This is a genomic window from Vibrio sp. 03_296, from assembly GCF_002265885.1.
Genome location: NZ_NPKW01000046.1, coordinates 57672 through 173014, shown reverse-complemented (window position 1 = coordinate 173014; position 115343 = coordinate 57672). Strand labels below are relative to the sequence as shown.

Here is a 115343-nt window from a genome sequence, read left to right as displayed (position 1 = left end):
CGACTCCGGCTCGGACGTTGTTCAGTTGGCTGAGTTGCTGAGTGATGTCGCTGACCAGCATATTGACGAAGGTACTATTTAGTAACTCGGGTTTGTAGCTGCGCAACGCGGCGATCGCTTGGTCTGCTTTTCCTCTTTGCTGCCCTAAGGCGGCGACTTGGTCTGGATTACCTTTGCTACCGAGTACGCCTGCGGTGAGTCCCCGTTCTACCGCTAAATTATGGGCCAGGTTGTCAAACAAGATCACCATCTTAATGGCTTCTCTGTCCACTTCTGACATCTTAGCCTGACGATTGAAATCAAGAATGGTATTACCGGCTAGGAAAATGGAAATCAGTAAAGGAATTCCAGCCACAATACTCACGATGATATAGAGTTGGAACCGACGTAAAAGCGAATGCATAAAACCTCTCCAAGTCATACGAATCTGCGACGTACGACACGCTTATATTAAGAATTTCTAAACAAGTATAGAGTGAGATCACGCGCATGATGGATGGTAAAGTGAGATAACGTTGAGTGAATCACATAAATTTTAATCGGATTTATATCAAGCGTTTAAAACGTAACCACAGAGTATAATGCGTTATTGATAGTGAAATTGTTAGCATATTGGTCTGAGGTTGCATTATGCAAATGCAATATGCAATTTTGTGTGTATAAATACGCCGATTTGATACGGAATTCGTGATTTTATGCCCATATTAAACTTGGCACGTATTCTGCTTTAGTTAAGGTGACCCTTATTAAGCCGAGGGTCACCTAGCCAACTGACGTTGTTAGTGAATAATGACTTGTTCACACATATATACGGCCAAACACCTGATTGTGTTTGGCCTTTTTTTATTCATCTTCTGAACATTTGGCATAACAGCTTGGCTGCCTTGGACAGACAGCGCCACGAGAACAAATGAGACGAGCAGGGGCTTCGATTCCTCGTTCAATCCATTTGATGTTCAATATTTTTGCGATGGTCTTGAGGTCTTTTCGTATATGGAAAGGAATCTCAGCACTTCCGCCTTGTTTGACACATAGGCGTTTCAGTTCTTCCGCAATCTCGAGTGCATCGCCACCTTGGGCATTAATCGCAGGGTTAAGGTCGATGCCGGCGCACAACACCCGGTTATTGCCCGCAGGGTCCATCACGTTAATGGATTCACAGCAATATAGCCTTGGCTCATTGCCCACGTTTAAGATGGAAAGTTGTGCAGAACTGCCATTACGTGGTTCGGATAGGCGGCGAAATACCGCCCAATGCTGGCATGGGTCGTTAACCGTTCGCATATTTCCCCAAGGTAGAGGGATGCCATTGCCACGATAAACCGCTTTTAACTTGCCCGGGCCATAAGCATCAAAATAGTGCCAGTGAGGGTAGGGTGACACCACCGTCATACGTCGCATGGCGACAGAAGGTGAGACGCCCGCTTTCTGATGCACATCGATTTCGTAACCTGAGCGATCAAGCAATTGGCGGAAAGGCACTTTAGGACAAAGGAGTGCACCAGCAAAAAAACTGGATTCAAAATCTCGCCAAGCTTGTAGGATGTCTTGTGAATTGAGCTCAGAGGTTGGGTTAACATCGTCATTCTGATCCCAGTTATTTTGGTGACCGATGGAGAGCACATTTTTCACGTTGTCTGAGCTGTGCAAAATTCGATGACCGATGTACACCGCCAAGTCGTATTTTAAGCGGGTTGGGTACTCTTTCATCAGATTGTTGAGGTAGATAGTGCCCGGTGGCTCCATAAAAGAGGTGACGAGTTGCTTGGCGTTAACGCCAAGTTCGTCCACTACATCTTTCGGCGTGCGATTGATCCAACGGATATCCAAGCCAAGGCTTTTCGCAATGTCGATAAGATCTTCTGCCGATAAATTCAGGCGTTTCTTGCCAACCTCTTCCGCAGCTCTTTCCAAATCTGGGAAATGGTTTTGGTTGGCTTCTTGGTGAGCACGGATCAATAAGTGAGCGAATTGGCGTCCTGTAATGCCCGTTTGTGACAGCATTTCGGGAATGGCGATTTGTAAAATGTCGTTGGAGAAAAGAAAGCTGGGTTCTAACGCCATCCCATTTAAGCCACCGCGATTGCCTTTGTTGGGGGTAATCGCTTCGAGCTCGGGTTCATCATCGAGGAACCAAGCGGGATCTTTTTGAAAAACTTCAGCAATCACTTCTAACATATCGATGCTTGGAACGCGTTTTCCCCGTTCGATCATCGATAGGTAGGAAACTGAAGGGGCGTATTCAGGGTTAATACGAATACAGCGCGCAGAAAGGTCTTCCATTGTTAAGTGGTTATTTTTCCGCAAATTTCTAATTTTTGTCCCCAGAAAATGCGATTGGCGAATCAGGCTTTTTGACACAGACATTTTGTAAAATTCACACTGTAAAATTTTTGTTGTGAAATTGTAGTAAAAAATTCGCTAGTCTACATACTAAGAGAGCAAGGAAAAGAACCTTCAACTTCACAAATTTGCTTGCAACTAAAACGTAAGTTTGAAGTATGTGCTCTAAAACAAAATTGTTGTGTGTTATCCAAGAGGACAAGACGATGAATATGCTGACATTCGATAAAAATGAAAACCAACAACAACGCCCATTTATCGCTGAAGCCGTATTTGCCGTCGAAGCGGTAAATTCTAATCAGCAAGATGAAAAACAACAAAAAGCGAAACAGCTTCTCGACAGAATGTTTCCGCTAGAATCTGGCTCTCATCAAGACGTAACCGCCTATGTGATCGACTATCGCCACCTGATGGCATATTTTGCAGATGGTTCTCACAGTGGCCTTCAAGCACCAAAACATTTTGTCGCGTTCACGGGAGAGAAAGAAGATCCTTGCTCTATCTTGCTACGCGATGAATCAGGCAGCCACATTGAAGTGATGCTGGGTTGCCACAAAGGCACAGGAAGTGTGGAACTTGTCGATATCGACGATATTCAATTGGAAACGCGCACGACCTTTAGCCCTGAATTAACTGGTGATGCACCAACGGCAATGCGTCATTGGATCAGTCTAGTGAAAGGCGACGTGAATGGTAAGCCAATGGCCAGCAGTGAAGATAAAGAATATACCGCGAAAAGTGGTGAAGATTATGTACTGAGTTACTGCTATAGCATCTAAATAGACACACAACTCAAGCCCCGAGCATCTCTGTTGATTCTTGGGGCTTTGTTGTTTGTGTTGAGTTTGTTGACCGTTATCATTTTTGAACGCTCAGCATGCAGTATGTCTTTCTTAGTGCGGGCGCGGGCACTCGAAGTCTTCTCGAGGCTTTCTTTGGCGTCCTTACAGTGGCATCACGCGGTTACGACCAAGTTGCTTCGCTTCATAAAGCAGTTTGTCAGCACGTTCGATCAACGATTCTGAAGTTTCGTCTGGCTTCAACTCGGCAACACCAAATGAAGCACTGATGTTTTCCACCTGCTGGCCAGAGCGTTTGTCTTTGACTTTCAGTTTTTCGATGGTGCGGCGAAGTGACTCAGCGTATTGACGAGCAATTCGCAGAGATTTATTGGGCACAATCAACGCGAACTCTTCTCCGCCAAATCGATACGCCGCAATACCTTCACGGCAACTTGTTTGCAGTCGTTTGGCAATCGCACGAATCACCGAATCGCCAAACAGGTGGCCATAGTTGTCGTTGAAGGTTTTAAAATGATCGATGTCGAGCAAGATAAGACTTAGGTTTTGCTGGGCATTTACTAGTGCCTTGAGATCGCTATCGAACGCACGGCGATTATAAAGTGTGGATAGTCCATCAAAGAGAGCGTCTCTTTGCACTTCCGCTAACTGCTCTTTCAAGCGAGAGATTTCGTTGCTTGCGTTATTGAGTTGGCTCGTGAGGAAACGGGTGGAGTGGCGGATCTCGCGTGACTCCGTCACCAGTTCACGTATAACGCCCATCACTTCTTCAATACTCAAGCCTTCATCTTCTACTTTCTCTAACTTGCTGAAATTTTTATCAACGAGTGTCGAAAAAGAGGAAGTGTCCGCGATGGTATCCGTCATGGAGCTCGCAACCTCGAGCAACAACACTTCAATGTTGCTTCTCAGGTCCTTCATGCTGGTTTCCGCTTTGCTCGCTACGTAGTTGTTGTAGAGCTGCTCGTTAGTCGCGGGTGGGCAGATACCGTAGTTTTCTAAAACGGTATCCAATTCCTGATTGAGTTGAGGAATAGCGTTGTCCACGTAGGTATACCAAAGGGCATAGTTTGCAGGTGTGGCCGCTACGTGGTTCTTAATCATCAAAGGTACCGCTTTTTTTAAATTAGCGGTGGATTTCTTAAAGTCGTCGCTTGTCATTCTAATTATGCTTTTAACGAGAGCTAACAATCATATAGCTAAGAGTAGCGGAACAATGATTGTAGTGCTTTAATTTTTATCATTTTTGAGCAGGAATTATTAAAAAAAACCATGCAGCAATCAATATATTTAATGGCTGGTATGCGATCTATTGAATTGTGATTTGAAAGGGAAGTGTTCCGCAGGGAAATGAGAAAGATGGTGTTGAAACAACTGCCTTACCTCTCGCGGAACAAATTTGGGGAATAAATGTGCAACAGAGTGAATTGCAATGGATGGAACCTTAAACCAGATAATTTGTAAAATCCAGTTTGAAATCACTGTTTGTAGGTATGAGACGAATTGAAAAGAAAATGAGGGACACAAAATGTGCCCCTCATTGGAGAATAAACAGAAAACCGACGTTGCTATTGGAACAAGGTTAAATACTCGCCGTAACCCATGTTCTCCATTTGAGCCACTGGAATAAATTTCATGGCCGCTGAGTTCATACAATAACGCAATCCGGTTGGTGCTGGTCCATCGTCAAACACATGTCCTAAGTGCGAATCCGCAAACTTGCTTCGTACCTCGGTGCGAGGGTACAGCAGTTTGTAGTCGGTTTTGGTGACAATGTAAGCCGAGCTAATCGGTTTGGTAAAACTTGGCCAGCCTGTACCGGATTTATACTTGTCGGTTGAAGAAAAGAGCGGCTCGCCAGAGACAATATCGACATAGATACCCGCCTCTTTGTTATCCCAATATTCGTTGTTAAAGGGTCTTTCAGTGCCTTCTTTCTGTGTGACGTAATACTGTAAATCCGTCAGTTGTGCTTTGATCTCTTTGTCCGATGGGCGCGAGTAGGTTTTGGCGTTTTTCGTCAGTGCTTTCTCATCAATCAACTGACGCAGTGTTCTGGGTTGCTCAATGCGATCATCACCAAAGACTTTATCGAGATACTGGTCACGACCAGAGGCGTGGCGGTAATACTTGTATTTCAAGCTACTTTTTTTGTAGTAATCCTGATGGTATTGCTCTGCGGGATAAAACGCTTCGTACTCAATCAGTTCCGTTTTAAGTGGTTTTGGGTAGATCTGCGCCTCATCGACTTCTTTAAGAAACCGCTCCGCAATCTGTTTTTGCTCGGCAGTATGATAAAAAATAGCAGGGCGATATTGTGGACCTCGATCGACAAACGAACCTTTATCGTCGGTAGGGTCAATATGGCGTAGGAAGTAATCTAACACCGCTTCATAGCTGACAACGTTAGGATCGTAGCGAAATTGAATCACTTCAATATGACCCGTTTTACCCGAGGAGACTTGTCGATACGTCGGATTCGTCATTTCGCCACCCGAATAACCAGACACCACATCATACACCCCATTCAATTTTTCAAGGTCTGATTCAGTACACCAAAAACAACCGCCGGCTAGCGTTGCAACAGGCAAGGATGCTAAGTTTGGTGCGGTTTTGTCCATGGTATCGGCAACGCCGACTTTGGCGAGCAGAGTGAACATAAGTGGCAGCGCAATGGCTGCGGAAATGAGTAATTTGCTGAGTTTTTTCATTACTACCTCAATGGAATTTATTGAGAACATACGTAACAAGAAAGGCCAAAGGCCAAAAAAATTTCCTAGAAATGCAATTTTCCGTTGCTATCCGGTTTTAGCTGGCTAGAGTAGAGCCACTAATGGTCAATGTTGAGAATAGAAGCCATGCAAGCAGAAGTTAAGTGGGTAGAAGATTTTAAATTTTTGGGTACCTCGCAGTCAGGACATTCCGTTGTTATGGACGGAAATGGGGGTGCAACGGCGCCAAGCCCTATGGAAATGGTGCTAATGGCCGCGGGTGGTTGTAGCTCTGTTGATGTGGTAGACGGTTTGAAAACGGCAGGTCAGAAAGTGAGTTCTGTGAACGCAAAACTGAGCACAGAGCGTCGTGAAACCGCCCCACGTATTTTTACCGCAGTGAACATTCATTTCGTCGTTTCGGGTGAACAACTTGATGAAGCTATCGTGGCAAAAGTGACGGCGGACTCTCTCGAAAAATATTGTTCTGTGTGCTTAATGCTCGGTGCCGGTGTCGAAATGACGCACAGCTGGGAAATCGTTTAAATCCAAACGACATAAATAACTCGTTAAAGCGGAAGAGAAAAGTGAAGGCTTTTCTCTTTTTTCTTTTTGACTTCTGGTTAGGATGGATGAGTATTTTTCGTCACTTAGGATGAGGTATATCCGATGACTGAATTTGAAAAAATGAATTCCGGGCAAATCTTTGATGGCGCGGATACGGAAATTGATGCGATTCGCAATCGTGCTGCGGTGTTATTGAAAGAGATCAACGCGGCAACGGAAACAGAACAACGCATCGCACTGCAAAAACAGCTCTTTGCCAGCATGGGCAACAGTTATATCCAGCCTCCATTTATGTGTGAATTTGGCAAAACCATCTCTATTGGTGAGGAAACGTTCATCAACATGAATGTTGTGATGCTGGATGGGGCGCACATTACGATAGGCAGTCACGTGTTAATTGGCCCGAGTTGCCAGTTTTATACCGCTTCTCATTCCCTTGATTATCGAAGCCGACGCCAGTGGGAAACCTTCTGCAAACCGATTGTTGTCGAAGATGATGTTTGGATTGGTGGAAATTGCGTCATCAATCAGGGGGTCACCATTGGAGCTCGTTCTGTCATCGCTGCGAACTCGGTGGTTAATCATGATGTCCCGCCAGACTGTTTGTATGGGGGCACCCCAGCGAAACTGATTCGACAGTTAGACAAGTAACGCAAACAGTTTGCTAAGGACTTTGATGCGGAAAACGCTCATGCCGCTTGTTCGCTATCAATCCGTTGGTTCGTATAGCGCTAGATAATGCTTGAGCGATTTGCTTGCGGTTGTTTCAAACTCTTCATCGTGCATACGCATTGCTTGGATTCGGTCTAGGCGAAACTGACGGTAATCTTGGCGAAGTTCGCACCAGGCGACCAATGTCCAAACCTTGCCCCAGAAGAACTGGCCAAGAGGTTGGATTTTACGTTCAGTGGTTTGGCCGTTTTCATCTTGATAATCGAGGCTAACTTTAAAGTGATGTTCAATCGCGTGTCGCAGCAGTTGCCCGCGCTTTGCGGTTTCTGAATGGGTATGAAACTCTGGCACAATGAGAGGAAAATCTTCCACTTGCTGTTTGAGCTTATCCGGCAGGACGGAAAGAATCTTGATGGAGGCGGAGCGCGACGCGTCGGCCAACTCTGCATCTGACCAAGCTCGCACCATTCGCATGCCAAGTTCCAGTGCCATCATCTCTTTTTCAGTAAACATCAGCGGTGGCAGGTGAGAACCACTTTGGAGTAAGTAGCCAACGCCCGCTTCTCCTTGAATGGGAACGCCTGAGTGAATCAGTGACTGAATATCACGATAAATCGTCCGCTCGCTCACTTCCATTGTTTCGGCAAGTTGCTTAGCGGTGACTGCGTAACGCTTTGAGCGTAATAGAGTGAGCAGTTCAAATAGTCGTTCCGATTTACTCATGGTGTTCCTAAATTAAACAAACTGGGTTATGTGATGCTTGTCGATTACTGAGTGCTGCATGAACTCATTTTGATCAACTGATGTTGCATCACTAATGACGGATGCTCGATCAATCCCATCAATGGTTGGCAATCAGGGCAAGCCGTAAACTGCTCACCGGCATTCTTGGCATCGTCCATTGTTTGCCAGTAAACAATGTCTGTCCAACGATTGGTGGTGCAGTCGTGACTTAGCGAGCGATAAAGAAAACCGGGCAGAGTGGCGATAAACCGATGGCTTTGTTCTGTCGCTGCAACGATGTCCTGCTCTGTTGCCCCTTCCACTAATGTGTAGCTTACTAACTCGATAACTTGTTCCATGAGAGATTCTCCTGTTGTGTGATAGTCAAACTCACATTACCTCTCTTCGCTGTCAGAACGTGTCAGTAGCCGAATCCCAGTACGGTGCATCACTGCCCAGTTTTTCGTTGAGGAAGTCGATAAACATCCGGACTTTCAATGGCATGTGTTTGCGTTCTGGGAAAACAGCGTAGAGAAAATGTTGTGGCAACTGATACTCAGGCATGAGGTTGACGAGTTTTCTATCACGTAACTCTTTGCCGATGATAAATGTCGGCATTTGCGCAATGCCAATGCCGGCAAGCAGTGCTCTTCGGATGGCTTCACTATTGTTGACGATAAAATTGCCCTTAGGCAGAACTCTGTATTCGTTACCTTGATTGAGAAAAAGCCACTCGTTACCACCGCGAAAATAACTGTAGCGCAAGCAATTGTGCTGAGCGAGATCGGCAGGTTTGCTCGGTGAACCCATGCGGGAAACATAGTCTGGCGAGGCACATAATACGGTGCGGCAGGGCGCAAGACGTTTTGCAATAAGGTTCGAATCAGGTAGGTGACCAATACGAATGCCGAGATCGAAGCGGCCAGCCACGAGGTCGACCATCTGATCTTCCAACTGCAAATCTACTTCGACCTTAGGATAACGGCTCAAAAACTCACTGATCAGCGGGGCAACATGAAGCACACCAAAAGTCATTGGGGCCGTGATTTTCAGTCTTCCTCGTGGCTCACCTTGGAGTTCGGTAACGGCATCAACCCCTTGTCTGGCCAGATTGAGTGCTTGCGCCGCGTATTCGTAGTAACGTTCTCCTGCCTCCGTTAAGCTCAGCTTTCGAGTGGTACGATTCAACAAGCGGCTACCGAGTTTATCTTCGAGATGATTGATGCGTTTACTAACGGCGGATTTGGTTAAATGGAGCTGTTTGGCAGCAGAGGAAAAGCTGCCGCATTCAACAACCGAGACAAAAATCGGCAAATCGGAGAATTGACTATGCATAGGGCTCGTGATGAAAATGAGATTGTTGCCACTAAGGATACAATGTTTTTCTCAGTGTGGTGATTATCTTAAATTGAAAAACAATCTAAACTAGCGAAAAATGAGTTGGTTGTGGAAGTAAAACAATGAAATACGAATGGATCTGGTTTGACGCAGACGAAACCCTTTTTCACTTTGATGCTTTTAAAGGCATGCAATTGATGTTTGCCCGTAAAGGCGTGGATTTCACGCAAGAGGACTTTCAAGAGTATCAAACTGTCAACAAACCACTTTGGGTAGACTACCAAGATGGCAAGATCACCGCAGAAGAGATCAAGCATCGACGTTTTGCTGATTGGGCGAAAAGACTCGATACCACGACTTTGGAGCTTAACTCTGCGTTTCTCGATGCCATGGCGGATATTTGTACGTTGCTGCCTGGCGCACAAGAGCTGATGGAAGCGCTACACGGCAAAGTGAAGATGGGCATTATCACCAACGGTTTTACTGAGTTGCAGGCCGTACGTTTAGAGCGTACCGGAATGAGTGCCTATTTCGACAAAGTGGTGATCTCAGAACAAGTGGGCGTTGCGAAACCGGATCTCGCCATTTTTGACCACGCGTTGCAAGTGGCAGGATTGCCATGCAAAAGCAAAATTCTGATGGTGGGAGACAACCTTCACTCTGACATTCTCGGCGGGCTGAACTTTGGTATTGAAACCTGTTGGTTGCAACATCCAGGAAGTCAGCCTGATGCCGCGATTGCTCCTCACTACACCGTGACGTCACTGTCAGAGCTGAAAGCCATTCTTCAAGCGTAAGATCAAGCTTCTTTGCGAGCTTTTCCGGGGCTAACAAGAAACGCTTTCTTAAAGGCCCTTGAAAACGCCGCTTCCGAGCGATAGCCCACCGATTCGGCGACCAAAGCGATGCTGTCTCCAGCCTTAATTTGGCTCCAAGCAAGCTGCATGCGCCACCACGTCAAATACTCGATGACCGTTGAACCACTGATCTGACGAAACGTGTTCGCGAGTGCACTGCGCGACATAGCGCAGTGCTTGGCGAGAGATTCCAATGTCCAGTCATGTTGTGGCTGCTGGTGAACCGCAGAAATGACATGACGCAGCTTGGGGTGGGCGTACAAAGAGAGCAGCCCCACTTGTTCGGGGTGCGAGTACAAGTAAGCCCTCAACGCGTTGATAAACAGCAGCTCGGCAAGCCTGCCGATGATCACATCCGACCCTGTTCCGTCTTGGTAACTTTCAGCAAGAATCATTGACATGATTGGCGTCAGCCATTTTTCACTTTCTTCTGCTTTGATGACGAAGACACAAGGCAAGGCTTGCAAAATGCCATGAATGCCGATGTGTTGGAATTCGACTTTCGCGCATAATAATCCAGTGGAGTTTGGATCTTGGCATTGCGCATAGCTGAGATGCTGCTGCTCGCCAATCAATGGTGTAATGGGGGAGAGGCGATGGCTGAGCTCTTTGGGGAAAATGACCAAGTCACCCGTGTTCAGGGTTTCTTGCATCACGTCAGGAACATCTAAACGACAGTCGCCTTTGGTCACCATATGGAAACTGGTGTGGGTGGCTTCGTCTTTATTTATTACCCAGTTTCCGCACACTTGGGCATTGTGATACACCTCAACGTCTAACCGCATATGTTGAATTAAATGAGAAAAGGGCTCCAAATTGTACTCCTGAGCATAATTTGTGGACGAGTAAGCATTCATCGTACAGAACAATTCCTTTACTGTTAACCCCGTTAAAACGAATTATTCCTGCATTTGCTGGTGGTAACTCCAAAGTAATCACACAAATTAAACCGCGATAAGACAACGCGATAAGACAAAAGGGAGCTGACCTTTGCCATGCCAACTTCAGAATTGAAATCGACAAGCAGAAAAACAACGTTGAGTGATTTTATCTCGACCGCGAAAACCCCTTCAATTTTGAAACGCTCCATCAAGGTGGCGGCGATTGTCGGTACGGTACTAATGATGATCAATCACGGTGATGCATTATTCGCGGGTCAGGTCGAGAGTGAGCGCGTACTAAAAATTTTGCTGACTTATATGGTGCCATTTTGTGTTTCTACCCAAGCCAGCGTGAGTGCAACATTGGCCATGCGAAAGAGTGCGTAACTGAATGAAATTTAGACTATTCCAAAAGAAATTAGAGCAAGACCAGATCATTATTGATCGCTCACGACTAGTAGAATTAGAAGCAACCGAAGCACGCTATCAGCAGTTTGTCCAAGATAATCCCTTGGCTTATGCGCAGCAAATTGTCACCAACGCGAGCAATGTAAATAAGGCGTCTGCCAATCGCATGACCTCTATTACGGAAAGCTCAGAGCTGGTGGGGTATTTCATCGAGCAATCTAACGATATAGAACGTTTATCCGCAGATTCTTATCGCTCAGCAACGCAAACAGCAGACACTGCGTCACAGGCCATTTTGAAGTTGCATAGTGTTATGGAGCAGATCCATGATTCAAAAGTGCAGATTTGTGAATTTACCAAATTGTTGAATTCGTTAGAGCAAAACAACCAAAACATCGGAAAATTGGTGGACTCCATCAAAGGTATTGCTGCACAAACCAACTTGTTGGCACTGAATGCGGCGATTGAGGCTGCGCGCGCCGGTGAGCACGGACGCGGCTTTGCTGTAGTCGCAGACGAAGTGCGCTCTTTGGCCAACACGGCAACGGAATCTGCCGACAGCATTAGCTTTGAGATGAAATCCATCATGGATATTTCTGCGCAGGTGATGGAAAAGCAGAAGGAAGTGGAGCAAGTCATCCACTACAGTGCAGAAATTGCAGAAAAAACCGTGAGTGATATGGAAAGCTTGGTGCAGATGTCTGGCGAAAGCCAACGCTCGGTGGCGAATGTTATTGAGAGTGTGCAAAAGCAGCTATCAGATTCACATACGATTCAAAGTAATATGCATCGTTTGGTTGAAGACACCAGAACGGCGTTATCGTTGTCAGGTTCTAACCACGAGCTGGCGAAGCAAATTACTCAAGCACTGATTGACGTAAAATAATTTCCCCAACGGCGCAGGGACGCGCACTCCCTCTCTCAGGATTTCACTTGTCTGACAAACGCATCCGACAAGGATTGAAACAAGCGATCTATCGATGGTCTTTGCTCAATATGCTCAAACAACGGCGTATGCACATCGGCAAGGATTTCCGCGTTATGATTGCTCAGTTGATTACACAATTGAACGGGTTTGACTATCTTGGCCATGTCGGCATCGATCAATAAACACGCTTGAGCAAGGATGATCTGCCCACCGGATTTTTTCAGCAGCACACGTTGCGCGGTCCCCACAATTTTTTGTCCAGCAATGTTGAGATTGTAATCACCATCACAATAAGACCCCGGTGTGGCATGAACATCGGCCTCTAAGCCAAATTGCTGAAAAAAGCCGCGCAGAGTATCACACAGTTTCAAATAGGCTGAACGGATGTCATAGGCTTGATCTTGCGGCCAGTGGTAGAGGTGCGAGAGGTTAATAATGCCCGGCACTTGTGGTACCGGCGCTCCCCCAGTTTTTCGTGCCGTCAGTTTCCAGCCAAGCTCGGCGAGTTCAGCGCGTAAATGTTCGGTTTGTGGCCATTTATTACCAGCGGGTAGCACAAGCGTGGGGTGCTTTACTTGCCAAAGCAACAGGACCTGATCGAGTTCACCAGCCTGTACCTGCTTGATCAACGCCTCTTCTCGCTCGAACAGCGTTTCTGCATCAATACTGAGATAACGAATTAATCTGTTTTTTGTAGCCACAATGTTTCTCTCGCTCATTACGACGACGATGAAAAAACCGCCCGTAGGCGGTTTAGTCTCGATTTTTCATGTTCTTAAACTAAGGCTAGTTTAAGACCTTCCGCCAATCGCGTCACGGCTTCTTTCAACTGTTCTGGCGTAGCATTGGTGAAGTTGAGACGCAGCGCGGCTTGCGCTTTTTGTCCCGCAGGGTAAAACACCGGGCTAGGGACCACCGCAACACCATTACCGAGCAGCGATTTAGCCAGTGCGAACGTATCGCATTCTGGTAGCGTTACCCAGACAAACATGCCGCCATCGACCGATTTCAACTGGCAGTTTGCAGGCAACTGCGTTTGCAGCGCCTCTGCCAATACTTGGTAGCGAGATTGATATAGCGTGCGGATTTTTTCCATATGCTCTGGGAATTTTTCATGCTCAAGCAAACCAAGCAGCAGGGCTTGCATCGGCACGCTGGAATGAAGGTCGGCCCCTTGTTTTACTTTGATTAACGGTTCTAGGTAGCTGACTTTGCCTGTTACGATACCAATGCGTAGACCCGGAGAGGCGATCTTTGAAAACGAACGAAGCACAATCGAATCTTGCGGGCAGAAATCGGAAACCAGCGGCAGCGCTTCACCTTGGAAGCGAAGCTCACGGTATGGCGCATCTTCAATGAATGCCACTTTGTGTTCGATACACAGCTTGGCGACCTGTTTGCGCGTTTCGAGTGACCAACACACGCCCGTTGGGTTGTGAAAATCAGGTACGGCGTAGAACATTTTTGGCGAATGCTGCTTAAAACACGCTTCAAGTTCGTCAAGATTCGGCCCCGCTTCGGTTTGAGAAACCGTGACAATGTTGGCACTGACAAGGCCAAACACTTGCATCGCACCAAGATAGCTTGGCGCTTCCATCACCACGGTGTCACCCGGGTTAATATAAGCGCGAGCGATGAGGTCGAGCCCTTGCTGCGAACCAGTACACGCCATTGCCATGTGTGTTTCAGGCAGCGACATGTAGGTTTTTAGAAAGTTAAGCAGTGGGGCGTAACCCGCCGTGGCACCGTATTGGAATACTTGCGGCATCTCAGAGAGTTTTTCCAATGTCGGTTTCATTAACTCGATTGGGAAAGTTTGCTCATCAGGCAAACCACCAGCAAGAGAAATGACACTAGGATCGCTCGCAGCAGCGAGGATTTCGCGAATATAGGACGATTGAATTTGTTGTAACGAACGAGCGATTTCCATTGTGTTTCCTGTCTGTCTTTTATTTTGTTTATTCGACTGATAGTACATGGGGTTGAGTTTTGTGAAATGTCCATTTATGCTCTTGAATATGTCCATTTATGCTATTTTCGTTGATGAGTCAGCAGCACATATCCCGTATCAATGACGTTCTTTACTTCATTCATCAAGACATCAGTCGTGAACTGTCTGCCAAAGCACTGGCCGATGTGGCAGCTTACTCCGAGCAGCATTTTCATCGCGTGTTTAAACAGGTCGTTGGCGAATCCATTCATCAATATATTCGGCGCACTAGAATGGAGTACGCGGCCAATCAATTGATGTTTGATACGCGCTCGTCGGTACTCGATATTGCCAACAAATGCGGTTTTAGCTCGGTCTCCTCTTTTAGTCGTGCGTTCAAAGCGACATTCTCTATGGCGCCTGGAGAGTGGCGTTGTCACGATTTGCACATCTCCGATAAACCCTATTTGAAGGATCCTGAGGTAGCGGCGGGTTATCATCGCGTGGCGAAACGGACCTTACCCGAACCGAAAATTACCGAAGTGCCTGAGCGCATGGCGGCGTATGTGCGCCATGTGGGGTATAACCGATCGATCAAAAATGCGTGGCTGATCCTCAAAGCGTGGGCAAACAGTGAAGGGCGCTCATTTGAGGTGCAATTTGGCTTGCACCATTCCAACCCAGCGTGGGTTGAGTTGGATAAGTGCCGTTATGTGGCCTGTATCGCGATAGATAAGCCTTTGAAATATCGGGGAGTGGTGAATCAAATGGTGATTCCTGGTGGTTTGCACGCGGTGTTTCGTCTGCATGGGGTGTATGGGGAATTGCTGCCTCAAATCAGCATGGTGTTGGAAAAATGGTTGCCAGCGTCAGGTTTCAAACTGCGCTCAACGCCCGCTTATGTACACTATCACAGCAATCATTTTGTCAATGAAAGTGAAGCGTTCGAGCTGGATTTTTATCTGCCTATCAGTTTTTTCTGAGGCGCTTTTCTGAGGACGAGTTCGCCACGTGCTGTCCACGTGGCGTTCGTTTATGGTGCCGTGATTTTAATCGCTATGGACGCTCACCTGCTGCTAGGCGACGTTCGATATCTGCCACCACTTCTGGGAAGTCAGCAATGGTGTCGATGAGGTAATGCGGCGAGCTCTTGAGTAATTTTGCACGCGCTTTTTCACGAGCGGCATTAAGTGTCGCTTCGTCCGCGGTTTGGTACTCTTCAAACGTAAGACCTGCTTCGTTGCCAGAAAGCAGTAAACCAACGGTCCACATACCGGCGTTATGACCTTCATCGATACCCGGGGCTGCGTCATCCACTTTGATACAGGCATTTACATCGGTCACGTTCAGCTCAATCACGTTCTTGAGTGCCATAAATGGCGCAGGGCGACCACCTTGAGGCAGGTCATCCGTTGCTACTACGTAATCCGGTTTGTAGCCGTAATCCGCTGCCACCGGAATCAGCACGTCCATCACTTCGCGGGGGTAACCAGAACAAGAACCGATCTTGATGCCTTTGTCTTTCAGACCGTTCACCACTTCAATCGCATTGAGAATTGGCTCTGCGTGGTCAGCCACTTTTGCTTTCTGCAAAGGCATAAATGCTGCGTAGATAGCGTCGATGTCTTCGCTGGTCATTGAGCGACCAAACTTCTCATTCCAACGCTTATCAACTGTAGGAATACGACCCACAGCTTGGATGTGGTCCCATTTACCAAGCCCCATTGGTTCACGCGCTTCTTCAAGATCGATTTCGAAATCAAATCCTTGCTTGAACGCTTCCACAAAGATACTGGTTGGTGCAAAAGAGCCGAAATCGACGATAGTGCCAGCCCAGTCAAAGATCACTGCTTGAATTGGTGAGTTGCTCATGTTCAATCCTTTTTCTTGCTTGCCAGAGCGCTTTTCTACACGTTGGAACTGCGCTCTGGATACATTGGTTTTTGTTGAGGTCTATTGACCCTAAAAGTAGTTAAAGTCTTCACACACTTTGGCGATCGCTTCTTCGAAGATCGCCAACGCTTCTGTCAGTTGTTCGCGAGTGATGATCAGCGGTGGGCTGAGTTGAATCACGTTACCTTGCGATACCTTGAAGCTCACGCCATTGTTGAGGCATTGGTACAACACAGCTTCCGCTTCGTCATACGCACGCGCTTTGCTTTCGTGGTCAGTAACCAGTTCAATGCCCCACAACATGCCGATGCCACGTACATCACCAATCACTGGGTATTTGGCTTTCATCTGTAGCAGCTTTTCACGCATGAACTGGCTGTCGGCTTTGGCTTTATCTAGCAAGCCGCCTTGCTCAATCGCTTCCATGGTTGCCAGTGCCGCAGCACAACCGATAGGGCTTTTCTCATGAGTGTAATGACCCATGGAGATTTGCTCGGCAGTGTTGTATTTGTCTTTGGTTACCATGGCTGCGATAGGCACTAAGCCTCCGCCCAAGCCTTTACCGATGCAGAGCATATCTGGCTCGATGTCGTAGGCTTGGTAGGTGAACCATTCGCCGCTGCGACCCATACCATTAGGGATGTCGTCGATGATCAACATGACATTGTGTTTGTCACAGATTTCGCGGATGCGTTTCCAGTAGGCTTTGCTCGGTACTTGTACGTCGGTATTACGAACCGCTTCTGCGATAAATGCGCCCACGCCACCTTCTTTCTCAATCACGTATTCAAGGTAGTCGGCGTAATGCACATCGCTGCCGTCCGCGACTGGGAAAGCGCCACGATAAGACACCGCTGGTGGAATGCGCTCGACACCTGCCATTAATGGCCCCATGCCTTGGCGGAAACACGCTTCACCACCCACTGAGATGGCATCTAGCGATGCGCCGTGGAAGGAATCCCACAGAGACACCACCTTGTAGTTGCCCGTGATGTGGCGCGCTAGTTTAAGTGCCATGCCAACCGCAGATGTGCCACCCGGAGCAAACAACACGCGATTCAATTCGCCGCCACAGATTTGTGTGAGTTTTTCGGCACATTCAATCGCGGTCTCGTTGGTAAAACGACGTGGTGAAAACGGCAGTTTGGCAATTTGCTCTTGCACACGTTTAATCACATGCGGATGACCGTAGCCCAGCTGATGGATGTTATTGCCATGGAAGTCCATGTACTTTTTGCCGGTGGCATCTTGGATGTAGATGCCTTCTGCTGCTTCCAAGGTATCTAAGCAAGGCGTCGACATGGCTTGATGAAGAAAGACTTCCGAATCACGCTTCAATAATGCTTGCGTGCGTTCGTCGTCCATCGATGCATTCCAAGCTTGGCGCGCTGGTGTTGTGTTGACATCACCTTCGCTGCGGAAATGGGTGGGGTTGATATTCTGAGTCATAGCGCTCTCTCAATCAGCAAACTGCTTTACGCAACTTTCCAGTACATTGCTTTTTCAATTGCACCGATTAAGCGCTCGATATCTGCTGGGTAAACTTCGCCAATGTTGCCGATACGGAAGCAATCTGCGTTCGATACCTTACCCGGATAAATCACAAAACCTTGCTCTTTCAAACGCGTGTAGAACGCTTTGAATTGGTAATCACTGTGTGTTGGAGAGTAGAAAGAAGTGATGATTGGCGAGTGAAGCTCATCATTCAGTAGCGGTTCGAAACCCAAAGAGCGCATACCTGCAACCAGTGTTTTCTGGTTAGTTTGGTAACGGTTATGACGAGCCTCAATGCCGCCTTCTTGTTCCAGCTCTAGTAATGCTTGGTAGAAAGCGCGAACCGTGTGCGTAGGAGACGTGAAACGCCATTTGCCGTGGTTCACTTCCATGCAGTGCCACTGGTCGTAAAGATCAAGGCTCAAAGAACGTGCCTGACCTTGGCACTTTTCTAGCTCAGTTTGTTTTGCAATCACAAAGCCAAAGCCCGGCACGCCTTGAATACATTTGTTTGCAGAGCTGATCATAAAATCGATGCCTAGCTCTGCGATATCGATAGGAATGCCACCAAAGCTCGACATGGCATCGAGAATCACCACTTTGCCGTGTGCTTTTGCAGCAGAAGCAAAGGCCTCAATAGGGTTAAGCATGCCAGTGGTTGTCTCGCAGTGAACAATCGCCACGTGTGTGATCGCAGGATCCGATGCCAATGCAGTTTCCACCTCGTTCAAGTGTGGCTGTGATGTTTCGCCTGGGGAAACAACATGGCATGGAATATTTAAGTAATCAGCGATCTGAGCGATACGTGCACCGTAAGCACCGTTGTCGACAACCAACAACTTTCCATTTTTGCCAATGGCGCTGCCGATTGTCGCTTCTGCTGATGCGGTGCCGCTACCTTGCATTAGTACGCTGGTGTAGCCGTCTTGCTCCGTCGCCAGTTTTACAAGCTTAGTGCGGATCACTTCTACAATGTCTTTGTTGTATTCATCATCCCAAGTACACCAGTCTTTTAGCATGGCTTCTCGAACGCTTTCAGAAGTGGATAAAGGGCCCGGAGTCAGTAGTAGGTATTCGTTTTTCATCTCGATTTCCATCAGAATAATTTGATTGGTCTACACCAGTAATTGGGTTCACTCTAGCAAGGATGAAAAAGGGTCGTAAATAGCCATTCAGTGAATTTCATAAAACTTTCATATCCAAAATTTCACCGATCAATTGGTCGCTTATTTATCGATAATTTTCTAAAAACTGCCATTTAATGGTCATGAATTCGTCATAAAGGCTCAGTAGGGTGGTTATTGTCAACTGGTACAGACCAAATTAAAACTTAGCCAAATTAACTGGAGAAAATGATGAAAAACCGTTTGATGAAAGGATCGCTGGCTGCACTTGTCTCTCTGCTAGCTACGAATGCAATGGCTGCACAGGAAGTGACGGTTTACACCGCTTTCGAAACTGACATTCTTGCTAAATACAAGTCTGCGTTTGAGAAAGACAACCCAGATATCAAGATTAAGTGGGTTCGTGATTCAACAGGTATCATGACGGCGAAATTGCTGGCAGAAAAGAACAACCCTCAAGCGGAAGTGGTTTGGGGTCTGGCTGGCTCGTCAATGGCACTGCTAAAAGAAGAAGGCCTTTTAAAACCGTATACACCAAAAGGTTTGGAAGAGCTGCACGCGAATCTAAACGACCCTCAATCAAACCAAGCTTGGTTTGGTAACGATGCGTTTTTTAACGCAGTTTGTTTCAACGAAGCGGTAGCGAAACAACTTAACCTGCCTAAACCAACGTCTTGGGAAGACCTAACGAAGCCGGTTTACAAAGGTCACATTGCAATGCCGAACCCAGCTTCTTCAGGCACTGGCTACATGCAGGTTTCTGCTTGGTTACAAAACATGGGTGAAGATCAGGCATGGAACTACATGCGTGACCTAGACAAGAACATTGCACACTACACGCACTCGGGCTCTAAGCCATGTGTTCAAGCGGGTATGGGTGAAGTGGCTATAGGTATTTCGATGGCAAGCCGCGGTGCGAAGCTGAAAACACAAGGCGCACCACTAGCGGTTATCACACCAAAAGGCATCGGCTGGGAATCAGAAGCGGTTGGCCTAGTAAAAGAGTCGGATGCAGCGAAGCGCGTTGTCGACTGGTCAATCTCTAAAGCGGCAAATGAGCTTTACGTAGAAATGTACCCAGTGGTGGGTCACAAACAGGTGAAAGCGATCGTGTCTAACTTCCCGAACGTTCAAGAGAACATGGCGAAGATGGACTTTGCGCAAATGGGCAGCAAGCGTGCAGAAATTCTAGCGACATGGTCTAAGAAGTTCGACGCGAAATCAGAGCCAAAATCTTAATTGAATTTGCTTTGCGTTGAATGTTGAAATCCACCTCGGTTGAGGTGGATTTTTTTGTTATCGGCACCAAGGCAAGGTTGTCTTTTATCGTTTCGACGCTTTAAGTTCGATGTCATTCGTTCTATGGGTACTCGCGGCACAATGGATTCCGGATAGCTCGCTCAGGCTCGTCCGGAATGACATGCTTTTTGATTATGGAAGTGTCGCGCTTTAAGTGTCATTCCCGATAGCGACGAAGGAGCGTGGTCGGGGATCCATGGTGTTTTTTGGCGCGAATGCGAAAGTTCACCACGATAGAAATGGACGTTTGCTGTCGGCACCAAGTCGAGGCTGTCTTTTATCGTTTCGACGCTTTAGGTTCGATGTCATTCGTTTTATGGGTGCTCGCGGCGGAATGGATTCCGGATAGCTCGCTCAGGCTCATCCGGAATGACGTGCTTTTTGATTATGGAAGTGTCGCGCTTTAAGTGTCATTCCCGATAGCGACGAAGGAGCGTGATCGGGAATCCATGGTAATTGCTTGGTGTTGGCGCTTAAGTTGGTCATAGTTTTTTTAACGATGAGTTGTGCTAGGTTGAGGCGATAACCTCCCTTCATCTATTTGTCATCTTCTGGCTATAAATTTGTCATTGGAACGTAACACTCTAAAACTAAATTTGGTATATACCATTTGGAGTGTGTGTTATGTCAACTAACCAACCTTACCTAAGTATTGAAAATGTTGTGAAGCAATTCGGTCAGTTCACGGCATTAAAAAATATCTCTCTGGCGATCGAAAAAGGCGAATTCGTTTGTTTCTTGGGCCCTTCTGGCTGCGGTAAAACCACGTTATTACGAGCCATCGCTGGCTTAGACCTACCAACGTCTGGTGCAATCTTTCAAAACGGTCAAGAGACCACATTCCTACCACCCGAGAAGCGCGACTTTGGCATCGTATTCCAATCTTACGCGCTGTTTCCGAACCTAACGGTGCAAGAGAACATTGCGGTGGGTTTGAAGAACCAAGGTATGTCGAATAAAGAAGCGTTAGAGACTGTGGAGAAGTGGTTAGAAACCATTGGCTTGCCAACTTCCGGTGAGAAATTCCCGAACCAGCTTTCCGGTGGGCAACAGCAGCGTGTTGCTTTGGCTCGCGCGTTGGCGTTGTCTCCAGGTCTACTGTTACTCGATGAGCCTTTGTCCGCACTGGATGCAAAAGTGCGCGTTCACTTGCGCAATGAAATTTGCAAGCTGCAACGCAAGCTCGGCATCACCACCATTATGGTGACACACGATCAGGACGAAGCGCTGTCGATGGCCGATCGCATCGTGGTGATGAACCATGGGGTGATTGAGCAAGTTGGTACGCCTCAAGAAATCTACCAGCAGCCAGCCACGCGCTTTGTTGCTGAGTTTGTCGGCAGTATGAATTTTATTGAAACCTCCGTCGCGACGGACTCCCAAGTACGCATTGCAGAAACCCTAATGCCAGTGCCAAGCCTGACCAACCGTAAGATCCAACGTGGTGACCGATTTGATCTGGCAGTGCGCCCTGAACGCATCAAGTTCGTTGAGAACTACAGCAACGCTTTACCTGTGCGAGTGACCGAAACCGAGTTTCTGGGGGCGTTTTTCCGCATTGATTGTGTATTGCAAAATGACAGCTCAAACCAAACCATGGTGGTGGATGTGCCTGTAGAAACGGTTCAAAAACTCAATATCAAGGCGGGCGATGTACGTTACGTCCAGTTTGCGGAAGAAGGGTTGCATGGTTACCCCGTGCCTTCGGTTGATAAAGCACTAGCGGCGTAGGTGTAAACATGGACGCAAAGATAATGACAATGAATAGCCTCACCACTCATGACAAAGCGAAATCTTTATTTGGACGCATCAGTCGTGACAACCTCGTGTTGTTTGGCTTGTTGGCAGGTTTATCGGTATTGATGGTGCTGTTCATCTTAATGCCGCTTTGGGCAATGTTGACCAAAAGCGTACAAAACAGCGATGGTGAGTTTGTTGGGTTAGCCAACTTTGTGACTTACTTTGCCTCTTCAAGCTTGTGGGTGTCAGTGGGCAATACCTTTACTTTGGGCGTGATAGTGACCTCGGTTGTGGGTGTGCTTGCGTTTGGTTATGCCTACGCGCTGACTCGTTCATGTATGCCGTTGAAAGGTTTGTTTCAAATCCTAGGTACTGCGCCAATCCTTGCGCCTTCGTTGTTGCCAGCGATCAGTTTGATCTTCCTTTTCGGCAATCAAGGCATTGCCAAAGAAATGCTGTTAGGAAACTCGGTTTACGGCGTGATTGGTATTTCAATGGGGTTGATCTTTTGGACCTTCCCTCATGCATTGATGATTTTGACCACTTCTATGCGTACTTCCGATGCCCGTTTGTATGAGGCCGCCCGAGCGCTAAAAACCTCACCGATGAGGACCTTTTTTATGGTGACGTTACCTGCGGCGAAATACGGTTTGATCAGCACTCTGATTGTCGTATTCACGTTGGTGATCACCGATTTTGGTGTGCCGAAAGTCATTGGCGGAAGCTATAACGTTTTGGCGACGGACATCTTCAAACAAGTGGTGGGCCAGCAAAACTTTGCCATGGGTGCGGTAACCAACATCATGCTGTTATTTCCTGCGGTCATGGCGTTTGGTGCGGATCGTTGGGTGCAGAAAAAACAGAAGAGCTTATTCGATACACGTTCAGTGCCTTATCAGCCAGAACCCAACAAAGCGCGCGACAGCATCTGCTTGGTTTACTGCTGCATCATTTCTATCGCAGTGCTGGCAGTTTTGGGTATGGCAGTTTACGGCTCGTTGGTCACGTTCTGGCCTTGGAACAAAGCACTGACACTAAACAACTATAACTTCGCTGAAATGAGCACTTATGGTTGGAGTCCATTCTTTAACTCGCTAACGATGGCAGGTTGGACCGCGGTTATTGGTACAGCCATCATCTTTGTCGGTGCTTACTGCATTGAGAAAGGGCGTGCGTTTGGTCCAATTCGTCAAGTGATGCAAATGCTCAGCGTAGTACCAATGGCGGTTCCGGGGATGGTGCTTGGTTTGGGTTACATCTTTTACTTCAACGATGCGAACAATCCTTTGAACGTGCTTTACGGTACGATGGCGTTTCTGGTGATTAACACCGTAGTGCACTATTACACGGTCGGCCATATGACCGCATTAACCGCTCTCAAGCAACTGCCTTCGGAAATTGAAGCCACGGCAGCATCGGTCAAGCTGCCACAGTACAAGCTCTTTTTCAAAGTGAGTTTGCCAGTGTGCTTTCCTGCGGTTTTGGATATTGCTAGCTACTTGTTTGTTAATGCATTAACCACCACTTCTGCGGTAGTATTCCTCTACTCGACGGATACCATTCCTGCGTCAGTATCGATTCTAAATATGGACGATGCAGGCCAAACGGGCGCAGCGGCAGCAATGGCGGTGATGATCATGCTATCGGCAGCTATCGCAAAAATCGTGCAAATGATATTGGGCCAATGGTTAGACAGTCGTACTCAAGCTTGGCGGAAAAGATAAGGACACTTCGTGCAATACGTAAAAATTAAAGATTCGATTGTTGAACAGATTGAAGCGGGCATGTTAGCGCCAAGACAAAAGTTGCCAGCAGAGCGCAAATTGGCAGAGTCGTTTGATACCACACGAGTTACGCTACGCGAGGCGTTGTCTCTATTGGAAGCGGAAGGTCGAATCTATCGTGAAGACCGCCGCGGTTGGTTTATCTCGCCTGTACCGTTGCGTTACGACCCAACTCAAACACTGAATTTTACCAATATGGCGTTAGCGCAGAATCGAGTACCGAAAACACAACTGCTTGGCGCAAAAGCGATTTTAGCCAACAAAGTGGCGGCTCGCTTACTTAACCTTCAGCCATTTTCTGATGTGTTTCGAGTGGATCGTGTGCGTTATCTTGAAGACCGCCCTGTGGTGTACGTAACAAACTACGTTCGCCCTGAGTTGTTTCCCAATCTGTTAGACCACGATTTGTCGAACTCACTGACGGATATCTATCGTGAGCACTTTGGGGTCAGCTATCAAAAAACGCGCTACCGCATTTCCACCAGTACCTTGCTCGGAGAGATGGCACAGGCACTACGTGCAACTTCTGGGACGCCTGCAATGGTGGTGGAGCGCATTAACTACAATCAGCATGGCGAACTCATTGACTGCGATATTGAATACTGGCGTCACGATGCCATTTGTATCGAGTCTCTCGCAGAATTGGCAAGATGATCACGTGGTGAAATAAGCCAATTGAAGTCTGTTTCATATCCGAGTATTTTCCTAATCGATAAGCATTCTTCTATGCAGTGTTAAGGCTCCATCTGGAGCCTTTTCTATAAGGAACGCAGATGAATTCATTGGCGATAGTGTTAGTCATCATTTCAGCCGTTTTTCATGCAGGTTGGAATATCCTTGGTAAGAGCCATTCGGGTTCAGGCCCTACCTTTACTATGGTGGCCAGCTTGGCTGCCTCCCTATTGCTCACGCCTTATTTGATTTGGTACCTAAGCCAAGTTGCTTGGTCAGCGTTACCCGCAACGTTCTGGTGGCTGCTGATTATTAGCGGCATTTCACAAATGATCTATCTGGTTGGCCTCATCATCGCGTACAAACACGCTGACGTTGGTGTGGTGTATCCCATCGCGCGTTCACTGCCAGTCATGATGGTGGGTGGAGTAAGCCTAGTGTTGGGATACGAGCTTACTGCCCAACAATGGTTCGGTTTTATACTGATCACTTTAGGTTGCATGCTGGTGCCATTGACTCATTTTAACCAGATGAGACCAGCCTCTTACCTGAATGTTGGGGTTGCTTGGGCGCTGGTGGCAGCGTTGGGTACCGCAGGTTACTCGGTGATCGACAAAGAAGCGTTGGCGTTGGTCACGCAAACCGCGCACTCCGTTTTGGCGGATCAATACAGTGCTATTTTTTATCTTGGTATTCAGTTCTGGGCAATGGGGCTACCTATGTTGCTTTGGTGTTTAAAGTTCTCCAAGCGCACCGAATTTGACTATGCCTGGAATATCCGCTTGAGCGCAAGTTTGGCTGGGGTAATGATGGCATCGACTTATGGTTTGGTGCTGTTTGCGATGACCATGACTGATAACGTCAGTTTGGTGGTTGCTTTGCGCCAAGTCAGCATCGTGTTTGGTTTGCTGATGGGTATTCAATTTTTGGGTGAGAAATGGTACCTCACACGTGGGATTGGCGTTGCTTCTATCGTGGCTGGATTAGTGTTAACGCTTACCTAAACGCTCTTGGCTTAGGTGCCGAGTCAAGTTGCGTTTTTCAGTCATCGTTATCATTTCTTACGCTGTACAACAGTTTTTCTCGCTCGTGCCTTTGGCGAGTGTTTTGTAATTTATCGCTATGATTATTGCAAAGGAAAACCCCATGCGGAATGTTAATGCCACAGAACTTTCGGACTCATCTTCGAGCCATTCACACCCTTCTTTCTGGTTTAAACAAGCGATCGAACAGGAGCAACCTCCATCAGCAAAACCATTGCAGGGGCCGCTCGAGACGGACGTTTTGATTGTTGGTGGTGGCTACACGGGTTTGTGGACGGCCATCATGCTCAAAGAGCAGGCACCAGAAAAACAGATTACAGTCATTGAAAAGGGGCTATGTGGCAGCGGAGCCTCGGGCGCAAATGGTGGCTGTATGCTGACATGGTCAACCAAGTATCCGACGCTCAAGCGACTGTTTGGTGAAGCCCATGCCAAGTGGTTGGTTGAGCAATCGGAACAAGCCGTCTTAGACATTGAGGCATTTTGCCAACAACACCAAATTGACGCACAACTTTCGTCAAAGGGCGTTTATTACACCGCCACCAACTCGGCGCAGAAAGGCGCATTACAGCCTGTAGTCGCGGAGCTAGAGCGTTTGAATATCAACAGTTGGCGTCATTGTGAGCAACACGAACTCGCTACCCATAGCGGCTCGCCTCGTAATGTTGATGGTCACTATTCGGCGATCGCGGCGACTGTTCAACCGGCAATGTTAGCAAGAGGGCTGCGAAAAGTGGCCATTGAGATGGGCGTGCAGATCTATGAACACACACCAATGACAGCGTTAGCATATGGAGAACCAGCGAAAGTCACTACGCCTCAAGGGGAAATTTATGCACAGCAAGTGGTTCTTGCGCTGAATGCTTGGATGGTGGAACAGTTTCCGCAATTTAAGCGCAGTATCGTGGTGGTCTCGTCAGATATGGTGATTACCCAACCGCTTGCACCTGAAGCTTTCGCTGATGCTGGTTGGAAGGTAGGAAGCAGCGTGTTGGACTCGCGAATTTTTGTGCATTATTACCGCGATACGGTTGATGGCCGCTTAATGCTTGGAAAGGGGGGGAACCATTTTTCCTATAACAATGCGGTAGAGCCGATGTTCCAGCGTGCTACACGCTACCAAGATTTGCTACGTCGTTCCTTCGATAAGCTCTTTCCAAGCTTAAAAGGCGAAGAATTTGCTTACAGTTGGACAGGTGGTTCGGATCGTTCTGCCACGGGTTTCCCTTTTTTCGACCGCTTAGCAGGGCAAAGTAATGTTTTCTACGGTTTTGGTTATTCAGGCAATGGCGTGGCTCAAACGCGAATGGGGGGCAAGATTTTGTCCTCTCTGGTGTTGGGAATTGAGAACGAATGGAGCCAGTGCGGCTTGGCGAAAGGTCCGTTAGGGCAATTTCCACCAGAGCCGTTTCGTTGGTTGGGTGCCATGATGGTGCGCAATGCAGTGAGACGAAAAGAAGAGGCGGAAGACAACGAACAAACGCCTTGGATTTGGGATAAATGGCTGGCGAAGCTCGCTGGCCCTGCTGGCAAGGCGGACAAGCTTGAATAATATTACTGTCACTAACTGACGATAGGCTGCTCTTTACATTGTAAATTGGAAAACAAACACGCGGTTGTCTTCTTACTTGGGGCGCGTGTTTGGTTTCGCTCAAGTGAGAGTAATGAATGCAAAACCTACCACCACTGAATGCGCTGAAAGCGTTTGAAGCCGCTGCGCGATTGCAGAGTTTTACCAAGGCGGCGGAGGAGTTAAACGTCACCCGTGCTGCCGTGAGTCAGCAAGTGAAAGCGCTTGAATCTCAATTAGAGGCGGTTTTGTTTGAGCGGCACGGCGCGCAGTTGGTTCTCACTGAGGCGGCGAGAGATTATTTGCCCGTGGTTTCCAATCTTTTTCAGCAATTGGCGGTGACCACTGATCAATTGTTCAATCGTAGGCAAAATGGGCAATTGGTTTTACATGTGGCGCACAGTTTCTGTTTGCAATGGCTGTTACCACGTTTGGGCGATTTTCGACGTCGTTATCCACAATGGCCGCTAAAAATTTCCACAACATCAAATACTTTACCTGATAACAGCGCCACGGCAGATGTTGAGATCATCAATGGCTATGGTGATTGGCAATACGATCAAGTGACGAAATTAACAGAGGAAAACTGGATATTGGTCGCGAGCCCCGGCTTTCTGCAACTCAATCCGATAGCCACGTTAGACGATCTCATCAATGTGCCTCGCTTGGCGACCAGTGGGTATGTGGAAACCTGGCCACGCTGGTTTGACTACCATGAAATCTCCGCCGCCTGCGGCAAAATGGCTTTAGAGTTTGACCATTCGACACTCTCCATCGAAGCGGCAGTGCATCAACTGGGTGTACTGTTGGTGCGGGATTTGTTGGTGGATGACCACTTACGCCAAGGCAGCTTGGTTCAAGTGGGAGAGTGGTCTATGCCCAGTGCTGGCGCACATCATTTGATTGTACGAAACGTAGAAAAACCTCAAGTGGATGCATTTGTTCACTGGCTTACAGATTGTTGCAAAAATCGCTGAGAGGCGGCAGACAAATTACGCGTTTGCTCTTTTCGAATCAAAGGCATTCGTTGTTACTATCTCACCGATATTTTTCCGCTGTATGTGGTGCGGAACAAAAGCGGGAGGAGTGAAATGGAAGTACTTAATGGTGGCCGAGAAGGGGTCATTTTGCGACAAGGAAATCATGTCACTCGTCCGGCGAGCGCATCAACCGTGACAGTCCATCAACTGCTGCGGCATCTGCATCAGCATGGGTTTCATGCCTGCCCAGAGCCGTTGGATCTTGAGCAAGATCTTGAAACCGTTAGCTTTGTGCAAGGGGACTGCTATAACTACCCGTTAAGCGGCAAAATCACGTCAATCAACGCTCTCAAATCAGCGGCTCGCCTACTGAGAAACCTGCATGACGCATCACAATCATTTCTCAGTTTACATTCGCATGAGAACCTACACTGGATGCTGCCCGAGAGAGCGCCGATGGAGGTCATTTGTCATGGTGACTTTATGCCTTACAACGTGGTGCTTGAAGAAGATGTAGTGGTTGGCGTGTTTGATTTTGATACCGCGCACCCAGCACCAAGAATATGGGACATTGCCTTTGCGGTTTATGGCTGGGCACCGTTTAAAACCGATATCCATGATCAACTCGGCACCTTAGAAGAGCAAATTACCCGAGCGAGAATATTTTGTGATGCCTATGAGTGCAGCCGACTACAACGAGAGGAGTTGGTTGAAACCATGACGTTACGGCTGACCGTGCTGGTGGATTACATGCGAACTCAAGCCAGTGAAGGGAATGCACAGTTCGCAGAAAATATCGCACAAGGTCATCACTTGGCCTATCTGAATGACATCGATTATCTCAATAAATATCGCCATGCGATCACCCAAGGAGTGCTGCAAGGCCTCGCGAGATAAACGACTCAAACACGAAGAACGAACGAAGGCATCGTACGATCAAAAAGCCCGCAAAACGCGGGCTTGATTCGTTTAGAATGCGTCAGTGATTAACCTTGCACTTCAGCTTCTGCTAGCACTTCAGGCTGTTCGCTCTCTTTTGCTGCATCAAGCATCTTACGAATAATCCAAGAGGCAGCCAGCGCCACACCCACCATGACAACCGCCAATACGGTGAGCAATTGGAAGTAATCACCGTAGACCGTTTGCACGATCTCTTGCGTGATGGCTTGGCCTTTCTCTAGGGCGATAGAAGTAGAGAATACCGCGCCAACGATGCCACTGAGCGCAAGCGCCACAGAGAACAAGCTAACAGAGAAGTTCTCAATGTGTTTTGGTGCAACCGATAGGATAAACGCAACCACCATTGAGCCCACGATCACTTCAGCAATCGCTTGGAAGAAGTGAATCGCGAGGAAAATCTCTGGCAGGATGATCACATCTTCACTGATATTGATGACGGCGAAGGTCAGAATACCAAAGGCAATGGCGGTTAAAACAAATGCCAAAGCGATCTTTGTTGCGGTTGAGAGGAAGATATCGCGCTTCTCTAGCATTGCAAAGAAACCTGCCACGATAGGACCACCCACCATACACCACAATGGGTTCATCGCCATGGCCGCTTCTGGCTCAAGTGGAATGAAGCCAAAGAGGTCGCCTTTTAGCGTGTTGATCGCCACCATATTCATCGACGTCATCATCTGACCGTAGTAGACGAAGAAACATGTGGTCAGGAATGTCACGATTAAGATGGTGCCCATCTTTAACGACTCTGACTTGCTCACTTTAAACATCAAAGAGATAAAGTAGAGAATGGCTGCGCCGCCAATGGCGTAAACGATGTTTTGGCCAATCGCCATGTTTGAGAACATGAAGAACACCAACGCAATCATGGCTGCAGAAATCACAGCAAAGAAGACCCAGTTTTTTACACTCACGGACTGTCTATCCAGATCCGTTGCGACACCCACCAAGCCTTTGCGGAAAATAATCAAAGTGACCAGTGCCGCTGCCGCCATCACGGCTGAAATGACGAAACCGCCGTTAAAACCAATGACCAACACTAGCATTGGGAAGAGGTATTGACCTAAAAATGCCCCAACGTTGTTAACGGAATAGTTGATAGGGTAGCCCTTTTCAAAATCTTCTTGAGAGTTGAAAGTTCGCTTGTACAGGCTTGGGTAGGATGGCGACATCAAGCCACGGCCATAGCTGGCCAACGCGATACCGCACATTGAAAGGGGAACGTTACTGGCGGATGCGCCCAGCACCAACAGCACATAGCCAGAAGAAAACGCAAGGAATGCGATAGACAATGAGCGATATGCGCCTAAAAACTTATCCGCGATAAAGCCACCCGCAATCGCAAACAATGGACCGATGGCGGAGAATGCGCCGACGATCATCATTGTATCTGCTTCGTTGTAATTCAGATCCTCTAAGAAAAAGCGCGTTAAGCTAACGAGCACGCCGTAAAATGACAAGCCAAACATCATTTGGCAGAACATCATGGATTTATTGAGTTTATTCCACATAATTTATTGCTCACTGTTGGATTATTTGCAGTGGTTATGACTGGATTTATTGTAGATTAATGGTGTGTAATATTTTGAAACAATTGTCGCACAAAGTAAAAGTTTTGCACTACATTTTCTAATGACAAACGATTGCTTAACTAATGCATTGTTCTAAATCAAATGTGTTGATTGGGATAATATTCGCCAGATGAAACTAACGGTAGTTTTTTGTGAAATTTCACAAATGTATTGGTATTGGTAAGTAAAAGCGCACAGAAAAGAGGAAGAAGAGAGGGGCATTGAGGTTGCACACAAGCCAGACAAAGAAAGGGCAGCAGCGCTACCCTTTGTGATGTTTATTTAGTCAAATTGATGAAATGACAGGCTATTCACACGGAGGCGCCATGTGAATCAGAGCCAAACCGCCGAGCGAGGTTTCTCGATATTTTTTATTCATGTCTTTACCCGTTTGGTACATGGTCTCGATAACTTTATCTAATGAGATGAGGCACTTACTTGTGCGCTTTAAGGCCATGCGCGAAGCGTTTATCGCTTTCATTGCGCCCATCGCATTGCGTTCAATGCACGGCACTTGAACCAAGCCGCCAATCGGATCGCACGTCATGCCGAGTGAATGTTCCATCGCGATTTCTGCCGCAATGCAAATTTGCTCGTTGCTGCCACCCCGTAATGCGGTCAATCCCGCCGCCGCCATTGAGGAGGAAACACCAATTTCACCTTGGCAGCCCACTTCCGCTCCGGAGATAGAGGCATTGGTTTTGTATAAAATGCCAATTGCGCCAGACACGGCAAGGAAGTCTTTCAACTGCTTGGTATCGAGCTCTTTGATGAACTTGTGGTAGTACATTAACACCGCTGGAATCACACCTGCTGCGCCGTTGGTTGGGGAGGTGACCACTTGGCCACCGGCCGCGTTTTCTTCGCTGACGGCGAAGGCAAACAAGTTAATCCAATCCATGATTTCCATCGGATCGTTTTCAATCGCAGCATTGGCTTCGAGCTTTTTCAGCAAGTTGGGGGCACGGCGAGTGACACTCAAGCCACCTTCAAGTATGCCTTCGGTTTCAAAACCGCGCTTCATGCACAAGCTCATCACTTTCCAAATTTGCTCGGCTTTGGCATCGATGGTGTCCATATCGTGGAACGTCTGCTCGTTGCGCAGCACCATTCCTCCCAGGCTCAGCCCGTTCTTTTCCGCCATTTCTAGCATTTCATCGGCATTTCTAAAGGGGAAGTCCACCTTCACAGCCGATTCTTGTTTGCCATTTTTCAGTTCATCCTCGGTCGCAATAAAACCACCACCGATGGAGTAGTAGGTTTCGAAATGGATACGTTGATTGGCTTCGTCGAACGCACTGATGGTCATGCCATTCTCATGCAGAGGCAAGTTCTCGGTATGGAAGAGAATGTCACTGGCAAAGTCGAATTCAATAAAGCGCTCGCCACGTAGCGAGAGTTGCCCTTCGTGAATGGCTTGTCGCATCGCTTGATTGGCACTGCTAATACGGATGGTATCAGGGCGATTGCCTAACAGCCCTAAAATGACGGCGCGATCGGTGTGGTGGCCTTTTCCTGTTAGCGATAAAGAACCGTAGAGATCGACCTGAATTCGTTGCACTTTATCAAGATCATTTGCCAACAATTGCGTAAACTGATAACCCGCAATCATGGGACCATTGGTGTGAGAGCTTGAAGGGCCAACGCCAATCTTAAAAATATCAAAAATCGACAGCATAATGATTTCCTATCTGACAACCTGCTAGTAAGTATGGATGAAGCAGTGTGTTGTACCAGTTCATCTTGAGTATGTATGTTGAAATTTTGTTAATGAATCTTAGTGCGGTGAAAATAGCCTCAGCTTGAACAAAAGTACAGCAGAAGATGAGAGAGATGTGTTTAAAACGAGAGATCTGTAAATAATGGAAGAGAAACGTCTGGTCATCGTGCTGGGTAAAAGACTGTTTAAAAACGCGTTAACGCCAGAAGGTGTGAGCCGAGTGGACGCTTTGGTTGAGGCAATGGCTTCGGGGCAGATTGAGCCTGGGAGTCGTATTGCATTTTGTGGTGGCGTCACTCAGGGGCAGGCTCGCTCAGAAGCCAACGCCATGTTCGATTACTTCCAACAGTGTTGCCTTGCGAAAAACCTGACTTTTTCGGCTCAGAACATTTTGCTGGAAGAACGTTCGACCAGCACAGTAGAGAACATTTTTGAAGTGTCCCGTTTGCTGATTCAACGTGGTCAGTGTTCAGAGGGCAGCGTTTTGAAAGTCACTTTCGTTTCCAATGATTACCATCTCAAGCGTATCTTTGAAATCCAACAATTAATGGACGAACAAGGGCTATTGCGCGTGTTGCGTGAGCGATGTGCTCAACACGGTGTGCACCTTGACATCCACCATGATCTGGAGGCGCATGTGAGCGTCCCGTACCCAAATGTCGGCGGTGAAGCACAACTGTTTTTGTTGATTGATGAGCTCACCACCTATCGCGTGTATCTGGAAGGGGTGGCGCGCGGCGTGTTTCAACGGCCATTAAAAGAGGTGCGCCGTATTCCCTACCAAAAAGCCCAAGATGCATTAAGCGCCATTCGTTCCGTGCTGGCACAAAATACGGATTGGTCTCCTTATTATCACGATTTTGCGCAGCTTCAGCAGTGGATAGAAGAGAGCGATATTGAGCAAGAGGCGGCAACGATTTCTCAGATTGCTCGTTGTTTTAACCGCACCTTAGTAGGGCTAAATCGTCGTTTCGATCCGGAACAGGCTTTAAGGGACTGATGAACCTTATTGAGTAATTTGGAAGTTAGCGCACGCTCGACTACGCTTAGAAGAGTTTCAAGTGGTGAAGCTCCGATTTTTACCATTGATATTAACAGGTTTGTTGCGTCACTTTTCGCTCTGCGGTTATCGTATCGCAACCCATCATTGGCAAAGGAAATGTAAATGTCACAACAAAAATTCCGTTTGGTAACCCGCAGTGATTTTGACGGCTTGGTTTGTGCTGTTTTATTAAAACAACAAGATTTGATTGATGAGATAAAATTTGTCCATCCCAAAGATATGCAAGACGGCCTGATTGATATTACGGAAAACGATATTGTTACCAACTTGCCTTATGTCGCAGAAGCACACTTAGTGTTCGACCACCATCTCTCTGAAACCATCCGTAATCGTGGTCGCCATGAGAACCATATTATCAACCCTAATGCCCCATCTGCCGCACGAGTGGTGTGGGATTACTATGGTGGCACTTCGGTGTTCCCCGTTGAATGGATTGAAATGATGGAAGCGGTAGACAAAGGTGATTCTGCTCAGTTTAGTCGCGATGACGTTTTGGACTCAAAAGGGTGGAATTTACTCAATTTTCTGATGGATGCACGTACTGGTTTGGGGCGTTTCAGAGAGTTTCGCATTTCCAACTATAACTTGATGATGGACTTGATTGATTACTGTAAGAATCACACCATCGAGCAAATTCTCGACTTGCCAGACGTCAAAGAGCGCATTGATTTATATCGCGAACACGAAATTAAGTTTAAAGAGCAGATTCAACGTTGTGCCACGGTGCATAAGAATTTGGTGCTGTTGGATCTCACCAACGAAGAGACCATTTACGCAGGCAACCGCTTCATCATTTATGCCCTGTTTCCTGACTGCAATATTTCAATCCATAAAATGTGGGGTTTTCAAAAGCAAAACGTGGTTTTCGCAACGGGCAAATCGATTTTCGATCGAGGCTCTAAAACCAACGTGGGCGAATTGATGTTGAAATATGGCGGTGGTGGGCACCAAGCGGCAGGTACCTGTCAGATCAACCTTGAAGACGCAGAGCGTGTCCAAGCTGAACTGATTGAGCAGATAAATCGGGACGGTTAAAGACCAATAGCCTCGCATTCGCGAGGCTTTTTTTGTTAGTATGCCGCCAAATTAATTTTGGACTTCAGCACAGCGCGTTTTTCTCATGAGACATCTGAAAACAACGATTCACCCTGATATCGAACATCTAGACGAAAAAATCATTTTCCAACGCAGCGCCGCGCGCGCCATTTGTGTCGATGGTGAAGATATTTTATTGCTCTACACCGAGCGCTACCACGATTACACCATTCCTGGTGGTGGCATCGATGAAGGAGAGGATGTGATCGCCGGGTTGGTTCGCGAACTTGAAGAAGAAACTGGCGCAAAGAACATCCACAACATCAAACCATTTGGTATCTATGAAGAGTTTCGTCCTTGGTACAAAGGGGAAGCAAACGTGATGCACATGCATTCTTACTGCTACACCTGCAAGATTGACCGAGAGTTAGGCGAAACGCGCTTTGAGGAATACGAAGTGAAAAATGGCATGAAGCCACTTTGGGTCAATATCCATCAAGCGATAGCACACAATGAGCAGACCATGGCGGAAAGCCCCAAAAAAGGCATGAGCATAGAGCGCGAAACTTTCCTGCTGCGTCTCATCGCCAAAGAGTTGCTGTAACGACGATAAAATATTGAGAACAATAGATTTGAACTATGAATTTGTTCACTTCTTTTCACCAGTTAATGGATTTTTCAGACAAATTGAGACATTTTTCGAAGAAACGTAACCATTAGTAACAGAGAGGCTGTAAGCAAAATTCCCTTGAATATACTCGAGAAAGTCTTATTTAACGGATGGCTGCTTTCATGAAATCTATTGTTTCTCTTACTTCCGCTTTGTGTGCCAGCGTTATGGCATTTTCCGCTCATGCCGCGCCGACCGTCATTCCCGATCCTCCCGCTTTGGGGGCCAAAGGCTATGTGCTGATGGACTACCATTCAGGGGAGGTCTTGGTCGCCAAAAATGCCGATACCCAGTTAAATCCTGCCAGTTTAACCAAGTTGATGACGGCGTATGTGGCGGGACAAGAAATGAATCGCGGCAACATTCGCTTTTCAGATCAAGTGGTGATCAGCCGCAACGCATGGGCAAAAAACTTCCCAGACTCTTCGAAAATGTTTATCGAAGTGGGTACTTCTGTGAGTTTAGAAGACCTTTACCGAGGTCTGATCATCCAGTCGGGCAATGACGCGAGTGTCGCCATCGCCGAGCATGTGGCCGGTAGCCAAGATGCGTTTGTCAGTTTGATGAACTCGTGGGCCGACAAGCTTGGTTTACAAAACTCCGCCTTCACCAACCCTCATGGTTTGGACAGCACGGGTCTCTACTCAACACCACGTGACATTGCCAAGTTAGGGCAGGCGATCATTCGTGATTTGCCTAGCGTTTACCCGATGTACAGTGAAACCTCGTTTACCTACAACGGCATTACGCAATACAACCGCAACGGTTTGTTGCGAGACCGAAGTATTGCTGTGGATGGCATGAAAACGGGCTTCACCAGTGGTGCGGGTTACAGTTTGGCGACCTCTGCCACCAGTGGCAACATGCGCTTAATTTCGGTGGTGATGGGGTCCAACAGCACTTCAAGCCGTGAAGCGGAGAGCAAACAACTGCTGAGCTACGGTTTCCGCTTCTTCGATACGGTTTCCCCAACGAAAGCGAATCAGCCGCTGGCAGACACTCGAATTTGGATGGGAGAGAAGAATCAGTTAAGCGTTGGTCTTAAAGAGGACATTTTCCTTACTTTACCCAAAGGGGATACCAAAAAGCTTCAAGCCGAGCTGATTTATCTGCCGGACTTATCTGCCCCAATCTTGCGTGATCAGGTGGTTGGTCAGGTGGTTTATAAAGTGGAAGATAACGTGGTGAAGGAGGTCGACCTTGTGGCGTTAGAATCCGTCGAGCAAGGTGGGCTGTTTAAACGCATTACCGATTGGTTTAAGCGTTGGTTGAGCAATCTGTTCTAATCTTGTCGCAAACGACAAAAGCCGTGAAAGGTGGCCTTTCACGGCTTTTTTTATTAAAGGTGCGCGTGGCACTCTTCATTTAAGGTGCTTTTGCTCATGGGCGTTGTCAAAAATACCTTACCAAGCAGTTGGTCAAACTGCGCCAGTTGTTCAAGCAGTTGGGTACTGAAGCGGTTATTTTCCGCTCTCAGGCACCAAAAGTGTGTAGAAGGGGGCGGTGCGAAGTCAACCAACTCTGAGTTTGACACATCCAAAGTTCGTAATTGACGCAGCCCCGATAACTCGATGTTCACCAATGGGTTATTTTGCACTTCCACATCAAAAACATTGACCGCTGGAGACAAATCCACGTCTTTCAACTGATTGTGAGAAAGCATGATGAAACTCAGTCGGCTTTCTTCGGCCAATTGAACAGAAGTGAGGCGATTGTGAGCCGCATCCAGATCCGCCAGCTCTCGGTTAGCGCTCAAATCGAGTTGAGTGAGCTGGTTGTTTTTTGCATCAAGCAGAAGCAGTTGAGGATTGTGTGATAACGCCAAGGAGGTGAGTGCGTTATCTGCAATATAGAGTGTTTGCAAGTTCGGATATCGCGCCGCATTAAACTGGGTGAGCCCCTTGCCTGACGCGCCAATCAACACCATTCCCTCTTGAAGATGATTGAAGTCGATATCGGTGACGCGAGTATGACTTACATCGATTTCTTTGATGGGGAGAAGCGGGCCATTTAGGGTTTGCAATTGAGTGCTATTGCCTGCAAGAAGCGCCGCTATTTTCTGGCTTTGCGAAAAGTCGATGGTGGTGAGGTCGGTTTCGCTGATCTCTAATCTTTCTAACTCGAGAAGCGGTCGAATATTGAGTGTCGAAAGCGGGTTTTTCGACACGCGAACGTCGGTGAGCGCGAGGTTGTTGGCCAAGCTCAGTCCCGTTAGTGCATTATTGCCTGCATAGAGAGCGGTCAGAGCGGGTAACTCTGTCACACCCAAGGTTTGCAGTTTGTTGTTGCTCACGTTCAAGGTGCGTAGTTGCGGTAGAGAGGGCGCAATAAACTGGGTGAGCTGTGTTCCTGTGATTTTGAGTGTGGTTAAATCCGGCATGTTTGCTAATTGCAGTTGATTTAGCCTCGCCATATGAAGGGACAAGGATTGCAAAGCGGTTTGCTGACTCAAATCCAAATCTGCTATCTGACTGCCATTGACCGTCAGTTGTGTCAGAGCAAAGTTTTGCGATAGGGCGAGGCTTTGCAGCGTGTTAATACTGACTAACGTCAGTGAACGAAGCGACTTATTGCCCGAGAAGTCGAGTGTTTTCAGTGCAGAACCTTGGAACGACAAACTTTCAATGTTGGGTACATGGTCCGAAGAAAAATCGGTAAACAGACGAGACTTGATGGTCAATTTTTCAAGGTTGGTAAAGTTGACCAAATCGCGGCTGGTATTGATTTGGAAAGAAGAAGCGCAGTCAAGTTCCGTCACCTCGTGTGTATTCTGCCAACCTTTCAGCGTGCGGTGCTGATCCACACAACGTTTGAGCTCTGGGTCGAGGTATTCAATGGCGTTAAAGCTGTGCTCTGCGGCAGTGATGGTCAGCGTTATTCTGGCGTTGCCAATACCGCCTTCATTGTCTGTCACGCTGACCATTAAGCCGATGCTATCGCCTTGCGTCCATTGTGTCGGCACAGAAAAGGTCACAGTGGCTTGAGTGGCATCATTTAGCGTGACGCTTGGTCCTGATAACTGTCTCCAACGATACGCGACGATGTTGCCATCAGCATCCGGATCCGTGGCGTTTGCTGTGAGTGTCACTTCCGTGCCTTCTACCACGGCTTTGTCTTCTCCAATTGAAACTTGCGGACGCTGATTGATCGCGCTGTCCTGTACGGTGACGATCTGTTGGTCTTGCGCGGTTGCCCCTAAGTTGTCAGTCACGGTGACGCTAAACACCAGATCCGTATCGTTATCCACTAAAGGTGCTTTGAACTTCGGTGAGGCTGAATTGACGTTAGAAAGGGACACCGTCGGGCCACCCGTTTGTTGCCATTCGATCTTTTCTATCTGCCCGTCTTCATCTTGGGCGGTGACACTCAGTCCGTCGGCAAAGGCGCCTTCTTCTACGCTAAAGGGCGAACCTGCTTGCACGGTAGGAGGGATGTTGTCTGGCTGAAGAGTGGGTTTGATGGTAATGCGAATCGTATCTTGTGCTTGATTGCCTTGACCGTCGGTTAACGTCAGTTCAAACGCGACGGTGGTTTCAACCGCGACAGATGGAAGGGTGAACGTAAGACTTTTCTGGTGAGAGGGGGAGGTATCTAAGCTAGGACCTTCGGTTTGTCGCCACTGAAACGTGGGGGGAAATGCGCTGTCATGCTGGTATTGAGGAACGATTTCTATGGTGTCATTGGCATTGTGGAAAAGGTCTTGACCCAGTTCGACGGATAAATCTCGGCTGGAAGGGGGCGCTGTTGAGGTGTTGTCGCCAGAAGACCCACCGCCACAAGCGGTTATGAGCAACAAAATTCCGGATATTACAAAGGTTCTAATCATCACTTTCTCTCTGGTTATTTTATAAATTATTCTGTTGCATATAAAACCACCCGAGTATTGTGAGCGTGAATGTGTAATCGATTGCATTTGGCGTTAATTGTGAAGTGAGTCATAAAAGTGTCGGTGATTTATTCGCCGTTTGATGTTTGATGAGGGTGAACATCAGTCGCAGCAATCGGTTAACGGTGCGCTGGATGAGTGAATCAGATCGAAAATCGCAGTCACTACGGTTGTTTTAGGTTGTTTTTTGACAATGATCGGACGGTGAAAGGTGTGTTTATTCCTAAATCACTTCTTGATGTGTTGGCAAAGCGGTGCAGCGTGTTTTATCAGGGTCTATGATTTCCATTCTTGAGGGTCGAATAGAAAATCGCCGTTGTCGCCTGTTATTGCACGCAACAACCCTACGCTCGCTTTGGCAATTTCATCTTGAGACGATTTAGGCTCATTAACCTGAGTTCAGGTTACATTATTAAATCTATAAGAAATGGATGGCTAGATGAATCAACGAAGTAAAAAGCTGACATGGACGTTTGTCACGCTTTTAGTAATGTTTTTTTTGTTTTGGGGCGCAAAAACGTACTCAGAAAACTACCGTGTTAAAGCGGAGAAAGAGTTAGACCATGTGCATGGCGAGTTGCAGGTTGTGGTCGATGTGATGAACCAACCGTATTTGTTCCCACTCGATAATCGTTCTTTATTGCAGAACTATGCGTCTTTTAATACCTCCACTCGATTTCCAAACCTCCATCATGCAGCAATAGATTATAGGGTAGAACCAGGTTCGCCAGTGTACGCCGTGGCGGACGGTGTGGTGAGCTTTTCAGGTGAAATGGATGGCTACGCAGGCCTCGTGGTTATTGATCACAGTAAGGAATCGCTGTATTCACTTTATGGCCACTTATCTCTCAAAAGTGACATGGTGGAACTAGGGCCAATTAAACGAGGGGATATTGTCGGCTATATTGCCGAGCCCTATGAGAGTTATGGGATAGGTACGGTCTCTCATCTGCATTTTGCGTTACGTTTGGGAGAAAAAGCGGATTATCCAAGCAGTGGTGATGAGCGTTGGATGGCAGGGTATACGGAGCGACATCCCATTTTCAGCGGTTTTATCGATCCCGAGCGGTTTATTCTTCAAACGGTACGGTGGAATCAAAGCTAACCACAGGTTGTTTTGATTGTTTCTATTCACCTTTCCGCTACACTGTGCGCAACGAAAATGATGGAAGAAAGTAGGATGTTAATTGCCATTAAGCTCATTAAACTTGCGGTAATCTGCGCAATCTTCTTCACTATTTACGACTTAATTGCGTTTGGTGAAATCACATGGTTCACCCGCTTTTTTGGCTTGTAGTGAACAGCAACTCGAGGCATTAGTTGCCTCGAGTTGTATCTCCATGAGTTACGGCTAGATTCGACGTTTCCAGCCTTCTAAATTAACTCTCTTGCCCTTTTGTCAGCATGCGATCAAAGCTTGGGTTACCGTGTAATGGTTCTAAATCGGGCTCATTGGCGATGAGGTCACGTATCGATGGGCTTGCTTCGATTGCTCGTTCGAGATCTTCGATCGACTGCTCTTCCAAACCCAGACGAGAATATGCACAGGCTCTTTGGTAGAGCGCGGGGGCATTAGAACTGTCCATATCCAGTACGCGGTTACAAAGACTGAGTGCCCAGTTGTACTCTTTGATTTCCATTGCAGCATCGGCTTTGTAGGTGACGGCCTCTAAGTCGCCCGGCCTTATCGCCAGAATTTCATCGTACACATCAATACGCTGCTCAGCGGTTGGCATACTTTGCGCTCTCAACCAGAGGTTATGAATCTCATTGATGATTTCGATCTCCCGGTTGTTTTCACTGATGATGCGTGTTTTGCGTTTCAAATCTCTTTCTAACGCAATGAACTTCTTCTCATACTTCTCTGCAATGGTTTCTAGCCTTTTATCGGCCATTGCTTTGGTGTTGTTTTTTAACTCCCTTAATGATTGCCAGCCAACAAAGGCGACAAGAGAAGCAACACCGGCAATGATGTAGAAGAAGTAAGTCACTGTCACATTGGCATAGTTTAGTGACTTATCGGCTACCGAGAGTTCGCGCTCCGTAAACTGAACGGTTAATCGCTTTTCTAAGTCTTGTTGATCTTGTCTTAGCGATTTGAGCTCATCAAGGATGTATCTCTCCATTAATGGCCTATCGAGCAACTCGCTGTCGGAATACGTTTGCTGCTCGGCCTGTGCGGGCAAGTTGATGCTGATTAGCATCATAAACATGAATAAAACTCGCATAGAAGGACGGCTCCACTTTTAGGTATGTTGTGCGAATAGCGGTTTGGAGTGTGAATAACGAAAAGCAGAATGCACAGAACTGCTTTCGCCCACCATCCAATACTCCATCTCTCACTCAGTTAAGAGAGGGCAATTCTAAAACGTTAAATGATTCGATGTCTAAGCAAATTTATTTTAATTTTTTATTTGTTAATAAATGGAGGTTAATTGGTGAATCGGGTGTTAATTATCGTGTTTTGTTACTAGGTTTAGCTACTTTCCTTTAAAAACAATGCGTTAGAAATTTCATTTTTGTTTGGTTTTTGTGCGCGAGTGGCGTTCGATGTGTTGAGTTGTGTATGGGTTTTGTTGGGTGATTGAGCTTTATGATCGACGGTAAAAATGGCTTTATAGTTTGAGATCTAATTATTTTTGTGCCATTTTAATTTAACTAATCGTTCAAATAAAAAAGGAAGCACGGATGCCCAAGGTAGGAATGCCAAAGATTCGCAGGCCACAATTAGTGAGTGCGACCATGACTGTCATTGACCGTGTGGGCTTGCACGGAGCCAGTGTTTCTTTGATTAGCCAAGAGGCTGGTGTCTCTAGTGGCATCATCAACCACTACTTTGGTGGTAAGCATGGACTGCTTGAAGAAACGATGCGCGATATTTTGAGGCAGCTATCTTGTGATGCAACAAAACGCTTGAATTCACTACCGAAGCAGGCGCATATGCAGAGAATCAACGCGATATTGGATGCTAATTTCGTTGGCTTTCAATCTGAAAGCAAGGTGATCAAAACATGGTTGGCGTTTTGGTCTTATTCCATGCATGACGAAGCGTTAAAGCGTTTACAGCGCGTTAATGAAAAGCGCTTGCTTTCACATTTAAAGCGAGAACTCAAAGCGTTGATGAGCAAAGAGCAAGCCGACATTGTCGCCCAAGGTATTGCCGCGCTTATCGACGGGATCTGGCTGCGCGGGGCGCTCAATCCTGAAGGTATTAATGCGGATAAAGCGCGCATCATTATTAACGATTATTTAGAAAAACAGCTCACGTTTTATTCACAACAATAACCTAGAGTCAAATTTCAGATGGAAGTTACAGCACATTACATTGGAGGGAAGCCTTTCGTTGGTGAGACTGGCGAATCTTTTGCGACCTTAAATCCAGCAACCGGAGAAGTGTTAGCGCACATCGAGCAAGCCGACGAAAGGGTGTTAGCTCACGCCATCGAGAGCGCGAAGCTTGGCTTTTCTGTGTGGTCATCTATGAGCGCTGCCGAGCGCAGCCGATGCTTACTCAAAGCGGCGCAGCTGATTCGCGATCACAATGATGAACTAGCAGAGTTGGAAGTGCGCGATACGGGCAAACCAATTCAAGAAGCGAGTGTGGTTGACATTGCCACTGGCGCAGATGTTATCGAGTATTTTGCTGGATTAGTGAATGGCTTAGGTGGCAAGCAACAATCCCTTGGTTCCAATCAGTTTTTTTACACCAGAAGAGAACCTCTGGGCATTTGTGCCGGCATCGGCGCTTGGAATTACCCGATTCAAATTGCAATGTGGAAAGCCGCGCCTGCATTAGCCGCTGGCAACGCGATGATTTTTAAACCCTCAGAAGAAACGCCACTTTCGGCACTCAAACTGGCTGAACTCTTCACGCGAGCGGGCGTACCTGATGGCGTGTTTAACGTTGTTCAAGGCGACTATCGTGTTGGGCAAATGCTCACCGCGCATCCTGAAATCGCCAAAGTCTCATTCACTGGTGAGTCAGGCACCGGCAAGAAAGTGATGGCCGACAGCGCTGCGACACTCAAACCCGTCACTATGGAATTGGGGGGGAAATCGCCCTTGATTATTTTCGATGATGCCGATCTCGATGATGCTGTCTCGGCAGCAATGGTGGCAAATTTTTACACTCAGGGTGAGGTGTGTACCCATGGCACGCGAGTTTATGTTCAACGAGCGATGTACGACGCGTTTGTTGAACAGCTAAAAGAACGCACGGAAAAGCTCATAGTCGGCGATCCGATGAACATGGACACGCAAATTGGCTCACTGATTTCTAAATCGCATCTAGAAAAAGTACTCGGTGCTATTTCCAGTGCGAAAGAGAGCGGTGCAACGTTGCTCACTGGTGGTTTCCAAGTGACGGAAAGAGGGCTAGAGAAAGGGTGTTTTGTTGCGCCTACCGTCTTTGTCGATTGCCGCGATGAGATGCCTCATGTGCAAAATGAAATCTTTGGGCCTGTCATGTCAGTGCTGGTGTTTGATGACGAAGATGAAGTCATTGCTCGCGCGAACAACACTCAATACGGCTTGGCCGCCGGGGTATTTACGCAAAATCTATCCAAAGCCCATAGCGTCATTCATCAACTGCAAGCGGGCATTTGCTGGATAAACACTTGGGGAAATTCACCCGCAGAGATGCCGGTGGGTGGCTACAAGCTGTCGGGCATTGGTCGCGAAAATGGCCAAGAGACGTTACAGCACTATACGCAGACCAAAAGCGTGTTTGTCGAACTGGGTGCGTTCGACTCCCCTTACGCTTAATCAATCAATAGTTAGGAGAAAAAGATGCAGCAACACTACGATTACATTATCGTCGGTGCGGGTTCCGCTGGCTGTGTGCTAGCGGATCGACTATCAGAGAGTGGTGATCACAGTGTTTTATTACTCGAAGCGGGCGGTTCCGACAAGAGTATTTTCATTCAAATGCCAACGGCGCTCTCTTACCCTATGAACTCAGAGAAGTACGCTTGGCAATTTGAAACCGATGCAGAAGCGGACTTAGATGGCCGCCGTTTACATTGCCCAAGAGGGAAAGTGCTCGGAGGCAGTTCCTCCATCAACGGCATGGTTTATGTTCGTGGTCACGCCTGTGATTTTGATGAATGGGAAGAGCAGGGTGCAAAAGGTTGGAATTACCAAGCGTGTCTGCCGTATTTCCGTCGAGCGGAAAACTGGGTTGAGGGGGAAGATGAGTATCGCGGTGGCGATGGGCCATTAAGTACCTGTGCTGGCAACAAGATGACGCTGAATCCACTCTATCGCGCGTTCATTGACGCGGGTAAGGAGGCCGGATACCCAGAAACATCGGACTACAATGGCTACCAACAAGAAGGCTTTGGTCCGATGCATATGACGGTGAAAAATGGTGTGCGAGCTTCAACCTCAAACGCATACTTAAGCCGTGCCAAAAAAAGAAGCAATTTCAAACTGATCAAAGGCGTTGTGGTTCAACGTATCTTACTGGAAGAAAAGCGTGCCGTAGGGGTCGAGTTTGAACTGGCAGGCGAACTGCGGACTTGTTTTGCCAAAAATGAAGTGATTTCCAGTGCGGGTTCAATTGGTTCGGTGCAACTGTTACAGCTGTCTGGCATTGGCCCTAAAACGGTACTTGAGAAGGCGGGGGTGACGCCCGTTCACCATCTGCCAGGCGTTGGACAAAACTTACAAGACCATCTCGAAGTCTATTTCCAATACCATTGTCAAAAGCCCATCACATTGAATGGAAAATTGGACTGGTTCAGCAAAGGGTTGATTGGAGCCGAGTGGATTTTAACGCGCAAAGGGCTTGGGGCGACCAATCACTTTGAGTCTTGCGCCTTTATTCGCTCACGTGCAGGTTTGAAATGGCCGAATATTCAGTACCACTTTTTGCCCGCGGCAATGCGTTACGATGGACAAGCCGCCTTTGATGGTCATGGCTTCCAAGTCCATGTTGGGCCAAACAAGCCTGAGAGCCGAGGCCGTGTTGAGATCGTCTCAGCCAATCCATTGGACAAACCCAAAATTCAGTTTAACTACTTATCGACCGAGCGCGATCGTCAAGATTGGCGAGATTGTATCCGCCTTACTCGCGAAATTTTGGCACAGCCAGCAATGGATGAGTTCCGTGGTGAAGAGATACAGCCCGGCATCAATGTCGTGACCGATGCGGAAATCGATCAGTGGGTGAAAGAGAACGTCGAGAGCGCGTATCACCCTTCATGCTCATGCAAAATGGGCGCAGACGATGACCCAATGGCGGTGCTCGATGAAGAGTGTCGTGTACGAGGAATCACCAACCTGCGCGTAGTGGATTCCTCCGTTTTTCCCACGATTCCTAACGGCAATCTTAATGCGCCTACCATCATGGTGGCGGAAAGAGCCGCCGATTTAATTTTGCATAAACAGCCGTTGCCTCCGCAGCGCTCAAAGGTTTGGCTAGCCCCGAGTTGGGAAACTCAGCAGCGGACTGGAGAGCCGATGAGATAAGCCACGCCAAACAGCGTGCCCTCATAAAAGTCAGTAATCATTACAAGGAAAAAACAATGTCTATGACGACAAAAACACTTTCAATCTTGGCCCTGAGTGCCTTTTCGTTTACCGCCGCTGCCAATCAATGCCAAACAGTCCGTTTTGCGGATGTCGGCTGGACCGATATCACAGCAACAACCGCAGTGACTAGCCAGCTGCTCAAAGGAATGGGGTATCAAACCAAAACGGATCTGCTTTCTGTTCCTGTGACCTATTCGTCAATGGCCAACGGTGATGTGGATGTCTTTCTCGGAAACTGGATGCCAACCATGGAAGGGGATATCGCGAAATACCGAGATTCAGGGGAAGTGGAGACAGTCAAAGCCAATCTTGAAGGCGCTAAGTACACCTTAGCGGTACCTAAATATGTCTATGAGCAAGGCGTGCAGAGCTTTGCCGATATCAGCAAGTACGCAGATAAGTTCAAAAATCGTATCTACGGCATTGAACCCGGTAACGATGGCAACCGCCTAATTCAAAGCATGATTGACCAAAACGCCTTTGATTTAAAAGGATTCAGCTTGGTGGAATCCAGTGAAGCAGGCATGGTGTCGCAAGTGGCGAGAGCAGTGCGCCGAAACCAATGGATCGTCTATCTGGGTTGGGCGCCGCATCCAATGAACAGCAATGTAGAGATGGTGTACCTGTCGGGAGGGGATGACTTCTTTGGGCCAAACTACGGCGGCGCCAATGTCTACACCAATGTGCGAGAGGGTTATCTCTCTGCGTGTCCGAATGTGGGTCAGTTACTGCAAAACCTGACGTTCAGCTTAGAAATGGAAAACCAGCTCATGGAAGCCATTCTCAACCAAAAAGAGAAACCTGCCAAGGCGGCGTTGAACTGGCTAAAGCAGCACCCAGAGCAGATAAAAACGTGGCTTGAAGGCGTAAAAACGCTAGAGGGCAAACCGGCAGCGCAAGCCGTGATTGACTACGTAAACACACAAGCTTAAGAGATACCGATAGGCGGGCAATCGACAGCCCGCCCAACAAAACAAAGGCAATACAGTGAACTTTATAACTGAAAACAAACTCCCGTTCGGTGAGTGGATGGAAATGGGCGTTGATTGGTTAACACTCAACGCAGCCGGTTTTTTTGATGCGGTCGCTTTCTTTTTGGAAAGCATCATTTTATTCGTCGTGGACTTATTTAAATGGATGCCACCAGCGATGCCAATTATCGCTACAGCACTGATCGCTTGGTTTCTGCATCGCAGTATTGGGTTAGTCCTCTTTGTGGTCTTGGCTCTGCTGACCATTTTAAATCTTGGCTACTGGCAAGAAATGCTGGAAACCTTTGTTTTGGTCTTCGCCGCGACAACGATTTCCGTATTAATTGGTGTGCCGATTGGGATCATGGCTGCGCATCGTCGTTGGATATACACCTTGCTAAGGCCAATACTTGACCTGATGCAAACCGTGCCGACTTTCGTTTACTTGATTCCTACCTTGGTGTTATTTGGCTTAGGCATTGTACCTGGGCTTATCTCAACCATTATTTTTGCTATCGCCGCGCCGATACGTTTGACCTACCTCGGTATTACCAAAGTGCCTGAAGAGCTGGTTGAAGCGGGCAAAGCTTTTGGCGCTAACCGACTCAAGTTACTGCTTAAAGTAGAACTGCCTGCTGCTTTGCCGAGCATAATGGCCGGTATTACTCAGTGCATTATGTTGTCGCTTTCTATGGTGGTGATTGCTGCGCTCGTTGGTGCGGATGGATTAGGCAAACCTGTGGTTCGCGCGCTCAACACGGTGAACATCGCTCAAGGTTTTGAAGCTGGTTTGGCGATCGTTCTGGTGGCGATAATTTTGGATCGCCTTTGTAAAACACCTCAGCAGAAGGAGGCTTAATCATGGATGCCATTACAATTGAGAATGTTGATGTGGTTTTTGGCGACAAGCCAGAGCACGCTTTGGCGCTGCTCGATCAAGGTAAAACGCGCCAAGAAATCATTGATGAAGCAGGCCAAGTGGTGGGGGTGAACAAGGTTTCTCTCTCAATCAAAGAAGGCGAAATCTGTGTGTTGATGGGTTTGTCCGGTTCTGGTAAGTCGAGCTTATTGCGAGCGGTGAACGGGTTGAACAGCATTTCTCGTGGGTCGTTGCGTATAAAAGATGGGGACCAACAGGTCGATCTAGCACAATGTGACGAAGCAACGTTAAGGCATTTACGAACGCATCGTGTTTCCATGGTTTTCCAAAAGTTTGCGCTGATGCCTTGGCTCACGGTACTCGACAATGTTGCGTTTGGCCTAGAAATGCAAGGCATGGCGAAAAAGCAACGCCGTAAAAAAGCCAAAGAACAGCTTGAAATGGTGGGGCTTTCGGAGTGGCTGGATAAGTATCCACATGAACTGTCGGGAGGCATGCAGCAACGCGTTGGCCTAGCGAGAGCGTTCGCGATGGACACCGATATTCTCTTGATGGACGAACCTTTTTCCGCCCTAGATCCGTTGATTCGCGCTCAGTTGCAAGATGAACTGATTCAACTGCAGAAAAAAATGAACAAAACCATTCTCTTTGTCAGCCATGATTTAGACGAAGCACTAAAAATTGGTAACAACATTGCGATCATGGAATCCGGTTGCTTAATACAGCATGGTGCGCCAGAAGAGATTGTGTTGTCGCCAGAAACCGATTATGTGAAGGATTTCGTGGCCCACACCAATCCTCTCAATGTACTGAAAGGGCGTACTTTGATGCTCAGCAAAGAATCATTGACGCAGACTGATGGCGCATGGCAAGTGTGTGGTAGGCAGGATTTGTGGTTGGAGCAGTCGGACAAGCAGATGACCTTACGCAATTCAGACAAGCGTCTGCTGGCTTGGCCTTGTGAGCAGCAAGATCCAGTGGTTGATGACAATGTGCTTCTTGTCGCTTCACCTGATCTGGATATGCGCGAGATGATCGCGTTGAAAAAGAAAAACAGGCAGCCGATTTTGTTGGCAGAAGATGAGCAATTTGTTGGCGTGCTCGATACGGAACATATCTATCAGGCATTGCTTGGCAACTACCAAAGCAGCGCATCGGCGAATGGCTTGGCGTAGTTTTTAGTGATACTCACTCAATAGTGGAGTAAGAAACCAAGATGGTTTGTCATGCAAACCATCTTGGTTGTTTTGAAGGGGACTAAGATTGTTGTTCCTTCAACATCAATGCCTTACTGCGCTCAATTACACTGATTGCCACCGCAAGAAACAGAATATCTTTCACTAGGAAGAAGTTCGTGACCAAAATCCCATCTGAGACTTTCCACGCATTGGGTGTGGTGAGCAAAAAGCTCAGCGTTGCAACGAAAATAACGCTAGCTGCAATGCCAGACCAGTAACCAATCTGCGGCTTCTTCAGACCGATAACCAAACCAATCGCAACAATAATTTCCGTTGCACCGATAAAGTTAGAGACCATTTGTACAGAGAAGAGGTTGTATAACCAACTCATTAATGGATGGTTCACGACCAAGGGTTCAATAAGCTTGGCTTCCGTTGGGGTAAACTTATAAACACCAATCCACAATAAAACCAATACCACCCCAAATACACCAAGAAGATAGCCTAGGCCTTGTCTGCCTAAGCCAGTGTTTTGTTTTTTCATTTTGCTTTTTCTCCACAATAAATAGCATCAAGATGACCGAGGGTGGAGGAAAAAAATTCTTACTGTGAGGTGTTTTTATCAAATTAATTTGGCGGAATCGTCGTACTGTTTTTGTCTCTCGATATAGAGAACAAAAAAGCGCCACAATGGCGCTTTTTCATTAGGTAGAGGGAGCGTTTACTTTTGGTTCGCTTTGCCCAATTGAATCCAAGTATCGATCACCGTATCTGGATTGAGTGAGACCGAGCTGATGCCTTGTTCCATCAACCACTCAGCGAAATCTTCATGGTCTGATGGGCCTTGGCCACAAATACCGACGTATTTGCCCGCTTTGGTTGCGGCATCTATCGCCATTTTCAGCATCGCTTTCACGGCTGGGTTACGTTCATCAAACAGATGCGCGACATCACCAGAGTCACGATCTAGGCCCAAGGTTAGCTGCGTCATGTCGTTTGAACCGATCGAGAAACCATCAAAATACTTGAGGAACTCATCGGCCAACACGGCGTTGGAAGGCAGTTCGCACATCATGATTACTTTTAACCCTTGCTCGCCACGGCGAAGATCGAACTTCGCAAGCAGGTCAACGACCTGAGCCGCTTCACTTGGCGTGCGAACAAATGGAATCATGATTTCGACGTTCTTCAAGCCCATCTCATTGCGAACGCGTTTGATCGCTTGAGTTTCAAGCTCGAAGCAATCTTCAAACACAGGAGAGATATAGCGTGAAGCACCGCGGAAACCGAGCATCGGGTTCTCTTCATGCGGCTCATAGGCTTTACCGCCGACCAAGTTACTGTACTCATTAGACTTAAAGTCGGACATACGCACAATAACGCGTTTTGGCCAGAAAGCCGAGGCGATGGTGGCAATCCCTTCCGTCAACTTACTCACGTAGAAGTCGATAGGGTCTTGGTAACCACGAATGCGTTGGGTGATTTCGGCCTTCAAGCTTTCCGATTGTTGGTCGAAGTTGAGCAGCGCTTTCGGGTGAATACCAATCATCTTGTTGATGATGAATTCAAGGCGAGCAAGGCCGACACCTTCGTTCGGGATTTGCGCGAAATCGAATGCGCGATCTGGGTTGCCCACGTTCATCATCACTTTGGTTGGCAGCATTGGCAGTTCATCAACCGATGAGCGGCGTACTTCAAAATCGAGTTGACCTTGGTAGACATAACCGGTTTCGCCTTCTGCGCAGGAGACAGTGACCAAATCACCATCTGTCAGTTGACTGGTGGCATTGCCACAACCCACGATGGCCGGAATACCAAGTTCGCGCGCAATGATCGCTGCGTGGCATGTGCGGCCACCACGGTTGGTGACAATCGCTGAGGCTTTCTTCATCACTGGCTCCCAATCTGGGTCTGTCATGTCAGTGACAAGAACATCGCCAGTTTGAACCAAAGACATTTGATCCAATGAGTCCACCAAACGCACCACACCAGAACCAATGCGTTGACCAATGGCTCGGCCTTCAATCAGTACTTCCGCTTTGTGGCTCAATTCATAGCGCTCGATGACATTAGCGTCAGACTGAGAGCAGACCGTCTCTGGGCGAGCTTGAACAATGTAAAGCTGACCATCAATGCCATCTTTGGCCCACTCAATGTCCATTGGGCGTTGATAGTGCTTCTCAATGATCATCGCTTGCTTGGCCAGTTCTACGATTTCAGCGTCGGTGAGAGAAAACTGGTTACGTTCAGCCTCTGAGGTATCGACAATCTCAACTTGCTTACCAATCACTTGGCTGTTGGCGTAGATCATCTTACTCAGTTTAGAACCAAAGGTTTTCTTCACAATGGGGGCTTGGCCCGCTTCAAGCAGCGGTTTGTGCACGTAGAACTCATCAGGGTTCACTGCACCTTGTACGACCATTTCGCCTAATCCCCAAGCTGAAGTGATAAACACCACTTTGTCGAAGCCAGATTCGGTATCCAGCGTGAACATCACGCCCGAAGCGGCTTTGTCTGAACGTACCATGCGCTGAATGCCTGCCGAAAGCGCAATGCCTCGGTGGTCAAACCCTTGGTGGACGCGATACGAAATCGCACGATCGTTAAACAAGGATGCATAAACGTGTTTCGTTGCTTCTAATACGGCATCGATACCACGCACGTTAAGAAACGTTTCTTGTTGACCGGCAAACGATGCGTCGGGGAGATCTTCTGCGGTTGCAGAAGAGCGTACCGCGACAGAAATTTCATCGTTTCCATCGGTCAGTGTTGAATAATTTTCACGGATGTCTTGCTCGAGGTCAGCAGGGAATGGGGCTTCTAAAACCCATTGACGAATCGTTGCGCCTGTCTTACGCAGAGCGTCCACATCATCGACATCCAGTTCATCCAGCAGTTGGTGGATACGCTCATCCAGTCCTTCGTAGTCAAGGAACTGGTTAAAAGCGTATGAGGTCGTCGCAAAACCATTAGGTACCGACACACCAGCATTGGCGAGGTTAGACACCATTTCGCCAAGAGATGCGTTCTTACCGCCGACTTTATCGACATCTTCCATGGATAGGCTATTGAACCAGAGGGTGTTCTTTTGCATGTCTTTCTCCAGAAACATTGCAGCTTTCGTAGGGATAGGCAAACGATTACGCGAGGGCTCAAAAAAAGAGAAATCAATTTTCAAAGCTGTGGGGCACGTAATGGCACGCCTGGGTTTATTATTTGTATTATGGTTAACATCCTACTCAAAATATTTTTAAGTTTTAAACAAAAATGCAAACAGAAAAGCAAAGTCGTGATGTGTTCTACGTTTCTGACGGAACGGCAATTACCTGTGAAACGTTAGGGCACGTCGTTTTGGGGCAGTTCCCCTTTGTGGCCAATGAGAAAACCTTCCCATTTGTCGAAAGTGAAGAGAAACTCACTGAATTAATCAAACACATTGAAATTTCATTCCAAACCAATGGGATAAAACCTCTGGTGTTTTTTTCTCTGGTATTGCCTGATCTCAAAGCGCGTCTAATGGAGTCTCCGGCGTATTGCTACGATGTGTTGGAAAGCATTGTGCAGCGGGTGAAAGATGATATCCAAATGGAACCGATGCCAAAGTTGCAACGCTCGCGCAGTGTCGGAAAAGACACCGATACCTATTTTGATCGTATTGCGGCGATTGAGTACACCTTGGCGCACGACGATGGCATCTCGTTAAAAGGTTTAGAGTTGGCGGACATTATTTTGCTAGGCGTTTCACGCAGTGGCAAAACACCCACCAGTTTATACATGGCGATGCAGTTTGGTTTGCGGGTGGTGAATTACCCCTACATTGATGACGACATCAAGGGATTGAAACTGTTGCCGGAGTTTGAAATTCATCGCCACAAACTGTTTGGTTTGACGATTGATCCCAAGCGGTTGACTGAGATTCGAGAGAACCGCTTGGCGGGCAGCGATTACGCAAGCACCGAGCAGTGTCAGCATGAACTGGCCAATGTCGAAGCTTTGTTCAGGCGTGAAGCCATTCCGTATATCAATACAACGTCGCTGTCTGTTGAAGAGATTTCGACCAGAGTGCTCGAAAAAACAGGCTTAAAGCGCCGCTTGTTCTAAGCAGGCCAAGGAAAGTGCAACCTAAAAAGGAACAAAAAACAGGATGAACCAAGCGATAACCGCCCCAGAGACGCTAATAAATGACCAAGGCCAGCCACACTATGGCCATTTTGAACAGATGGTCCGTGAATTAGCACCGGAGCAGTTTGATTACCGCAATGTGATGGATAAATCGGCCAGTAAATTGGCGCGCTATTTTCATTACAAACAATTTCAGTTTGTCAGCGTTATGAGCGAACGATATCTCATTGGTATCGCGATCGCAGACATCCGCTATCTCTGTTCGGCATTTTGCTATGTGGTTGACCTTGAAACGGGTCAGTTGGTTGAGCAAAGTTGGTTACGTCCGCTGTTTTTTGATAGTGGCATGCGGGCTTCACCCTATGAGGGGAAAGCGCATATTGCCAATCAATCGCTGATGTTTGACATCAAACAAGGCCAGTGGCGAGTCGTGCTCAATACGAAATGGGTGAAAGCTGATGTGGTATTGTTGGCAGAAAACAGCGAACAGCCATTAGCCATGTGTACGCCTACAGGCTATCAAGGTTGGACTTACACACAAAAGCACAATGCACTAAAGGTGAATGGCGAGTTAAACGTGTTCGGTAAAGCCGTTGACCTTAAAACGGCGTTAGCAGGGTATGATTTTTCTGCGGGTTATATGCGTAGAGAAACCAGTTGGCGCTGGGCGAGCATTAACACTCAGCAGCAAGGCATTCGCCTGGGCTTGAATCTCGCGGCTGGGGTGAACGAGACCGGAGGCTGTGAAAACGTACTTTGGGTTGAGGGAGAACGACACTTTCTTCCAGCGGTCTATTTCGATTTTGATCGCTTTAAGCCAAACGAGGCTTGGCGTATATACAGTGCAGACAAACGCATTGATCTGACGTTTACCCCCATGAACTGCCGCAAAGAAAAGCTCAACTTATTGGTGCTCAAAAGTAATTTTCGCCAATTTGTTGGCCATTTCGACGGTGTGCTCAAAGGCGATGATGGCGCAGAGCACCGATTGGAAAACGTACTTGGTTTAACCGAAGATCACTTCGCCTGCTGGTGAAAGGTTTAAGGGGTAGTAAAAACCCGCCACAGTACTATGGCGGGCGGAGACATAATGAAGAGGGGGTCTACTTAAACAGCAGCTCTACTTCTTTGATGATGCCAGTGTCTTTCTCGTAGTCGTCCGAGACAAGCACTTTCCACTGGCCCAGCACGTCACTCTTTTCAACATCATTGAGCGTGAAAAGAACATGGTAGCGATTATCACGATCACGACCATTGCTCTCTTTTAGTGACCACTGTTTGCCAGAAGGAGCCACTAGAGAGACAGAAACATCGCCAATAAACGGATGCTCAATGTTGACGCGAATGGTGGTTTTCGTTAACTCACCTTGGTAATTCACATCAAAAGGTAGTTCGAGTTGAGTGGCATCCGGCAAGGCGCGTGGCGATTCAAGCAAGTATTGATTTTTACCTGTTGTGACGGCTGGTGGTGTTACGGTGTCTGTTGTGCCGTCATCTGGAGTCGCTGCTTTTGAAGCGTAAATACTCGCGACATGCGGTGCACTCAAGCCAACAGCGCGTACGGCGTTCGCGTAATCTTTCTTGCCGCAAGGTGTGCCTTCGCACTGCTTGTCTGGTGTAGAGAAAGTGTACGAGCGCCCGCGAACGCCAAATAAGAAGCCGTATGCCATGGTGGTGGCAAACTTGTTTTTAACGCCATAACCATACGCATCTTTTTCCGTACCGTTTTCGAAATGCGGTGTATTTTTATATTGCTCGTGCGCGTGGTTTAAACCCCAGTTGTGGCCGAGTTCGTGGATAAAGGTGTCATCGCCGCATTGGTTCATGTAGGAATGGCTGTACATGCGACTTTTGGCATAGCGAGGGTTAGAACGCCAATCAGACGCAGGGATCACCCATGCTAGACCACAGCTGATGAGGCCTTTTTTGGCATCGTAATCTGGCGTGTTTTTCAGATCGAGGTTACGGAACATCGCGACCATGTCTGCCCCCGATTTCTTTCGTTCACTTTCGATATCGCTAAAAATAGGATCTTGAGCACGGCTTGGCGTAAGGGCATTGAGCGCTTGTTTTTGCGATTTCTTCATACCCGCTTGTGAATCAAAGTTGTATTCTTTTGTTGCTACAAGATTCACCTTAATATCAAGGCCACTGTTTTTTAATATAACGTTGCCCACGTTAAAACGATGTTGAATCGCGGCAAGTTGATCTTGTTCAAACCATTCAGATGTTGCTTTTGTATATACGCCTAGCACATCAATTTGCGTTGTTTCAGCCACTGCAGGCACAGCAATGCCTGACGCTATGGCAAACGCCAATAACGTTCTTTTCATATTTATTTCCTACTTGGTTGTGTTTGTAAAACTAATTGATAGAGGTGTTAGTGATCAAATCCATGATTGGCAGGTAATTCGTAAACCCATGCACTGCTCCCTTTTCCTTCAATTTTAATTTGTCCTTCAGGATGGCCAATAAAGCCTAAAATCGAAGTTTTTCCAAAAGTAAACGTAACGGGATAACTTTGACCTTCTAGTTCAAAATTTCCCGACCACATACGAATACCTTCATTCTGAAATTCGTTGTTATCAATTTTGATATCGATGTTGTCATTGCTTGGCAAACTCATCGTAATGACATCGCCCTCATTGAGTGCCTTAAATTGATTAATATCTGCAATTTCAACGGCTTTAATATTTTCTATGTATGGGCTGGTCGGTTTAAAACGCTCGATCTCTTGCTGAGGGTTAGTGTCTGACCAGACTGAATCGAATTTTTGCGGTTGTTTGATCTTCTCTTCTGTAATGACGACTTCTTCTATGATGCTTTCTTCTGGCTTTTTGTGGGGCTCAATAATCGTTTCGATAGGCTGAATATCAACGGCTAAATTATCCGAAGAAGAGACGTTATTCTCACTAATTACATCATTTGAGTTGTTTGATTTTTCTTCAGTAATAACGTTTTTATTTAATTCAATCTCACTATTAAAAAATAATACGGATGAAAAAACAGCAACGGTCATAACAGATAATAATGCTAATTTAAAATTCACTTATATATTCCCGAGTTAACTAGTTATTGGGTCAATATAATTTGTTTTATAAAAAATAAATAAAATGAGTGTGATCTTGATTCAAAAATGGCCTTGAAGAAATTCAATTTATTATTGTCATGTGAATATGTGCCTAACTTTTAATTTAAATGTCGAATAATTGTTTTTTCTCTGACATAAAAGGTGTGAGATTTGTTCTAGGTAGAGTTTTTACTCAATTGTGTTTTTTGTCAGTAATGTGCAGGTATCGTAAATGTGCTTTTTGAGCGTAAAGCGCCAGCTTTTGCTCGATTTAATGAGGTTAAATGTTCGAACGCTCATTTTGTGAGTGAGTTATCGAACACGAAGGAAAAAAAATGACACACTATCAGTATGCTTATTAGTGAATAGGAAGATACCTATGGTGAGTTCCAGTCATTTTGAAACGGAAGTGGTGATCATTGGTGGTGGTGCGACGGGAACTGGCATTATGCGCGACTGTTCGTTGCGTGGCATTAGCTGCATTTTACTGGAAAAGGACGATATCGCTTCTGGTACGTCAGGGCGCAATCATGGTTTATTGCATTCAGGTTCTCGTTACGCTGTCACTGATTCTGAGTCGGCGAGGGAGTGCATCCAGGAAAACAAGATTCTCAAAAACATTGCTCGTCATTGTGTCGAGCAAACCAGTGGCTTATTTATTACTCTGCCGGAAGACGATTTAGCGTTCCAAGACACGTTTATTCAACAATGTACACTCGCGGGGATTGAAACAAAAAGGCTGACGCCTTCTCAAGCCTTGGCGCTAGAGCCTAATGTGAATCCAGCTTTGGTGGGCGCAGTGCAAGTGCCTGACGGCACACTCGATCCATTTCGTCTTTGTGCGTCCAATGTGCTTGATGCGAAAGAGCATGGCGGGCGCATCTTTAACCACACGCAAGTGGTTGGTTTGATTCGTCAGGGTGATCAGGTTCGCGGGGTCAAATGTCTTCACACGCTTACTGGCCAAGCCTTTGATATCTATGCGCGTGAAGTGATCAACGCCGCCGGTATTTGGGGGCAGAATATTTGTGAGTACGCCGATCTCAACATCAAGATGTTCCCAGCTAAGGGGTCACTGTTGATCTTGGATTATCGCATCAACAATTTGGTCATTAACCGTTGCCGCAAACCATCCGATGCCGACATCTTAGTGCCCGGCGACACCATTTCTTTAATTGGTACAACCTCAGAACACATTGAATACGATCAAATTGACGACCTTCACGTGACCGAAAACGAAGTGGATGTGTTGTTAAGGGAAGGGGCAAAGCTGGCACCTATTATGGCCAATACGCGAGTATTGCGTGCCTACGCAGGTGTGCGTCCATTAGTGGCGGTGGATGACGATGGTTCCGGTCGAAACATTAGTCGTGGCATTGTACTGCTCGATCACGCCGAACGAGACGGTTTGAAAGGCCTGACGACCATCACAGGTGGTAAGTTGATGACCTATCGTCTGATGGCGGAATGGGCGACCGATGTGGTGGCGAAAAAGCTCGGTAACAACAAGGCATGTGAAACGCATATCAAGCCACTTCCGGGTTCGAACGAAATGCCCAAAAAGCACAAAAAAACTGCCAGTATCGTTAAGCCTGTCTATGAATCGGCGGTTTATCGCCATGGTGAACGTGCCGAGCAGTTTTTGAAAGATGATGACGAAAGCCAAACCGTGATTTGCGAATGTGAGATGGTCACCAAAGGCGAAATTGAATACGCAATCAAGCAACTGGATGTCAGCAATTTGGTTGATTTGAGACGTCGCACTCGGTTGGGTATGGGGCCTTGTCAGGGGGAACTGTGTAGTTACCGCGCCGCGAGTTTGTTTAGTCAGTATGGGCATCTTGACGGTACGGTTAGCGCCCGTTTACTGACGGAGTTTTTGGAAGAACGTTGGAAAGGGGTGAAACCCATCTTCTGGGGGGATGCATTGCGAGAATCTGAATTTAGCTATTGGATTTACGAAGGGCTATTCGGTGCCAGTGAACTACCGACCGCAGCAGATGAGGAGAACGCATCATGTTAAATTACGATATTGCTGTGATTGGCGGTGGCATCGCGGGTTACTGTGCGGCGCTCAAAGCATTAGAAGAGGGCAAGAAAACCGTACTCATTAGCCAAGGCCAAAGCGCGTTGCATTTTTCTTCTGGATCAATCGATGTTCTGGGCAAGTTGCCATCTGGCGAGGCGGTTCATCAACCCTTTGATGCGATAGATACGTTGGCGAAGAGACATCCTGAACACCCTTATGCCAAAATGTCGGCGACTTCAGTGAAACGTTCCCTGCATTGGTTGGTAGAGCAGCTCAACGCTCAAGGCATTCCGTTACACAGCCAAGAAGACGAAACGAACCACTATCGCATTACACCACTTGGCACTTTAAAGCCAACCTGGTTGTCTCAGCCGTTCGTTCATCGTCACACCAAAACAGTGCCGTTCAAACGCATTCTGTTTGTTGCGGTCGATTGCTATCGAGATTTCCAGCCACTGTTGGCCAAAGACAATCTCAAAAAACACCCTGATTTTCAGCACTGCGAAATTGGTGAAATTCAGGTAACGATTCCAGGTTGTGAAGCCTTGCGTCGCAACCCCAATGAGCTGCGTTCTATTGATATTGCGCGCTTGCTCAAGCAGCCTCAAGCATTCAACAGTTTATGTCACCAACTGATGAAACATGCCACTCAAGAGGATCTGGTCATCATGCCTGCGATCATGGGCAACGGTGACGGACTGGTTCTGTTGCAGCAGTTGCGTCGTCAGACCAATCTCACGTTGCATGAAGTGCCGACCATGCCACCGTCTTTACTGGGTATTCGCATCGAAGAAGCCTTGCAAAAACGCTTCTTGAAACTGGGGGGCGTGTTATTAAAAGGGGACCAAGTGCTCTCGGGAGAGTGGGATGCACAAGGCCACTTGGTGTCGATTTCCACGCGTAATCTCGGGGACATTCCACTGCACGCCAACGCCTACATTTTGGCGTCAGGCAGTTACTTCAGCCAAGGGCTCAAAGCCAGTTTGGACAAAATTGTGGAACCTATTTTTGGTTTGGATATGGTGGCTAAGCCCCATCGCCGTCAGTGGCGGAACGATCAATTCTTTAGCGCATCAGCGCATCCATTCATGGCGTTTGGCGTGGAAACGGATGCGATGTTTCGTCCTTCATTAAATGGGCAAGTATGCCAAAACCTTTACTGCTGCGGCTCCGTGTTGTCGGGTTATGACCCGGTATTTGAAGGCTCGGGTGGAGGCGTAGCAGTATCTACTGCGCTGGCCGCCGTTCAAAGGGCGATGGGACTTAAGCAAGCAATGAGCGTTGAAGAGGAGTGCGTACTATGATGAATGCCTTTGCCAAACATGCGCCGACCAATACCACGTTTGATCAATGCATTAAGTGCACTGTCTGTACGGTTTACTGCCCAGTAGCAAAAGCCAACCCACAATACCCAGGGCCAAAACAGTCTGGGCCAGATGGCGAGCGTCTGCGCTTAAAAAATCCGGAATACTATGACGACTTACTCAAGTTATGCACCAACTGTAAACGCTGCGAAACCGCTTGCCCTTCTGGGGTAAAAATCGGAGACATCATTGCGGTTGCGCGAGGAAAATATGGCAAGAAGACGCTCAATCCTAAGTTAATGCGCGATTTTGTGTTAAGCCATACGGATTTGTTTGGCTCGTTGGCCACGCCAGTTGCGCCTATCGTCAATAAAATCACCAGTTTGAAACCGGTGAAAAGTTTGATGCACAAAACCATCGGCGTGGATAAGCACAAAGATCTGCCGAAGTATTCGCACGGAACGTTTCGTAGCTGGTACAAGAAGCAAGCGCAAACCCAAGCACAGTTTGCCCGTCAGGTAAGTTACTTCCACGGCTGCTATGTGAACTATAACCATCCACAGCTTGGCAAAGATTTAGTAAAAGTGCTCAATGCGATGGGGTACGGAGTGCAGTTGCTGAAAAAAGAGAAATGCTGTGGCGTGCCTTTAATTGCCAACGGTTTTCATGAGAAAGCACGTAAAAATGCCAATCTTAACATCAGCATGATTGAGCAATCGGTGGAGCAAGACAGAACGGTGATTTCCACCTCTTCGACCTGTTCTTTTACGTTGCAACAAGAATACCCACACGTGTTGGGCGTTGAAAATCAGCATGTGGTGAATCGAATCGAGTACGTGACTCGCTTTTTACTGAAAGCCTTTATGAATGGCTATGCGCCATCCATGAAGCCGATTAACAAAAAAGTGGTGTATCACACGCCTTGTCACCTTGAGCGCAGCGGCAATGTGATGTTCACTTTAGAGCTATTACGCATGATCCCTGGACTAGAGTTGGTGGTGTTAGACAGTGAGTGCTGTGGCTTAGCGGGCACTTATGGCTTTAAAGAAGAAAACTACCAAACGTCGATGAAAATTGGTTCCCACTTATTTGAGACGATAAAAACGTCGCAAGCGGATTTCGCCATTACCGATTGCGAAACCTGTAAATGGCAAATTGAAGAAAATACTCAATTGGAGACCATTCATCCCATCAGCTTGTTAGCGATGGCGCTGGAATAAACAACAATCGCTCATCGGAATATCCCCTAACCGTTGGCGCAGCAACGCCAGCGGTTAGGGGCTTTAATGCTTAATTAAACGTTTCTTTTGGCGAAAAATCGCTTTAGTTAAACATCTCTTTGTTGCAGTTTTTCTAGTAACTCATCCAGCCTAGTGACCGTGATGGACGCTAAGCTGGCAAACCCTTTATCTTCCCCATTGGTCACAAGGCAAGAGGGCATGTCTGCGTTGTAGGCCGCCTCAAGATCGTAAAGATAATCCCCCACATACAGTATTTGATGACTCTTGAGTTGCCATTGTGTTGCCAAGTGAATTAGGGCTTTTGGGTCGGGTTTTGGCGCGCAGTGTTCACGCGTGATCAAATGCTCGATGTCTATTTGTGTCTGTTCGAGCTTGAGCTGACTGGCTTGCAAGCAATTCCGAGTCACGATTGCTGATTTGATTTGCTGCTGTTTCAGGTAGTGAAGCAGGGCGTGGCAGCCAGGTAATGGCTGAGCGTGTTTGGCGTCGGACAGCTCATGATCCAAAATAGTTTGCTCTGCGTACCGTTGTGCTTGCGTATCGGTCATTGCCTCCACAAAGCAAAGCAGGTCGATCTCCTGCGGGCAACCGAGCTGTTGACGAAGCTGTGAAAAATTGAGCTCACAGCTGACAAGGGTGTTGTCCAAATCAAAAATAATGGCTCGTATTTCATTGATTTCTAATGTGATTGGTTTCATGAGCGCCCTTATGTTTGTGGCATTAAAAAGAGTTTATCCCTTTACTTGAGTTTTATACGACGATAAGTTGAACATGTCTCGAAAATCAGAAGGAAATCTTTGATGAAAAAGGATTTACGTGCGCATTGCCACACCATTATTGCGGGCAATCACGAGCAAAGCCCAGCAGAACATTTCTACGCGATGGCGAAATGGTGTGAAGAGCACCAAGTGAAGCACGATGTGTATGGTGATGGGGAATTCATCAACTCATTTCAACAAAAAGTGGCCGACCTTTTAGGCTTTGAAGCGGGTTTGTTTGTTATTACGGGCACCATGACGCAGGCCACGGCCCTTGAGTTGGTATGCCGTAAAAAACGCAATCCTGTGGTAGCGATGCATGAATCCAGTCATATTTATCGTTTTGAACGTCAGGGTTATCAACTGCAGAATCGTTTTTCCATTTTGCCTCTGGGAGATATGTTCCGACCTTGGACAGCAAAAGATCTCAACGCTTGGCCAGATGAAATTTCAGCAGTCTTGTATGAGCTGCCCATGCGTGAGCTAGGTGGGCAATTGCCAAGTTGGGACGAACTCAATGACATCAAAGCCGAGTGTGAACACCGCGACATTCACCTCCATATGGATGGCGCTCGTTTATGGGAGTGCGCGGCCTATTATCAAAAGTCATACAAAGAGATTGCCACGGGTTTTCAGTCGGCTTATGTCTCTCTCTATAAGGGCATCAATGGCTTAGGGGGATCATTACTACTCGGAGACAAAAAATTCATCGAGCAGGCGTCGATTTGGATGAAGCGCCAAGGTGGCAATGTATATCATCGCACGCCTTACGTGGTGTCTGCTGCAATGCAGTTTGATCAACAATTGGCGAAAATGCCGGCGCTGTTTGCGCGCACACAGCAGATCTACCAAATCCTCCGCGAGTTCCCACAATTGGCCGTCAGCCCTTATGAACCGCAAGCGAACATGCTGCATTTGATTGTGCCGCTGAGCCTTGAAAATGCCATCGAGTTGCGTGACCGAGTGGCCGAGCAAAAAGGCGTTTGGTTAGGGCATCCGCAAACCACGCAGCACCCTGAACAATCGATCTTCGAGTGGTATGTGGGCGATAGACTGCTCAACATCGCAGATGATCAGTTGCGTGAAGTGTTGGCTTACTTAGCAAATGCAGAGTGTTGATAATAAGAAACATCAGGTAGATAACGTCAGTAAAAGGAGTCGTGACGTCATGATCATCCCCAAATCACTTAAGCCTGGCGATACGATAGGCTTTTTCTCACCATCTTCTCCCGCGACGCACTTTGCACCAGAGCGTTTTGCGCGGGCGAAACAATACGTTGAGAAACGGGGCTACCAACTGAAAGCGGGGAGCCTAACGGGAAAGAGTGATACTTATCGATCAGGCTCGATTGCCGAGCGTGTTGAAGAGCTTAATGCACTGATTCGCAACCCTGAAGTGCGATGCATTATGTCGACCATTGGTGGTTACAATAGCAACTCATTGCTCCCTTATCTGGATTACCAAGCGCTTCGCGACGATCCGAAAATCATCGTCGGTTATTCGGATGTGACCGCGCTCCTGATGGGCATTTATGCGCAAACGGGCATCGTGACCTTCTATGGCCCAGCTTTGGTCGCGTCACTGGGGGAGTTTCCTCCGTTGGTGGATGAAACGTTCCAATCTTTTACCGACATTGTCCAATCGCTGGAAAATCTACATCACACCTATGTAATGCCACAAGGCTGGAGCGATGAGTATGTGCCTTGGCATTTGCAATCGACCAGTAAACACACTAACCCTAACCAATGGTATTTTGCAGGACAGGGCGTGGTGGCAGGTAGAATCATTGGGGGCAACCTCAATACCATGTCTGGGATTTGGGCCTCGCCTTACATGCCAGAAATCCAGCAAGGCGATATCTTGTTGTTGGAAGATTGCTTGCAAGGCATTGAAGTGGTGGAACGCGCTTTTGCGATGTTGAAACTCAATGGCGTGTTCGACAAGGTCGGGGCTATCGTGTTAGGTAAGCATGAGCTGTTTAACCACAAGGAAACAGGAAGACAACCGATTGATGTCTTGAACGAAGTACTCAATGGTCAATCGGTGCCAATTTTATGGGACTTCGACAGTTGCCATACCCATCCTATGCTTACTGTGCCCCTTGGCTCTATGATGACGATAGACTTCGAGCAGCAAACGGTCAGTGTCTCCCTTGAGTGAGGTTTACGGAAGCACTTGGTAAATGTTGCCATTGTCCGTGGTGAAATAGAGATAGTCATCAGGGCTTAAGGTGATGTCTCTAACTCGCTCGTTGAGTTTTTCAAATAAGCGGTCAGTCTCTTTGAGCTGGTCGTTTTCGATGCTCACCACATTGATGTGCGTGAGCTTTAATGCGCCGATCAGCAGCTTGCCGTTGAGGCTTGGGTAACGCTCACCGCGATAGAAAATGAGGCTACTTGGGGCAATAGACGGTATATAGACCCATTTGGGCGCTTCGATGCCGGGCAGTGTATCGGCTTCTCCAACGCGAATCGGACCCCAATATTCTTTGCCATGAGAAGTCTTGGCCCAGCCGTAGTTCTTTCCAGCTTGAATGAGGTTAATCTCATCGCCCCCTCTTGGACCATGCTCAACAGACCAGAGTTGCTGTGTTTTGTCATCGAAAAACAGTCCTTGTGGGTTGCGATGGCCAAAGCTCCATATCTCCTTTTTCACTTCACTATTGTCGATGAATGGATTGTCGTTGGGTATTTTTCCATCCAGTGTCAGGCGCAAAATGGTGGCAGCATGGTTGCTCGGATCTTGCCCGTTGTCTCGAACGCCACGATCGCCAATGGAGAAGTAAAGGTGATTGCTGTCATCAAAGGCGATACGACTACCGAAGTGGCGACCGGTTGTTGACGCAGCATCCGCGACAAACAGCTCTTGCCAGTCGGAGAACACTTTGTTTTGCAAACGGGCAGTGGCCAGTACCACGGTTGTGCCAGTGTCGACTTCTTTCGAAAAGGTAAAATAGAGCTGCTGACGTGTGATGGGGGAAAGGGCAACATCAAGTAACCCGCCTTGTCCTGAGTTGTCGACATTGGTGACTTGATAGAGTGGGGTTTTCTGACTTTGAGTGACATCGAGCAACGAGATACGGCCATTTTTCTCGGTAATGACGGCGTTGGCGCTGTCGATAAATTCAATTCCCCAAGGAATTTGATAACCCGAAGCGATTTTCTTTAGCTTGAGTTCCTCACATAGAGTGGAAAACGACACCAACCCCATCAGCACGGTTGCTAAACACTGACCTGCCCATTTCATTACAACGATCCTTTTGAGTAAATCCCTTTGACTTGATTAGTTTGAGTATATACCCAATGCCCGTCGAATTCTGACCTATACTTATCCACTAGGAGAGCTGTGTTCTGTTAAATCAATCACTTTTGGGGCATAAGTATGGCGTACAAAGGAAGAATCGCTCAATGGAGCCAAGACAAAGGTAATGGTTTTATTAAAATCGACGGTTCGGGAGAGATGGTTTATTTCAATAAAGCAGAAGTGATCGGCAGTGCTACCTTAGACGATGTGGTGACGTTCGAAGTGGAGCGAAACAAACACGGACAGGTCGTCGCGGTGGCTGTACAAAAAGCGTTTGTGTTCTCTTTTGCAATCGGGGTGGCCATTATTTTTCTCACTGCTGTTTTTGCGGGTATTTGGTTATTCCGTTACCCCGCATTAGCGGTTCTACATTACTTTTTTATCAGTGCAGTCATGTTCGTGCTTTGCGCATTTGATGTCTCTGCCGCCAAGGAGAGCAAGCCAAGAGTACCAGAAATGTTGTTTTATATTCTGGCATTGATTGGCGGTTGGCCCGGAGCATTCTTTGCTCACGTGGTTTTGAGTCACAAAGTCGGTAATACCCCCTTTTTGGTCATGAGCTGGCTGATGGCGCTGATTAACATGGCGGGTTTTGCTTGGACATTAACCGATTATGGCAAAAGCTATCTCTACTTGATGTTAGATAGGTTACCTCTTTATTTGATTCCAGGTTTTGCGTAAGCATTTAGAGTCCACATTCACTATTAAAAAAAGCGCTCCGAAGAGCGCTTTGTTCATCTTGATTTGCAAGCCTTAAGGAGATTACATCGCTGCTTCAAAAATCGCAGAGATCTCTTCGTGTGTCGCTTGTTTCGGGTTGGTGAAACCGCAGGCATCTTTCAACGCATTGTCGGCAAGTGTTGGAATGTCTTCCAGTTTCGCGCCAAGTTCGCGAATTCCTGTTGGGATACCAACATCTTTCGCGAGTTGCACAATGGCTTCGATCGCTGCGTCTGCACCTTGCTCTGCGCTCATACCTTCAACATTGACACCCATTGCTTTTGCGACGTCGCGTAGACGCTCAGGGCAAACTTGTGCGTTGTAGCGTTGTACGTGTGGCAACAAGATTGCGTTACATACACCGTGAGGTAGGTCGTAGAAGCCACCCAACTGGTGTGCCATTGCGTGTACATAGCCCAATGATGCGTTGTTAAATGCCATACCTGCCATGAACTGTGCGTAAGCCATTTGCTCACGCGCTTCAATATCTTCACCGTGCGCAACCGCAGTACGAAGGTGAGCTTGGATAAGCTCAATCGCTTTGATTGCAACTGCATCAGTAATCGGCGTTGCAGCAATAGAAACGTAAGCTTCTACCGCGTGAGTCAGTGCATCCATACCCGTTGCTGCGGTGAGTGATGCAGGTTTTGCTAGCATCAATTCTGGGTCGTTTACTGAGATAAGTGGCGTTGTGTGTTTATCGACGATCGCCATTTTAATATGACGTGCTTCATCGGTGATGATACAGAAGCGAGTCATTTCAGAGGCCGTACCCGCCGTTGTATTGATAGCAATCAGCGGTAGCATTGGTTTCGCTGATTTGTCGACACCTTCGTAATCGGCAATGGCGCCACCATTTGAAGCCACCAATGCGATACCTTTGGCGCAGTCGTGTGGAGAACCACCACCTAGTGAGATCACGAAGTCACAATCGTTTTGCTTTAGAAGCTCTAAGCCTGCGTTTACGTTACTGATGGTTGGGTTTGGCTGCGTACCATCAAACACAACTGCGCTGACACCACGCTCAGACAGAAGGTCCTGAACCTGCTTCACCACACCGATTTGATTTAGGATCTTGTCGGTAACAATCAAACCTTTTGTAAAACCTTGAGCCTTAATGCTATCTGCTGCGTCTTTTAGGCAGCCTGCGCCCATTAGGTTCACGGTAGGGATAAAAAATGCACTTGCCATGTTGGATTGCTCCATCGTTGTTAGTTAATAATGATTCCTCTTCTAGCCATTACTTTGTCATATGAGTGGTGAAAGCAAACTTGATCTCAAACAAGTTGGGGGAGGGAAACCCCTCTCTAAAAACAGGAACTGTGAACAGGATCTTGTTGCACATAAATTTCGTTATCTTATTGATAAATTTCTTTAAAATACAGAGTGATAACGCAATCGATTTTCCACTCGTTTTCGGTTGTTAGCTGAAAAACGGTGTTTATTGATTGCCAGTGCAAATTGAATAAGGGGCTTTTTCTGGCTATTTGCTGGGCGCTGCGTTAGCATTGCCGACCTTTTTTTGGCTGGAGGTGTTATGTACATTGGTTTCGATTATGGAACGGCAAACTGTTCAGTGGCGAAAATGCAAGATGGCGAGCCAGAGCTACTCGCTATTGAAGGGTCAAGTCACTATATTCCGTCAACACTTTCCGCCCCAACAAGAGAATCGGTTTCCGAGCATTTATTCCGACATCGAGAGATCAAACCGCTCGACAAAGTGGGTGAGCAGGTATTACGACGAGCCATCAACGTCAATCGAGAAGAGAGCATTGAACTGCATCCGGAAGATGTGGTGTTTGGCCAGGCGGCGCTTGATCGCTATTTGGCAGACCCAACTGATCTCTATTACGTTAAATCGCCGAAATCGTTTCTTGGCGCTTCTGGCCTGCATGACGTGCAACTGAGCTTCTTCGAAGATCTGGTTTGCGCCATGATGGCTAACATCAAAACCAACGCAGAACATTCGGCGCAAGCGGTGATTCGTGATGCGGTGATTGGCCGTCCTGTGAACTTCCACGGTCGAGGTGGCGAAGAGGCAAACCGTCAGGCTGAAGGCATTCTGCGTCGCGCAGCGACACGCGCAGGCTTTAAGAACATAGAGTTTCAGTTTGAACCGGTTGCTGCTGGTTTAGAATATGAAGCAACTCTGCAGCATGACAAAACCGTATTGGTGGTTGATATTGGTGGCGGTACGACTGACTGCTCGCTGATTGAAATGGGGCCAAGCTGGCGTGGAAAAAACGAGCGTACAGGCAGCTTGCTTGCTCATTCCGGCCAGCGAATTGGTGGTAATGACCTCGATATTTATCTTGCGTTTCGTCAACTGATGACGCCATTTGGTTTTGGTAGCAAAGCGGTCAGCGGCATTGATATGCCAAGGACTCAGTTTTGGAACCCAATCGCCATTAACAACGTTCAAGCGCAAAACGACTTCTATGGGCGCGCCAATCTAGCGGCGCTTAAGCTGCTGCACAAAGAAGCCCAAGAGCCAGAAAAACTGGCTCGCTTGCTCAAGGTCTACCATGAAACACTCGGTTATCAGATAGTCAGACGGGCTGAAGAGGCAAAAATTGCCTTGTCGGATAGCGAACACTACCAAGTTACCCTCAATCTGTTTTCGGAACAGTTACATGTGGATGTCAGCCAGAGCGAAATGATTGAAGCGATTGAGTCGCCAAAGAGCAAAATGGTGGAGCTAGTAAAAGAAGCTGTTGATCAGGGTGGCGTGAAGCCGGATGTGATCTTTATGACCGGTGGCTCTGCTCGCTCCCCGATTTTGCGCCAAGCCGTAGAGAGCGAATTACCGAATGTGCCCGTTGTCAGTGGCAACTATTTCGGCTCGGTTACCGCAGGTCTGGCGCGTTGGGCGGAGGTTTGCTTTCGCTGATTACGTTAATGCATTACCGTTTGACCTTACCCCAAGGCAAAGGTTTATACCTATGATGGTCGTTAATCCGAAAGTAAGGTGACTTATGGGATGCTGTAATCAAGCGCCGAAAGGTGGTGGTGGAAAACCATCTACACTGTTCATTACCATTGCTGTGATGATGGCCGTGGTGTTTGCCTTAGCCTTTTTCGCTGGCTAAAAAGAACAAAAGGCGCTCTGGATTGAGCGCCTTCTTCATTTCTGCTTGATGGATTATTCTTCTGGTTTGACGGCCAGCATTTCTTCAATGCCCCCGCCATTTAACAGCAATGTGTAGCCAGATTGAGAGAGGAAATCGTACGCTTGGCCGGAACGATTGCCACTGCGGCAGTACAGAACGATGGGCTGACTCTTGTCGATCTTGCTAAAGCCCTTTGCTAGTTCATTCAAAGGGATGTTTACCGCCCCTTCGATGTGTTTTTGCTGAAACTCGGCGGGTGTACGCATATCAACAACGAGCGCGCCTTGTTCGATCCACTCCCACGCTTCTATTGCTCGATTTGACGCATGAGCGAAGGAGGAAACACAACTGAGCAACAGCAGGCTTAAAAATGCGCGCCAATGTGTATACCAATGAGTTTGTTGTTGGTTTTTTTGTCGCATGAAGACTCCTAATAACACCGCTAACCTGTCTGTATTCTCAACAAATTGGAGAGGATGCAAACAATGTGTCTAATCATTCTCCGAACGACAGGATAAGTCTCGTTTTTGAACGGAAATTGTGAAGTGAATCATGTATTCTCGCCGCCTTAGTCACTGACTCACAAATAAAAAATAAATCACTATGCATTACGAGCAACAACTAGGGTATCGCTATCCCAAAGGGCGATTTGCACTTATTAGTGTGTATTCTTTTACTGGCGCTGCCATTTTGGCGTCCACCATTTTTTCATTGCTGCTGTTTTTATCGATAGATGACAACCCCTTGATGCAGGCCTTATTTGGCGGTTTGGCCATCATTTTCGAGGCTGGAAAGTTTTACGCTTGGTACGAGTTTGGTGAGCGACGTGCACACCGCAATTATTCTGGAGCCATCACTGCGTTTGTCTTTTATTTGGTATTAGCCGCGATTTCTATTGGCGGCAGTATCGGCGGGATTAACAGCGCGACCAATACCGCGCAGAATCACATTGCACTGGAACAGGCTAAAGTCACCGCTTTCAATCGCCAAATTGAAGCGATTGAAAAGCAGATTGAGTTAAACAATCTGGCTGCGCAAAAATACATTGAGATGGAACGGATCGCCACAGGGGTGAATCGAATCCAACAGCAAAACGATACTCTGCGTAAAGAACAGCAAAAATTGGCTATGCAACGAGACAGCTTACCGCCTGTCGCGCAAGGCTCAGTGGTGGGGCTCATCGATAGCCTAGCGGCAGCATTTTCAATTCCCTCTGGTCAGGCACAATTGGGGCTTGTGGTCTTTTTGTCGGTGTTGCTGGATTGCTTTGCAGCCTTCTTTGTTGGGGTTATTGGCGAAGAGCAACGTTTTCGTCATTGGTATCGCCGTTTTGGTGACAACGCAGCCGAACAGGGTGAATCCGTCACTCCGGTTGGGTATTTGCCGCATTTGCATGCTCAGCAAGATTATCCGATTGCCGCGACTAAGGAAGCTCAGCCCGAGCCATCGCCACTTTATCTCGATGTAGCTCAAGCATTGGCAAGGAGCGAGCTCTCTTGCAGTAAGAAGGCGGTTGCCAAGCACTTTAAACTCAGTACAGAAGAAGTGGATCGGCTGTTTAACGAATTGATCAGCGCGGGCGTGGTCGGTAAGAAAGCCAATAACCACTACCACTGGTTGGGCGACGCCGCAGTGGCGTAGAGACCGCTTTTCAGGGAGCATTTTGCTCCCTTTCTTTATTCCTGGGAGTTGGTTAATATCCGAAAGTTCAAAGATTTGCTTAAATGGATATTAGGAGTCGTCGATGCAAATGAAATTACCCACTCTTGCGGCATTATGTTTGGTTACTTTACTGGCGGGTTGTAGTGCTCATCAGAAGAAAGAGATTAAAGAAGGCTTTACGGAAGTGGGCCATGCCACCAAAGATGCGGCAAAGAAAACCGGCCATTTTTTCCGTGATACCGCGAAAGACATTGGTGAAAACCTCGACGAAGCCACCAGCCAATGATCCTCTAGCCGAGAGGTAGTGCAATGCGTATTGATATGACAGGGACTTGTGTTAGTCGAAGTATCTATATTGATAGGAAACCTGAAAAGGTCATCGACTATATCAGCGATTTTGGGACTTGGGCCAAGTGGTCGCCATGGTTAATTTTGGAGCCGAAAAGCGAGGTTACCTTTAGTACTTTCCAGCAGCAGCCTGGGGCTCAGTACGCATGGAAAGGTGAGCGTATTGGTGCAGGAAAAATGGAGTTAGCGCACCTGTATGATCATCAACTCGTTTTCCGCTTGAGCTATCTCAAACCGTTCAAAGGCGAGGCGGAAGTCTATTTCAATGTTTCTCCTGAGCAGCAAGGTTGCCGCGTTGAGTGGCAATTTCAGGGTAAGTTGCCTTGGTACATGTTTTTCTTCCGTCAAATGTTTGGGGCGGTGCTCGGTATGGATTACGCGCGCGGTTTGAGAATGTTAAAAAGCGCCATTGAAACTGGGCACGTGTACTCGAAGCTGAAAGATCTCGGTGAAAAAGTGGTGCCGCAAGTGCATTACATTGGCGTAAAAGGCAGCGCCACTACCGACGACGTAGGCCACTTAATGCAGCGTCATTTCGATAACTTAGAAGACTATGTAGCAGAATACCGAGTTCCGGTGTCTGGTGAGATTTTTAATCTCTATCATTCTATGTCACTGAAAACGGGTTTGTTTGAGTTCACCACCTGCATACCCGTTTCCTACCCGATTGAAGCCAAAGGCAAATTCGTGGCAGGGACTTTGCCTTCCATGCCCGTTTACGTGGTTGAACACCAAGGCGAGTACCAGTTTCTCGGTAATGCCTGGTCGTTTGCTTCGTCATTAACCAGGGCGAAAAAAATCAAAACACGCCATAAGCCGTTAGGCATAGAGAAATACCTCAATGGGAAAATGGGCGTGGAGCCAAAAGAGTTGTTAACCGAAGTGATGTTAATCAAACGGAGTGAGTCATGAATAACTTTGCTATCGAAACCATGTTGATCATCTTGCTGGTTCTGTTTGTGCTGCTGGTGGCTATGCAAGCCTGGCTTTGGTTACGTCCGTTTGCTTACGATTTACGTTTGCCCATTGCGTTGAAGCAAAGTGTTCGCTCTTTAATGACTTCGCTCGATCAAGTGAAACCGCAGGGTGTTATCGAAATGAGGTATGCCGATTTATTTGAGCAAATAAGCCTGAGAAAAACGCCAATGCCGAAGAAAATCGAATTGGTGAAATCGCTATTTGATGAGGTAAAAACGCAGCCAGTTCCTAAAGGGCGAGATCAGCACGAGCAAGAGATTATCACCGCGAGTGTGCATCAGTTTGATGCTTTGTTAAGTCAAGCGTCACTCTCTTCACGTTCTCTCTGCTATTCCAATACTGGGTATTTTATTTCAGCTTGTGGCGTGTGGTTGTGTCAAATATTGCTCGCCAAGGAAGAAGGGGCGATCGCATCCGTGGATGAAAAAAACAGGTAGCCACTCAGCGAAATGTTCAAAAAAAGCCGCTTTTGCGGCTTTTTTTGTATTCGGAGAAACAGAAATAGCGCATTTAGGATCTCAAATAACGGACAAATATCACCTTTCAGTAAACTTTTGAGTTTACCTTTTTGTAATTTGCAATAAAATAAACTCCAAAGTTTACTTTTTTCTTTTTGAAGGTGGAAAATGTCGTTGGTTGATCCTCTAATTGGAAGTCGATTTGGTCGTCAGTTTAGAAGGCGATGCCTTAGCGTACGCTACATAAGCGCTGTGGCGGCCAGTTTGCTGGTGGTGGGATGCAGTGAGCCTGTTGCTCAGCATGTGGCAGCGCCAGTGGTTCGCCCTGCATTGGTGGAGCGTGTCTCTACCGAGCAGGATAACGCGCTGAGTTTTAACGGGGTAGTGCAAGCGGCGGAAAGAGCAGAGCTGTCGTTTCGCGTTTCTGGGCGATTGACACAATTGCTTGTGAACGATGGTGATACAGTGAAAAAAGGCCAGCTACTCGCCCAATTAGATGCGCGTGATGCCAAGACGGCGTTAGCTTCAGCTCAATCAGAACTCGATAACGTGCAGGCGGAATACGCGCGCGCAAAAGCCATTTTTGAAAAAAGCCGAGCGATCACCAAAAGCGATTTGGATGCACTCGCGACACGGTTGAATTTGTCGAAAAATCGAGTGGAAGAAGCGCAACGCCAACTTGAATACACCAGTCTCTATTCTCCTTTTGCTGGGGTTGTTGGGCTGACGCAAGTCGACAACCATACCCAGGTTCAGGCGAACCAGCCGATTGTAACTTTGCACAACCTGCAGCAGTTAGAAGTGTTGGTGAACATTCCCGATACCGTGATGTTGACCAGTCAGCACAACACGCGTGCGTTTGCTGAAATCGCGGTGATTCCAGAGCATCGTTTCCCTTTGACCTTGAAGCATTATTCCACCCAGGCGGACGCGGCAACGCAAACTTACGCCGTGACGCTGGCGTTCACCGATGTGAATGGTTATCGCGTGCTTCCGGGAATGACGGTGAAAGTCGTGCCGGACACGGCTGAGCGCCAACAAACGGAAGCTCAACGCATCACGCTGCCTTTAACGGCGGTGATCTCAGATAACCAAGGTGGCCAATATGTGTGGGTGGTCAACGGAGATAATCGCGTCGCAAAACGCGAAGTCAAAGTCGGTGAGCTTCGCCAAAATCGCATCGCGATTGATGACAATCTTGCCTTGGGCGAAAACGTGGTGATTGCAGGAACAGGCTCGCTCACAGAGGGCATGGCGGTTCGCCCTTACACAGAATCGACCCAAGGAGCTCAGTAATGAACCTTGCTGGCTATACCATTGCAAAGCGTACCAGTGTTTGGGTATTGATTGCGCTGACCTTACTCGGCGGGTACATCAGCTATCTCAAACTTGGCCGATTTGAAGACCCTGAATTTGTCATCCGCCAAGCGGTGATTAACACCCCCTATTATGGTGCCACCGCACAAGAAGTGTCAGACGAAGTGACGGATCTTATCGAAGGGGAGGTTCAATCTCTGCAAGAGTTGAAAGAGGTCAAATCGGTTTCCAAACAGGGCATGTCGGAAGTGACGGTGGAGATCAAACTGGAGTTCGCTCAAAGCTCTGCCGAACTGCAGCAAGTTTGGGACAAGTTAAGACGCAAGATCAGCGATGTGCAAAGGCAGTTGCCGCCGGGGGCTGGCCCTTCCATCGTTAACGATGATTTTTCTGATGTGTATGCACTGTTCTTTGCAGTGACCGGAGAAGGCTTTAGCGACAAGCAACTGCAAGACTACGTGGATACACTTCGCCGAGATTTGGTGTTGGTGCCTGGGGTGGCCAAAACGGCGACGTTAGCGGAGCAGCAAGAGACCATTTTTGTGGAGATCTCTTCAGAGCGATTAAAACAGCTTGGTATGTCGCTGGAGAAAGTGACGCAAGTGTTGCAGAAGCAAAACCTGATTACCGTTGCTGGCAGCATTGAAACCGAGGCGATGCGGTTACCGGTGATCCCCGATAGCTCGATTCGTTCACTGCAAGACATCCGCAATCTGCAAGTTGGCCTTGGGGCCGACAACAAAGTGGTCCGTTTGGGCGATATTGCCAACGTTGTTCGTGGGTACCAAGAACCAGCGACGATGCTGATGCGTTACAACGGACAACGCGCCGTTGGTTTTGGTATTTCCAACGTGATGGGCGGCAACGTAGTTGAGATGGGGGATGCCGTTAAAACGCGATTGGCTGAGTTGGAAAACCAACGTCCACTTGGTATGGAGCTGCATGTTATTTCGATGCAGTCGGACTCGGTGAGAGCGTCGGTTGCGAACTTTATCGACAACTTGATCGCAGCGGTAGCGATTGTGTTTGTTGTGCTGCTGCTGTTTATGGGGGTGAGATCGGGCATCATCATCGGCTTTGTGCTGTTGCTGACGGTGGCGGGAACGCTGTGCATCATGCTAATCGATGACATCGCGATGCAGCGTATTTCGCTCGGCGCGTTGATCATTGCGTTAGGGATGCTGGTGGACAACGCCATTGTGGTGACCGATGGCATTTTGGTGCGCATGCAACAAGAGCCAGACTGTGACAAATTGACCATTGTCAATGAGGTCGTCGAGGCAACCAAATGGCCGCTGCTCGGTGGCACGGTGGTGGGTATTTGTGCCTTCAGTGCTATTGGTTTATCGCCATCGGACATGGGCGAGTACGCTGGTTCGCTGTTCTGGGTGATCCTCTATTCCATGCTGTTAAGCTGGGTGTTTGCTGTGACCATCACACCAATGTTGTGTCACGATTTTCTAAAAGTAAAACCGAATCAGGGAGATAACTCCGTTGGCGTTATGATGCGAAGTTATCGCGGCTTGCTTAGCTGGGTATTGCGTCATCGCCTTATTAGCGTTGTGGCCATTTTGGCGATGCTGTTGACCTCCGTGTGGGGGGCGAAGTTTATTCCTCCGGGTTTCATGCCGGACTCACAGCGTGCGCAATTTGTGGTCGACGTCTACCTACCACAAGGGTCGGATATTCGTCGCACTGAGCAAGTGGTCGCGCAGATTGAAAATGAGGTGAAAAGTAAGCAAGGGGTGACCAACATCACCAGCTTTATTGGTGGCGGTGGTTTGCGCTTTATGTTGACTTACTCACCAGAGGCACGAAACACCAGTTACGGCCAATTGTTGATTGACATTGATGACTATCAGAAAATCGCTGCGTTGCTGCCTGAACTGCAAAATGAACTGGATGCCAAATACCCAGATGCATCGATTAAAGTGTGGAAATTCATGCTGGGCCGCGGTGGTGGTAAGAAGATAGAAGCGGGCTTCCAAGGCCCAGACAGTGCCGTGTTACGTGGTTTAGCTGAACAGGCCAAAGCGCTGATGATGGCAGATGACAATTTGATTGCGGTGCAAGACGACTGGCGTCAGCAAATGCCGGTGGTGAAACCGGTCTACTCTTCAGAAAAAGCGCAACGTTATGGCCTGACCAATCAAGAGATCAACCAAGCGATCAGTCAGACGCTGTCAGGCAAAAATGTTGGGGTTTATCGTGAAGGTGATGACTTAATCCCGATTGTGCTGCGAGCGCCCAAAGAAGAGCGCCAACACGCTAGGGCGATCGAAAACACCTTGGTTTATAGCCATGCAGTTGGGCAGTCTGTGCCAGTAAGTCAACTGATTGAATCGGTGGATGTGGTTTGGCAAGACGCCATCTTACGTCGCATTGATCGGGTACCGACGATTTTGGTTCAAGCAGACCCTGCACCAGGTGTTCTCACCGCAGATGCGTTTAATCAAATACGCAGTAAAATCGAGGCCATTCCTTTGCCGGCGGGCTACGAGCTGACTTGGTATGGTGAGTACAAAGCCTCCAATGACGCCAATGAAGGTTTGGTGATATCGGCCCCTTACGGGTTTTCCGCGATGATTTTGTCGGTCATTTTCATGTTTAACGCGTTAAGACAGCCGCTGGTGATCTGGCTAACGGCACCTTTGGCGGTCATTGGTGTCACGGTTGGCCTGATTGTCTTCCAAACGCCCTTCGAATTCATGGCGATTCTCGGCTTTCTTAGCTTGATCGGCATGATGGTGAAAAACGCCATCGTTTTGGTGGATCAAGCTGATGTGGAAATTCGACAAGGCAAGTGGCCGTTCCAAGCCATCATCGATGCGGCGATGAGTCGTGCTCGACCTGTGCTTCTTGGCGCACTGACCACGATATTAGGTGTTGCACCACTGTTGGTTGATCCCTTCTTTAAAAGTATGGCGGTCACCATCATGTTTGGCCTGCTGTTTGCGACCTTGTTAACACTGGTGGTGATCCCGCTTTTCTATGCCATGTTGTTTCGCATAAAAGTGGAGCAAATTTAACGTGACGAACAAACGCTACTCGGTTGAGTAGCGTTTTTTTTAAGGCGATTTCTGCGATTTTTGCACAATTCTTTATGCAACTGACGCCACTTCACAGAACCTGTCACACAACACGCTAAACTAACCTTAACCCTTCGCCACAGGAGTCTTTTTATGGATTTCAATCAACTGGTTAGCGGTCAACACCCCGTGTGGAATGTCATTATTGCGTTGCTGCTTGGGGCGATCATTGGCACACAGCGTGGCTGGGTGATGCGAAACAGCGCTGAAGGCAGCCGTGTGGCGGGGATTCGCACCTTCTCCTTAGTCGGCTTACTGGGCGGGTTAACGGCATTGCTCGCCAGTCACACATCGCCTTTCGTACTTGGTTTTGCTTTGCTCGCCTTGGTGGCTCTGGCTTCTATTGCCTTCATTATTCAGCAAAAAAACAGCCAAGATATCAGCATTACTGGCGTTGTCAGTTTGCTGGTGACGTTTGTGATTGGCAGCTTAGCCGTAGTGGGCGAGGCTGTGTTGGCGGCATCGGCAGCGGTGATCACTGCCGTTGTATTAGATAACAAAAAGGAGCTTCATCAAGGATTGCAGCGTCTGCAAGAATATGAACTGGACGCCGCTTTACGGTTGATGATGATCTCTGTGGTGTTGCTGCCTTTGTTGCCGAACCAAACCTATGGCCCTTGGAATGCCTTGAATCCGTATGAGATTTGGTGGATGGTGGTGCTGATCGCCAGCATTTCCTTTGTGGGGTACTTTGCGATCAAAATCGGCGGCGCCAAACGTGGAGTGTTATTTACCTCCGTTTTTGCCGGACTGAGTTCGTCAACGGCACTGACACTGCAATTTTCCAATCTTTCTCGAGAACAACCAACGATTAGCCCTTTGCTTGCCAGTGGCATACTGCTCAGCTGTGGCACCATGTTTCCACGTTTACTGGTGGTGCTTTCGGTGCTAAACCCGGCCTTGGTGACACAGTTGTGGCCGATCGTACTATTGATGATGGCAGCCTTGTATCTTCCTGCTTGGTGGATCTGGCGCTATAGCGATGTGGAGTTTAACGAGCAAGCAGGCAAACAAACTAACCCTCTTGCTCTTCAATCGGCGTTGTTCTTTGGTGTGATTTTGGCGGTGATTATGCTGCTTTCTCACGCGTTATCTGAGTGGTTTGGTAGCGCTGGTACACTCATCCTTGCTGCGCTCTCGGGCATTACCGATGTGGATGCCATCTCGCTTGCTTTGGGGCGACAAAGCACGCAGGGCTTAAGTGTTAGCACCGCGGCGTTGGGGGTGTTTATCGCCGCTTCCGTCAATACGTTGGTCAAAATGAGCATGGTGGTAGCGATTGGTGATCGCAAGTTGTGGAAACGCGTGGCGCCGGTGATGCTCGCCAGCGTCGCGATTGGCGGCGTGACATTTTGGATCCTCTAGTCAAACAGAGGCCCAGCATTCACTGGGCCTAGGACATTATGGAAGGTCGACAATATGACTCTGCTAGTTTTGGTGAACAAAAGGACCCGCTGTGGCGCTAGAGGCCACATTGCCAGCAGAATCATAGACTTTCGAGGTGACGTAATACTCATAAGTCATCCCTTTAGAACCGTTGAAATTATACGAGTGTGACGTCACTTGCTCGTTTTTTACATACGTGCCGCAGCAAGAAAAGGTCACTTCCGTCGATGAGGCGACATCCGTATCCCAGCTGATTTGGAATTTCACCCCTTTGATGGTGCGACTACTTACATTGGATATCGCGATATCACCGCCAGTACCACCTGAACCACCACCGCTACCACTACAGAGCGTTTCGGTCACGCCCACTTCATCCCAAGCGTCAAGGACGTTGGCGGAGTAGGTACCAGCAACGGCATCTGTGGCGGCGCGCGCTAAACAGAAATCCGCATTGGGTGGCAGGGAAGTAAAGCCGTTATAAACGATTTGCGTTGCGGCATCCAAACCGATACCCGCCACATCGCTACCTGAGGCAAACTGTCCATCAGCATTTTGTCCGCCATTGACTAATAAGTAGTACCAGTGGTTGATGATGCCACTGTTGATGTGCACACCACCATTGTCGCCAGTGCCTGTGTATCGTTCATTGTAGTGAGAGGGATCGCCATCTTCTCCTGGATCAGCCATATTGCGGATGCCGTTTGAGTTTGGTGTGATGTCTTCGCCGATGGTCCAGTTGCCACTGCCATAGTAAAACTCAATGTTGGTGCCCATGATGTCGGAAAATGCTTCATTGAGTGCGCCAGATTCATTTTGGTAAATCAGATCGCTGGTTGCGTCGGTCAAGCCGTGCGAAAGTTCGTGTCCCACCACATCTAAATCGCCGGATAAATTAATGAAGGAGATGCCATCCCCATCTCCGTAAGCCATTTGATAGCCATTCCAATAGGCGTTGTTATAGTTGCGTTTAACATGGGCGGTTGACACCATCCCCTGCGAATAGTGACTCAACCAGTTGAATTGCAGCACGTTCAAAAAGTAACTGTCAGTCACATTGGCAAAGAAATGCGCATCGACCATCGCCGCTTGGCCAGGGGAAGTGCGGCCAGGTTCCACCCATTGATCGTCACTATCTGTGGCTAGATCTCCGGGTAGTCGACTGCGGCCACCGGCATCATAGGTAGAAAGGCGACCATTTGCAGAGACCATTTCGAAATTGCCGCGATTAAATGTGGTCAGCCCGGACAGATCTTTGCTATCCCCATGAACACCGGTTCCACTGCCGGTTGTTAATCCATCATAAGCATTGAGCACTTCGCCCGTTTCGGCATCAATCCAATAGTGCCAACGGCTGTCAGCACGTTGATTTTCTACGATATAAAAGAACAGCCCATTGGATGGGTTAATAAACAGGTTAGTCGTCCACCGTCCATGGCCACCAATTTTCATCATCACGATGCCTTTGGCCGCTTCGGCTTTCAGTTTGACGGAATTACTTGAGAGTAAATGGTCATAGCGACGACCAATCACCGTGACGACATCGCCACTGGCCGCCGTGATGAGGCTGATTTCTCCGCCAAATACAATGGCATTTTGAAAGTGCTGCTGAAAGCGCTGTGTTTCCATTCCGGAATGACCAAGCGCAAAGCGTTTCACCAAGGTGGCGTTGTCTGGAAGGACAAAGTTTTTCGCTTGAAGACCTTTCAAGCTAGGACTTGGATGAGCGTTGGGACCATTTGCTGCCATGCTTGAAGGAGCGGCTGCGAGCAGGCAAGTTGCGATGATGGTGGTTTTGAAAGTCATGAACGCCTCCAAAGTGAAGTCCATTTTGTTCTCATCATAGGATTGCAATACTGCTCATTTCACGACCGTGTGAGAACTCGCTATTTATGAGTTTGTCACTAAAGGTAAGTGTAGGTAGGAAAAGGGCTGCCATCAAACCACATCACGAAATTGATAATAATTTATTCGAATAATGAAATGGATATATTGTTAAATGTGTTATTTATGAGACGAGTAGGAGAGAGTGATTGATGTGATCAATAAATGAATTATAATCTCAGCAAATTTTTCTAAGATGTCCCATAAATCTGTTTGCTCTGCTTGTGGTTTTGTCACTGGATTGCGTGCTGTCGTAGAGTATAAACAAGGAAGTCATTTTTAGACGTCTTAATCAACCGAAATAACAAGTTGGCTTGTATTGTGTATTTGGACTGATTGAGGTTTCACGTTTTGTTTTCTATATCAAACTCTTTTATTTCCTCTTTGAAGCGAAACGCTTTGGGGGGATTACTTCTTGCTGCGATGAGCTTTCCATTGGTAGCCGCCCCTGATACAACGGTATTAACACCCGATCAAGATTGGATGCCAACCACGGATTTGAGCTTGCCACGACAAATGAAAATAGGTGCGCTCGAAAACGGCATTCGTTATGTTGTTATGCCATCACGCTATAGCCAAAAGACGGTGTCACTTCGCTTCGAATTGCAAACGGCATCCAATCAGACTTGGCTTGTGGCCAACGAAGCAGACCTGAACTCGCGTTCTCTCAAAGAGGCCCTTGTTGAACTGCGTGGCAAAGTATTGGTGAACGACAAAGTTCCCGCCGCTCCTCAAAGTAAGCTGACGGTGATTTTGGTGGGGGATGTTCAGGTTCGTGATGCGATCGATCAAATTGACATCGTTTTTGGTGGCGCCAAGATCGGCAACTCGATTCCAGGTCGTTTGTTTGCTGAAAAGCCAACTTCAAGTCTTGAGCAACCAATGGATACTGAGACGTCAGCTCAGCCAGTGGCCGCCAACATCTATTTGAAAACGCGCCTGACTGATGACCAAGAAGACAGCAAAATGCGTCGTAAAGAGCTGACAGCAAGTCAGTTAGCTGATGATGTTTTGATGGCGCGATTGGAAAAACAACTGTTAGAAGCCAACATCGGTCTCGTGGCGGTTGAGATGGAAGAGAGTTGGTCTCGACAGCAATTGGTCAGCACGATTACAGTGGCCCTAAGCAACGAGGAAGAGCTAGACAGTGCAAAAATCATCGTTGCCAAGGTGCTGGAAGGGGCAAAAAATGGCAATGTGACGGCGGATGAGTTTGCGACACAAGTTCAATTGAGACACGACTTGTTTAAGCGTCATCTTAAGGTTTCATCTTCGCAACAAGCCGATGGTATTGCACAAGCAATCCGCTTTAATCGCGTTTATGTGCAGCCATCTGATGAGTTGAGATTATTCGAGTTCCATATCGCACATATGACTGAGAGCGACGTCAGTGAGGCGATGATCGTCAACTGGTCAAAAGGCACTGAAATGCTTAGTCACGTGACCGGTCAATAATTCTCCAGACTTTGATAAAGCCAACTTGTTGTTCGAGTTGGCTTTTTTATATTTCCTATCCCTCTGTGGTATGACTCTTGCTTCAATACACTTGTGAGCGTTATCTGCCATTAAAAACGGCGCCTTGCCTTGATAAATTCTCAAATTGAGAATGGTTTTAGGAAAGAAAAGGCGCATTGATAGGCAGAAGCGATACAGGGAGGCAATGACGATGCAAAATCATGACGATCAAAAGCGAAAGTATTACCGCTTAAAATATCCTGTGAAGGCACTACCACGTGTCCGTATCAACGGTGATGTGTACCACGTGAATGAAGTTTCCGAAGGGGGCTTACGGGTTACACTCTCTAGCATCCACCAATTTCATCAGGGTCTGATGATTCGGGGAACGTTGCAGCTGCTCAACTGTGTGTTGGCTATCGAAGGGCGTATTTTGCGTTTCGATCAAGATGAAGTGGTGTTAAAGCTCTCTAAAGGCCCGAGTTTCAAGCATATGGCAGCAGAGCAACGTTATCTCTTGCAGCATTTTCCAACTCATATTCATATGCTGCGCCGAGCGGCGGCGAATCAAGTCGCGTGATCTGATTTTCCTAAGTACATTTCCCAACGACATTGCTCAAGGTCACTGAAACGAACGCGAAGCGGACTAGGACGCTTCGCTTGGTCGTTCACTTTAATAGTAATAGGGTAATTTGGCTTGAGTCTGATCCGTTAATCTGCCAACCATGTGATTGCCGAGTCATAATCACCAAACGATTTCATCTCGCCAGAAATAAACCAGCTGCCTACTTTGGCTGCGAGTTCTTGCCAATTTTTGTCACCATAAACAGCAACTTTATTGACGCTGAAGCCGATTTTTAGACCCAGTTGGAAGTCATCCCAGGCAGCTCTAGGCTCCCAGCCTGAAAACTCGCTAATGTCTGCGAGCATATTCATCTGTTGTCGATTGATGCCCGCAAGGGCTGCTTCCAGTACCGGAGCGATCGCTTGGTAATCTTGATGGGTGAGTGTGCCCGTTGCTTTAAAAACCAATATGGTTTGTGAGCCAATACGCTCAATGCCAAACGTGATGCCGTGACGTTGATTATTCACCTTGTGTCTCCTCACTTTATGGTTTGTTTGTAAGAGCTTAGAGGAGATTCGAACTCTAAAGTGGGAGCCGATTCAGAGTTTCGTTATCTCTGTTGGCGTGAATACTATCGCGATGTTGGCGTGTTTTGAAAATTTCACTCAATTGTCATAAAAATTTAATTTTGTTATGCGTTGTGTTCCGGGCGGGAAATAATAATACTGTCAATACAAACTGAAAAAACAATAATATGAGGAGAGTGGATATGCAGCATCAAGAAATGATTCAACCAACCCATCTTGGCGTAATTGGCCGAACTTGCATTTTATCTCTCGGTATTGTTGCAAGTTTCCTATTTCTAATTTGAATGCGCAAAGTTGCTGTGAACAGAATGAGCAAGGGCTCCGTGGGAGCCCTTGTTCATTTTCGGTTAGATAATCGCAAACAGCAACGCAGAAACGGCCAGTAACCCTGTCAGCAAAACAAACACAGTCGTGGCTTTACCACGATAGATTCTTAATGAATCAACTTGGTAAATGGCGTAAACCGGCATGATAAACAGGATCATAGCGATGACTGGGCCAGATAAGGTTTCCATCATGCCGAGAATGCTCGGGTTGATCACTGCAGCAATCCAAATTGAGATAAACAAGCTGACGATGGTCATTTTATCGGCGCGTTGAATTGGCATTGACGTGTGCTTGGTTAGCAATCCGTTTAGGCTTTCTCGTGCTCCTAAAAAATGGCCAAGGAATGACGACGTAATGGCGATAAATGCAACCAGAGGGCCAAAAGTCGCAATAAATGGGTTCTCTGTTGCATTGGCTAAATAGGAAAGTACCGACACATTTTGTGCTTTTGCTTGCGCCAATTGCTCTGGGCTTAAAGAGAGTACGCAGGAGAAAACAAACAGCAGCACAAAAGCAATCAACATGATGCTGGTACGCTGAAGAATCTGTTCTGATTTACCATTCGCCTGCTCACCGTAATGGCGTTTTTGCACGCCAACGAAGCTGGAAATGGCAGCGGCATGGCTAAACGAGAAGATCACCACAGGCACGGCTAACCAGACGGTTTGTAGAAAATCGCCGGCAGAAGGTAGTGCCAAGGAAGGCAGTTGCCAACTCGGGATGAGATAAAGCGACAAAAACGCCAGTATGGTGGCGAGTGGGTAAACCATGGCTGCAAACGCACGCAGCATGAGCTTCTCACCGCCGAGCATGATGGCAATTAGGCTGAAAACCAATACACCAGACAGCAGCACTCGAGGCAATGATTCCATTCCCGCTTGATTGACCATAAAGCTGTCAACCGTGTTGGTGATGCCCACGCCATAAATGAGCAGAATGGGGAATATCGACAAGAAATAGAGCAAGGAAATCAGACGACCTGCTTTCGCTCCAAAGTGCTCCTCGACAACATCGGTAAAGTCCGCATCGGCTTGTTTTGACGAGAGCACAAACCGTGCAAGTGCACGATGGCCCCAAAATGTCATGGGAAACGCCAAAAGCGCTAAGAGCACCAAGGGCCAAAATCCGCCGATTCCTAGGTTGATAGGCAGAAAGAGAATGCCAGCCCCCACGGCGGTGCCGAATAAACTCAATACCCAATGAGTGTCGTGTTTTGTCCAAGTTTTAGTAGGCAGCGTGTCACTAAAATTTAACGTTTCTCGAGATTCTTTCACTTAATACTCGCATGTATAAGAATTATAATTTTGCAAATGTTATCGACTTTAGAGATATATATCACATCGATGTTGTAGCGATATGTGCTGCGATTTGTCACATTATGTAAATTATCTCGCCGTCACTTTTTCATCAAATTGGTTATGTGAGCTGATTTGGCTTTTATCTGTGGTTTATTATTCTGAATTTTTGTTATTTTCTGGATGTAGGTGTTGTGTTCGAAGTGGTGAAAAACACATCATTTTTGATGAAAAGTGGCCTGTTTATTATGCCTCTTCTTGCTTAAGGTGTGACGATGGAGATTCCGTTACACTGCCATTTTTACGCTAGCGGATGAATGCATCAAAAGGATTTGAGGATGGAATTTAAGCATCGGTTTATCGATGGAAGCCGATATCAACGGATTTTTGTGATTGGTGATATCCACGGCAAATTGGCCTTGTTACAGGACACACTCAAACGAGTGGATTTTCACGGTGAACGCGATCTGCTGATCTCCGTCGGTGATCTGATTGATCGCGGCCCCGACTCGGTTGGCGTTTTGGATTACTATCAAACGCAAGATTGGTTTGAAGCGGTGATGGGAAACCATGAATGGATGATGCTCAACGCGTTGGATGCACAAAACAAACTGGAGCGTTCAGAGAAGGAAGCGTACTTCATTAAAATATGGCATCGAAATGGCAGTGAATGGTCGCAAAATCTAACCGGTGCAGAAAAACAGAGGCTGCGGGATGCGGTAGCCCAATTGCCGAGCGTGATTACGGTGGATTTGGAAGATGGCCGCCGCTTTGGCATTTCACATGCTCAGCCTCACTCGCTAGATTGGAACGAAATGATCGATTGGCAAGGAGATATGTGGGACAACCCTCGCTGGATTTGGGGAAGAACGCGTATTGTGGAAGAAGAGCCACAAGCGATTGCCAATGTTGATTTAACACTACACGGCCACACTCGCAGCGACGGGGTGAAAAGAGTGGCCAACAGTCTCTTTATTGATACGGCCTCCAACGACGACTATCAGGGTGCATTTAGCCTTTATGAACTGCGTACGGGCGAGGTTTTTGTTGGGGTAAAACAGAGCGCACTCGTTTAACGGTTATCAGTGATTGAGAACCGAACACGATACAGGTACATTAGTGCGAGCGAACTATTTTTCCGTTGTATTGAGTGGTAAAGGAAGAGACCAAGATGCCAGAAACATCTGTATTGTTAGCGGTTTTTTTGATTTTTCTTGGCTCGTTTGTGCAAACAGCAATTGGCTTTGGTTTAGCCATTGTTTCGGCACCCTTGCTGATTATGGTTGCTCCAGAATATGTACCAGCGCCTATCTGTCTAGTGGCACTGTTTATCTCCATTCTCAATGCGTTCAAGCACAAAAGCAGTGTTGAGATTGGCGGCCTAAAAATGGCGTTGATCGGTCGAGTGCCAGGCTCGATTGCAGGCGGGGCTTTATTGGTATTGGTCAGCACCAATGTATTGGCCTTGTGGATCGGCATACTGGTATTGTTTGCTGTGGCGGTAAGTTTGCTGCCATTTCGCATCGAACCCACTCCCATGCGTATGACGATAGCGGGTTTCTTTTCTGGCCTATTTGGTACAAGTTCAGGTATCGGTGGGCCGCCAATGGCATTGTTGCTTCAGCACCAAGAAGCGAATCAGTTACGCGGTAATCTTTCAGCGTTTTTTGTTTTTAGCTCGTTGATATCACTTCTCATCCAGATCCCAGCTGGTTTCTTCACCCTGTATCACCTAAAAATCACGTTACCTTTAATTCCGGCAGCTTGGCTGGGTTACAAGTTGGCCCTATTAACGACAGCAAGCTTACCAAAAGAGCAGATCCGTATCGGTGCTTTAACCCTTTGTGGTTTAAGTGGCATTGGCGCGGTTTGGCAAAGTTTTTAATGACTTAGGTTCATTTCATAAAATAAACAAATAGTTTCATATAAAATTAGTTTTATATTTTCCAATACCCTAGCTATGTTTATAGAGTTGGCTGGGCGTGCTTTTGGTTCCAAATCGGCATTTGTCGAATATAAATTAGAAAACCAAGTGCTCCCAAAATAAACAGATCTTGGCTATCGGGTAGATAGGGGGAGCTATGAATCTAGGCTTTAAATCGCGTATTTATTCCAGCGTGGCGTTGTTGGTTGCCTTATCTTTAGGCATCTTGGGGACGCTAAATATCATTTCTTTAAAAGAAAAGATGGTCTCATCTTTGATTTCTGAAACTCAGAATAAACTCAATTATCACGTTGATGAACTGCAACATGCGGTGACGACACAGCTTAAAGCGGTTGAGTTAGGGGCGCGTCATTTTAATGCACAGCTCAGCGACGAGCAGAATGTTAATCTTGTGCGCCTTCTGGCTGAGAGTGCTGGTATTTCGAACATCATCATGGCCTATGAAGATGGCCGATCGTACATGTCTCTCCACAAGTCCGGCATTAGTACCTCGGAGCAAAACTTCAACCAAAGAGAGTGGTATCAAAATGCCAAAAGCGGCAACAGTGCCAAACTCACCGATATTTATGTTGATAAAATTACCGGTGAGAAAGTGGTCAGTGCAACGATGCCGGTTTATTACCAAGGTCAGTTCCAAGGGGTTTTACTCGGCGATATTTTGTTGTCGGACATCATTAAAATGGTGAGTGATATGCGCTTTGCTGGTGGAGCGGCAACATTAACCGATAAAAATGCGGTGTTTTTTGCCAGTGACGATCCCAATGATATTGGGAAGACTCCTTCACAAGTGAGCCCCGTTTTTGGTGATATGGAACGTGCTTTTTTTAATCAGCAGCAAGGCCATTTGCAGTTTCCTTATCTTGGTATTGAGTTTGATGGCTATTTCCAGCGGGTCAATTTAACTCAAGATCAATACTGGACCTTGATGGTGTTTGTCGATCAGGACACCGCGTTGGCGGGGGTACGAGAAGCGCAAAATGAAGCGATCGTGACAGGGGTGATCTTACTTCTGGTCAGTGCGGTGGTGATGGTGTTAACACTGGAGCATGCTTATAAACCATTGCTCAAATTGAAAAAAGCCGTACTAGGATTATCAAAAGGTTCTGGCGATTTAACCGCGAGACTGACGGTTGAAGGGGGAGATGACCTTGCGCAGATCAGTGAAGGGTTCAACCGCTTTGTGCAGAGCTTACAGGGCATGATGTTGCAAGTGTCTGAAGCAAGCCAAAATATTTCCTCTAACATTGTGCAGCTCAATCAAACGGCGGTGGAAAACGAAAAAGTGTTGATCACCCACTCAGCAGAAACCGATCAGGTGGTAACGGCAATTACCGAGATGAGTGAAAGTGCGCGCTCAGTGGCGGAAAACGTCACTCAGTCGAATAGAATTACCGAAGGTGCGAGTAAAGAAGCCAAGCAATCTCTAGAGATTGTTAACAACGCGGTGACTACCGTCAGTGCCTTGGTGAACGATGTGGAGGAGATGTCCAATCGCATTGTCAGCATGAACCAAGACGCCAACAAAATCAGTGAAGTGTTGAACGTGATTGGTGAGATTTCTGAGCAAACCAATTTGCTGGCATTGAACGCCGCGATTGAAGCGGCACGCGCTGGTGAACAGGGCCGCGGATTTGCCGTTGTCGCCGATGAGGTACGTGCTTTGGCTGCGAGAACGCAGAACAGTACGACAGAAATTTCAGAAATGTTGTCAAAACTGCTCGATGGTACCTCTAGCGTGGTTGCATCAATGGAACGCACTAAACAGCAATGCCAATCAACCGCCAGCAAGACGTCGGAAGTCTCCAACAGTCTCAACTTAATGAGCGGTTCTGTACGAGATATTGATGATGTCAGTACGCAAATTGCCGCAGCGACGGAAGAGCAAAGCACCGTGGCGGCTGAGCTAAGTCGCAATATGCTGGCCATTCGAGATATTGTCACCAATCTGGTGGCAAGTGGCCGTCAAACGGTTGCTGCGACGGAGTCTCTGGCCGATTCCAACCACGAACTCGATAAACTCGTGTCCAATTTCAAACTGCAATAACGGTTGTTACTTTGTAGCGGGCACAATAGGCCCGCTATCGTTTCTTTGTTAGGAGCGAGTTTATGACGAAATTAATGGTTCATGCTTGGCTAGAGAAACAAAATAACCAGATATCGCAGCATTTTGCCTATTGTCACCAAAAACTGGTCAAACAGTTCTTTTCCCGCGATCCCAATTTGTGGCCGATCTACAAAATTAAGCAAGTGGCTGAGTTGGTTGGGCATAAACGTAATCTCACCATGCCAACCAATCCAATTTTGTCCAAAAGGCTGGCTGCAGACAGTTACATTCCACACGCTTCCAGCCAAGTAATTAAGCCGTTCGAGCCGTTAGCACTTTTTGCGGCTGGACACAGTAAAAACTGGGATGATCCAAGCGCAGTGGAAAACGTCATTTCAACACCGAGCGATCCTGCCATTCATGGTGCGCTGTTGGCCACCATCGCAAATCCCAATTTGGTTTACAGCGAGTACGCTGGGCGAGCCACCGAACTAGAAAGTGTCGTGGTGCGGCAAATCGCAAACCTAGTAGGATACGATGACCAAAAAGCCACGGGGCTTTTCACGCAAGGCGGGACGTTTTGCAACCTCTACGGTTATTTACTTGGGTTACGCAAGTGTTTCCCTGATTCAGCCACAACGGGTATTGGGGATAAGAAACTGGCGTTTATCAATTCCCAAGCGGGGCACTACTCCAACGTCACCAATCTTTCACTACTTGGTGTGGATATGAGCAAACAACTGCTTCGCACCAAGGTCAATGAAAACAACCAAATTGACCTCAATGATCTGGCAAAGCAATTTGAGTATTGCATTCGCCATGAAATCACCGTCCCGACGATTTTGTTGACCTTTGGCACCACCGATACTTTTGCGATAGACGACGTGGCTGCCGTTTACTTGTTGCGAGAGCGCTTATGTCGCCAGTATGGTTTGAACTACCGACCACACATTCATGTTGACGCTGCCGCCGGTTGGACACTGCTCTTTTTTAAAGAATATGCTTTTGAGCGGAATGAATTGGCGATCAATACCGCAACCTTAGAAGGATTAGAGGTCACCAATGCCTTAGTCAAGGGCTTGCGCTACGCCGATTCCATCACCATTGATTTTCAGAAATGGGGCTATGTACCTTACACCTCCAGTTTGATTTTGGTGAAAGATCGTCAAGATATGCAGGCGTTAAAACACGATGCAGACTATTTCTCCTATTTTGAAGCGCAACAACGTAATCAAACGCATCTTCAATCCACCATCGAATGTTCTCGCAGTGCGGTGGGGGTATTTTCCGCTTATTCTGCGTTAGAGAGCATTGGCATTGAAGGGTATCAAATGCTGATCGCACACGGCTTGCAGAATGCCAATTATCTGCGCTGTTTACTCTCTAAATTACGCAATTGCAAAGTGGTCTCTGGCAGTAATCAAGGCCCTTGTGTCACTTTTCGTCTCTATCCGCCAGAGATGGAAGAGAGTGCGCAAGCACTGTTTTACCGAGAGCGACGGCTTATCAGGCAAAAGGCGTATATGGAAAGTATCGTTAGCAGCGCGACCTACCATCGCAATAACTTCTTAGCGAGAAAAGGTCGTTATTTGAAAACCAATTGGGTCGATTCGATTGCCAGAACCGATTACAACGAAGCAGGGCATTGCCTTTTTCTACCCGGCGAAAAAGCGGTGTTCCTTAACCCCAACACACAGCGGCGAAGCATTGAGCTGTTTGTGGCCAATTTGAATGCCACTTAGGGCGGAAAAGAACAGATTAACGCGAGATAAAAAAAGCGATGCCAATTGGCATCGCTTTGGTCGTTATGCATGTGATAAATCACATATAGGGGATAGGTTTACAGTTTGTCCCACGCCATTTGCCAGTGTGAGCCTGTACCCGGCTGGTATTGAGTTGCGGTTGGTGTCCATTGAACACAATAACCTGAGTATGGGAATGGCTTACATTGGTAAATGGCACCGTCACTAGCGAGCACTTTGGTGCCCGCCGTGTACGAGCTCAAGCCATCTGGGAAGACAAAATCGTAATCGTTACTTGGCGGTGGTGTTTGCGTTTCCGTCAGCATGAAGTCAGACGTTTGCTGTTTTTGCAGTGTACCGTCTTTATCTAGGACTTTCGTCACCAGCATATGGTGACCTGCTTCGGATTTACTCAATGTCATGGTGACCGCTTTGTTCTCACCATCAGTCATTGCAACCGTTTCAAAAGCAAGCGGCTCTTTGTGGTGGTTATAGATGGTCAGTTCCGTCGTAATATCGCCAGTTGCTTGTAAGCCTAAATCAAGCGTTACAGGCGCATCGCCAATTTGATACTCAGAGGCCAAACCCGATAGGGTGACGTCGTACTCAGGTGCAGGGGTTTCAATTTTATAGCCGATCTCGACACGCTGCAGGTTGCTGCCAGACTTAAGGAAAATTGGGTTAGTACCATAAACCGGAACGAATTGATTTTGTTCGTTGAGCTGACCTGCTGCGATCTCGCTTTGGGTTTGGTTAATTTTCACCGCGAGAGCGTGTGACCAATTGTTTGCTACTGTCAACGCGTCGCTGTCGATCGCCAGTTCTGTCGTGTAGGCCGGATTCTCACCCGCGAGATCAAATACGCGTGTAAAGACGGTGTCACCAACATTGAGATTCATGGTTGGAATGATCTGGCCACCTTGTTGCCAATCTGGCAGAGCAGGGCCATCGCCATCGAATTTGACATCAATAACATTGTAAAAAGAGGCAGCGGTGTCACCCACATCCCAAACCGCCAAAATCACTTGGTAACCTTCGCGTTCAGGTACATTACATGTGTGGCTAACGCGTTTCGGCGGTTGAACCATGCCACCGTCCACGACGCAGAAAGGGGTGAGATCGAATGAGGCGCGAGCAAGTGGTTGGTTTGGATTCCAATCTGGTTTGGTGATGTAATATTTCCAATCTTTGGTCACGTGATTGGCGGTAAAGGTCCACTCAAAGTTTTGCGCGCCAGCTTGAATCGGGCGTTTTACCCAACGGTCTGCGGTTTGCTCATCAAGTGCGTTGGCTAACGCGCTCTCGGCGCTGGCAATTTTACCATCGCGCGGACCAGACGCAGGGAAGCCATCTGGCCCTTCAACGCTTTGCGGTTCATATTGAATCGCGCCACAGTTGGTGTTTTTCTCCCCAGTTGACGCAGCGAACTTACACAGTGTCACACGAGCTTCAGCGACACCATTTTCCACTGCAGAAACATAACCATGGCTCATTGCGGTTCCGCTTACGACGGATAGAGCAATGGCCAGTAAGGTTTTTTGCGGTTGTTTTTTCATAACATACTCTTTTTGATTGCTGACTTTATTTGGCTATATTGCCAATGTTCAACCACAGCATACGCATGTTATTCCCAAGGCGATGAATGGCTCGTAAAGAGCGCACTGACGTGCTTGGTGAGAACACTCTCTAGTGAGAGCGGCGGCCCCGCTATCTTGGGTATGGTAAAAAATACCGACAGACCGGAAGCTTTGCGTCCCATCTTTTCAGAAGGTTTGCCTATGTGTGATGTCAGGCATAATTTAGGATGAGAATAACGAAGAGGCGAATTAATTGATTGGATTTGGAATTAATTTCTCGAAAAAGAGTGATGAAATAAACAGATGATTTAGAAGCGTTATTTATAGGTGTGGATATATTAATTAAACCAATCAAACGCTGTGTTTAATATAAGCGATCTATGTAAGGGGAGATATTTTGTGATTCTATGTATTTGCAAAATATCATAGCGAAAAATGGAGTGTAGAGTTAGAATTGCCACGTCTTTACTATGTCATCGAGCACTTATGAAAACCACCAGCTATGGCAATATCATGGCGGCCATCTCCTTTCTTATTTGGGGCCTGACACCAATCTATTACCGTTTGATGCCGTCTGCTCAAATGGATGAGCTGTTGGCTATGCGCATCATTGCTTCTGTTCCAGTTGGCTTGGTGCTCGTGTACTTCATTACAGGCAAGTTCCCTGAATTTCGTCGAGTTTGGCACGATAAGCGATCGCTACTTTATACCTTGATCGCCGCGTTGCTGATGTGCATCTCATGGTCCACCTTCACTTGGGCGCTGACCAATGATCGCGTGATTGATGCTAGTCTAGGTTTTTTCATTAGCCCGTTAATGATGGTGGCACTTGGCGTGTTGGTGCTCAAAGAAACGCTCTCACCGGGAAAAAAACTGGCGATCTTTTTTGCCGCTTTAGGGCTGGGGTATCAAATTGTCCATTACGGTGAAATTCCGTACGTTGCATTAACTATGGGGGTGTTTTTTACCCTCTACGGTTTTTGTAAAAAGAAAATAGCCTACGATTGGAGCACGACATTATTTTTTGAAGCATTACTACTTGTTCCTGTGGCCACTATTTATATGGCGATGAAATACGCGCAAGGCGACGCGGTTTCCCTTTCCTCCGATCTTTCAACGCTATTATTATATTTGGGTAGCGGACCGGTCACCATCGCGCCCCTTATTTTTTATTCCATTGCTATTCGTTATACCAATATGACGAACATTGGCCTGATGCAATATATTGAGCCAACGTTACAGTTTCTCCTTGCCGTGTTTATTTTTGCTGAGTATTTCGACCAAGTGAAAATGGTGAGCTTTGGCTTGATTTGGTTTGGTTTGCTGTTGACGATTGCAGAAACATTGACAAACAGAGTCAAACGCCGCTCTGTTCGTTTAACGTGATTTGATAACGGATAACGGATAGTAGATGATGATCGATTGAGGCTACTCGGAAATGTGTGGATGCCGAAGGAGTTGAAAACGCGGTAACTGCTCACGTAAGCCCTCAAATGTGGCGCGCGCACTTTCCTTGGCCAGCTTGTTCACTAACCAATCGGGTAGAGCACCGCCAGGATTAGCGAACGCGGTGTATTCAATGTGAGTGGTGTCGTTGGTGAGCTTATTCAGTACCCAGCTCGCTTTGACTTGCGTGATGCGAATGTAGCCAGGATCCCGAGGGAAAGCCGTCTCAGGTGCATCGCTGATCTGCAAGGTGAATCCAGCTTCATCTAGGCTGTACTTTGAATAAGTCAGCATATCGCGATTTTGTGCAGGCCAAGGTGCCGCAAATTGGGTGTAAACGATGTTTTCTCGCGGTGATAGCTGTTGCACAACGTGGCTGTGAGCAACATTATCAATCCAGTTAGGTACGTTGTCAGTGTCTTCGAGTAATTTCAAAAATGCGGCATAGCTGGTGGGGAAAAACATTTGAGCACGAATCTCCACCAAGCCATCTGTGTGCTCACGATAATGGATGGTGATACCATTGTCGCTGGAATCAAAAATCCAACCTTGCTGTGGCGATGCCAAAGTCGCAGGGTTGAATAAAAATAAACAAAGGCTTAGCAGTAGAATTATCCGTTTCATATCAGCTCTTTCCGTGTTTTAGGTTATTCATTCAAACACATATACAACGTTATGAAAATGCGCATTGCATCAGTTCACTGATTTAAGTGTATGACGAATGCATTCTAATGCCCCTTTTGGCTGATCAAATAGAAGAGGTAGTGATGACAGCACCAACCAAAATGACTTTTTTCTCACGTTTTGAAGCAGACATTCTTGCAGGCAAGAAAACCATCACAATTCGCGACGAGTCAGAAAAGGACTATCAACCAGGAACCACAGTTGAAGTCTCGACACTAGAGGAAGGGCGTGTTTTCTGCCAACTGAAAATCTTAAGCGTGGAACCTATTGCATTCTCGGCGTTGAATCAGTTTCATGCAGAACAAGAAAACATGACGCTGGAAACGTTGAAAGAAGTCATTCAAGAAATTTACCCTGGGATAGAGCAGTTGTACGTCATCCAATATCAGCGAGTATAGCTTGTTGAACTTTGCGGCAATTGCATAATGCAAATTCATTTTTGCAATTTGCATTATATTGGCTTGGTTTATCGACGAATATGAACCTTGTTTATCTGCATTTTGGTTAAAAATGTAGCAAATAATAGGATTGGTGTACGTTTTTAAAGTTGGCACGCTTTCTGCTTTAATAAGATTGACCCTTTTTAAGCCGAGGGTCACCTAGCCAACTGACGTTGTTAGTGAACCTGATTGTTCACAAGTATATACAGCCAATCACCTCTTATTGTGATTGGCTTTTTTTTATTCTCAATGTCACCCAAATGGTTTGGTGCACAGTTTGGCGCAAACATTAGCTTGTTTGTGATGAGGTATTTCATGAAACGTTGCTGTTTAACAACGCTTGCTGCCGGTGCATTATGTGCTGCGCCTGTTTATGCTCAAGGTTCTAAAGGGTGGGAGACGTTTAGTGACGTCGGAGCGTACGGCTTGGTCGTCACCGCAGCGGCAGTGCCACTCTATAAAGAAGACTGGCAAGGCTTTTGGCAAGCGGGGTTGAGTATTGGCACCGCATCTGCCGTCGGTCTATTGGGAAAAGTGACCATTGAAGAAGAAAGACCGGATAAATCAGGTTTTGATAGTTTTCCCTCCAATCATACCGCCAATGCGTTTGCTTCCGCGACGACGCTGCAAATTCGCTACGGTTGGCAGGCGGGTTTACCTGCTTACACGATTGCAACTTTGGTTGGCGTGGGGAGAGTGGAGGCTAAGAGGCACTACTGGCGTGATGTGATCGCAGGTGCTGCTTTAGGCACGCTGTCAGCGTGGATCTTTACTGACGCCTACGATGAAAATATCCAAGTTCTGCCATGGGTGAGCCATGATGGTGCAGGTATCCATGTTGCTTATCAGTTCTAAATGAGGGTTTATCTCCAAGAGCTGAATCTGGCATCTTGAAGTCACTTGGGCATCTCAATAACACATTGATAAAAAAGGGCGATTGGTGCCACCAATCGCCCTTTTTTGTGATTTATGCGTGAATCAATCTCACCACAAGTGCGCCTGCCGCGCGCATGGATTCAATATTGTGACTGAGTACGATACCGGCTTTCGGTGCGTGGTAACGCCAAACTTCATCACCGAAGCTGTCATATTGAATCGCCAGCAGCTCTCCTTGTTCGACCGATTGCATCATGGTCACTTGTGGTAGGATAAAGCCACCGAGCTCAGCGCGAATAGAGGTCACGCTTTGCCCTTCAAAGGCCGGTTTAGGTGCGTTGCTATCGCCTTGGATGACGTTATGATGTCTCAGAATATTGGCAATGCCAGCAGCGGTGCGAGCAACCAAGTCGCTTTCGGTATAACGCCCCATGCCCACTTCAATGGTGATACTTGGGATACCATGCTGATTCCATACTGTTTCCAGTACCCCCGCGTCGCCAGGATCATTCAAAATCGCATCCGGCCCTGCAAGGTGTGCCATTTCCAATGATTGAGCAAGACGAAAATCGGCAAAAATATACAGAGGATAGATAGCGCCACTGGTTTGAGTGTGTAGATCGATCGCCAGTTCAGCATTGGGTTTTAATAAATGGTGCCAAATAGCGTGCAGATAGCGCTGCGCTTCATTGCCTTTGTCGTCACCCGGGAAAAAGCGGTTTAGATTTGCAGGAGAAACGTCTGGATCGGCAGAGTAAAAATCGCGGCTGTGATTGAGCATACCCGTTAGATTAATGGTGGGTAGGATGGTCACGCAGCCTGCCATAGACTGGCCCACTAAATCGCGTGCAACCTGCTGGGCCGCCAGCACACCATTGTATTCATCACCATGAACACCAGCGGTAATGACAAACTTCTTCCCTGATTCGGTGCCTTTGAAAACGAGGACAGGCATGTGTTGCCACTGACCAAGTGCATTGGTTGCAATGCGGAACCAAAATTTGTGTTCTCCCGCGGGAAGATCATCCACGTTGAGAGATTGGATTACTTGGTGACCTTGAATAACGTCATCTAAGTAGTGTGTTGTCATGAAACGGTAAACTCCAAATTAGTCATCACTCGCGAGCGTCACTCAATCGCCACGGAGCAAAATTAAAAAAGGCGAGAATGGATCTCGCCCTTATCAATTGGGATTGCTAAGTCCAGCCAACTTTTTGCCAACTGGCTTGCAATAAACGGTTTTGCTTACGCAAAGCCCATCAAATGCGCTGCGACCACAACAATGCTCGATAGAGTAAAGAGTAACAGCATAAAGCGCCAGCAGAATTTAGCCCAGTCACCCCAGTCAATACGGCATACGCCAAGCGTCGCCATTAGAGAGGCTGAGGTTGGCACAATCACGTTGGTAAACCCATCACCAAGTTGGAATGCCAATACTGCGACCTGACGAGTAACCCCCGCGATGTCTGACAGTGGTGATAGTAATGGCATGGTGAGTGCCGCTTGGCCAGAACCCGACGTTACAAAGAAGTTGAACACCGATTGGAATACGTACATCAACCACGCGGCCATCACATCAGGCAAACCGCTGATCACACCGCCAGCACTGTTGAGAATGGAGTTTAGGACGCTCGCTTCATCTGTCGTACCGCCACCAAGAATCAGCAATACGCCTTTTGCGCAGCCCACCAACAGAGCGGGGGCAAGCATGATGCTGGCGCCTTCTTTAAACGCGTCTGCGGCATCATTAAGAGTCATGCCATTGAGACGGAAAACAGTACCAATAATGGCAACGACAAAACCCATGGTGAAGAACTGCGAAGCAATTTCAGGAATATACCAAGCGTGAGCCACAACGCCCCATACCACCCAAATGGTTACAGCAATCACAGTGAAAATCACTAAAGTGTCGCCCAGGTTCCAACGAGAGTCATGGCTTCCTAACTCTTGCTGACGGAAATAGGCATCGGTACGACGGCTGTAGGAAAATTCTGGATTGGCCTTGATGCGCGAGGCATAAATCATGGTAAAGGCGATGCCGATTAGCGTGAAACCTACCCATAGCGCCATACGCACCGTCATGCCTGAAAGCACGGGAATACCGGCAATCCCTTGGGCAATCGCCACGGAAAATGGGTTCATCCAAGAGGTGGCGAAACCAATTTGCGTCGCAACGTAAGTGACCATCACGGTAGTGATACCATCGTAACCCAGTCGCACCATCAAAGGCGCGATGATAATGGCGAACGCAACAGCTTCTTCACCCATACCAAACACGGCACCACCAAGTGAAAACAACAAAAACAGCACAGGAATGAACAAAGCCTCACTCCCTTTGGTTTTGTCGATCAGGCGCAGAATGCCATTATCGATGGTACCTGTGCGCATCACGACACCGAACGCACCACCAATCACCAGCATAAACATGATGACGCCAATCGCGCTGCCCCATTTCGAGCCAGAAACCAGCCCTTCAAACGGGAAGTTCATCAACCCAATGCCACCGCCAGAGGCGAAAAGTCCCACACGGTTGTAAACCAATTCGCCGTGTTCATCGGTGGCATAGCTGAAAGAAGATGGGTCGATAACGGTGCGTGTTTTTTCTGCACCATCAACCATATAGCTAACTTGTTGGCTGTCGAAGTGACCCGCAGGAATAAGATAAGTAAGAATGGCTGCGAAAATACCAACAATAAAAATCAGAATAAGCGTATCTGGCATTTGCCAAGATTTCTTGCTCACGGCTGCGTCAACCGAATGAGAATGTGTGTGAGACATGTCTGTTTTCACGTTAAGTTAAAGGAGAATGGAATATCATTAAATTAGAATAAAAAGTCAAACTCTCTGCCTTTTGTAAATACAATATTCGACAATTTATTGATCTAAAGACAAATAGTTCGTGTGGCACGAATTAAATGGGTGTATCAATGAGCGAAAATCATCACTGTCATTTATTGAACAAATACTCAAATAACGCGTATAGTGGTTTGGTCAGCATTTATAAGGAGTAGGCGCATGGAGTTAAAACAGCGATTGAGTCAACAGCTCAAAGAAAGTCGCGATGCGTTTCTAAGAAACCCATACCCCACCTACCAAAAAAGACTCGAGAACCTCAACAAACTTGAATCGCTCATCAAAGCGCATCAAGCCGAGATCATCTACGCCATCGAACAAGACTTTGGTACTCGTTCAATCAGTGAAACGGGATTACTCGAGCTGTTTACCAGTATTGAAACCATTCGAGATGCCAAAAAACAACTTAAGAAATGGATGAAGCCAAGTCGTCGACATACCTCTGTCTGGTTTTTTCCTGCCAAAAACAGAGTTGTCCCTCAGCCGTTAGGTGTGGTGGGCGTCATTGTGCCGTGGAATTATCCACTGATGCTTACCATTGGTCCTCTGGTTGCGGCGCTGGCGGCAGGAAATCGCGTGATGCTCAAAATGTCGCAAAATTCGCCGCATTTAGCTCAGTTGTTGGTCGAGCTGTTTGAAGCGCACTTTAATCGTGACGAAGTCGCCATTTATGCGGATGAAGCCGAGATGGGGCCTGCGTTTTCCAAGCTCAAGTTCGACCATTTGCTGTTTACCGGTTCAACGAAAACGGGACGGGCGGTGATGCAATCCGCAGCCAATAATTTGGTGCCAGTAACCCTAGAGTTGGGTGGGAAATCGCCCGTGATCTTAGATGAAAAATTTGATGTGAAGATCGCACTAGAACGCTTGCTTGGTGGCAAATTGTATAACTGTGGCCAAACGTGTATCGCGCCTGACTACCTGTTTGTGCCTCAATCTCGATTGAACGAAGTTGTCGAAAGCACCAAAGCCATCATGGCGAAACGCTTTCGCACAATTCAACATCCAGATTACACCTCGATTATCGATGCCAATGCTTTTGAGCGCTTAACGCACCTTCTCAGCGACGCTAAAGAAAAAGGCGCGAAGCTCATCAACTGTATTCCAGATTCTGAACCAGAGCGAGGCAGTCGAAAACTGCCATTCTATCTAGTGACAGAGGTGGAGAGCGATATGGCGGTGATGCAAGAAGAGATCTTTGGACCGATACTGCCGATCATCACTTATCAACATATTGACGAGGTGTTCCACTACATTGCTCAGAGGCCGCGTCCTTTAGCGTTATACCTCTTTAGTGAAGATAAGTGGCTACAGAAAAAGATCACGCAAGAAACACTGTCTGGTGGTTTGTGCATCAACGACGTCATGCTGCATGTCGCACAACACGACTTGCCGTTTGGTGGTGTCGGTGAGAGTGGCATGGGGCATTATCATGGTCGAGAAGGCTTTCACACCTTCTCGAAGTTAAAGCCCGTGATGACCCAATCTCGATTTGCTCTCACGCCGCTGTTTTATTCCCCTTACAGCGGTTTCGCAAAATCGATTCTTAACGTCATGATCAACCGAAAGATCGGCAATTATGAGTCGGCCATTCAGCAGAAACTAACGAGTTTGCTGCGCATAATAGGCCGCGACGTCTCGTAAGTCTTGATCATTCAGGCGTTGTAATTGTGCCTGCATCATATCGGCTAGCGGACCTGTCCGTTGGCCGTTTTGATAGCTTTTCATGGAATCAAACAGATATTGTTCGTTTTGGCCTGCCAGATGCGGGTAAGCATTATTGGCCGCTACGCCAGTTTTGCCGTGGCAAAAGACACAACTTGGACTTTTGACTTTGCCGAGTTCAGGATTACCTTGAAGAGCGTTTGCGTGAGCGGTGAAGGTGAAAGCAGTGGCGATGAGGCACAGAATTGATCTTAACATGGCAGCTCCAAACTAAACTTGTTGTGTCGCAGCATAGAGCTTCCCCTAAGGGGAAGCTCAAGAGTAAAGACGTTAGCCGAGGAAGAATCGCAACTTTTCTAGAAATAGATCAATATCTTGGCGAGAAATATCTTTGTGAGTCACAAAACGAATCGGATTTCCCGGGGTAATGATGATCGATTCTTTTGCCAATTTTTGCGCAATCGCGTCGATGTCGATACCGTCATCCAGTTTGGCAAACACAATGTTTGTTTGCACGAAATCAGGATTGACATGCACACCGGGCAACTCAGACAAACCCTGCGCCAATGCTTTGGCATTGGCATGATCGACTTTTAACTGAGCCACTTGTTCGGTCAAGGCTAGCTTACCCGCTGCGGCTAAAATACCCGCTTGGCGCATGCCGCCACCGACCATTTTGCGCAAACGTCGTGCTTTTGCGATGTATTCTTTCGAACCCAGCAGCAGAGAACCCACCGGAGCGCCCAATCCTTTGGAAAGACAAATGGTCATCGAATCAAAATACTGAGCGATGTCTCTTACAGGGACATCCAACGCCGTTGCTGCGTTATAAACACGAGCACCATCAAGATGGAGTTTTAGATTGTGTTTATTGACGAAAGCGCGTGCCTCTTGCAAATAGCTCAAAGGCAGCACTTTACCATTGATGGTATTTTCAAGGCTCAGCAGCTTAGTGCGCGCAAAGTGGCTGTCATCGGGTTTGATGGCAGCGGTTAGCTTGTCAAACGGCAACGTGCCATCTGGATTGTTCTCAATCGGTTGAGGTTGGATGGAACCCAATACTGCCGCACCGCCAGCCTCGTAACGATAGTTGTGCGCTTGTTGGCCACAAAGATACTCATCACCGCGTTCACAATGCGCCATCAAACCTAGCAGGTTTGCTTGCGTGCCTGAAGTGGTAAAGAGCGCAGCTTCAAAGCCTGCTTCTTTGGCGGCAAAGGCTTCCAGTTCATTTACGGTTGGGTCATCGCCGTATACATCATCGCCGACGATAGCGTTAGCCATGGCCTCGCGCATGGCGGGAGTAGGGCGAGTTACGGTGTCAGAACGAAAATCCATAGTGTCTCCTCATGTTGGCTATATATAGCCGCAAAGCTTGGCTTTGCTTAAGCAAGCAATGGTTTTGGCGTCGCTAATGCTGCCATCTCTTATTTTTTCTTCGAGTTGTTCAAGGGATAAGCTGACTACTTGAATCACTTCATCTTCATCGCATTGATAGCGATTGGTTTGTGTCAGTTTCTTGGCCACAAACAAGTATTGAATTTCGTCGCAAAACCCCGCCAGCGGTGTGACTTGGCCCAAAGAGATAAACTCCTCTGCGCTGTAGCCGGTTTCTTCTTCCAGCTCGCGTTCCGCACAGTGCTGAGGATCTTCACCTTGCTCTTTAGTGCCGGCAGGGAGTTCTAGTAACCATTTTTTCAGGGAAGGACGAAATTGATTAATCAGTATGATGTTGCCCTCTTCCGTGACGGGAAGGATGACAGAGGCGCCCGGGTGCTGAATCGTTGTGTGCGCGATGGCGTGTCCAGTCGGGAGTAGCACCTCTTCTTCTATTAGGGCGATATTTTTCCATTTATGTATGACGGTGCTCATAGATGTGTCATTTTCCTAGCTAACGGTCTCATGATGAGAAGCCAACAAGATACGCACAAAAGCCGATAAACGAAAGTTCTTATTAGAGAACTGCCCAGATATCGTTTGCGTAATCAGTGATTTTTCTCCCATAATTGCAATCTTTGTTTGCTGCGGAACACTGAAAAAGCGGTTCTGCTATAAGAGCTTGTCATAAAAAAATGCACTTGTAACAAAGTGATAACAAATGTATAAAAGTACGTATACCATAACTGAAGAGAATTAGGAGTAACGTAATGATTCGCCCCTCTTTTGCGTCTAATGCAGATAAAGCGTTACTTTCTGAAAGAATTAACAAATTGTCGGCCGCGTTAGCCGACGGCGTGTATGAAAGAGAGTACACCATTAAACTCTGTTTGCTGGCGGCATTAGCTGGTGAAAGTGTTTTCTTACTTGGCCCTCCTGGTATTGCAAAAAGTTTAATCGCTAAACGCCTTATTCAGGCCTTTGATAACAGTAGTTATTTCGAATACTTAATGACGCGCTTTTCAACTCCTGAAGAAGTGTTTGGTCCGCTCAGTATCCAAGAGTTGAAAGACAACGGACGTTACGTTCGTTTGACAAAAGGCTACCTACCCACCGCGCAAGTGGTGTTTCTTGATGAAATTTGGAAAGCTGGTCCTGCCATTTTGAATACCTTGCTGACCGTGGTGAATGAGAAAACATTCAAAAACGGCAGCGATATTGAACGTGTTCCGATGCGTTTGCTTATCTCGGCTTCCAATGAGTTACCTGACGAAGACAGTGGCTTAGATGCGCTATACGACCGAATGTTGGTGCGAGTGTTTGTTAACCGAATTCAGAATAAACAGAACTTTAAATCCATGCTCACCGTGGGTACACCGGAGGAAGCGCGTATTCCTGAAGGGCTTGCGATCACCGATGAAGAGTATCATCAGTGGCAGAAGGCTCTAGAGTCGCTGAAACTAAGCGATCGTGTGTTTGAAAAACTGTTCCAACTGAAAACCATGCTGGAAGAGAAAGCTGAAGCAGTGGGTGCTGATGTTGCGGAGACGGATCTCTACGTTTCTGACCGACGTTGGAAAAAAGCCGTGCGCTTACTCAAAGCCAGTGCGTTTTTTAATGGTCGCGACGAGATCAACCCTCTAGATTTGCTGCTGCTGCAAGATTGTTTGTGGAACAGCCCAGAGTCGCGTGAGGTCGTGACCTCGGTTATCCAAGAGTTTGCGCTTAACTACGCATTTGATCAAAAGGAAGTACAAAGTCAAATCGACTATTGCCGAGAAGAGTTGGCGGACATCCAACAAGAGCTGGAAGAGCAGTATGGCATTGTACTGTCGATGGAATCGTCTGCTGGTCTGCTGCGTAAGGGCAAAGAGGTGCATACTTTTGACACGTCAGAAGCTCGTATTTACAGCGTTGGCCCAACGCGCAACTTGGTCAAATTGGTGCTGCTACAAAGCAACATGTCTGTCTCTGAATCTGAACGTGGTGATAGCCGCTGGGTGTATGTACAGAAGGATGAACTCGACCGAGTGATCAAAGAAGGTCAGGGTGAGCTTTATGGTTTCGTAAACCAAAACACCAACTTATGCCGCTTGAAATTTGACCTGGATGCATCCAACAACTTGGTGATCAGAGACATTGCCAACCGTGCGGTGTTGGTCAGCTTGGTGACTAAAGATGGTCTAAATGAAGAACATTACCAGAAATGGGCAGAGAAATGTGACAGCGCGTTTAGTAAGCTCACTGACGCAGAACACCATTTACGTAAGGTTCGCTCGGATTTCCACGGTGCGTTGCCGCACAACTTTATCGACCCTGAGTTACCAAGAATGATGGAAGCGACGATCCAACAGGTATCGCATACTTTGGAAAGTGTAAAAAGCGAGAGTGAGAAAACCATGTTCCGTATTAAACACCTCAACGAATACTTCTCGTAAGGAATTAATATGTTAGGAGCCGATGGCCTAAACCTTGCCTTAATGATTGCAGACTCAGGGATTGTTGAGTCTGCGGTGAACGATCTGATGGCACGTTCACAGTTAATGGTGATGGCAGAAAACCGAGGAGTGAAAGCCTCGGTGAAAAACCATTTGTCCAAATGGCGTGGCAGCGTAAAGCGCCGCATTACCAAAGTGTGTGAAACAGAACGCTTCCAACAAGAATTGTCGCTCTATCAAGAAGTGATTCATCTGACGGAAAATGAGTTTTTCGAACGCATTGATGATGTCGTGCGTAAGTTGGAATGGCATTCCGCCTTCTATCTGCAAGCACGACGCTTGCTCGACAAAAACAAAGGGTTAAATAACCCAATGTTTCCTCACTATTTCTGCGATCAGTGGTATCAAAGTCTGTTTGAAGCGATCAAACAAGCCCAAGTGACTGAACTGGAAGCCAATAAAGAGAAGGTCCTCAACGATCTTTATCAGCGCATGGAAACCATGAAGAACATGGACAAAGTGACGGATTCTGGTGATGAAGGAAGCGTTGGGCGACTTTGGGACATGGCATCGGCCAAGCTCAGTAAAACAGACGTTTCTGTCATGAAGCGCTACGCTGAGTTTCTTAAAAAGAACAATGGTTTACAGGAAATTGCTGAGCAGTTAGGTCGCATGGCCAATGAAGTGGATGATCCCGATCTGCAACGCACTCCGGCAGAAGAGTTGCAGATGGTCGAGGAGAAAAGTGACGAAGCGACGGATGATATCGTCGGCATCCATGAAAGTGATGATCTCAACAAACTGCTGCCAAACGAAACCATGTTTTTGGCCTACCCAGAACTGGAAGTGGTGTTCTACAAACATTTGGCCGACAAACGTTTGATGAATTATCGCGTGCAGGGCAAGTCGAGAACGCTGCGTAAGGTGAGAGCGCAAAAGCCGGACAATCAGCAAGTAGAGATTGAGAAAGGGCCGTTTGTACTGTGTGTTGATGCATCGGGTTCGATGAGTGGTTTCCCTGAGCAGAGTGCCAAAGCAATGGCTTACGCGCTGATGCAGATTGCGTTAGCAGAAGGGCGTGATTGCTATGTCATGTTATTCTCAACAGAGCAAATTACTTATGAGCTGACCAAGCAAGATGGCCTGCGCGAAGCGGCGGATTTTCTTACCTACACATTTCACGGCGGCACCGCATTTGAACCTGTACTGATGAAATCGATCGATCTTATGAGTGGGGATAAATACCGCAATGCGGATTTAGTGGTGTTATCGGATTTTATTGCTCCTAGACAGTCAGAAGAAATGCTGGCGAAAGTAGAGGCTTTGAAAGAACAAAAGAACCGTTTCCACGCTGTCAGTTTGTCGAAATATGGTAACCCTGCGTTGATGTCGATGTTCGACCACTGTTGGGCTTATCACCCAGGCCTAGTTGGGCGCTTATTGAAAAAGTGGTAAACGAAGAAGAGCTCCTCGAGCTCTTTTTTTGTGCCGTTTCACAATCTTGCATGTCGTGATTTAACTTCAACTTAAGCCGTGGCATGGTAAGTACAATGTAAGCCATAAAAACGGTTGAAGGATTGATGATGACCACCAAAGAACTTGAAGCCTACCTTGATACTTTTGTTTGCGCAGAAAGCAGCTTTCCGTTTGGCCCGGAAGCCTTAGTCTTTAAGGTCAAAGACAAAATGTTTGCGATTCTAGCCAGCCGAGAAGGGCGAGAATACATTACACTTAAAGCGAAGCCCGAAGATGGCGAAGTGTTAACGTCTCAGTTTGAATCCATCACACCGGGTTACCACACCAATAAGCGTCACTGGATCACTGTGTACTTAAATGGCGATGTGGAATCGGGTTTGATTGAAGATCTGTGCCAACGCTCATATCAATTGGTGGTGGACAAGCTGCCTAAGTCGCAGCGTCCTTAAATCAAGTGATGCAATAAGACTACTGGGGGTAAGGGAATGCGCTCATTAGAACAATGGCTGGATGCCTACGGTGAAAGTCATCAAAACTCGACCAACCAAAAAATCCATACCTTTGCTGTGCCGGGGATTTTCTTTTCGATCGTAGCGTTGATTTGGTCGCTGCCTTCGCTTCCTCTGCCTGTTTTATCGCTGAATTGGGTCTGGGTTGTCGCTTTGCCTGTTTGGTGGTTCTACTATCGGCTGTCGCTTAGTGTCTTTTTGATGATGCTGGGTTATACCCTTGCCAGTATCGCGCTCGCATGGAGTGTTGAACTGTTGGGGATGCCCTTAGCCGAGATGGCTGTTGGTCTCTTTATTGTTTTGTGGATTTTTCAATTTGTTGGCCACAAGATTGAAGGGAAGAAGCCTTCGTTTTTTGAAGATCTGAAGTTTTTGCTGATTGGTCCAGTTTGGGTATTTATGCGTCATAAATAATGGCGCATAAACAGATTTCATATAGAAGGCTTTAGCTGAAAAACAACCAGATACCGACGCCAATCATCAAACTACCAGCAATTCGGTTCAAGCGACGCACGTTTTGTGATTGACCAAGCAAGCGTTTCAAACCTTTACCGCCAGTGGCGTAGAGCGTCATACAGACAAACTCCGAAATTAGAATAATTCCGACCAGCAGAAAAAGCTGTGGTGGTAGTGGCGCGCTTTTGTCAATAAAAGGGGGTAGGAGAGAAATCATAAATGCCCAGCCTTTCGGATTGGCAATGGCAGTAATGAACCCTTGCATGATCAATTGCCAATTATTCGCGCGGCTGACAGGGCCAGTTTCAGCAGAAAGAGACAGCTTTCCACGAGAGCGCCACATTTGGATACCTAAGTAAACCAAATAGGTCGCGCCCAATATTTTGAAACTAATGAACAGCATGGGGTAATTGAGCATAACGGCGGCAATACCGACGACCGCGGCAACGGAAACAACCGCAACACCAACCAGCTCTCCGAGCATCATCCAAAGTGTGCGTTTATATCCGATGCTCATACCAAGGGTTAAGGCTAAAGTCATACACATCCCCGGGGTGATAGAGACAAAGAAAAAGGTTGGGATGAAAGCAGAAAGTAGCGCGAAGTTCATGGAGCGAAAATGCCTCACAATATGGGACAAAAGTAACGTAAAGATACAATTACTAACAAATAACTCTGCATAGCATACTCAATTCGTGACATTTGTCGAAATGTATTTGTGACTAATCACGCTGTTTTCTTTCCCTATTCCACTTCGAAAACGATCTCAATCACACATTGATACAAAGCCGATAGAAAATTTCCATTCGCGTTCTATTATCTCATCGAAACGTTTCGATGAGATTTTTTCTCTAACGCGAATCGATAGAGTTCACCCAAATTGAGAAACAAAAATGAAAAAAAGTGCCCTGTTAAACTCTGAACTTTCCTACCTCGTGGCCACCTTAGGCCACACGGACGAAATCACGATTTGTGATGCTGGTTTGCCGATCCCAGACGGCGTCTCTCGCATCGATTTGGCGTTGACTCACGGTGTGCCAAGTTTTATTGAAACCGTGCGAGTGATGCTCTCTGAATCGCAAATCGAAGGGGCAATTGTGGCCACGGAGTTTGCAGAGGTAAGCCCTGAGCTTTATCAGGCATTAGTGTCTGAGCTTCAATGTGAAGAAGAAAAAACAGGCAAAGTGTTGTCACTAACGCATGTTTCTCACGAAGAGTTCAAACAACGTACGGAGTCGAGCAAAGCGGTGGTGCGCACCGGTGAATGCACCCCTTACGCCAATGTAATTTTTCAAGCTGGCGTTGTGTTCTAACCCATTGACAGGTTTCACCAAGTTAGGTGGTTGAGGAGAGAGTATGAACCAAGCGATTTTACAGCTCAGTGAAATTGAAAAAGCATTTCCTGGCGTGAAGGCGTTAGATAAGGCCTCGCTCAATGTCTACCCAGGAAGAGTGATGGCTTTGATGGGAGAAAATGGAGCAGGAAAATCCACCTTGATGAAAGTGCTCACAGGTATCTATTCACGAGACGCAGGTGAGATAGTTTATCAAGGTCAACCAGCGCAGTTCAAAGGGCCACGAGATTCACAACAAGCTGGGATCAGCATTATTCACCAAGAACTAAACCTTATTCGTGAACTGACCATTGCAGAAAACATTTTTCTTGGTCGAGAGATTACCTCGGCGTTTGGGCGTATTGATTGGCCAAAAATGTACGCAGAAGCGGACAAACTGCTTGCGCGCTTGAAAGTGAAGCACAGCTCCAAGACATTACTTGGTCAGCTAAGTCTGGGTGAACAGCAGATGGTGGAAATCGCCAAAGCGCTCTCTTTTGAGTCCAAAGTCATCATCATGGATGAGCCAACAGACGCCTTGACGGATACTGAGACAGAGGCGCTGTTTTCGGTAATTCGAGAGCTGAGAGAGCAGGGGTGTGGCATTGTTTACATCTCCCATCGTTTGAAAGAGATCTTCGAAATTTGTGATGACATTACCGTGTTACGCGATGGCAAATTTATCGGTCAGTGTGAAGTCGCGCAAACAGACGAAGATGGCTTAATTGAGATGATGGTCGGGCGCAAGCTTGAAGAGCAATACCCAAGAATTGACGTGGCGCACGGTCAAACCTGTTTAGAAGTGATTGGCCTGACGGGCTCGGGTGTACACGATGTCAGTTTCACCTTAAAGCGAGGGGAAATTTTGGGTATATCAGGTCTGATGGGAGCTGGACGAACAGAGCTGATGAAAGTGATTTATGGCGCTTTGCCGAGTGAGAGAGGCGTGATCAATCTTGATAATCGCACCATTAATCCGGTAAGCCCACAAGATGGTTTGGCAAATGGCATCGCTTACATTTCAGAAGATCGCAAAGGCGATGGGCTCGTCCTTGGTCTTTCGGTGAAAGAAAACATGTCACTTTGTGCGCTCGATAAGTTGAGCAAAGGTGTGCAAATACAACATCAAGATGAAGTGATTGCTGTGGATGACTTTATCCAACTTTTCAACATCAAAACGCCGTCTCGCGAGCAAATTATTGGCAATCTTTCTGGCGGAAACCAGCAAAAAGTGGCCATCGCAAAAGGGCTGATGACCAAACCGAAAGTTTTGATCCTAGACGAACCGACTCGAGGCGTAGACGTCGGAGCGAAGAAAGAAATTTACCAGTTAATCAACAAATTTAAAGCCGAAGGTATGAGCATCATTCTGGTCTCATCTGAAATGCCAGAAGTGCTCGGCATGAGCGATCGAATTTTAGTGATGCATGAAGGTCGCATCACCGGTGAGTTTGAAGCAAAACACGCCGATCAGGAAAAACTGATGGCCTGTGCCGTCGGCAAAAGCGTATCTGAGGAAGCAGCATGAGTAGTGAAATCATGAGTAAAAGCAAATCAAATGAGACAAAGAGAACTTGGATCAGTAAAGAGTGGCTCATTGAGCAGAAGTCGCTCATCGCGTTACTTTTTCTCATCGTGGTGGTCTCTTTTCTCAATCCGAACTTTTTCACCGTAGACAACATTCTTAACATTCTTCGTCAAACTTCGGTGAACGCGATCATCGCCGTGGGGATGACCTTGGTTATTCTGACCGCGGGCATCGATTTGAGTGTGGGGTCGGTGTTGGCCTTATGTGGTGCGTTTGCTGCGAGCCTTGTCGCCATGGAAGTACCCGTACTCATCGCGGTGCCAACTGCGCTGTTAGCGGGAGCAGCGTTGGGTGCCATTAGCGGCGTTATTATTGCCAAAGGCAAAGTTCAAGCCTTTATCGCCACGCTGGTGACGATGACGCTGCTGCGTGGCGTTACCATGGTTTACACCGATGGCCGTCCTATCTCTACCGGATTCACTGATACGGCAGATGCATTCGCTTGGTTCGGTACAGGTTATGCGTTGGGTATTCCTGTTCCCGTATGGCTAATGGTCATCGTGTTTGCGGCCGCCTGGTATCTGCTTAACCACACCCGCTTTGGTCGCTATGTGTATGCACTGGGTGGGAACGAATCCGCAACACGTCTATCTGGTATCAACGTCGACAAAGTCAAAATTGGTGTTTATGCGATTTGCGGCCTGCTTGCTGCTTTGGCAGGCATCATCGTCACATCACGCCTATCTTCGGCGCAGCCAACGGCGGGGATGGGTTACGAGCTTGATGCCATTGCAGCGGTCGTGTTGGGTGGTACCAGCTTGATGGGTGGTAAAGGGCGCATCATGGGTACGCTTATCGGCGCCCTGATTATTGGCTTCTTAAACAACGCGCTGAACTTACTCGATGTTTCTTCTTACTACCAAATGATCGCCAAAGCTGCCGTTATTTTGCTGGCGGTCATGGTGGATAACAAAAATAAATAAATGATTTGAACTCTGGAATAACTCTCTGACAGCCAAGTTTCGGCTTGGCACCCCTACAAAAGTACAAAGGACGACAACAATGAAAAAATTGGCAACATTGATTTCTGCTGCACTACTAACCTCTACCGTTTCTCTTGGTGCGCAGGCGCAAGATACTATGGCGATCGTAGTTTCAACGCTGAACAACCCATTCTTCGTCACCATGAAAGATGGGGCGGAAACGCGTGCAAAAGAGCTGGGCTACAATCTGATTGTTTTGGATTCGCAAAACGATCCGAGCAAAGAGCTTTCGAACGTGGAAGACCTGACCATTCGTGGCGTGAAAGCGATCTTGATCAACCCAACGGATTCGGATGCGGTATCCAATGCTATTCGTATTGCTAACCGTTCCAACATCCCTGTTTTGACGCTTGACCGTGGTGCAAGCCGTGGTGATGTGGTCAGCCACATTGCGTCAGACAACGTGGTCGGTGGTGAATTGGCGGGTAATTTCATCGTCGAAAAAGTGGGTGAAAAAGCGAAAGTGATCCAGCTTGAAGGTATCGCTGGGACATCAGCAGCGCGTGAGCGTGGGGAAGGCTTTATGAATGCGGTGAAAGGCAGTCATATGGAACTGCTTGCGAGCCAACCTGCGGATTTTGACCGCACTAAAGGCCTGAACGTGATGGAAAACTTACTGGCAGCAAACCCAAATGTTCAAGCGGTATTTGCTCAAAATGACGAAATGGCACTCGGTGCGCTACGTGCAGTGCAAGCGTCAGGCAAAGACATTGTTATTGTCGGTTTTGACGGCACCGACGACGGTATCGCCGCGGTGAATCGTGGCAAACTGGCGGCGACCATCGCCCAGCAGCCCGATCTTATCGGTGCGCTTGGTATTGAGACCGCCGACAAAGTGCTGAAGGGCGAACAGGTTGAAGGTTACATCCCTGTTCCACTGAAAGTCGTAACGAAATAATCATCATGTTATGCCTCTGACGTTAGTTAGAGGCATAAACGCCCGATGCCATTGAGTTTTTGGTTCGCGCTTTGCTCTCTAGTAAGCAGAAAACTCAACGTCATCAGTGTCGTTTTACAATGAACAAAGCTCATTCATGAGCTGAGGAATGCCCAATGAACAAGTTAGTGGTTTTAGGTAGTGTTAATGCAGACCATGTGCTTCAAGTCCCATCCTTTCCACGTCCTGGGGAAACGTTACATGGGCGAAATTATCAAGTGATTCCGGGTGGGAAAGGGGCCAATCAAGCCGTTGCCGCTGCGCGTTTAGGTGCAGATACGGGCTTCATCGCTTGTGTTGGGGATGACTCGTTTGGCATCAATATACGTGAAAACTTCAAGCTTGACGGTATTCAAATCGAAGGCGTGAAGATGCAACCGAATTGCCCAACAGGTATCGCAATGATTCAAGTCGCAGACAGCGGTGAGAACAGCATTTGTATCTCGGCGGAAGCCAATGCCAAGTTAACCGAGGCGGCCATTGAATCGGATTTGCCACGCATCCGTGATGCCAGATTTCTTCTTATGCAGTTGGAAACTCCTCTCTGTGGGATAGAGCTTGCGGCCAGAGAAGCCAAAGCAGCAAAAACCAATGTAATTTTAAATCCAGCACCAGCGCGCACATTGTCTGACGAGCTATTAGTATGCATCGACGTGATCACACCAAATGAGACAGAAGCTCAGGTGTTAACCGGGATCGAGGTCATGGATGACGAAAGCGCTCAGCAAGCCGCCAATGTTTTGCATCAAAAAGGCATTGAGATCGTCATGATTACGCTTGGCTCTAAAGGGGTTTGGCTCAGCGAAAATGGCAGAGGACAACGCATCTGCGGTTTTAAAGTCGATGTCACCGATACAACCGCTGCAGGAGATACTTTTAATGGGGCATTGGTCACTGGTTTATTGGAGGATATGCCTTTAGAATCAGCGATTAAGTTTGCTCATGCCGCTGCGGCGATTTCAGTGACTCGATTTGGAGCGCAAACTTCTATTCCAACCCGTAAAGAGGTCGATGAGTTTTTAGCCGCGCACAGTTAGCCAATAATTAGGAGAATAACATGGCTACGATGAAAGATATTGCAAAGCTTGCTGGTGTTTCTACATCAACCGTTAGCCATGTTATTAATAAGACCCGTTTTGTCAGTGAAGAAATTGCGCTGCGGGTCAATCATGCTGCTAAAGAACTCAACTATTTTGCCCCTTCCGCCTTAGCCCGCAGTTTAAAAGTCAACCGAACCAATACCATAGGAATGCTTGTAACGACCTCAACCAACCCGTTTTTTGGTGAAGTGGTTAAAGGGGTAGAGCGCAGCTGCTATCAAAAAGGATACAACTTAATACTCTGCAATACGGAAGGCGACCACGAGAGGATGAAATCGTCGATCATGACCTTGCTGCAAAAACGCGTCGATGGTTTGATTCTGATGTGTTCTTCGCTTGAAGGTGAGCGTTTGGATGTGTTTGAGCGCTACCCTGATATCCCTGTGGTGGTGATGGATTGGGGCCCCATGCTGTTTAGTAGCGATAAGATTCAGGACAACTCGCTACGTGGTGGCTATCTTGCCGCGAACCATCTCATTCAAATGGGGCATAAAGAGATTGGCTGTATTACCGGCCCGCTGATTAAGCATCAAGCTCAAATGCGTTATGAAGGCTACAAACGGGCGCTCAATGAGCACGGGTTGCCGTTCAATCCCGCGTGGATTGTGGAAGCGGACTTCGAGTGCGAAGGGGGCTATCAAGCATTCAAAAAAATCGTCGCCAAAGGCTCATTGCCGAGCGCTCTGTTTGTTTGCAATGACATGATGGCGATGGGGGTGATCAATGCTGCCAATGAGCTGGGTGTGGAGATTCCTCATGACCTTTCTATTATCGGTTACGACGATATACACATTGCTAAATTTATGACGCCTTCGCTTACGACTATTCATCAACCTAAATATCGTTTAGGTCAAGCCGCTGTCGAAACCTTACTCAAAAAAATCAATAAAGAGACCGCAGAAGTGCAGGTAGTACAGCTTGAACCGACGTTGATTGAGAGAAACAGTGTCGTTGAGTGGCATGACAATGAGATCTAGTTCATTGTTAGTAACTCTAAGTAAAAAAATAGTTACATAGTTGTTTGCTTTTATGTCAATCTGGGCGTAACTTCGCTTGGAATAATTAGCTCGCCGAATAATTCATTTGCTATATCGTCTGAAAATTTTAAGGATGTGATTTTCAGCCAAAAATAGCAAAATAGAGTTGTTTATTGGAATAGCGTGTGGTTTTATTGATATATTAATAAGTAAGGTTTGATAAGTTGAAGTATGATTGGTAGAAAATATGCCCATTTTTCGGTTAAACATCCTTGGATACACCGTTTTAACCTACTAGTAGCGCTCATGATCTTTGCGGTAAGCTGCTATGAGCTACTAGCCAATGAAAACTTATGGTACGGCCTAGGGACATTATTCACATTTGTTTTGTTGCTTGTATTTGCCTCTGCATCTGAGTTTAAACGAAAATACCTTTCTCATGAGTAAATGAGAGAACAATTGAAAAGGCACCAGCATAGGTGCCTTTTTGTCTTTTCTTGAACCAGACTTCTCTCCGTGCTCCTGCATTCTAGTTTTCGTTTGTTCTTTGATGCTTATCTTGTGTATCGCACCATCCATGATGGGGGAGGAAGCGCGCACGGTATCCCTCTTCGTGGTTAGTTGCATATGAGGAAACAGGAATCATTCATCGAATGAAGAAAACTTCAGCGAATTAAAAAACTGCGACTATTATTGAAGATAACGGGCATTTTTTGCTGGCAAACGTGGTGAATCACAGTTTTTGTTTAAATATTTGAACTATTGAGTTGTTTGCCGATTTACAAAACTGAGCCAAGCAGTTAAAAAGAAAACAATCGATAAAAAACCGTAGCCTGGCAACAGGTGGTTTATTAACCATGAAAAGTATTTGAAATCATGAGCTATTCAAGTAGTACAATTTTGACCGAAAGTGGAACCAATGAACTTGAGATTATCGAGTTTCATTTGGAGAAGGTTTTGCCTAACGGTAAGACGAAAACTTGCTATTACGGCATCAACGTTGCGAAAGTGCGTGAAGTTATCCAAGTTCCAGAAACAACGGATTACCCAAATGCTCAGCCGCATATGATTGGTGTGTTTTCTTCGCGTGATGTGTTAACGCCACTTGTCGATCTGGCTGGCTGGTTAGGCGTACCTACTCGTCCGGCGGTTGAGCGCAAGTTCGTTATTGTTACTGATTTCAACAAAATGACGAACGGCTTTTTAATCGACAGTATCAGTCGCATTCACCGTATTTCATGGAATGATGTTGAGTCGCCGAGTCAGTTTTTGGAAGCGGGCGAACAAGATTGCGTGGTTGCGGTTGTACGAAAAGATGGCAATCTGATCATGATCCTCGATTTCGAGAAAATCATCGCTGATATCAACCCAGAGCTCAGCATGGAGAAATACGACGTTAAAACAGACCGAAGTGTCGATCTTAACCAGCGTATGGTCACCAAGCGTAATGCCAAAACCATTATGGTGGTGGACGACTCTGCGTTCATTCGCTCTCTGATCCAAGAAACGTTGACTTCCGCAGGCTACAATATCATCGCCTGTAAAGATGGCGGTGAAGCGCATGATAAGTTAATGAACTTGATTGAAGTTGCACGTGAAGAGAATTTGCCGCTGAGTGAGTTGATTGATGCGGTGGTGACAGACGTAGAAATGCCTCGTATGGACGGTATGCACTTAGTGAAACGTCTACGAGACAGCGAAGCCTACAAGACTCTACCGATTGTGATGTTCTCTTCGTTAATGAGTGAAGACAACCGTGCGAAAGCATTGGCCTTGGGTGCCAATGACACCATCACCAAACCAGAAATTGGCCGCATGGTGTCATTGATGGATAAGTATGTGTTCAATATTGGATCGTAAGCACCAAGCGACACAATTCATCGACTAACAAATCAGGCTCCATAACGGAGCCTGATTGTTTTAGAGGGTTAAAAATATTTTAGGAGCTAAGCATAATGCGCGGTGAGCGCGTGCCAGCGTTTATAGCGGCTTAACAGGTCTTCTTTGGCTTGTTGATAACGTATTTTTACTAACGCTACCTCATATTTCTTCAAAGCAGTCTGTTTTTTACACTCTAGAAGCTGTTTCTTTGCATCGTAGTAATCTTTCATCGTGGCAACTAGGCCATCGAATTCCAATTGCAATTGCTGTTTGAGTGACTCTTGTTCACCGCGCTGAGCAAGTTGGTTGAGCGCGTTTTTTAGCCGTGTGGCGGCTCTCGCTTTGTCAATTTTCATTTGTGGAGTGAGGCGCAAGTTACGGGTTAGACCTAACCATGAACAACTTTTGATCAACCATTTTGTTGGGTCGTACTGCCACCAATAAATCCCATTGCGATAGTCGTTTTCAAAGATATGGTGAAAATTATGGTATCCCTCACCAAAGGTTAAAACGGCTAAGAACCCATTGTCTCTTGCACTGTTTTTGTCGGTAAAGGTCTGCTTTCCCCAAATATGAGCCAAGGAATTAATAAAGAACGTCGAATGATGACTCAGTGTTAAACGTAGTGCACCAACCACAAGTAGCATGCCGATGATGTCCTGATAATACCAACCCAGTAGCAAAGGGATACCCAAGTTTGTCGCTATTGCCAGTGGCACATAGTATTTGTGCTGCCACATAATGACGGGATCTTTTTGGAGGTCGCGACAGTTAGTGTAATCGTTGTAGGTTGATTGATTGTAGTCTCGCAGCATCCAGCCGATATGAGAAAACCAGAAGCCGCGGCTCGCGGAGTAGGGATCTTTATCGTGGTGATCAACAAACTTGTGGTGCATACGATGATCAGAAGACCAATGCAATGCACTGTTTTGTAGAGAGAAAGCACCGCCGATGGCAAAGACAATACGGAGCAAAGGATGCGCTTCATACGTCTTATGGCTCCACAAACGATGGTAGCCAGCAGTAATAGAAAGGTTGGTGAAGCTAAAAGTGACGAGTAACCAGATGAGGTGCTCAAAACCAAACCCTTCCTTGATACCGTACCAAGGTGTGACCACAAGGGCGAGCACTAATGACGTAACAAAGATGGCAATGTTGAGCCAGATGAATGGCGGTTTCTGTTGTTGCAAGATAGACCTCAAATGTTTAAGCGAACAGTTGTACGCTAGAATATCAGCGAACATGTGTAAGTCAAACTAAATGGCAAAATATGTGAACGGAATGTTTCCCTTTACTGGTAGGAAGAGTGTAGTATTAACTCTTTATGAAAATACTATTTGTAGCGATAAGGACTTGAAAATGGATTTTAAAGTAGCGAATTATTGCGATTTTGAACGGATTTCCCAACTTCACGCAAACAGCCTTAAGTCACACTATGGCGGTATCTTGAGTGAGCAGTACCTGACTCATGAGGTCTCAGCCGAGAAACTGCTGCTATGGCAAACTCGATTAACAAACCCTCCCTTTAGTCAGCACATCGTTTTGGCCGAGGAAGGCGGTCTGTTGCTGGGCTTTATTTGTGCTTTCGGTAACCATGACTTTGAGCTGGGCACCTTCATTGATTCACTCTACGTCGATGACGCGTTTCAAAACCGAGGAATTGGCAGCAAGTTATTAAAAGAAATCGCGCAGTGGCAGCAGCATTACTTTAGTGATCGTGGCCTTTATTTACAGGTGAGTGAATCCAACACCGAGGCGATTGAGTTTTATCTGCATATTGGCGG

102 protein-coding genes and 1 riboswitch (2 of these 103 cut by a window edge) are annotated in these 115343 nt (G+C 47.2%); of the genes, 65 read left to right on the top strand and 37 right to left on the bottom strand.

Annotated features, from left to right (window positions below):
• Together CIK04_RS04525 and CIK04_RS04520 are read right to left on the bottom strand one after the other, a co-directional pair.
• On the bottom strand, nt 1-403 hold the 5' portion of the coding sequence (locus tag CIK04_RS04525; protein ID WP_038964699.1) for a methyl-accepting chemotaxis protein. Its footprint begins 1592 nt before the window's first position; the window shows 403 of its 1995 coding nt (coding positions 1-403); the start codon lies at nt 401-403; its stop codon lies off the left edge, out of view.
• Between the two features lie 440 nt (nt 404-843).
• A complete protein-coding gene (locus tag CIK04_RS04520) occupies nt 844-2367 on the bottom strand; it encodes a DUF3612 domain-containing protein (RefSeq protein WP_045612001.1) in 1524 nt (507 codons plus the stop codon).
• A 182-nt stretch (nt 2368-2549) separates the two neighbouring features.
• Between CIK04_RS04520 and CIK04_RS04515 the strand changes: the two genes are divergently transcribed.
• The gene (locus CIK04_RS04515; protein ID WP_039451487.1) at nt 2550-3122 is read left to right on the top strand and encodes a malate synthase; all 573 of its coding nucleotides are present in this window, start codon (nt 2550-2552) and stop codon (nt 3120-3122) included.
• Between the two features lie 165 nt (nt 3123-3287).
• On the opposite strand, the gene CIK04_RS04510 is transcribed toward CIK04_RS04515, so the two are convergent.
• Both CIK04_RS04510 and msrB read right to left on the bottom strand, forming a co-directional pair.
• Nucleotides 3288-4304, bottom strand: coding sequence for a GGDEF domain-containing protein (locus CIK04_RS04510; RefSeq protein ID WP_038964700.1), 1017 nt, complete (start codon nt 4302-4304; stop codon nt 3288-3290).
• A gap of 407 nt (nt 4305-4711) precedes the next feature.
• Entirely contained in the window at nt 4712-5854 is a 1143-nt protein-coding gene (gene msrB / locus CIK04_RS04505; RefSeq protein ID WP_097352536.1) for a peptide-methionine (R)-S-oxide reductase MsrB, read from the bottom strand.
• A 147-nt stretch (nt 5855-6001) separates the two neighbouring features.
• Between msrB and CIK04_RS04500 the strand changes: the two genes are divergently transcribed.
• Both CIK04_RS04500 and CIK04_RS04495 read left to right on the top strand, forming a co-directional pair.
• The gene (locus CIK04_RS04500; protein WP_026050746.1) at nt 6002-6400 is read left to right on the top strand and encodes an OsmC family protein; all 399 of its coding nucleotides are present in this window, start codon (nt 6002-6004) and stop codon (nt 6398-6400) included.
• Between the two features lie 123 nt (nt 6401-6523).
• On the top strand, nt 6524-7072 hold the full coding sequence (locus CIK04_RS04495) for a sugar O-acetyltransferase (protein WP_097352537.1): 549 nt from the start codon (nt 6524-6526) through the stop codon (nt 7070-7072).
• A gap of 57 nt (nt 7073-7129) precedes the next feature.
• On the opposite strand, the gene CIK04_RS04490 is transcribed toward CIK04_RS04495, so the two are convergent.
• The 3 genes from CIK04_RS04490 to CIK04_RS04480 are packed head-to-tail and all read right to left on the bottom strand — an operon-like array spanning nt 7130 to nt 9151.
• On the bottom strand, nt 7130-7816 hold the full coding sequence (locus tag CIK04_RS04490) for a YafY family protein (protein WP_017422459.1): 687 nt from the start codon (nt 7814-7816) through the stop codon (nt 7130-7132).
• A gap of 44 nt (nt 7817-7860) precedes the next feature.
• Nucleotides 7861-8175, bottom strand: a complete 315-nt coding sequence (locus tag CIK04_RS04485) for a hypothetical protein (protein WP_038964482.1) — start codon at nt 8173-8175, stop codon at nt 7861-7863.
• Nucleotides 8176-8227: 52 nt separating this feature from the next.
• Nucleotides 8228-9151 carry a LysR family transcriptional regulator gene (locus CIK04_RS04480; RefSeq protein WP_038940049.1) on the bottom strand — a complete coding sequence of 308 codons (924 nt, stop codon included), beginning with the start codon at nt 9149-9151 and terminating at the stop codon, nt 8228-8230.
• 125 nt (nt 9152-9276) lie between these two features.
• Between CIK04_RS04480 and yjjG the strand changes: the two genes are divergently transcribed.
• Nucleotides 9277-9951 (top strand): pyrimidine 5'-nucleotidase, encoded by a 675-nt coding sequence (gene yjjG / locus CIK04_RS04475; protein ID WP_017791650.1) that lies wholly within the window; start codon nt 9277-9279, stop codon nt 9949-9951.
• Nucleotides 9952-9953: 2 nt separating this feature from the next.
• Here yjjG and CIK04_RS04470 read toward each other — a convergent pair whose 3' ends face one another.
• Nucleotides 9954-10880, bottom strand: coding sequence for an AraC family transcriptional regulator (locus CIK04_RS04470; protein WP_097352538.1), 927 nt, complete (start codon nt 10878-10880; stop codon nt 9954-9956).
• Nucleotides 10881-11006: 126 nt separating this feature from the next.
• Here CIK04_RS04470 and nrtS point away from each other — a divergent pair, with 126 nt between their 5' ends.
• Both nrtS and CIK04_RS04460 read left to right on the top strand, forming a co-directional pair.
• Entirely contained in the window at nt 11007-11279 is a 273-nt protein-coding gene (nrtS, locus tag CIK04_RS04465) for a nitrate/nitrite transporter NrtS (protein ID WP_011151841.1), read from the top strand.
• Nucleotides 11280-11283: 4 nt separating this feature from the next.
• Nucleotides 11284-12186 (top strand): methyl-accepting chemotaxis protein, encoded by a 903-nt coding sequence (locus tag CIK04_RS04460; protein WP_017422464.1) that lies wholly within the window; start codon nt 11284-11286, stop codon nt 12184-12186.
• Nucleotides 12187-12221: 35 nt separating this feature from the next.
• Here the strand turns inward: CIK04_RS04460 and CIK04_RS04455 are convergent, their stop codons facing one another.
• Both CIK04_RS04455 and CIK04_RS04450 read right to left on the bottom strand, forming a co-directional pair.
• Entirely contained in the window at nt 12222-12947 is a 726-nt protein-coding gene (locus CIK04_RS04455) for a lipoate--protein ligase (RefSeq protein WP_097352539.1), read from the bottom strand.
• 56 nt (nt 12948-13003) lie between these two features.
• Nucleotides 13004-14158, bottom strand: a complete 1155-nt coding sequence (locus CIK04_RS04450) for a PLP-dependent aminotransferase family protein (protein ID WP_026050743.1) — start codon at nt 14156-14158, stop codon at nt 13004-13006.
• A gap of 113 nt (nt 14159-14271) precedes the next feature.
• On the opposite strand from CIK04_RS04450, the gene CIK04_RS04445 reads away from it, so the two are divergent.
• Entirely contained in the window at nt 14272-15141 is an 870-nt protein-coding gene (locus tag CIK04_RS04445; protein ID WP_026050742.1) for a GyrI-like domain-containing protein, read from the top strand.
• Between the two features lie 73 nt (nt 15142-15214).
• On the opposite strand, the gene phnX is transcribed toward CIK04_RS04445, so the two are convergent.
• From phnX to phnW, 3 genes are all read right to left on the bottom strand, one after another.
• Nucleotides 15215-16030 carry a phosphonoacetaldehyde hydrolase gene (phnX, locus tag CIK04_RS04440; RefSeq protein ID WP_097352540.1) on the bottom strand — a complete coding sequence of 272 codons (816 nt, stop codon included), beginning with the start codon at nt 16028-16030 and terminating at the stop codon, nt 15215-15217.
• 90 nt (nt 16031-16120) lie between these two features.
• Nucleotides 16121-17500 (bottom strand): aspartate aminotransferase family protein, encoded by a 1380-nt coding sequence (locus CIK04_RS04435; RefSeq protein WP_097352541.1) that lies wholly within the window; start codon nt 17498-17500, stop codon nt 16121-16123.
• A gap of 26 nt (nt 17501-17526) precedes the next feature.
• Nucleotides 17527-18630 (bottom strand): 2-aminoethylphosphonate--pyruvate transaminase, encoded by a 1104-nt coding sequence (phnW, locus tag CIK04_RS04430; RefSeq protein WP_097352542.1) that lies wholly within the window; start codon nt 18628-18630, stop codon nt 17527-17529.
• Nucleotides 18631-18897: 267 nt separating this feature from the next.
• Between phnW and CIK04_RS04425 the strand changes: the two genes are divergently transcribed.
• The 8 genes from CIK04_RS04425 (at nt 18898) to CIK04_RS04390 (ending at nt 28654) form a co-directional block, all read left to right on the top strand.
• Complete coding sequence (locus tag CIK04_RS04425; RefSeq protein ID WP_097352543.1) at nt 18898-19908, top strand: putative 2-aminoethylphosphonate ABC transporter substrate-binding protein; 1011 nt, start codon at nt 18898-18900, stop codon at nt 19906-19908.
• A gap of 684 nt (nt 19909-20592) precedes the next feature.
• Nucleotides 20593-21699: a putative 2-aminoethylphosphonate ABC transporter ATP-binding protein gene (locus CIK04_RS04420; protein ID WP_097352545.1), complete on the top strand. Its 1107-nt coding sequence runs from the start codon at nt 20593-20595 to the stop codon at nt 21697-21699.
• Between the two features lie 8 nt (nt 21700-21707).
• On the top strand, nt 21708-23432 hold the full coding sequence (locus tag CIK04_RS04415) for a putative 2-aminoethylphosphonate ABC transporter permease subunit (RefSeq protein ID WP_097352546.1): 1725 nt from the start codon (nt 21708-21710) through the stop codon (nt 23430-23432).
• A 9-nt stretch (nt 23433-23441) separates the two neighbouring features.
• Complete coding sequence (gene phnR, locus CIK04_RS04410) at nt 23442-24146, top strand: phosphonate utilization transcriptional regulator PhnR (protein WP_011151851.1); 705 nt, start codon at nt 23442-23444, stop codon at nt 24144-24146.
• 119 nt (nt 24147-24265) lie between these two features.
• Nucleotides 24266-25168 (top strand): DMT family transporter, encoded by a 903-nt coding sequence (locus CIK04_RS04405; protein ID WP_097352547.1) that lies wholly within the window; start codon nt 24266-24268, stop codon nt 25166-25168.
• Nucleotides 25169-25310: 142 nt separating this feature from the next.
• Entirely contained in the window at nt 25311-26759 is a 1449-nt protein-coding gene (locus tag CIK04_RS04400; protein ID WP_176463284.1) for an FAD-dependent oxidoreductase, read from the top strand.
• Between the two features lie 116 nt (nt 26760-26875).
• Nucleotides 26876-27754 (top strand): LysR substrate-binding domain-containing protein, encoded by an 879-nt coding sequence (locus CIK04_RS04395; RefSeq protein ID WP_097352549.1) that lies wholly within the window; start codon nt 26876-26878, stop codon nt 27752-27754.
• Between the two features lie 114 nt (nt 27755-27868).
• A complete protein-coding gene (locus CIK04_RS04390; RefSeq protein ID WP_097352550.1) occupies nt 27869-28654 on the top strand; it encodes a phosphotransferase enzyme family protein in 786 nt (261 codons plus the stop codon).
• Nucleotides 28655-28743: 89 nt separating this feature from the next.
• Here the strand turns inward: CIK04_RS04390 and CIK04_RS04385 are convergent, their stop codons facing one another.
• Both CIK04_RS04385 and CIK04_RS04380 read right to left on the bottom strand, forming a co-directional pair.
• The gene (locus tag CIK04_RS04385) at nt 28744-30228 is read right to left on the bottom strand and encodes a peptide MFS transporter (RefSeq protein ID WP_017422478.1); all 1485 of its coding nucleotides are present in this window, start codon (nt 30226-30228) and stop codon (nt 28744-28746) included.
• Between the two features lie 367 nt (nt 30229-30595).
• Nucleotides 30596-31966 carry an L-serine ammonia-lyase gene (locus CIK04_RS04380; RefSeq protein ID WP_080527148.1) on the bottom strand — a complete coding sequence of 457 codons (1371 nt, stop codon included), beginning with the start codon at nt 31964-31966 and terminating at the stop codon, nt 30596-30598.
• A 184-nt stretch (nt 31967-32150) separates the two neighbouring features.
• Between CIK04_RS04380 and CIK04_RS04375 the strand changes: the two genes are divergently transcribed.
• The 4 genes from CIK04_RS04375 (at nt 32151) to CIK04_RS04360 (ending at nt 36062) form a co-directional block, all read left to right on the top strand.
• Nucleotides 32151-33008 carry a YdcF family protein gene (locus CIK04_RS04375; RefSeq protein WP_097352551.1) on the top strand — a complete coding sequence of 286 codons (858 nt, stop codon included), beginning with the start codon at nt 32151-32153 and terminating at the stop codon, nt 33006-33008.
• Nucleotides 33009-33173: 165 nt separating this feature from the next.
• On the top strand, nt 33174-34106 hold the full coding sequence (locus CIK04_RS04370) for an exopolyphosphatase (protein ID WP_038964790.1): 933 nt from the start codon (nt 33174-33176) through the stop codon (nt 34104-34106).
• 85 nt (nt 34107-34191) lie between these two features.
• Complete coding sequence (locus tag CIK04_RS04365; protein WP_011151870.1) at nt 34192-34710, top strand: NUDIX hydrolase; 519 nt, start codon at nt 34192-34194, stop codon at nt 34708-34710.
• Nucleotides 34711-34898: 188 nt separating this feature from the next.
• Nucleotides 34899-36062, top strand: a complete 1164-nt coding sequence (locus CIK04_RS04360) for a D-alanyl-D-alanine carboxypeptidase family protein (RefSeq protein ID WP_176463283.1) — start codon at nt 34899-34901, stop codon at nt 36060-36062.
• A gap of 53 nt (nt 36063-36115) precedes the next feature.
• On the opposite strand, the gene CIK04_RS04355 is transcribed toward CIK04_RS04360, so the two are convergent.
• Entirely contained in the window at nt 36116-38569 is a 2454-nt protein-coding gene (locus tag CIK04_RS04355) for a hypothetical protein (protein WP_325205692.1), read from the bottom strand.
• 532 nt (nt 38570-39101) lie between these two features.
• Here CIK04_RS04355 and CIK04_RS04350 point away from each other — a divergent pair.
• Entirely contained in the window at nt 39102-39767 is a 666-nt protein-coding gene (locus CIK04_RS04350; RefSeq protein ID WP_097352554.1) for a M23 family metallopeptidase, read from the top strand.
• A 274-nt stretch (nt 39768-40041) separates the two neighbouring features.
• On the opposite strand, the gene CIK04_RS04345 is transcribed toward CIK04_RS04350, so the two are convergent.
• Nucleotides 40042-40890 carry a tetratricopeptide repeat protein gene (locus CIK04_RS04345; protein ID WP_011151876.1) on the bottom strand — a complete coding sequence of 283 codons (849 nt, stop codon included), beginning with the start codon at nt 40888-40890 and terminating at the stop codon, nt 40042-40044.
• A gap of 460 nt (nt 40891-41350) precedes the next feature.
• Between CIK04_RS04345 and betI the strand changes: the two genes are divergently transcribed.
• The 6 genes from betI to choV are packed head-to-tail and all read left to right on the top strand — an operon-like array spanning nt 41351 to nt 48222.
• Nucleotides 41351-41947 (top strand): transcriptional regulator BetI, encoded by a 597-nt coding sequence (gene betI / locus CIK04_RS04340; protein ID WP_017422486.1) that lies wholly within the window; start codon nt 41351-41353, stop codon nt 41945-41947.
• 18 nt (nt 41948-41965) lie between these two features.
• Entirely contained in the window at nt 41966-43426 is a 1461-nt protein-coding gene (gene betB / locus CIK04_RS04335) for a betaine-aldehyde dehydrogenase (RefSeq protein ID WP_097352555.1), read from the top strand.
• 24 nt (nt 43427-43450) lie between these two features.
• A complete protein-coding gene (betA, locus tag CIK04_RS04330) occupies nt 43451-45133 on the top strand; it encodes a choline dehydrogenase (protein WP_045589374.1) in 1683 nt (560 codons plus the stop codon).
• A gap of 56 nt (nt 45134-45189) precedes the next feature.
• The gene (locus CIK04_RS04325) at nt 45190-46128 is read left to right on the top strand and encodes a choline ABC transporter substrate-binding protein (protein ID WP_045589373.1); all 939 of its coding nucleotides are present in this window, start codon (nt 45190-45192) and stop codon (nt 46126-46128) included.
• A 55-nt stretch (nt 46129-46183) separates the two neighbouring features.
• Nucleotides 46184-47026 (top strand): choline ABC transporter permease subunit, encoded by an 843-nt coding sequence (choW, locus tag CIK04_RS04320; RefSeq protein WP_011151881.1) that lies wholly within the window; start codon nt 46184-46186, stop codon nt 47024-47026.
• Nucleotides 47027-47028: 2 nt separating this feature from the next.
• A complete protein-coding gene (choV, locus tag CIK04_RS04315; protein WP_097352556.1) occupies nt 47029-48222 on the top strand; it encodes a choline ABC transporter ATP-binding protein in 1194 nt (397 codons plus the stop codon).
• 82 nt (nt 48223-48304) lie between these two features.
• Here choV and CIK04_RS04310 read toward each other — a convergent pair whose 3' ends face one another.
• A complete protein-coding gene (locus CIK04_RS04310; RefSeq protein ID WP_039447511.1) occupies nt 48305-48769 on the bottom strand; it encodes a DUF417 family protein in 465 nt (154 codons plus the stop codon).
• Nucleotides 48770-48946: 177 nt separating this feature from the next.
• Nucleotides 48947-51337, bottom strand: a complete 2391-nt coding sequence (ppsA, locus tag CIK04_RS04305; protein ID WP_038963749.1) for a phosphoenolpyruvate synthase — start codon at nt 51335-51337, stop codon at nt 48947-48949.
• A gap of 155 nt (nt 51338-51492) precedes the next feature.
• On the opposite strand from ppsA, the gene CIK04_RS04300 reads away from it, so the two are divergent.
• A complete protein-coding gene (locus tag CIK04_RS04300; protein ID WP_038963750.1) occupies nt 51493-52326 on the top strand; it encodes a pyruvate, water dikinase regulatory protein in 834 nt (277 codons plus the stop codon).
• A 43-nt stretch (nt 52327-52369) separates the two neighbouring features.
• Nucleotides 52370-53383 (top strand): DUF2804 domain-containing protein, encoded by a 1014-nt coding sequence (locus CIK04_RS04295; RefSeq protein ID WP_097352557.1) that lies wholly within the window; start codon nt 52370-52372, stop codon nt 53381-53383.
• Nucleotides 53384-53450: 67 nt separating this feature from the next.
• Here CIK04_RS04295 and CIK04_RS04290 read toward each other — a convergent pair whose 3' ends face one another.
• Both CIK04_RS04290 and CIK04_RS04285 read right to left on the bottom strand, forming a co-directional pair.
• Nucleotides 53451-54680, bottom strand: a complete 1230-nt coding sequence (locus CIK04_RS04290) for a zinc-dependent metalloprotease family protein (RefSeq protein ID WP_097352558.1) — start codon at nt 54678-54680, stop codon at nt 53451-53453.
• A 47-nt stretch (nt 54681-54727) separates the two neighbouring features.
• Nucleotides 54728-55396: a hypothetical protein gene (locus CIK04_RS04285; protein ID WP_225490728.1), complete on the bottom strand. Its 669-nt coding sequence runs from the start codon at nt 55394-55396 to the stop codon at nt 54728-54730.
• 400 nt (nt 55397-55796) lie between these two features.
• Here CIK04_RS04285 and glpA point away from each other — a divergent pair, with 400 nt between their 5' ends.
• The 3 genes from glpA to glpC are packed head-to-tail and all read left to right on the top strand — an operon-like array spanning nt 55797 to nt 59970.
• Nucleotides 55797-57440 carry an anaerobic glycerol-3-phosphate dehydrogenase subunit A gene (glpA, locus tag CIK04_RS04280; protein ID WP_097352560.1) on the top strand — a complete coding sequence of 548 codons (1644 nt, stop codon included), beginning with the start codon at nt 55797-55799 and terminating at the stop codon, nt 57438-57440.
• Nucleotides 57434-58750, top strand: coding sequence for a glycerol-3-phosphate dehydrogenase subunit GlpB (gene glpB, locus CIK04_RS04275; protein WP_097352561.1), 1317 nt, complete (start codon nt 57434-57436; stop codon nt 58748-58750). Before glpA ends, glpB begins: the two co-directional genes overlap by 7 nt.
• Nucleotides 58747-59970, top strand: coding sequence for an anaerobic glycerol-3-phosphate dehydrogenase subunit GlpC (gene glpC / locus CIK04_RS04270; RefSeq protein WP_026050735.1), 1224 nt, complete (start codon nt 58747-58749; stop codon nt 59968-59970). Before glpB ends, glpC begins: the two co-directional genes overlap by 4 nt.
• A 107-nt stretch (nt 59971-60077) precedes the next feature.
• Here glpC and CIK04_RS04265 read toward each other — a convergent pair whose 3' ends face one another.
• Nucleotides 60078-60689: an HAD family hydrolase gene (locus tag CIK04_RS04265; RefSeq protein WP_097352562.1), complete on the bottom strand. Its 612-nt coding sequence runs from the start codon at nt 60687-60689 to the stop codon at nt 60078-60080.
• 102 nt (nt 60690-60791) lie between these two features.
• On the opposite strand from CIK04_RS04265, the gene CIK04_RS04260 reads away from it, so the two are divergent.
• Together CIK04_RS04260 and CIK04_RS04255 are read left to right on the top strand one after the other, a co-directional pair.
• Nucleotides 60792-61868, top strand: coding sequence for a low specificity L-threonine aldolase (locus CIK04_RS04260; RefSeq protein WP_038940094.1), 1077 nt, complete (start codon nt 60792-60794; stop codon nt 61866-61868).
• A gap of 49 nt (nt 61869-61917) precedes the next feature.
• Complete coding sequence (locus tag CIK04_RS04255) at nt 61918-62910, top strand: S66 peptidase family protein (RefSeq protein WP_097352563.1); 993 nt, start codon at nt 61918-61920, stop codon at nt 62908-62910.
• A 3-nt stretch (nt 62911-62913) separates the two neighbouring features.
• Here the strand turns inward: CIK04_RS04255 and CIK04_RS04250 are convergent, their stop codons facing one another.
• On the bottom strand, nt 62914-63996 hold the full coding sequence (locus tag CIK04_RS04250) for a PQQ-dependent sugar dehydrogenase (protein WP_097352564.1): 1083 nt from the start codon (nt 63994-63996) through the stop codon (nt 62914-62916).
• A gap of 135 nt (nt 63997-64131) precedes the next feature.
• Here CIK04_RS04250 and CIK04_RS04245 point away from each other — a divergent pair, with 135 nt between their 5' ends.
• A complete protein-coding gene (locus CIK04_RS04245; RefSeq protein ID WP_097352565.1) occupies nt 64132-64734 on the top strand; it encodes a DUF1294 domain-containing protein in 603 nt (200 codons plus the stop codon).
• A gap of 81 nt (nt 64735-64815) precedes the next feature.
• On the opposite strand, the gene yiaY is transcribed toward CIK04_RS04245, so the two are convergent.
• Complete coding sequence (gene yiaY / locus CIK04_RS04240) at nt 64816-65964, bottom strand: L-threonine dehydrogenase (RefSeq protein ID WP_017422506.1); 1149 nt, start codon at nt 65962-65964, stop codon at nt 64816-64818.
• A 346-nt stretch (nt 65965-66310) separates the two neighbouring features.
• On the opposite strand from yiaY, the gene yegD reads away from it, so the two are divergent.
• Nucleotides 66311-67663, top strand: a complete 1353-nt coding sequence (gene yegD / locus CIK04_RS04235; protein WP_097352566.1) for a molecular chaperone — start codon at nt 66311-66313, stop codon at nt 67661-67663.
• Between the two features lie 252 nt (nt 67664-67915).
• Here yegD and CIK04_RS04230 read toward each other — a convergent pair whose 3' ends face one another.
• The gene (locus CIK04_RS04230; RefSeq protein WP_097352567.1) at nt 67916-68305 is read right to left on the bottom strand and encodes a rhodanese-like domain-containing protein; all 390 of its coding nucleotides are present in this window, start codon (nt 68303-68305) and stop codon (nt 67916-67918) included.
• Nucleotides 68306-68486: 181 nt separating this feature from the next.
• Here CIK04_RS04230 and CIK04_RS04225 point away from each other — a divergent pair, with 181 nt between their 5' ends.
• The 7 genes from CIK04_RS04225 (at nt 68487) to CIK04_RS04195 (ending at nt 77100) form a co-directional block, all read left to right on the top strand.
• Nucleotides 68487-69524 (top strand): hypothetical protein, encoded by a 1038-nt coding sequence (locus tag CIK04_RS04225; RefSeq protein ID WP_017422510.1) that lies wholly within the window; start codon nt 68487-68489, stop codon nt 69522-69524.
• A gap of 103 nt (nt 69525-69627) precedes the next feature.
• Nucleotides 69628-69831: a hypothetical protein gene (locus tag CIK04_RS04220; RefSeq protein WP_011081017.1), complete on the top strand. Its 204-nt coding sequence runs from the start codon at nt 69628-69630 to the stop codon at nt 69829-69831.
• Between the two features lie 23 nt (nt 69832-69854).
• On the top strand, nt 69855-70805 hold the full coding sequence (locus CIK04_RS04215; protein WP_039545383.1) for an SRPBCC family protein: 951 nt from the start codon (nt 69855-69857) through the stop codon (nt 70803-70805).
• A complete protein-coding gene (locus tag CIK04_RS04210; RefSeq protein ID WP_072599739.1) occupies nt 70802-71308 on the top strand; it encodes a hypothetical protein in 507 nt (168 codons plus the stop codon). Before CIK04_RS04215 ends, CIK04_RS04210 begins: the two co-directional genes overlap by 4 nt.
• Nucleotides 71309-71497: 189 nt before the next feature.
• On the top strand, nt 71498-72625 hold the full coding sequence (locus tag CIK04_RS04205) for an efflux RND transporter periplasmic adaptor subunit (RefSeq protein ID WP_038940101.1): 1128 nt from the start codon (nt 71498-71500) through the stop codon (nt 72623-72625).
• A complete protein-coding gene (locus CIK04_RS04200; RefSeq protein ID WP_097352568.1) occupies nt 72625-75675 on the top strand; it encodes an efflux RND transporter permease subunit in 3051 nt (1016 codons plus the stop codon). The genes CIK04_RS04205 and CIK04_RS04200 overlap by 1 nt, the downstream gene beginning before the upstream one ends.
• Before the next feature lie 153 nt (nt 75676-75828).
• A complete protein-coding gene (locus tag CIK04_RS04195; protein ID WP_045594812.1) occupies nt 75829-77100 on the top strand; it encodes an MgtC/SapB family protein in 1272 nt (423 codons plus the stop codon).
• Between the two features lie 63 nt (nt 77101-77163).
• On the opposite strand, the gene CIK04_RS04190 is transcribed toward CIK04_RS04195, so the two are convergent.
• Nucleotides 77164-78924, bottom strand: a complete 1761-nt coding sequence (locus CIK04_RS04190; protein ID WP_232708648.1) for a M4 family metallopeptidase — start codon at nt 78922-78924, stop codon at nt 77164-77166.
• Between the two features lie 477 nt (nt 78925-79401).
• Here CIK04_RS04190 and CIK04_RS04185 point away from each other — a divergent pair, with 477 nt between their 5' ends.
• Nucleotides 79402-80457: a signal recognition particle gene (locus tag CIK04_RS04185; RefSeq protein ID WP_232708649.1), complete on the top strand. Its 1056-nt coding sequence runs from the start codon at nt 79402-79404 to the stop codon at nt 80455-80457.
• A 205-nt stretch (nt 80458-80662) separates the two neighbouring features.
• Nucleotides 80663-81037, top strand: coding sequence for a PilZ domain-containing protein (locus CIK04_RS04180; protein WP_011151906.1), 375 nt, complete (start codon nt 80663-80665; stop codon nt 81035-81037).
• A 131-nt stretch (nt 81038-81168) separates the two neighbouring features.
• On the opposite strand, the gene CIK04_RS04175 is transcribed toward CIK04_RS04180, so the two are convergent.
• Nucleotides 81169-81549, bottom strand: coding sequence for an STAS/SEC14 domain-containing protein (locus tag CIK04_RS04175; RefSeq protein ID WP_039538309.1), 381 nt, complete (start codon nt 81547-81549; stop codon nt 81169-81171).
• A 407-nt stretch (nt 81550-81956) separates the two neighbouring features.
• Nucleotides 81957-83210 carry an aromatic amino acid transport family protein gene (locus tag CIK04_RS04170; RefSeq protein ID WP_017422519.1) on the bottom strand — a complete coding sequence of 418 codons (1254 nt, stop codon included), beginning with the start codon at nt 83208-83210 and terminating at the stop codon, nt 81957-81959.
• Between the two features lie 359 nt (nt 83211-83569).
• Between CIK04_RS04170 and CIK04_RS04165 the strand changes: the two genes are divergently transcribed.
• The 4 genes from CIK04_RS04165 to CIK04_RS04150 all read left to right on the top strand — a co-directional run bounded on the left by CIK04_RS04165 (nt 83570) and on the right by CIK04_RS04150 (nt 88962).
• On the top strand, nt 83570-84307 hold the full coding sequence (locus CIK04_RS04165; protein ID WP_097352571.1) for a metallophosphoesterase: 738 nt from the start codon (nt 83570-83572) through the stop codon (nt 84305-84307).
• 95 nt (nt 84308-84402) lie between these two features.
• Complete coding sequence (locus tag CIK04_RS04160; RefSeq protein WP_026050729.1) at nt 84403-85116, top strand: sulfite exporter TauE/SafE family protein; 714 nt, start codon at nt 84403-84405, stop codon at nt 85114-85116.
• Between the two features lie 196 nt (nt 85117-85312).
• A complete protein-coding gene (locus CIK04_RS04155) occupies nt 85313-87220 on the top strand; it encodes a methyl-accepting chemotaxis protein (RefSeq protein ID WP_038963810.1) in 1908 nt (635 codons plus the stop codon).
• A 62-nt stretch (nt 87221-87282) separates the two neighbouring features.
• Nucleotides 87283-88962, top strand: a complete 1680-nt coding sequence (locus CIK04_RS04150) for a pyridoxal-dependent decarboxylase (protein ID WP_097352572.1) — start codon at nt 87283-87285, stop codon at nt 88960-88962.
• Nucleotides 88963-89060: 98 nt separating this feature from the next.
• Here the strand turns inward: CIK04_RS04150 and gbpA are convergent, their stop codons facing one another.
• Nucleotides 89061-90518, bottom strand: a complete 1458-nt coding sequence (gene gbpA, locus CIK04_RS04145; RefSeq protein ID WP_038968429.1) for an N-acetylglucosamine-binding protein GbpA — start codon at nt 90516-90518, stop codon at nt 89061-89063.
• A 138-nt stretch (nt 90519-90656) separates the two neighbouring features.
• A riboswitch (cyclic di-GMP riboswitch) is annotated at nt 90657-90749 on the bottom strand.
• A 276-nt stretch (nt 90750-91025) separates the two neighbouring features.
• Here gbpA and rarD point away from each other — a divergent pair.
• The gene (gene rarD, locus CIK04_RS04140; RefSeq protein WP_097352573.1) at nt 91026-91925 is read left to right on the top strand and encodes an EamA family transporter RarD; all 900 of its coding nucleotides are present in this window, start codon (nt 91026-91028) and stop codon (nt 91923-91925) included.
• A 42-nt stretch (nt 91926-91967) separates the two neighbouring features.
• Here rarD and CIK04_RS04135 read toward each other — a convergent pair whose 3' ends face one another.
• On the bottom strand, nt 91968-92609 hold the full coding sequence (locus CIK04_RS04135; RefSeq protein ID WP_097352574.1) for an START domain-containing protein: 642 nt from the start codon (nt 92607-92609) through the stop codon (nt 91968-91970).
• A gap of 143 nt (nt 92610-92752) precedes the next feature.
• Between CIK04_RS04135 and yqfB the strand changes: the two genes are divergently transcribed.
• Together yqfB and CIK04_RS04125 are read left to right on the top strand one after the other, a co-directional pair.
• Nucleotides 92753-93067: a N(4)-acetylcytidine aminohydrolase gene (yqfB, locus tag CIK04_RS04130; protein WP_026050728.1), complete on the top strand. Its 315-nt coding sequence runs from the start codon at nt 92753-92755 to the stop codon at nt 93065-93067.
• Between the two features lie 291 nt (nt 93068-93358).
• On the top strand, nt 93359-93964 hold the full coding sequence (locus CIK04_RS04125; RefSeq protein WP_053542309.1) for a phosphatase PAP2 family protein: 606 nt from the start codon (nt 93359-93361) through the stop codon (nt 93962-93964).
• A gap of 112 nt (nt 93965-94076) precedes the next feature.
• On the opposite strand, the gene CIK04_RS04120 is transcribed toward CIK04_RS04125, so the two are convergent.
• Complete coding sequence (locus CIK04_RS04120; RefSeq protein ID WP_097352575.1) at nt 94077-95075, bottom strand: succinylglutamate desuccinylase/aspartoacylase family protein; 999 nt, start codon at nt 95073-95075, stop codon at nt 94077-94079.
• A gap of 155 nt (nt 95076-95230) precedes the next feature.
• Nucleotides 95231-96763 carry a putative basic amino acid antiporter YfcC gene (yfcC, locus tag CIK04_RS04115; protein ID WP_072599752.1) on the bottom strand — a complete coding sequence of 511 codons (1533 nt, stop codon included), beginning with the start codon at nt 96761-96763 and terminating at the stop codon, nt 95231-95233.
• 237 nt (nt 96764-97000) lie between these two features.
• Here yfcC and CIK04_RS04110 point away from each other — a divergent pair, with 237 nt between their 5' ends.
• The gene (locus CIK04_RS04110; protein ID WP_176463282.1) at nt 97001-98482 is read left to right on the top strand and encodes a coniferyl aldehyde dehydrogenase; all 1482 of its coding nucleotides are present in this window, start codon (nt 97001-97003) and stop codon (nt 98480-98482) included.
• Here CIK04_RS04110 and CIK04_RS04105 read toward each other — a convergent pair.
• The 3 genes from CIK04_RS04105 to CIK04_RS04095 form a co-directional block, all read right to left on the bottom strand.
• The gene (locus CIK04_RS04105) at nt 98441-98761 is read right to left on the bottom strand and encodes a cytochrome c (protein ID WP_097352577.1); all 321 of its coding nucleotides are present in this window, start codon (nt 98759-98761) and stop codon (nt 98441-98443) included. The two genes, CIK04_RS04110 and CIK04_RS04105, sit on opposite strands and share 42 nt — an antisense overlap.
• Before the next feature lie 72 nt (nt 98762-98833).
• Nucleotides 98834-99841, bottom strand: coding sequence for a low-specificity L-threonine aldolase (ltaE, locus tag CIK04_RS04100; RefSeq protein WP_045589351.1), 1008 nt, complete (start codon nt 99839-99841; stop codon nt 98834-98836).
• 18 nt (nt 99842-99859) lie between these two features.
• Nucleotides 99860-100375: an NUDIX hydrolase gene (locus CIK04_RS04095; RefSeq protein ID WP_011081043.1), complete on the bottom strand. Its 516-nt coding sequence runs from the start codon at nt 100373-100375 to the stop codon at nt 99860-99862.
• A gap of 275 nt (nt 100376-100650) precedes the next feature.
• On the opposite strand from CIK04_RS04095, the gene CIK04_RS04090 reads away from it, so the two are divergent.
• The 4 genes from CIK04_RS04090 to CIK04_RS04075 all read left to right on the top strand — a co-directional run bounded on the left by CIK04_RS04090 (nt 100651) and on the right by CIK04_RS04075 (nt 104717).
• The gene (locus CIK04_RS04090) at nt 100651-102318 is read left to right on the top strand and encodes an ATPase RavA domain-containing protein (RefSeq protein ID WP_039447425.1); all 1668 of its coding nucleotides are present in this window, start codon (nt 100651-100653) and stop codon (nt 102316-102318) included.
• A gap of 9 nt (nt 102319-102327) precedes the next feature.
• Entirely contained in the window at nt 102328-103773 is a 1446-nt protein-coding gene (viaA, locus tag CIK04_RS04085; RefSeq protein ID WP_045609152.1) for an ATPase RavA stimulator ViaA, read from the top strand.
• A gap of 128 nt (nt 103774-103901) precedes the next feature.
• A complete protein-coding gene (locus tag CIK04_RS04080) occupies nt 103902-104243 on the top strand; it encodes an MmcQ/YjbR family DNA-binding protein (protein WP_015727711.1) in 342 nt (113 codons plus the stop codon).
• Nucleotides 104244-104279: 36 nt separating this feature from the next.
• Nucleotides 104280-104717 carry a DUF962 domain-containing protein gene (locus CIK04_RS04075; RefSeq protein WP_017422536.1) on the top strand — a complete coding sequence of 146 codons (438 nt, stop codon included), beginning with the start codon at nt 104280-104282 and terminating at the stop codon, nt 104715-104717.
• Nucleotides 104718-104748: 31 nt separating this feature from the next.
• Here the strand turns inward: CIK04_RS04075 and CIK04_RS04070 are convergent, their stop codons facing one another.
• Nucleotides 104749-105369, bottom strand: a complete 621-nt coding sequence (locus CIK04_RS04070; protein WP_011081048.1) for a LysE family translocator — start codon at nt 105367-105369, stop codon at nt 104749-104751.
• 283 nt (nt 105370-105652) lie between these two features.
• On the opposite strand from CIK04_RS04070, the gene rbsD reads away from it, so the two are divergent.
• From rbsD to CIK04_RS04030, 8 genes are all read left to right on the top strand, one after another.
• Nucleotides 105653-106072 (top strand): D-ribose pyranase, encoded by a 420-nt coding sequence (rbsD, locus tag CIK04_RS04065; RefSeq protein ID WP_072611084.1) that lies wholly within the window; start codon nt 105653-105655, stop codon nt 106070-106072.
• 43 nt (nt 106073-106115) lie between these two features.
• Complete coding sequence (gene rbsA, locus CIK04_RS04060; protein ID WP_039447414.1) at nt 106116-107621, top strand: ribose ABC transporter ATP-binding protein RbsA; 1506 nt, start codon at nt 106116-106118, stop codon at nt 107619-107621.
• A gap of 11 nt (nt 107622-107632) precedes the next feature.
• Nucleotides 107633-108604: a ribose ABC transporter permease gene (gene rbsC, locus CIK04_RS04055; RefSeq protein WP_306460203.1), complete on the top strand. Its 972-nt coding sequence runs from the start codon at nt 107633-107635 to the stop codon at nt 108602-108604.
• A 79-nt stretch (nt 108605-108683) separates the two neighbouring features.
• Nucleotides 108684-109562 carry a ribose ABC transporter substrate-binding protein RbsB gene (gene rbsB, locus CIK04_RS04050; RefSeq protein WP_017422540.1) on the top strand — a complete coding sequence of 293 codons (879 nt, stop codon included), beginning with the start codon at nt 108684-108686 and terminating at the stop codon, nt 109560-109562.
• Nucleotides 109563-109717: 155 nt separating this feature from the next.
• On the top strand, nt 109718-110638 hold the full coding sequence (gene rbsK, locus CIK04_RS04045) for a ribokinase (protein ID WP_097352578.1): 921 nt from the start codon (nt 109718-109720) through the stop codon (nt 110636-110638).
• Between the two features lie 20 nt (nt 110639-110658).
• Complete coding sequence (locus tag CIK04_RS04040; RefSeq protein ID WP_038963799.1) at nt 110659-111678, top strand: substrate-binding domain-containing protein; 1020 nt, start codon at nt 110659-110661, stop codon at nt 111676-111678.
• A 231-nt stretch (nt 111679-111909) separates the two neighbouring features.
• Nucleotides 111910-112125 (top strand): hypothetical protein, encoded by a 216-nt coding sequence (locus tag CIK04_RS35460; protein ID WP_011081055.1) that lies wholly within the window; start codon nt 111910-111912, stop codon nt 112123-112125.
• Between the two features lie 429 nt (nt 112126-112554).
• Complete coding sequence (locus CIK04_RS04030; protein WP_017422543.1) at nt 112555-113538, top strand: chemotaxis protein; 984 nt, start codon at nt 112555-112557, stop codon at nt 113536-113538.
• Between the two features lie 86 nt (nt 113539-113624).
• On the opposite strand, the gene CIK04_RS04025 is transcribed toward CIK04_RS04030, so the two are convergent.
• Complete coding sequence (locus tag CIK04_RS04025; RefSeq protein ID WP_175546847.1) at nt 113625-114749, bottom strand: fatty acid desaturase; 1125 nt, start codon at nt 114747-114749, stop codon at nt 113625-113627.
• Nucleotides 114750-114918: 169 nt separating this feature from the next.
• Between CIK04_RS04025 and CIK04_RS04020 the strand changes: the two genes are divergently transcribed.
• On the top strand, nt 114919-115343 hold the 5' portion of the coding sequence (locus tag CIK04_RS04020; protein ID WP_011081058.1) for a GNAT family N-acetyltransferase. Its footprint extends 124 nt past the window's final position; the window shows 425 of its 549 coding nt (coding positions 1-425); the start codon lies at nt 114919-114921; its stop codon lies off the right edge, out of view.

Coding starts and splice junctions, on each gene's coding strand:
- CIK04_RS04520 (WP_045612001.1), bottom strand. CDS start 2,367: ATGTCTGTGTCAAAAAGCCTGATTCGCCAATCGCATTTTCTGGGGACA.
- CIK04_RS04515 (WP_039451487.1), top strand. CDS start 2,550: ATGAATATGCTGACATTCGATAAAAATGAAAACCAACAACAACGCCCA.
- CIK04_RS04510 (WP_038964700.1), bottom strand. CDS start 4,304: ATGACAAGCGACGACTTTAAGAAATCCACCGCTAATTTAAAAAAAGCG.
- msrB (WP_097352536.1), bottom strand. CDS start 5,854: ATGAAAAAACTCAGCAAATTACTCATTTCCGCAGCCATTGCGCTGCCA.
- CIK04_RS04500 (WP_026050746.1), top strand. CDS start 6,002: ATGCAAGCAGAAGTTAAGTGGGTAGAAGATTTTAAATTTTTGGGTACC.
- CIK04_RS04495 (WP_097352537.1), top strand. CDS start 6,524: ATGACTGAATTTGAAAAAATGAATTCCGGGCAAATCTTTGATGGCGCG.
- CIK04_RS04490 (WP_017422459.1), bottom strand. CDS start 7,816: ATGAGTAAATCGGAACGACTATTTGAACTGCTCACTCTATTACGCTCA.
- CIK04_RS04485 (WP_038964482.1), bottom strand. CDS start 8,175: ATGGAACAAGTTATCGAGTTAGTAAGCTACACATTAGTGGAAGGGGCA.
- CIK04_RS04480 (WP_038940049.1), bottom strand. CDS start 9,151: ATGCATAGTCAATTCTCCGATTTGCCGATTTTTGTCTCGGTTGTTGAA.
- yjjG (WP_017791650.1), top strand. CDS start 9,277: ATGAAATACGAATGGATCTGGTTTGACGCAGACGAAACCCTTTTTCAC.
- nrtS (WP_011151841.1), top strand. CDS start 11,007: ATGCCAACTTCAGAATTGAAATCGACAAGCAGAAAAACAACGTTGAGT.
- CIK04_RS04460 (WP_017422464.1), top strand. CDS start 11,284: ATGAAATTTAGACTATTCCAAAAGAAATTAGAGCAAGACCAGATCATT.
- CIK04_RS04455 (WP_097352539.1), bottom strand. CDS start 12,947: ATGAGCGAGAGAAACATTGTGGCTACAAAAAACAGATTAATTCGTTAT.
- CIK04_RS04450 (WP_026050743.1), bottom strand. CDS start 14,158: ATGGAAATCGCTCGTTCGTTACAACAAATTCAATCGTCCTATATTCGC.
- CIK04_RS04445 (WP_026050742.1), top strand. CDS start 14,272: ATGAGTCAGCAGCACATATCCCGTATCAATGACGTTCTTTACTTCATT.
- phnX (WP_097352540.1), bottom strand. CDS start 16,030: ATGAGCAACTCACCAATTCAAGCAGTGATCTTTGACTGGGCTGGCACT.
- CIK04_RS04435 (WP_097352541.1), bottom strand. CDS start 17,500: ATGACTCAGAATATCAACCCCACCCATTTCCGCAGCGAAGGTGATGTC.
- phnW (WP_097352542.1), bottom strand. CDS start 18,630: ATGAAAAACGAATACCTACTACTGACTCCGGGCCCTTTATCCACTTCT.
- CIK04_RS04425 (WP_097352543.1), top strand. CDS start 18,898: ATGATGAAAAACCGTTTGATGAAAGGATCGCTGGCTGCACTTGTCTCT.
- CIK04_RS04420 (WP_097352545.1), top strand. CDS start 20,593: ATGTCAACTAACCAACCTTACCTAAGTATTGAAAATGTTGTGAAGCAA.
- CIK04_RS04415 (WP_097352546.1), top strand. CDS start 21,708: ATGGACGCAAAGATAATGACAATGAATAGCCTCACCACTCATGACAAA.
- CIK04_RS04405 (WP_097352547.1), top strand. CDS start 24,266: ATGAATTCATTGGCGATAGTGTTAGTCATCATTTCAGCCGTTTTTCAT.
- CIK04_RS04400 (WP_176463284.1), top strand. CDS start 25,311: ATGCGGAATGTTAATGCCACAGAACTTTCGGACTCATCTTCGAGCCAT.
- CIK04_RS04395 (WP_097352549.1), top strand. CDS start 26,876: ATGCAAAACCTACCACCACTGAATGCGCTGAAAGCGTTTGAAGCCGCT.
- CIK04_RS04390 (WP_097352550.1), top strand. CDS start 27,869: ATGGAAGTACTTAATGGTGGCCGAGAAGGGGTCATTTTGCGACAAGGA.
- CIK04_RS04385 (WP_017422478.1), bottom strand. CDS start 30,228: ATGTGGAATAAACTCAATAAATCCATGATGTTCTGCCAAATGATGTTT.
- CIK04_RS04380 (WP_080527148.1), bottom strand. CDS start 31,966: ATGCTGTCGATTTTTGATATTTTTAAGATTGGCGTTGGCCCTTCAAGC.
- CIK04_RS04375 (WP_097352551.1), top strand. CDS start 32,151: ATGGAAGAGAAACGTCTGGTCATCGTGCTGGGTAAAAGACTGTTTAAA.
- CIK04_RS04370 (WP_038964790.1), top strand. CDS start 33,174: ATGTCACAACAAAAATTCCGTTTGGTAACCCGCAGTGATTTTGACGGC.
- CIK04_RS04365 (WP_011151870.1), top strand. CDS start 34,192: ATGAGACATCTGAAAACAACGATTCACCCTGATATCGAACATCTAGAC.
- CIK04_RS04360 (WP_176463283.1), top strand. CDS start 34,899: ATGAAATCTATTGTTTCTCTTACTTCCGCTTTGTGTGCCAGCGTTATG.
- CIK04_RS04350 (WP_097352554.1), top strand. CDS start 39,102: ATGAATCAACGAAGTAAAAAGCTGACATGGACGTTTGTCACGCTTTTA.
- CIK04_RS04345 (WP_011151876.1), bottom strand. CDS start 40,890: ATGCGAGTTTTATTCATGTTTATGATGCTAATCAGCATCAACTTGCCC.
- betI (WP_017422486.1), top strand. CDS start 41,351: ATGCCCAAGGTAGGAATGCCAAAGATTCGCAGGCCACAATTAGTGAGT.
- betB (WP_097352555.1), top strand. CDS start 41,966: ATGGAAGTTACAGCACATTACATTGGAGGGAAGCCTTTCGTTGGTGAG.
- betA (WP_045589374.1), top strand. CDS start 43,451: ATGCAGCAACACTACGATTACATTATCGTCGGTGCGGGTTCCGCTGGC.
- CIK04_RS04325 (WP_045589373.1), top strand. CDS start 45,190: ATGTCTATGACGACAAAAACACTTTCAATCTTGGCCCTGAGTGCCTTT.
- choV (WP_097352556.1), top strand. CDS start 47,029: ATGGATGCCATTACAATTGAGAATGTTGATGTGGTTTTTGGCGACAAG.
- CIK04_RS04310 (WP_039447511.1), bottom strand. CDS start 48,769: ATGAAAAAACAAAACACTGGCTTAGGCAGACAAGGCCTAGGCTATCTT.
- ppsA (WP_038963749.1), bottom strand. CDS start 51,337: ATGTTTCTGGAGAAAGACATGCAAAAGAACACCCTCTGGTTCAATAGC.
- CIK04_RS04300 (WP_038963750.1), top strand. CDS start 51,493: ATGCAAACAGAAAAGCAAAGTCGTGATGTGTTCTACGTTTCTGACGGA.
- CIK04_RS04295 (WP_097352557.1), top strand. CDS start 52,370: ATGAACCAAGCGATAACCGCCCCAGAGACGCTAATAAATGACCAAGGC.
- CIK04_RS04290 (WP_097352558.1), bottom strand. CDS start 54,680: ATGAAAAGAACGTTATTGGCGTTTGCCATAGCGTCAGGCATTGCTGTG.
- glpA (WP_097352560.1), top strand. CDS start 55,797: ATGGTGAGTTCCAGTCATTTTGAAACGGAAGTGGTGATCATTGGTGGT.
- glpB (WP_097352561.1), top strand. CDS start 57,434: ATGTTAAATTACGATATTGCTGTGATTGGCGGTGGCATCGCGGGTTAC.
- glpC (WP_026050735.1), top strand. CDS start 58,747: ATGATGAATGCCTTTGCCAAACATGCGCCGACCAATACCACGTTTGAT.
- CIK04_RS04265 (WP_097352562.1), bottom strand. CDS start 60,689: ATGAAACCAATCACATTAGAAATCAATGAAATACGAGCCATTATTTTT.
- CIK04_RS04260 (WP_038940094.1), top strand. CDS start 60,792: ATGAAAAAGGATTTACGTGCGCATTGCCACACCATTATTGCGGGCAAT.
- CIK04_RS04255 (WP_097352563.1), top strand. CDS start 61,918: ATGATCATCCCCAAATCACTTAAGCCTGGCGATACGATAGGCTTTTTC.
- CIK04_RS04250 (WP_097352564.1), bottom strand. CDS start 63,996: ATGAAATGGGCAGGTCAGTGTTTAGCAACCGTGCTGATGGGGTTGGTG.
- CIK04_RS04245 (WP_097352565.1), top strand. CDS start 64,132: ATGGCGTACAAAGGAAGAATCGCTCAATGGAGCCAAGACAAAGGTAAT.
- yiaY (WP_017422506.1), bottom strand. CDS start 65,964: ATGGCAAGTGCATTTTTTATCCCTACCGTGAACCTAATGGGCGCAGGC.
- yegD (WP_097352566.1), top strand. CDS start 66,311: ATGTACATTGGTTTCGATTATGGAACGGCAAACTGTTCAGTGGCGAAA.
- CIK04_RS04230 (WP_097352567.1), bottom strand. CDS start 68,305: ATGCGACAAAAAAACCAACAACAAACTCATTGGTATACACATTGGCGC.
- CIK04_RS04225 (WP_017422510.1), top strand. CDS start 68,487: ATGCATTACGAGCAACAACTAGGGTATCGCTATCCCAAAGGGCGATTT.
- CIK04_RS04220 (WP_011081017.1), top strand. CDS start 69,628: ATGCAAATGAAATTACCCACTCTTGCGGCATTATGTTTGGTTACTTTA.
- CIK04_RS04215 (WP_039545383.1), top strand. CDS start 69,855: ATGCGTATTGATATGACAGGGACTTGTGTTAGTCGAAGTATCTATATT.
- CIK04_RS04210 (WP_072599739.1), top strand. CDS start 70,802: ATGAATAACTTTGCTATCGAAACCATGTTGATCATCTTGCTGGTTCTG.
- CIK04_RS04205 (WP_038940101.1), top strand. CDS start 71,498: ATGTCGTTGGTTGATCCTCTAATTGGAAGTCGATTTGGTCGTCAGTTT.
- CIK04_RS04200 (WP_097352568.1), top strand. CDS start 72,625: ATGAACCTTGCTGGCTATACCATTGCAAAGCGTACCAGTGTTTGGGTA.
- CIK04_RS04195 (WP_045594812.1), top strand. CDS start 75,829: ATGGATTTCAATCAACTGGTTAGCGGTCAACACCCCGTGTGGAATGTC.
- CIK04_RS04190 (WP_232708648.1), bottom strand. CDS start 78,924: ATGACTTTCAAAACCACCATCATCGCAACTTGCCTGCTCGCAGCCGCT.
- CIK04_RS04180 (WP_011151906.1), top strand. CDS start 80,663: ATGACGATGCAAAATCATGACGATCAAAAGCGAAAGTATTACCGCTTA.
- CIK04_RS04165 (WP_097352571.1), top strand. CDS start 83,570: ATGGAATTTAAGCATCGGTTTATCGATGGAAGCCGATATCAACGGATT.
- CIK04_RS04160 (WP_026050729.1), top strand. CDS start 84,403: ATGCCAGAAACATCTGTATTGTTAGCGGTTTTTTTGATTTTTCTTGGC.
- CIK04_RS04155 (WP_038963810.1), top strand. CDS start 85,313: ATGAATCTAGGCTTTAAATCGCGTATTTATTCCAGCGTGGCGTTGTTG.
- CIK04_RS04150 (WP_097352572.1), top strand. CDS start 87,283: ATGACGAAATTAATGGTTCATGCTTGGCTAGAGAAACAAAATAACCAG.
- gbpA (WP_038968429.1), bottom strand. CDS start 90,518: ATGAAAAAACAACCGCAAAAAACCTTACTGGCCATTGCTCTATCCGTC.
- rarD (WP_097352573.1), top strand. CDS start 91,026: ATGAAAACCACCAGCTATGGCAATATCATGGCGGCCATCTCCTTTCTT.
- CIK04_RS04135 (WP_097352574.1), bottom strand. CDS start 92,609: ATGAAACGGATAATTCTACTGCTAAGCCTTTGTTTATTTTTATTCAAC.
- yqfB (WP_026050728.1), top strand. CDS start 92,753: ATGACAGCACCAACCAAAATGACTTTTTTCTCACGTTTTGAAGCAGAC.
- CIK04_RS04125 (WP_053542309.1), top strand. CDS start 93,359: ATGTCACCCAAATGGTTTGGTGCACAGTTTGGCGCAAACATTAGCTTG.
- CIK04_RS04120 (WP_097352575.1), bottom strand. CDS start 95,075: ATGACAACACACTACTTAGATGACGTTATTCAAGGTCACCAAGTAATC.
- yfcC (WP_072599752.1), bottom strand. CDS start 96,763: ATGTCTCACACACATTCTCATTCGGTTGACGCAGCCGTGAGCAAGAAA.
- CIK04_RS04110 (WP_176463282.1), top strand. CDS start 97,001: ATGGAGTTAAAACAGCGATTGAGTCAACAGCTCAAAGAAAGTCGCGAT.
- CIK04_RS04105 (WP_097352577.1), bottom strand. CDS start 98,761: ATGTTAAGATCAATTCTGTGCCTCATCGCCACTGCTTTCACCTTCACC.
- ltaE (WP_045589351.1), bottom strand. CDS start 99,841: ATGGATTTTCGTTCTGACACCGTAACTCGCCCTACTCCCGCCATGCGC.
- CIK04_RS04095 (WP_011081043.1), bottom strand. CDS start 100,375: ATGAGCACCGTCATACATAAATGGAAAAATATCGCCCTAATAGAAGAA.
- CIK04_RS04090 (WP_039447425.1), top strand. CDS start 100,651: ATGATTCGCCCCTCTTTTGCGTCTAATGCAGATAAAGCGTTACTTTCT.
- viaA (WP_045609152.1), top strand. CDS start 102,328: ATGTTAGGAGCCGATGGCCTAAACCTTGCCTTAATGATTGCAGACTCA.
- CIK04_RS04080 (WP_015727711.1), top strand. CDS start 103,902: ATGACCACCAAAGAACTTGAAGCCTACCTTGATACTTTTGTTTGCGCA.
- CIK04_RS04075 (WP_017422536.1), top strand. CDS start 104,280: ATGCGCTCATTAGAACAATGGCTGGATGCCTACGGTGAAAGTCATCAA.
- CIK04_RS04070 (WP_011081048.1), bottom strand. CDS start 105,369: ATGAACTTCGCGCTACTTTCTGCTTTCATCCCAACCTTTTTCTTTGTC.
- rbsD (WP_072611084.1), top strand. CDS start 105,653: ATGAAAAAAAGTGCCCTGTTAAACTCTGAACTTTCCTACCTCGTGGCC.
- rbsA (WP_039447414.1), top strand. CDS start 106,116: ATGAACCAAGCGATTTTACAGCTCAGTGAAATTGAAAAAGCATTTCCT.
- rbsC (WP_306460203.1), top strand. CDS start 107,633: ATGAGTAAAAGCAAATCAAATGAGACAAAGAGAACTTGGATCAGTAAA.
- rbsB (WP_017422540.1), top strand. CDS start 108,684: ATGAAAAAATTGGCAACATTGATTTCTGCTGCACTACTAACCTCTACC.
- rbsK (WP_097352578.1), top strand. CDS start 109,718: ATGAACAAGTTAGTGGTTTTAGGTAGTGTTAATGCAGACCATGTGCTT.
- CIK04_RS04040 (WP_038963799.1), top strand. CDS start 110,659: ATGGCTACGATGAAAGATATTGCAAAGCTTGCTGGTGTTTCTACATCA.
- CIK04_RS35460 (WP_011081055.1), top strand. CDS start 111,910: ATGATTGGTAGAAAATATGCCCATTTTTCGGTTAAACATCCTTGGATA.
- CIK04_RS04030 (WP_017422543.1), top strand. CDS start 112,555: ATGAGCTATTCAAGTAGTACAATTTTGACCGAAAGTGGAACCAATGAA.